Raw genomic sequence first — 85,464 nt, 5'->3', positions numbered from 1 at the left:
TCAGATTTCTTTTCTCTTTTCTATTTTCACTTTTCACTTTTCACTTTTCACTTTTCACTTTTCACTTTTCACTTTTCACTTTTCACTTTTCACACAGTGTTTATTCTTGCTAAAGGATCTACTTATAATATAGAAATGAAAAAAGCGGCCTAAGCCGCTTTATAAAAAGAATAAAAAAGTATTTACTTATTTTCTTCTTCTGCGTAAGAACGCTAAAGGAGAAGCTAACAATGCTAACCAACCTAGTGAACCAGCGTCACCATCGTTGTCGTCATCATCGTTCCCTCTAAGGTCATTTACTTTTACATGTACTTTAGGGTTATTTGATAAATTCCCTCTGCTGTCTAAGGCCTGAACAGTAAATGTGTATAAAGATGAATATTCAAAATCTACTTCAGACTGAACAATCACATTACCTTCATTATCAACTCTAAATGCGTCATTTCCATAAACATTGAAAGCAGAAATCGTCGCTTTTTCTGGATCTGGCAATTCAAACTCAAGCTTACCAACAATTGTTCCTACTGGTACATTTTCATCAGTAAAGAATGTTTGACCAATTGCTATTACTGGAGGTTCATCAAAATAGCTTTCTTTCATATCTACTTTGTAGACACTGCGGCCATGTGTGAACGCAAATAGTTCTTTGTCTTTGATTACTAATTTCGCAATATTAGTATTTGCTAAGCCTGAACCGTCTGCCATCCAAGACTCACCAGCATCTGTAGAAACAAATACACCTAAATCAGAACCTGCAATTACACGGTTACTATCGTTAGGGTCAACAACAACACTAGTGAATGGAATATCAGGTAAACCATCATCGATCACTGACCAGTTTTGACCACCGTCTGTTGTTTTCCAAATATGAGGTACGCCAAATGAAGACACAGTTGCGTAAATAGTTTGATCATTGTTTGGATCAAAAGCTATTGCACTCACTGTACCACTAGATATTTGTGTTGCTTGCCACTGTGATGTGCCATCAGTGTTGTCAGCATCATAATTTACATAAATGTAACCACGACGCGTACCGGCAGCTACTGCTGAAGTTGAATTAGGAGAAATTGCGATTGACATCACAGAGCTATCAAGTCGAGCTGAACCTGCAACCCAATTGTCTGCTTGATCTTTAGTACGCCATAATTGGCTACCACCAATCCAAAGAGTTTGAGGGTCTGAAGGTGCCATTTCAAAACGTGTAATAAATGGGAAACCTTCATTTGTGATACCGTTAGTTGCAGGTGTGAATGTTTCACCACCGTCTACACTTTTTCTTAAGCTTAGATTGGTTGTTTCAGCAAAAATAATATCAGGGTTGCTTGGGTCTACAGCAGTCCAACCACCGTCACCACCTAAGATTTCTTGCCAATCATTTAAACCACCGTCTTCACCTAATAAAGTACCGTTATCCTGAGTACCACCAAAGTAAGCATCACCATCCGGCATAACTGTACCATGATAGAATTGTGTGACTGCGTAGCCGTTATTTAACGTAGTCCAATTAACTAGTGAATCTTGGTAATCATTCGTTGTACCACATGCTTGAGTTACATTCAGACGATCACCATCAGTATTATCGGTTCTTTGAATACCGCCATCATTACCGACAAACATCGTTTTGTTTTCTACACCATCATAGTCAGGATGGAATACAATCGTATGTTGGTCAGCGTGAGCATATTGGTCGTTATCCATGTCAAACCACCAAATACTGGTTGGCGCAAACGACTTACCACCATCATCAGAGCGGAATAAATCAATACCACCTGTCCATACTACATCAGGGTTAACTGGGTCTACAGCGATTATATTGTCATACCAGCCTTGGTTGAAGTAAACAGGGTCATTACCATAACCACACTGTGGGAATAACCCATAAACCGTATTACTCAATAACAGTTTTGAGAAGTCATCTGCCGTATCGAACGTCACTGTTGCTTCCCAAGTCGCGCCCATATCCGTTGATTTATAAACGCCCTGCATGCCGAAATTCGAAACGCTAGCAACGAGTGCATAGACAATATTTTTATCCGATGGTGCTACAGCTAGTGTTGTACGGCCCTGTTCAGGGAAATCAAGTACAGCTTCCCAAGTCGTACCATTATCTGCACTTCTGTGTACACCACCTTCAAGGAATGAACCACAAGCAGTAAGCAGTACATCATTACCTTCATGCGCTGTAACAGTTAGGTCTAAACATCCTGCAGCTGTACCTGTTGGTACATAAATATTTTCCCAAGTTTCACCGCCGTCATTAGAGCGCTGAACACCACTTCGTGTAGCAGCGTATAGACGTTGATTGTCATTAGGGCTGTGAACAACTTTGTTGGTATAGTGGAAGTGCTCATTACTCGCTGTGCTTGATATTTGTTCCCAAGTCACACCTGCGTCAGTTGACTTGAATATACCATCACCGCGAAGGGCATCCGAATTGAAGAATCCTTCACCTGTACCAGCATAGATAACATCTGGATTAGTTGGGTCTAAGCTCAATGTAGTTACCGCAAGGTTAGTTGCCAAATCGCTTAGCGGTTGCCATGATTCACCTGCATTGTCAGACTTCCAAACACCACCTGCAACACCAGCTGTATACATGATGTCGGTTTCTGTCGGGTGGATCACTAGCGCTCTTGTACGACCACCAATGTTACCTGGACCTAGTTCTTGCCATTCACCAAGTTCTTGATTTTGACCGTCAGGTGCATTTAACGTTGGAGAGTAATCTTCAATAACTTGACTTGTTTTTAGTGAGAAATGAGGCATTGCATTTATATTTGGCAATGCAGAAGAATATTTTTCTACCGGAAGAGAGGTTACACCTAGAGGTAAACGTTGCTCGATATAAAAATCCAACGCTTCTTTTGGTTTGTCATATCTTTTGGGATTGAATAGCTTGCTTTCATATTTTTTATCAAGGTATTCTTTTTTCAATTCATATTGAGTTGACGCTTGATCATCTAATTGATTAAAAGCAACATAGCTTGCGCTACCTAACGCAACAGCTACGGCTAAGCTAACCGGGCTGAGTAACTTCATGATGTTTCCTTTTGATTTAATTATTATTTAATGAGCTAGATTTTTTTACATTAATATCGGTAAGTATAAAGAGTAGACTATTTTCATAAATCCTAACGTTTAATTTATACAAACAGATGCTATCTGTAATTCACCGCTTTTATAAGAAGTCGAGTAACTTAACAAGGTACAGTTATAACTTATCAATAGCAAATATGCACTTTTAAGTCATATAAATACATAGATATTTACAAGCGTTTACATAAAAATAATTTAGAGAGTAAGTAGTACATGACTCCTTTTGCCATTCTTCCTTTACTTCTTAGCGGAACAGAGCAAATCGAACAAATTGAAGTTCGAGCCGCTAGAGATTTACTCAATTCAGACAATTTTAATCATGCCCAAGCTATTTTCATGTCATCAGAGCATGTCACGTCTGCAAATAATACCGTTGCTGATTGGCTTACAAATATGCCAAGCTTTTCTTTAAATGGTCAAGGTGGGCTTTATCAAAGCTATAGTATAAGGGGCTTGAGTCGTTGGCGTATAAGGACCAATGTAAATGGCATACCAATAATGACTGATCGAAGAGCTGGAAACTCAGCCTCTTTTATTGATCCCGCTTTAGTAAAAAATGTATCTCTGCTAGTAGGACCAAGTTCTCTTCTTTATGGCTCAGGTGCAATTGCTGGTGTTGTTTCAATCGAAAGCGAAACTTATCAGCCTCCAACTTTTTCTTCAACTGCTACTGATAGTGATCAGAGTTACTCATTATTGGCAGCGAATGGCAATGACAAAACATCATTTGCAATCAGTCATCGCGCAGCAAATGAAGGCAAAGATGCCAATGGAGAAACAATTTATTCAGCTTACGAACAAAGTTCAATTGGGCTGAATTATAAAACTCAACTTAATCAGCAATATGAGTTTAAAGTCCGCTGGTTAGGCTCATTGTCTAATGATGTACAGAAAAGTAGCAGTGATGACTTTTCAAAAAAAGCATCCATTTATCCAAACGATATTCACTCTCTCGCAGATATTTCATTAACAGGCCTAACATGGCATTTAAATATTTTTAATCACTATCAAAATTGGGATAGTAAAGTTACTAGAAATGAGAAGAGAGAAAATTTGACTAGTTATCAGTCTCATACCCTCGGATCATCTTTTTATAAAGAGTCAATGCTAGCATCAATTCCAACACGTTTTGGGTTTGATTGGGTTTCAAGAAGTGGAGTAAAAATTACAGATAAAGAAACTGATTTTCTTAATGATGAAATATCGAATAACACTCTGATTGATGGTCACTATCATAACCTAGGAACTTATATACAAGGTAAATTCTCAATACAAGATATTGAATTAAATCTTGGCACAAGGTACGACTTGATTGAAACAAAGAACTTAACGCATTCAAAAGACGAGCAACATATTAGTGGAAACTTGTCTGCCCGTTACCCATTCAATAGCCAACATACAAGCACTTTTACTGTTGGCAGTGCTTTTCGTTTCCCTACTTTAACTGAGCTGTATTTTAATGGTGTTACGCCTAGAGGAAATACGCTTGGCAATAAAAATTTAAAGACAGAGCAAAGCTTTAGCTACGAATTGACTCATAAGATTAAAATTAACAACTACACACTACAAGGAAGTTATTTTAGAACAAACTTAAGCGACTATATCGAAAGAGTCAGGATAAATGATAACACTCGCACTTATATTAATTTGGACGAAGCAACGATTTCAGGCTTTGAATTAAGCGCGAGTATTGCTGTAAGCAAAATGCTTAGTCACTCATTGACATACTCAACTCAAAATGGCGAAGACCAAAGCGGTAATCATTTAAGTGATATATCACCTAGCAAACTTTCTTTAGTCTCTAATATGAATTTAGGTGATTATGAAGTAATTACTGATATATTTTACAGGAGTGAACATAAAGAATTTGGCTCTGGAGAATCAGCTTTACCCAGTTTAGTATCAGCTAACATCAAAGCTAACTGGTTCATTAATGAAGAACTGACTGGAACAATAGGAGTAACAAATTTATTTAATAAGTTGTACAAAACAACCGCTGATGAAGATGCGCCTTATGCAAATGAAAGACGCATTAAAATAGGTATAAAATGGCAACGTATTTAGCCAAAGATTAACTCCCAGAAACTAGGTGGCTCATGAAGCTTATGATATTGCTTTCTGAGCCCATCGATTTTTAAAAGTGTACTTTCACTTTCGTCTATCTTACCTGCCAATATCTGCTTTTGAGCAAGGGTCAATGCACTGATCACTTTGTTTAGCCCCTGAACTGACTCCTCTTGAGTACCAGATTTAAATTTTGCTTTTTTACTCTTTTCTAGCAACTCTATCATTTCTGAAATATGTTGGACTCTCTGCTCGTTATCACCAGCTTTCAAAGTTTTTTTGTATAAGTGCCCAATATTTTTCATTGTTACAGAAAGGTCTGACTGCTTTGCATACGAGTTAAAGCTAACAAGACTAAATATAAAAATAAGAAAAGATAGATACTTCATAGAAACTCCAAAAAATCGACACGATATTATATGTACTTTGAAAGATAAATAAACCGTTAGAGTGTAAAGGGGCTTTACATAAACAGATAAGTAGCTAAAAAAACTATACCTACGCCTGTTTTCTGTTTTAAAGACAAACTTTCTTGATAAAAAACTCGACCAATAAAAACAGCCATTACAACACCCAAGCCTCTTTTAATAGCTTCAACAACACCCGGATTTAAATATTCGAGTGCGCTAAATTGCAACAATACCGCTGCAAAAAAAGTGAAAACTGCGATAGCCCACCACAAAGAATTAGATTTAAGTGCCAACCATTGAGTACTTGTTCTTACACAAACAAATAGTACGAATATAATTATGCTTGTTAAATACATACCATGAAATGCACTTGAACCTGAAATTAAGGCCTTCTTATCTAAAACAATGCAACTCCCCCAGGCTAGCGCCGTAATAACTGCATAAATAGCAGACTTATCATCACTAGAAAAAGCAGTACCTGCGAGTAGCCAAGTGGCGACAACCACTAAAATGATCCCCAGCCATTCTATATTAGAAACTAATTCATTTAAAAAAATGAAAGAAACGACTGCTGAAATAAAAGGAGTACAAGCAGTAATTGAAAGTACAATTGCCAGTTTACCTTTTGAAATAGCAAGCATAAAACAAACACTCCCTATTGCAGCTAAGATCCCGCTGAATGTAGCTGGAAGAAAGTATTCATGATTAGGAACATTGAACCCTTGCAGTGCCCATAAGATAAAAAATAAAGGTAAAACACTGACACTCATAGCTAAAGACAGAAACTTTGGTTCAACATTTTGAGCAAGTTCTTTTCTAGCTATGTCAAACAAGGACCAACATATCGCACTTAAAAAAGAAAAAATCATATTTGATTTAAAACTTCCTTGAACTTGTTTTTCATAAATAGAGTAATTTTTTTATGCTCTGGCTTCCAACCGTTCAAGAATCGATAGAAATCAGACCACACTATAGGCCATAGAGTACGCCATTCATGCTCTAAAAGTTCATACTCTTTTATATTCATGCTAGAACTGAGTGCTTCATTCAAACTTTCAAAGTATAAATTAAGTATTGATTCTTCATACTTTGCACATTCTTCACCATCAAACACACTGGTCATAAACAACATGACATCTTGTAACCCAATACCAGAACCAACATATTGGAAATCATAGCCAAGTACGTTGTAACTTTTATCAAATGCGTAGTTTGCTAACTTAGAATCACCATGTAATAACGTCTGATACTTAGCTTTATAAAGTGAGTCTGCTAAATACCTTGCTCGGCGTTTTAAATCAATGAATTCCATCTTTTCAAACTCGTCAGGCCTGGTTTCTAAATGCCAATATCCACCTAATGGAAATGGTTCTGAGTTGATGAGGGGAAGCCCTTGCGCATGAAACTGGGCTAACCATTTCACAACTGCATAGATATGCTCAAGTTTATAATCATCTATATTTTGGAAACCCTTTGATTTAAAGTCTTCTAAGATCAAAACATTTAAAGCACCTATTCTCTTTGCAAAATAGCAACGGGGTCTGACATTCTCAAAAGCCGTTTGGAATCTCGGGGCGTAGTAAAAACTGATTTCATTCAGATAAGACTTATCTTTTCTCTTTTTTGCAAAGTCAGATTGATTGATGACTTGATGATTAATGTTTTCAGGAATTTCACTGAGTTTAACTACCACTGGCTGGGAGTTATATAAACCTGATTGAATTTGTCCGCATCCACTCCAGAGTGAAATAGATAAATCAGTGAGCGTAAGCTCAGGTATGTGCTTTTCTATATAACGTGTACTCAAAGCAATTACTTTTAATTAGTGTTAGATTTTGATTTATTGTACGCGCCTAAAATAAAAACGCCCAGCAAAATGCTGGGCGTTGTTCTCCACGATTGTTAACTGGCCTGCTGAATTTCAGCATTCAACGGACAATCATCAATAAGGTTTAAGTCGAAATCAAACTCATCAACTCGAATCGCTTTTTCACGCTTCTTGTTGTAATCAATTAATTTAGCATATTGCTCGCTAGTAATGACATTTGCGGCTAAAGCGTTATCTAACGTGTCAGCAAAACGCACACCTGGTTTTACTTGCTTTGCACGAAGTGCTTTCTTAAGTACTTTAAGTAAATCAAGACAAGCCATTTTCGCCTTGTAAGCCTGCTCGTTAATATCGTGACCATCACCTGCTGTTGGTTTAACAAGTTTAGTAATTTGTGACTTAAATGCCGTGTCTTGCTGTGCCGCTGAAGCTAATTCACGAATTAGGTTATCATCAATTTTCGCCATTCTATGGCTAAATTGTAATGTTGCTACACGTAAGAACTTGCGAGCAAAACTTGCAGGGAAGTTATCTAAAAATTTATGTAATGCGTTTTCAGCATTTTGTAATGCCCAGCGCGTTGCATAATGGAAATAAGGGGCAGCTTGCGCACGCTCTGACTCAGATACTTTCTGCTCATAGTACTTAATTGAAGCCATTGCTGCATATAAGTAACTCATTACATCACCAAGTCTCGCTGATAACATCTCAGCTTGCTTTAACTTACCACCTAGTACCAATAATGAGAAGTCAGCAAACAGAGCCAAACGAGATGATAATTGCATAACCGCTTTCTCATATGGCTTCACTTCAGACAACGAACTTTGACTACCAGCCATAAACGGCATTAAGCCTAAGCCGAATGCACGTAGGCCATTCGAAATACCGTAACCCACTGTTTGACGGAATTTCTTATTAAACTTCTTATCTGCGTTAGCTTCTTCACTATGAATTGCTTCAACCATTTCTTGAAGATGCGGGTGACAACGCATAACACCTTGGCCAAAGATCATCAGGTTGCGAGTTAAAATGTTTGCGCCTTCAACAGTGATTGCGATTGGCTGCGCTACATATCCGCTTGCTAGTGTATTCTGAGGACCGTTTTGAATCGCTTTACCAGCTAGAATGTCCATTGCAGAGTCAAGCACATCACGACCGATTTCAGTCATGTGATATTTTGCGATTGCAGTAACAACAGACGGTTTCAGCCCCATACCTAAACCTTCAGTAGTTAACACACGCATGGACTCTTGGAGGTATGTTTTACCTGCAATGTCTGCTAGTTTTTCTTGAATACCTTCAAATTGTCCAATTGATAGACCAAACTGTTCACGAACCGCTGCATATTCTGAAGCTGATTTCAGGGCTACTTGGCTTGTAGAAACACCTAACGCTGGTAACGAAATACCACGACCTGCACCAAGACAGCTAACAAGCATCTGCCAACCACGACCAATGTTTTCCTGCCCACCAATGATGAACTCCATTGGAATGAACACTTTATTGCCGCGTGTAGTACCGTTATAGAATCGGATACCCATAGGGTCATGACGATTACCAAGCTCAACACCTGGATGAGATTTTGGAATTAACGCACATGTTATACCAAGCTCTTCTTTACCACCCAATAAACCTTCTGGATCGAATACTTTGAATGCCAGACCGAGTACAGTTGCGATAGGTGCTAGAGTGATGTAACGCTTGTCCCAAGTAATCTCTAAACCTAGAACTTCTTCGCCATTATGCATACCCTTAGTGACAATACCTTGGTCAGGAATACCACCGGCATCAGAGCCAGCTTCAGGGCTAGTAAGAGCAAAACATGGAATATCAGTACCATTAGCTAAGCGTGGTAAGTAATGTGCGCGTTGCTCTTCTGTACCGTAATGCATTAATAACTCGCCCGGGCCTAGTGAGTTTGGCACCATGACAGTTACTGCAACTGCTGAAGATTTAGTCGCGATTGTACCTACGATGGTTGAATTAGCATAAGGGCTAAACTCACGACCGCCGTAAGACTTAGGAATAATTAAAGAGAAGAAACGTTCTTTCTTTAGAAAATCTAAAATATGTTCAGGAAGATGCTTACTATTTTGGATAACTGAGTCATCAATCATAGCCATTAACTCTTTCACTGGACCATCAATGAAAGCTTGCTCTTCAGCTGAAAGTGTCGCCTCAGGTACTGCGCGAAGTGCGATGAAATCAGGTTTACCTTGATAAATAGACCCTTCTAACCAAACATCACCAGCATCAAGTGCTTCTTGTTCTGTAATTGAGATACTAGGTAATACTTTTCTAAATTGTGTTCTTAAACTCATAACTAACTCATCAGACCAGTTGAATATACTTACATTACGGCACAAAAATTCGATTAGATCAATTGCTCTAAGCGATTATTTAACTTGAATATTACAAAATATTTGAAGGGTGGTTTTTAAGTCATTGATATAAAAGTGCTTACACGTGTACGCTGAAGTTAGACTTTTTATTAATATTAGATATTAAATTGCGCACAATTGGTTATTAAAACTACAACAAAGCTATAATAAGATGATAATTACAGATAAAGTAATTCAAAAAATTTATTTGCAAAACTATCAGTTACACAAAGCGTTCATAAAAAGTATCACTAATTTCTAAATTTGTTACCTAGAAGCTAGCATATAGACTAAAGTCTAATAACAAGTTGAGCTATACGAGGTGAAAACATGAGGCAATTAATTACGCCAAAGTTAGTCACAATATTCGTAGGCCTTTTGACTGTAACGTCTGCATATAGTTTTATGAGTGATGAATATATCACTTGGAAAGCTTCTCTTGCATGCGATGCAAAATGTCAATTACTAGGGTGCAAATCAGGAAATTTATTTAATAATATGGATGACCTAACAAAGGTCTGCAGATGTGAAGGTGATCAAGATTATCTGATCATTGTGAATTAAAAAACGGCGCAATTGCGCCGTCTACAAAGTGTTATTTTTATTTGGTTAAATCGTCAAAAAACTTTTTAACGCCTTCAAAAAAGCCTTGCGCTTTCGGTCTATTTTTACCGTTATCAGCGCCCATACTCTCTTCTAACTCCCTTAACAACTCTTTTTGTCTTTCATTCAAGTTAACTGGTGTCTCAATAACGACTTTACAAATTAGATCACCAACTGAACCACTACGGACTGATTTAACACCTTTACCACGCATACGGAACATTTTGCCCGTTTGACTCTCTGCTGGGATCTTAAGGTTAGCTCGGCCATCTAAAGTTGGCACTTCAATCTCACCACCAATAGCTGCTGTAGTAAAGCTAATTGGAACTTCACAGTACAGGTTATTGCCATCGCGAGTAAAAATTGGATGTTCACGAACAGATACTTGAACATATAAATCACCAGAAGGTGCGCCGTGCATACCCGCTTCACCCTCACCGGTTAAACGAATGCGGTCACCAGTGTCTACACCAGCAGGGATTTTTACTGATAGAGTCTTTGTCTTCTCAACACGACCCTGCCCATGACAAGAGTTACATGGATCTGAAATAACAGAACCTGTTCCTTGACATGTAGGACATGTTTGCTGAACAGCAAAAAAGCCTTGACGCATTTGTACCTGACCAGCACCGTGACAAGTCGGACATGTCTTTGGTTTAGAGCCAGCTTTTGCACCACTACCATCACATGGTTCACAACTTACCCAAGTTGGTACTTTAATTTCAACTTCTTTGCCACGAACCGCCTCTTCAAGGCTAAGTTCTAAATTATATCTAAGGTCAGCCCCTCGTTGTTGACGAGATTGACGACGACCACCGCCACCACCAAAAATATCACCGAATACGTCACCAAAGATATCGCCGAAGTCACCTTGACCACCGCCGAATCCACCATGACCGCCGCCATTTTGATCAAATGCAGCATGCCCGTATTGGTCATACATCTGACGCTTTTGACTATCAGCTAAAACTTCGTATGCTTCTTTAACTTCTTTAAACTTAGCTTCTAAATCTGCATCACCTTCTGTTCTATCAGGGTGATACTTCATCGCTAGACGCTTATACGCTTTTTTTATGTCACGTTCACTGGCATCTTTAGAAACGCCAAGTACTTCATAATAGTCACGTTTTGACATCGTTTTTATTACTCTTCGATAAGGATAAGCCCACTTGCAAAAGGCTTAAAAAACTGAATTTTAGATACACTAAGGGCGCGTTCAGCAAAGCTTACGCGCCCTAACAAAATAACGATTACTTGTTATCTTTTACTTCTTCGAATTCAGCGTCAACAACGTCATCGTCTTGCTTAGCTGAACCTTGCTGCTGTGCACCTGCCTCAGCACCTTGTGCTTGTTGCGCTTGTGCATTTGCTTGAGCAATTTCCATGAGCTTCTGAGACTTTTCAGCAAGCGCTTGAACTTTAGCATCGATGTCTTCTTTGCTATCGCCTTTAATTGCTGTTTCAAGTTCAGTTAATGCCGCTTCGATAGCAGTTTTGTCTTCAGCTGGTAGTGCTTCACCTGCTTCTTCGATTTGTTTACGTGTACCGTGAACCATGGCATCAGCTTGGTTACGTGAAGATACTAGTTCTTCGAACTTCTTATCTTCTTCTGCATTTGCTTCTGCATCACGAACCATTTGCTCGATCTCATCGTCGTTTAGACCTGAAGAAGCTTGGATAGTGATTTTCTGCTCTTTACCTGTATCTTTGTCTTTTGCAGATACATGTAAGATACCATCAGCATCAACATCAAATGTTACTTCGATTTGAGGCACACCACGTTGTGCTGGGCGAATACCTTCAAGGTTGAATTGACCAAGAGACTTGTTGTCGCTTGAACGCTTACGCTCACCTTGTAGTACATGAATTGTTACTGCTGACTGGTTGTCTTCTGCAGTTGAGAAAGTTTGCGACTTCTTAGTAGGGATAGTCGTATTTTTCTCGATTAGCGCAGTCATTACCTGACCCATAGTCTCAATACCTAATGATAGAGGACATACGTCTAATAGTAATACATCTTTTACGTCGCCAGCTAGTACACCACCTTGAACCGCTGCACCAACAGCAACCGCTTCGTCAGGGTTTACGTCTTTACGAGGCTCTTTACCGAAGAACTCAGTAACCGTCTTCTGAACTAAAGGCATACGCGTTTGACCACCAACAAGGATGATGTCATTTACGTCGCTTACAGATAGGTCTGCATCAGCTAGTGCACGCTTAAGTGGTTCAATAGATTGAGTTACTAGGTCTTCAACTAAAGATTCAAGCTTAGCGCGAGTAAGCTTAACATTCATGTGCTTAGGACCAGTCGCGTCAGCCGTTACATACGGTAGGTTAACTTCTGTTTGTTGTGCACTTGAAAGTTCAATCTTCGCTTTTTCTGCAGCTTCTTTAACACGCTGCATTGCTAGTGGGTCATTTTTAAGGTCAATGCCCTGGTCTTTTTGGAATTCTTCAACTAGGTAGTTGATAACACGATTATCGAAATCTTCACCACCTAAGTGCGTATCACCATTTGTAGCAAGTACTTCAAATGTATGCTCACCATCAACTTCATCGATTTCAATGATTGAAATATCGAATGTACCACCACCAAGGTCATATACAGCAACAACGTTGTCGCCTTGTTTCTTGTCCATGCCGTAAGCAAGTGCAGCAGCAGTTGGTTCGTTGATAATACGCTTAACTTCTAGGCCCGCGATACGACCAGCATCTTTCGTTGCTTGACGCTGTGAATCGTTGAAGTATGCAGGAACAGTAATAACTGCTTCTGTTACTTCTTCGCCTAAGAAATCTTCTGCTGTCTTCTTCATTTTCTTTAGAACTTCAGCTGAGATTTGAGGCGCAGCACGCTTTTCGCCACGTACTTCAACCCATGCATCACCATTGTCTGCTTTTGCAATTGTGAATGGCATAATGCTGATGTCGCGTTGTACTTCTTCGTCTTCAAAACGACGACCGATTAAACGCTTGATTGCAAATAAAGTATTTTTAGGGTTTGTAACCGCTTGGCGCTTAGCAGGTTGACCTACTAGCGTTTCACCTTCCTCAGTGAATGCAATAATCGAAGGGGTAGTACGATCACCCTCAGCATTTTCAATTACGCGTGCGCTATCACCATCTAGTACTGCTACACAAGAGTTAGTAGTACCTAAATCGATTCCAATAATTTTACCCATGAATCTTCTCCGACTTCAAAATTCGTTGTTTTCTTACGTTGACTTGTTAATAAGGGCACTGTTTTTGAATTCAAGCTTAAAAACTAAAAAAAATGCATTTTTTTTAGTTTTTTTTCAGTTTGCTGATTTAGTAAACGATAAATCACTAAAAAGTGCCTACCGCTTGCTTTGTGAGCATGGGTCACTCAAACTATGTGATAAATGATAATGACTAAACAAAGTTTATGATCCTTGCATGTAAACAATGTGATTCTTTAGTTCGGGTTTCATCGCTTGGTGAGCAACAACGTGCCATCTGCCCATGCTGTGGAAATCAAATTGTCAGTTATCAAGCAAACCAGCAACAATGGCTCATTGCCTTTAGTTTAACCACGTTATTGTTTTTACTCTCGAGCTTATACCCAACCTTTATCAGCTTTAGTCAACACGGTTTAGTACAACAAATTAGTTTATGGCAGGCATTTGATTTACTGGCTGACAAATACAGCTTGGTACTTTCAGGTATATTTGTGTTCAGTATTTTTCTGATACCATTGTTTATATGTTTATTAGTTTTATTAATCAGCAGCCATTATTGGCAAGACTTAAACCCACATAACGCACGCTATTTAGCCCGATTATTAAATAAAACCAAAACTCTTAATTTAGCTGACATTTTTTTAGTGGCAGTACTTGTTAGTGTTTTCAAACTAATGTCTCTGGCTGATATAGGGTTTGGCCTTGGTTTTTGGGCTTATATTTTATTCGTCGTGTGTTTCATTGAAACATTATCATTAATCAATGAGACAGAGTTATGGGAAAGACAACAAATGTTTTTCCAGCCTGCACTTTTACATGATGGTAAAAGTGCACGAGCACAAGAGCTCAGACAATGTTTAACATGCGCACAATTAACACGAGAATCACATTGCCCTCGTTGCTACACAAAAACGTATTATAGAAAACCAAACTCTGCACAAAGGGCCATCGCTTGGATGATTACTGCAGCTGTTTTTTTAATACCCGCAAACATTTTACCCATTATGAATACCATAAATTTAGGCAATGACACCCCTGCAACAATTTTTTCAGGTGTGGTGGTAATGTGGGAGTCTGGTTCTTATCCAATTGCAATCCTTATATTCATTGCCAGCATTTGTATCCCTATTGCTAAAGCAATTGCTTTATTTTACCTAATCTTAGAATCTAAAAAGTGCACAAACCCTAAACGAGCAAGTAAAATATATCGCTGGTTAGAAATCATGGGGAAATGGTCTATGATAGATGTTTTCGTCGTAATTATTTTGGTTTCTTTGGTACAACTAGGTACAGTACTCAGTGTTGAGCCACAGATCGGCATTGTATTTTTTACTATCATGGTGCTATGTCAGATAGTATCCGTTAATAGCTTCGACCCACGTATTTTATGGGATAAATTTCATAATCATGACTGAGCATGCTTACATCGAATCAAAACCTAAGTTTACTGCAATTTGGATAATCCCTATTGTCGCTCTACTGATAACGGGTTGGATGTTATATAAATATCAATCTAATCAAGGTCACACGATTTACATAAAAATGACTGATGCCGAGGGAATTACTGCCGGAAAAACAGAGGTTAAAGTCAGAAGTGTTAAAGTGGGAATAGTAAAAGACCTTGAGCTAGATCTAGCTCATAACGGTGTATTGGCTAAAGTCCAAATTAACAATCAATATGATGAACTGTTAACAGAAGACGCAAAGTTTTGGGTTGTTAAACCCAGAATAGATCAATCAGGTATCTCTGGCATGAATACCTTACTTTCAGGTGTTTACCTAGAATTAGAACCAGGTGTTAGTAACAATTTATCTTATTTATTTACCTTACAAGATGAACCAGCGCTTATTAGTAATGATATAGAAGGTAAAAGGTTTAACCTAACGGCAAAATCAGCTGAAGTACTTGAGGTTGGTGCATCTATATACTTTAGGGGTTATCGCATAGGGCAAATTGAAACGAGCAACTTTGATGTCAGTAGTCTATCAATGGACTATGGCATTTTTGTTTTTTCTCCTTATGATAAGTTGATGACTAACAACTCTATCTTTTGGGTGAGTTCTGGGGTTGATTTTAGTTTAAATACTTCTGGCGTTCATTTCTCTACAGGCAGTTTATCGAAATTAATAAAGGGCGGAATATCAGTAGACTATCCGCCAGAACAAAAACCAAATCGATTAGCCGAAGCCAACAAAACCTATACACTTCATAAAAATTATTCTCAGGCACTAGAAAAGCGATTTGATGATTTTGATTACTATATAGTTCAATTTGAACAGTCAATTCGAGGATTGAATATTGGTGCACCTGTTGAATACAGGGGAATGAGAATTGGTACTGTAGAACAAGCTCCAGCACAACTTAAGAAAAATGGAGAGCCTATTTATTTTGAACATGACAATACGCTTGTGCCTGTTCTAATTAAAATAGAATATGGCCGCATTTATGAAGATGAAACACTTGCGAAGCAATATTGGCAAAATAACTTAGAAAAATGGATTGGAAATGGACTTAAAGCATCACTAAAAAGTGGCAATGTTTTAACTGGTGCGGTATACATAGATTTAGATTTTTATACTACTTCAGGTAATGAAGTGTTAGTAAGTACTGATATTTACCCAGTATTACCAAGTACCTCTAGTGGTATTACTGCATTATCGGAACAAATGACGGCACTTGTAAATAAACTAAACCAATTACCTTTTGAAGAAGCAAGTGAGAACTTGAATAATACATTAACAGCTTATCAAACATTAGCTGAAGAAATGAAAGCTTTGATAAGTAATTTTAATAATAATGAGACTGCAGATAAAGTGGCTAAAAACTTAACACAACTTGAAACTACGCTTAAACAACTAACATCGAGCTTAAAGCAATTTGAAAATACACTTTCTAGCTATCAGCAAGGTTCTGGTGTTGTTGATCAGTTAACAAATACATTGCAAGAATTAGAAAGCTTATCAAATACATTAAAACCGCTTTCGAAAGGCTTAAACGAACAGCCTAGTATGTTGATTTTTGATAGAAGTACCCCTTCTGATCCAATTCCAGAGAAATCCTAATGCGCACCTTTATTATCTTTACTTGCCTAATTTTGCTAAGTGCATGTACTACAGGCGCAGTAGAACAAGTTAAATATTATGATTTTTCAATTCAAAATGAGGCTTTAAAATTCAGGGAAGATAGTAAGAACAAGCAATATTTACATATTAATATGGTTGAAATTGAAGGTGCAGCAGATCAACAAGCAATAGTGCAGGTTTTATCTAATAATAGAATCAACATAGCTAATTACCATTTTTGGTCTCAGCACCCGAAACATACTTTAAGTAAAAGTTTACAAGCTTCACTCTATTCAAAACTAGAAAATTACATGCCTGTGCCCGTAAATAAGAAAAATATAGAACCTGGTGACTTAGTTTTAGATATTGTTGTAAATCAAATCTCCGGGCATTACAAATCAGGCTCTATTATTTCGGGTCAATGGTTTATATATAAGAAAATAGAAACACAACTTAAATTACTCGACACAGATATATTCATCAATACCACCCCTTTAGATGAGTCAGGCTTTGGTGCTCTGATCAAAGCACATGAGAAGGGATGGCTTGAAGTATCTAGATCACTTAGCGAAAAAATCAACCAAATCAACTTAGTTTTTGAAGGTATAAATTACTTATGCCCTGCTCTTGACTGAGAAGAATTTGAGTTTCTAAATTAAAACCACAGTTAAGAAGTAAATTGATACTAGTTTTGTTTTTTGGGTTAGTTAAAGCACAAAGGTATTTTAGCCTAAGTTCTTTTTTAGCAAAGTTTATAATTAACTTTGCTGCTTCTGATGCGTAACCAAAACCTGTGTATTCATCTAAATAAGCATAACCTAAATCGGGAAAGTGAAGATTAGGTCGTTTATATAATCCACATACACCAATCTGAATAAAAGGCTCTTGCCTCAAACAAACTACATAAGGTGAGAATAAGCTTTCTCTATATGGCGCTAAGAACGCTGTTTCAATATACATTTCAGCATCATGTAAATCGGTTATTTTTTTGTCAGCAATATTGTCTTTAAAACTCGCCTGGTTTAACAGCCTAAAAATAAAAGCTGCGTCGTTTTTCGTCGCCTTACGTATAAGTATCCGATCTCCAAATAATTGCATAAAAGTTAACCCCTTAAAAAAGTTAATAGCTATATTCTACTAAGAAAAAACCTCAAGCAAACAAAATTAGTACAGACAGCTTTCGCATTAAAAAATTACAATTAGTTATATAATTTAACTTTTATGTAACCTTATGTTCTTTTAAATTCATGGAAATTTGGTACGATGCCATCACATTAAATAAATAGTAAAAAATAACTATGAATAATGAAACGCTAATCTGTGATTTTGGTTTACATCGCGGTGAGAAATATACTGAACTGCCTGTCAGTTTTCTAAATTGGATGGTAGAAGTTCAACATGAAAAGTGCATGATAGCTAAGACAGAACTACTTAGAAGAGCAAACGCTGTGTACAATAATAATTCAAAAAGAAAATAGACTGAACAAGTAGCGCTTTAGAGCATATAGTTTAAACTAACCCGGTAATTACTTCACACGGGTTTATTATGCAAAAGTTGTTTTTTTTACCTTTTGTCACAGTCCTTTCTGGCTGTACTCTAATTCACGATTCGGTACCTAAAGCCGAATACATCACTATACTTCATACTAATGATAATCATGGTCGCTTTTGGCAAAACAACAAAGGCGAATATGGTATGTCTGCAAGAAAAACATTAATTGATAGATTGAGAACAGAAGCACGCGACAACGGCCATGCAGTTTTGTTGCTTTCTGGAGGAGATATAAATACTGGCGTACCAGAATCTGATTTGCAATATGCCGAACCAGACTTTAAAGGTATGAGTTTACTTAACTATGATGCCATGGCAATTGGAAATCATGAATTTGATAACCCACTACATATACTAGATAAACAAATAGAGTGGGCAAATTTTCCTTTGCTATCTGCCAATATCCTGAATAAAACAGATCAAAGCCATGCATATAAGCCTTACACAGTCATAGAAAAGCAAGGAATTAAATTCGGAATAATAGGTTTAACAACTGAAGATACTGCCAAAATTGCAAATCCTGAGTATATTGGTCATTTAGACTTCATAAGACCCAGTATTGCAGCCAAAAATACGCTGATTGAAATGCGTACTATACACAAAGACATAGATGTCACTATTGCAGTTACGCATATGGGTCATTATCACAACGCAAGCTTTGGTATTAACGCACCTGGTGATGTTACTTTAGCTAGAGAATTACCCAAGGGTGAATTGGATATGGTAATCGGGGGCCACTCTCAAGAGCCGGTATGTGTCGATACCAAAGGTAAACCTGATACGCAATTCTCGCCTGGAAAATCATGTAAGCCAGATAATCAAAATGGTACATGGATAATGCAAGCGCATGAATGGGGTAAGTATGTTGGTAAAGCGGAATTTAAATTAGAAGGTGAAAAGGTTGAATTACAAAGCTATCAACTTATACCTGTTAATTTAAAGGATAATAATGGCAACTTAATCCAAGATTATATCCCTGAAGATAAAGAGATGCTTGCTCTTCTTACTCCATTCCAAGAAATTGGTGAGGGACAATTAAAAGTACCAGTTGGCTATGTCGATGCTTATCTTGATGGTAAGAGAGATACAGTCCGCTTTAAACAAAGTCCTCTTGCTCGTCTTATCATTAAAGCACAAAAAGAATCTGTAAATGCTGACTTTGGTTTAATTAGCGGAGGTGGGATCCGACACAGTATCGAAGCTGGTGATATAAGTTATAAAGACATTCTAAAAGTTCATCCATTCAAGAATCGGATTACGGCTATGAACTGGCAAGGTTCTGAATTAATAGAATATTTAGAAGTTGTAACAGCATTTCCAGCAGATGCAGGCGCTTATTTACAATATGAAGGGTTAAGCTTTGAACGCCAAAATGGCAAATTACTAAACGTTAAAATAAACGGTAAAGCATTAGATCCTAACAAATCATATAGAATGAGTATAAATAGCTATAATGCTGCGGGTGGAGATGGTTACCCTGTTCTTGTCGGCAAAAAAGGATTTGTACCTTCTGAGAGAACTGATGCTGAAGTGCTTAAAGCCTATATAGAAAAGTACTCGCCAATAAAAGTATCTGAGCTATAAGATTAAATAAAAGTATGCCAACGGACTTCGTTGGCATACTGTTAAAACAATTACTTTCCTCTTACTTCATAATCTGTATCAGCAAAACCTTTCAAACCATAACTGTGTAATTTTGAACGCGAACCTTCTCCGTGTGCTCTCGGCGGATATAATTTGGATTTTAAATCAGGATAATCAGAAAGCACTTCATCTAGTGATGCCCTTATTTCACTTAGTGTCTTTTCTAAGCTATTAGAAAAATTTGGACGCTTTCTAACTGTATGACCTAAGACAGCTAATCTATGAAAATATTTATCAGCAATTTCTAATAGCGCATCAGGCACATCTTTATTAAGATGTAAGTTCGTATCGGGGTTTTGTGTACAAAACTCAATCATAGCCAAATAGAAACAAAGCGGTTTATTCGCTAGTTGGCTAGTGAGTTCATTATTGCCTTCTATTAGCAATGATTTTGAATATAAATCAATTATCAACTTTGGCTTTTCTTTTACTTCTGCTTTGTTAGAGATTTTAGTTCTATTTGCTACATGTTTTGCAAATACTCTTTTATGTAAAAAAACATTTACTAGCGTTAATAAAACTACGACTATGTATGTAGAAAGACTATGACTTCGTTTAACCACATAATCCACATAGATAGTTTTATGGTTTCCTCTCAATTCCGAGTAGTCAGTGCTTTCAGGTAAATTAGATGAAATCTTTTTAACTAACACACGAGAATTATTTTTGTCTAATTGCTGGTTCAGTTGAAAAATGTAATTATCGACTTCTTGCTGATTACCTGCATAGTTAAATAACGGCTCAGCCAAGGGTAAACTATTAATATCTAGTGATATTCTCTTTTCAATCTCTGCTTTATTGGCTGCGATATTAAATTCAATTTTACTATTCTGACCCAGGTAAAAAATACATAGCAGCGTAAGGAATACAAATAGTCCGTAACCTATAGTTGGTCTATTAATCATTCTACGCCTCCTATAAATTTATATGGCGAAGAGCTGCAATGCCAAAACTCCACTAACGAATCAAAGTAAGCACTCCCTCCCGCTTGCGCAATTTCTTTAGTAACAGACTGAATTGCACAGGCTAAATCAGTGTTTTCTTCCGAGAGTTTTAAGTACCATCGACTACCGGTGATATTTTCGCCTATTGGTGCGATATAATTTTTAGAAAATAACGCCTCATCTTTCTGACCATTCCAATAGGATGCAATTATATCAACTTCATTGTTAGCCAACTTTTCTCGTAGCATGTCATGTGAACTGACATAAGTGATGTTTAAATTAGTGATATCCAAATCAAGAGATTTAAATACTTTTTTCGGCAGGATATGACCTGACCGACTTGTAGGATAGTCAAGCAGCCCTATTCTTTTATCTAAAAAGTAAGCTTTATTAAGTTTAGGTTTTTCTTTATTTGAAATGAAAAAAGCAGAATAACTAGAATAGCCAATAATAGGTGTGTAATTATGAGTTGCATCAGCTCTAAGGGCTAATAAGATACTTTCTTTACTCAGTATTAAATCTGCAACACCTTTACCAAAGAATTCTATTTGTTCAGCTAAACTCCCCCCCCAGAATACTTCAACCTTACCAAATTGGCGGCGAACGACTTCGTTGTTACAAAGTGCATGTGTTACTTGATTAGCTAGGTGATCAGTCGGTACTTTGACCCTAAATACAGCTGGATTTTCAGAACTTGTAATGTTGCATTGGTATTTATGCTCTTGAACTGGGTGCAAAACCCATTTCGGGGCATTTACTAACGTATTGGATAAAAACCATGTTAGCCACGTACTTACAATCAATGTAAGAAACAATATAGTTTTTAAAGATAATTTATATTTATTTAACAAAGCAAAAAGTAAGTTTATTGATATCACCGCTATTAGAGCAAGTTAACTTACCCATTGCAATAGATAAGTTTATTTAAAATTCATAAACTTTTGTTTTATATACTTTGTTAACAAGTAATGATGAATAAGATTGAGTCCTTTATTCAAACTTGAAAAACACGGACAATTGACCTTAATAAGATTCCCAATTAAACAGGTTTAAAATGCTTGAATTGCAAACACTGACTAAAACTGTTGCTTTAACTATGACAATGTTAACCGCATTTAGTTCATTTAAAGTCTTCGCATGGGGGCAAAATGGACATCGTGTCATTGGTGAAATTGCTGAAATGCACTTAACAGAGCAAACAAAAAACGCTCTCAACCCCCTGTTAAATGGCGAGTCTTTAGCACAAGTTTCAACTTGGCCTGATGAAATGCGTTCTAATCAAGCGCATTTTTGGAAAAGGCAATCAAGCAAATGGCATTACATTAATATTAAAGATGCAAAAAAAATGCATCAATATGTTAACACTTCTATTGACTCAAAAGACAAAGTTGCTCATATTTTAGACGGTATTTATTTCTCTATTAATGTATTAAAAGATAAAGATAGTGCTTTATCAGAGAAGCAATTTGCGCTTAAGTTTTTAGTTCATTTAGTTGGCGATGGTCACCAGCCATTTCACGCTGGCCGCTCAGAAGACAGAGGCGGAAATTTAATTAAAGTGTCTTTTTTTGGTAAAGAAACAAATCTTCACAGTACTTGGGATACGCATCTCATTGAAAATGAAAATTTATCTTTCACCGAATTTGCAAATTTCATAAAAACGTCAAACACAAAGACTATAAAGAATTACCTTAACAGCCAACCTGCTGATTGGCTTTTAGAATCGAATAAAATTTCTACTCGTATTTATAACGAGGAAGAAACTGAGCTTAGCTATGGTTATGTATATAAACATATGCCAGTGGTCAAAAAGCGGTTATCACAAGGTGGTATTCGTTTAGCTGGGCTTTTAAATCAAATTTTTGACAAAAACGCTAAACCTTTAACGCAAGCGCTTATTAAAAAGCGTAGTTAAAGAATGCAAAAAATTAAGTTAGTTAATCTCAACACGGGAAACAATAAAATGAAAACTCAACTACGCAAAACAGCACTTTCGCTTGCAGTAATGGCAGGCATTGGTGCAAGTGGCGCTGCGTTTGCTAACGAAACCTCTTCAGCAGTGAAAGGTCAAATCGTTGGTCCTCAGGGTAATCCAGCTACAGGTACGACTGTAACTATCATGCACTTGCCTTCTGGTTCAACAAAAGTTGCGACTGTAAATGATGCAGGCTTCTTCTCTGCTAAAGGTTTACGTGTAGGTGGTCCTTACCAAATCATCGTTGATTCAACAACTTTTGAAGATCAACTAATCGAAAATGTTTACCTTTCTCTTGGTTCTGATTATCCAGTAAACGTTCAGTTGAAAGCGCCTTCAGATATCGAACAAATCGTTGTTACTGGCCGCCCTATCAGTCAAATGTCTGGTGGCACAGGTCCTGCAGCAACTTTCACCCTTGAAAATCTTCAAGAAGCGCCTGCAATTAACCGCGACCTTCGTGATATTGTTCGTGCTGACCCACGTGTTTATGTAGATGAAAGCCGTGGCGCTATCCAGTGTGGTGGTGGTAACCCACGCTTTAACAGCCTTACTCTAGACGGCGTTCGTATGAACGATAACTTTGGTTTAAGCTCAAACGGCTACCCAACTGTTCGTGCACCGTTCTCATTTGACTCAATCGACCAGGTTGCAGTTGAACTTGCGCCTTTCGATGTACAATATGGTGGCTTCACTTCTTGTAACATCAACGCGGTTACTAAATCTGGTGGTAATGACATCAGCGGCGGTATGTTCTACGACTACACCAATGATTCAATGAAAGGTGACAAAATCGAAGGTGAAGACGTTGATAACGGCGACTACACTGAGAAGCGTTACGGTTTCCACGTTGGAATGCCGCTTATCGAAGATTCACTCTTCCTTTTCACTTCTTATGAAAAGTTAGAAGGTGTTGAACAGTTCAGCTACAGTGCATTTGAAAAAACGGTTAGTAAATCTGACTTAGATCGCATCATTGCAATTACAAATGATAAGTACAAGTATAACCCTGGTACTATGGTACCTAGTATGCCTGTTGAAGATGAAAAGCTACTTGTTAAATTAGACTGGAACATCAACGATAGTCACCGTGCAAACCTTGTTTACAACTGGAATGATGGATTTCGTTTAGACCAGTCAGACGGTGGTAGCAGGAAGCTTCCTCTAAGTAATCACTTCTACGAGCAAGGCGCTGAAATGACGTCAATCGTAGCGTCTGTATACTCAGACTGGACCGACGAATTATCTACAGAAGTTCGTATAGGTAAAACTGACTTAGACGGCCGTCAACAATCCCTTGATGCAGCATCTGGCTTTGGTGAATTCCAAATCAAGACTCCTGATGGTGGTACTGTTTTCATCGGACCTGATGACTCACGTCAATCAAATGACCTAGACTGGGATAACTTCACGCTTAAATTAGCGGGTACTTATTACCTAGACGAGCACACAATCACTGCTGGTTATGAGTTTGAAGAGCTAAACGTATTCAACTTGTTCATGCAACATACTCAAGGTGAGTTCCGTTTCGGCTCAATCGAAGACTATGAAAACGGTTCTGCATTCACGTTCTATAACAACTCTGCTGGTACTAACAATCCAAGCGATGTAGCTGCTTCATTCTCCTATGCGTTACATACTTTCTACGTACAAGACGAGTATGCGTTCTCAGATATCGATGCAACTCTAACGTTTGGTTTACGTTATGATCGTTATACAAGTGATGATAGCCCTACTGAAAACAAAAAGTTTGAAGAGCGCTATGGCATCATGAATACTAAAAACCTTGACGGTGTTGATTTACTTCAACCACGTGTTGGTTTCAATTGGTATGTTGACGATGCGCTAGAAGTTCGAGGTGGTATCGGTCTTTACTCTGGTGGTAACCCGAACGTATGGCTTTCAAACGCATACTCAAACGACGGTGTAACTCAAATTGGTAAAACTGGTTTTTACCCAAATCTATTTGAAACAGAGCTAACTAACTTCCACGGTGGAACACCTGGTTATGATACACCTAAAGACATGTACGACGCTATCGGTAACACTGCTATCGGTGATGGCGATGGTGCTGTTAACTCAACTGCCCCTAACTTCGAAATTCCTTCAGAGTGGAAACTAGCATTAGGTGCTACTTATACAACTGAAGATGAGTATGTATTTAGCTTAGATTACCTTTACACTGACAAGCAGAATTCGGCGCTTGTAAAAGATATAGCACTTTACAAAACTGATAAAACTGCACCAGATGGTCGTCCGCTTCTTGATGCTCGTGAATACGATGATGAAGATGAGCCTCGTACTGGCGATTACATGTTGACTAACGTTTCAGGCCCTGATGCTAAGTCTCACATTATCTCTGCAGCTATGAGCAAGCGTTTCGATAACGGTATTGATTTAACGCTTTCTTATGCATACACTGATTCTCAAGATGTTAACCCAATGACTAGCTCAACTGCTGGTTCAAACTACGGTAACATTGCGACATTTGATCCTACTTCACCTGCGTTAGCAACTTCAGATTACGAAGTACCGCATCGTTTCACTTTACAACTTGGTTATAAAGTTGAGCTAATCGATGGCTTCAAAACTAAGTTCAACTTATTCGGTCAAGCAAGCAAAGGTCAACCATACAGCTACCTGTTCTCAGGCAGTGACAGTGCATTTGGCGATGCAAGCTGGAACTCTCGTGACGGTCGTCAGTTAATGTATGTACCTGAAGTAAATGATGATATCGTCACTTACGATATGTCTGCTGAAGATGTTCAAGCTTTCCATGATTGGATCTCTGAACAAGGCTTAGAGCGTGGTCAGATTGCACCTCGTAATGGCCAAAATGCAGATTGGTTCACTAAGTTAGACTTCAAGATCACACAAGAAGTACCTGGATTCATGGACGGTCACAAAGGTGAGGTATTCTTCGTTATCGATAACCTTACCAACATGTTAAATGATGATTGGGGTGTAATGCGTAAGGGTGACTTCGTAGGTAACCGAGTTATCGATGCAAAAATTGTAGATGGTAAATACGTTTACTCTAACTTCAATGCAGCGGCTTCTGAGCAGAGCATTCAACGTGATGTGTCTGTATGGGAAATGCGTTTTGGTGTGAAATACACGTTCTAATTGAATTATTAATTAGATATAAAAGGCCAACAGATGTTGGCCTTTTTTATATCCTAGCATTTAACTTTTCTAACACTGACCTAAACAACGCTTGTTCTTTTTGGGTTAATTCACTTAGTAACTCAGTTTCCCACTCTTTGGCCAATATAGAAATACGCTTATAAATACTCAAACCTTCATCTGTTAAGTTTAATACTTTACTGCGTTTATCTCCTTCATCCTGTTTTAGTTTGATTAGTCCCCTTTGTTCGAGTTGTTTAATTGCTCGAGACATTGTCGACTTGTCAATTCTTGCCAAGTCACACAACTGTTTAGCACTGAATTGATTTTGTGCTAAATGTGCCATAATTCGCCATTGTGGTGTCGTTAAATTTGCTTCACTTATATACACTTTAGCAAAGTCATCACTAACTTTATTTGCTAGGTGAACAAGTTGATAAGGTAAAAACTGGCTGATTTCTAACATAAGTTGTCTTTTAAATTCTGCAAACCGCACTCAATTGTAAACAAAAACTTACAAGGTAATTTCTTTATGTAATTTGAATATAGTCTCACATGAGAGTATCTTAAATGCAAACATATATGGAGTCGAAGCAATGAGTACTGAATATCAATATCTAACGGGCTTTGGTAACGAATTTGAAACCGAAGCTTTACCGGGAGCATTACCTATAGGTCAATTCTCACCACAAAAAGTAAAATATGACCTATATGCAGAACAATTTAACGTCACTGCATTCACGGCACCACGTGCTGACAATCGTCGTAATTGGTTCTATCGTATCCGCCCTTCTGTTGTTCAGGGTGATTACCAAGCGATGGATAATGGTCTTTTACGAACGGCACCAATTACTGAAGTTCCAACGCCACCTACTATGTTACGCTGGAACCCTATCGACATCCCTAGTGAAGCAACAGATTTTGTCGATGGTCTAGTAACCATGGCAGCCAATGGCAGTGCAAACGGCCAAGTCGGTATTGGCATACATGTTTATGTTGCTAACAAATCAATGCAAGGTCGTTATTTTTATAATGCCGATGGTGAATTGCTGTTCGTTCCTCAACAAGGCGAAATGGTTTTACATACTGAGTGCGGAAAACTTGCAGTAAAGCCTGGCGAAATTGCGGTTATTCCTCGTGGTATCAAGTTCTCAGTTGAAGTAATTGGCGACAGTATTCGTGGCTATATCTGTGAAAACTACGGTCACCCTTACATTCTGCCTGAGCGTGGTCCTGTAGGTGCCAACGGTTATACAAATGAGCGTGACTTCCAATATCCTGTAGCAGCGTTCGAAGATTTAGAAGGTGATTTTGAGCTTGTAGCTAAGTTTAACGGTAACCTTTTCCGCTGTGACATTGGTCATTCACCATTAGATGTTGTAGCTTGGACTGGTAATAGCGCGCCTTACAAATATGACCTTGCGCGCTTCAACGTGATGAACACCGTAAGTTTTGACCACCCAGATCCTTCAATTTTTACTGTACTAACATCTCCATCTGGTACAGCCGGTGTAGCCAATGTTGACTTTGTGATCTTCCCTCCACGTTGGATGGTTGCAGAAGATACATTCCGTCCGCCTTATTATCACCGTAACATTATGAGTGAGTTTATGGGCTTAATCGAAGGTGTATATGATGCTAAAGAGCATGGTTTTGTTCCTGGAGGTATGAGCTTACATAACTGTATGTCGCCACATGGACCAGAAGCCGATGTTTTCGAAAAAGCATCAAACGCAGAACTTGAGCCGCAAAGATATGAAAATACTTTAGCTTTCATGTTCGAGTCTCGTTACATAATTTCACCAACAAAATATGCACTTGAAGGTAAAGAGAGACAATCAAACTATGCAGAATGCTGGAAAGGCATTAAAAAATATTTCAAGGGCGCTTAAGCTTCCTATAATGTTATAAATATTAGGCACGCAACAGCGTGCCTTTGTCGTGATTAAGGATCTGAATATGAAACTTTACACCTATTTTCGTTCTTCGGCAGCGTATAGAGTTCGCATTGCACTGAATTTAAAAGGCATCGCTCATGAAATGTCTGCTGTCAATCTTTTAAAAGCAGAACAAACAAGCGAACAATATACAAATAAAAATAGCCAAGGCTTACTGCCTGCGTTAGAAACTGAGCAAGGTGTTTTAGCACAATCTTTGGCAATTTTAGAGTGGTTAGAAGAAACCCATACAGACACCCCTCTTCTGCCAAATGACCCATGGCAGAAGGCTCAAGTTAGAAATTTTTGTTATGCCATAGCGTGTGACATACACCCAATCGATAACTTGCGTGTACTTAAATACTTATCTAATGAACTTAATGTTGATGATGAACAAAAGAACACTTGGTACAGACACTGGGTAATTGAAGGATTTAATAAACTAGAAACCATGCTAACCGGTGATAAGTTTTGTTTTGGAAATAAACCAACACTTGCCGATGCGTGTTTGGTACCTCAAGTCTTTAATGCGATAAGATTTAAAGTAGATATGAGTCAATTCCCAAAAATTGAGGCTATTTACAACCACTGTAATACACATAAAGCATTTATTGATGCAGCGCCTGAAAATCAATTCGACGCTGCTTAATATTACATTCATTGTGCGCTTACTGGAGCGCACAATGTACTTGATCTAAATGTCCGATCAAATCTAAACCTAAGTCAGTCAAATACCCACCATCAGGACTATCAATCACTCCTTTTTGATACAGCCTTTCAGCTGCTTCAATTAAACTAGGATCAGCGTCTTTATGAAGTTTGATCCCTTTTTGCATGCTTGAGCGCGGAAATTTTGATAAAAGCGTTAACTCAGCCATAAAATTACTGTCTATAGCCATAACCTCTCCCATTAAATTATTGTTGTTGTGGTAATATAGGTTCAAATTTTCTTGAACTAAACTAAGGTTAGCTAAAAATAGGAGTTATGCCATGACATACAACAAATTTAGTTTTCTCAGCTTAGTTTTATTTTCTGTATTTATCTCAGGTTATGCTTACGCGACCCCCAAATTGAACAAAGCTAATTTGTTTTTAGACAATCTAAATGCTGTTTGCTGGTATAAAGATGCTAAATACAGTGAAGGTGCATTGATTGTCATGGCTGATAAACTTTTCGTTTGTGCTAACAAGTTCGATAATCAAACCAATGGCCAACTAACATGGCGAATTGCTGATGAAAACGGGCAACCGATCCCTCAAAAGCCAAAGAAATCCATTCGCATTAACTAAATAAGAAGTCATTATTTATGGAACAACCAAATAACCCACTTCATGGTGTAAAACTAGAAGAAATATTAATTAAACTTGAAGCTGAACTTGGCTGGGAAGAAATGGGCAATATTGTCAATATTCGTTGTTTTACTCACGATCCGAGCATCAAATCGAGTCTAAAGTTTTTGCGAAAAACACCTTGGGCAAGAGACAAAGTTGAACAACTTTATTTAGATACATTTCATGGCTTTAAGTGGTCACCTATTAAGAAGTGATTGCTGACTTAAAATTTTAAATGTTCGCTTAATTTTGTCAGTAACATATTTTGGAACACGCTTATTACAGGCAAAATAGAGCTTATTATTTATGTTTTGAATTGGTAAAATAGGCTCTAATTCAGCCAAAAGTGTACTGTTTTTCGAAGCGGCTTTTACTTGAGCATCACCTAGTACAACCAAGTCCAATTGATTTTTTCTTGTTTTTAAAATATCTAAAACATTATTAAAGCTCGAAATAACAACTAATTGTGATTGCTCAGTAAAACCATTTTCTTTTAAGTATTGGTGGCTGAAGTTATTTCTTATTACTGCTGTACGGTATTTTAAGGCGTCTTCTAAAACATCGAGTTTTATCTTACGGCTTTTCAATGCATAAAAAGAACTTGAGAATTCTGCTAAAGGAAATAACCAGCTAAACATATCTTCTCTTTCATTGTTTCTTCCGATAGAAAATATACATGTGTCGCTATCTCGCTGCACCGCATTATATGCGATGTGCCAGGGTTGAACAGATAAATTGAACTGGATATTAGCATCAACAAGTACGCTAGTAACTTTCGAAACGGTTGGACCAGCTAATTTACCATCAGCATCAAGATATTGATAAGTCGGGAATAATTCGGTAACTATATTCAGTGTGTATGCAAAGAGTTTTGTTGAAAATAGTAATGAAACAATGAGAAACGACGCCTTCATAGTACTCCCTATAGATAAAAAAGGTGATGAATAAACTATTCACCACCTAATACTATAGCCTAACTACGATTTATCGCATCTAGAAGAAATGCTGATATTTTCGCGCCTTCACGTAAAGTTGTTTCTGAACTTGATTGACCGACTAATGAGCTGTCAGTAAAAGGGGCAATTTCCATCATATCGGCGCCTGTGATTGGGAAGCGCTCAGACAATGCCTTCAAAATAACCATGGCTTCATCAGGTGTCATTCCGTTACCTTCTGGTGTGCCTGTTGCTGATGCCCACTGTTCGTCTAAAGCATCGATATCAAAACTAACATACAGCTCATCTACATTGTCAGCTTGCAACTGTGCAATAACATCATCTACGATTGCCTGAGCGCCACGCTCTCTGATTTCATGCGCCCAGTGTTGCTTCACACCAAACGTTGATTCCCAATGAGACTTGTCTTTACCACTTGAACGAATACCAAACTGAATTAAATGATGTGGTGCAGGTAAGAACTCAAGAATGTGTGTACACCAAGAGCCAAAACATAAATCGATACCTAAGCGCTCTACTAACAAGTCTGTATGTGCGTCAAAGTGAATAATAGCAGTACGCTTACCCGCATCTCTTTTAGCTTTCAAGTACGATTTTGTTAATGGATAACTAATCGAGTGGTCACCACCAATACCGAAAATGCCTTTGTTTGGATAATGCTGGTAGAAACCATCACAAACATCTTCAGTGATTGACAAAGGTGATACGTGATAGCCTTCTTCAGTACTTTGATAAAGTGCCTTTTGACAATTCTCTATAGTGCCATCATTCAAATACTTATCATGCAGAAGGTGAGGGATAACGCGAACATCACCTAAATCAAACGCCTCAACATGAGGTTGCTGTTCTATTAATGTGCTTCTTAAAAATAGTGGACCCCAATTAGCTCCGCGCAAAATACCGCCGCCACAATCAGAGCTAATTCCTAATATTGCCGCTTTATGCTCTGACTCTTCAATTTTTAGTAATGACTCTTTCCAAATCTGTTCAATATCTTCAGTTTGTCCGTAAAGTTTTGTACGCAAAGCGTCTTTTCTTTCTTTCGCAGTATTAACAGTAAAAACACCATCACCAGGTGGACACAAACATTTGATCATTTTAATATAAAATTTATCTTTGCTAATACTCATAGAAACCTCTGCTCATTTTGCATATTCATGCTAAAACATCGTTAAGAAAATTATCTCATCAAAGTCTGTGCTTGCTGTAGCGCACAGAACACACGCGTCAAAACACACGTATAAAATTCAACTTAATCCTTTTAAAACAAAAGATTGTGTTTTATTTGACGCTAAATGGAAAATAAAATTATGGATTATTCTTTGAGATATAACACTTTATGGTTTTATGTCAACAAAGGCAGTTGTGAAGAAAAACTGCCTTTGGTTTAATATTCACTACAGATGAATATTTTACTCGTAAGCTCTTGGTTTTTTGGTTTTTATAACTGCAATATAGCCATGCCAACTGGCATAACTAAGCAATGGCATTATCACAATAAAAGCTATTCCAGCAGTAGCAAAACCAAGCGTTACTAAAATTAATATAATGAATGCCCACACTATCATAGCTGAAGAGTTATTCTTAACTGCACTAATGGAAGACACAACGGCAGTCATTATATCTACACGTCTCTCCATAATAATTTGAGGCGTAAAAGCAGAAATTGCGAACACTCCCATCATCAATATTCCACCAATAAGACTACCTAAAGCTAAAAATGATTGGAGTTGTTCAAAAGTTGGATTTGGTACATTCGGGTATAATGCGTGCACAAGTGCAGCTAAACGCATCCAGACAATCATAATTACCATTAATAGAATTGCAAACCCCCACTCTCCGGCTGGGTTTCTAAACATAGACTTCAAACTATGTCCTAGCGTTGGTTTATGACCCTTTTCTAACTCCCAAGCTACATCATAAAGGCCGGCAGCAAAAGCTGGCCCGATAAGCGCAAAAGCTACTGCAGCAGGAAGAATAACCAGGTGTGTATCTAGCTGATAAATCAAATATAAAATAGAAACAGGTATAGTAGTAAATACTAAACCATATATTAAGCTAAGCATTGGTGCTCTCACCATATCGGCAATCGCAAGGGATAACCAATGAAACGGAGCAAGTGAGTTAATTTTGTTACTTTTAAGACAGCGAGCAAACTCTGTATTTTTATCTATTGGTGGTGAAGCTGGCATAATAACCTCTTTTTTGTTATGGCTATATTAATGTTTAGAAGAACAACTCCAATCTTGCAAGGAATTGCATTAACACGAACAAAAGATAACGGACATGTGTCCTGTACTTTTTACGCTAATCTTTCAAACTACGGTTTTATTACTAATAAGGTTTACTATGGATAAGGTATTTCATTTGGGCCTAAGCACCGAGCAATTAAAAGGTGCTAATTTAGCGATTGTGCCTGGCGACCCTGAAAGAGCAGAGCGCATAGCTAACAAACTCGATAACAGTATTTGCCTTGCAAAAACACGAGAATTTCACGTCTATCTCGCAGAACTAAAACAACAACCTGTCGTGATCTGCTCAACTGGGATCGGTGGCCCCTCTACGTCAATTGCAGTTGAAGAGCTCGCCCAACTGGGTGTTAAAACTTTTCTAAGAATTGGCACAACCGGCGCAATACAACCTCACATCGACGAAGGTGATATCTTAGTAAGCACGGCGTCGGTGAGACTTGATGGCGCTAGTCATCATTTTGCTCCTCTGTCTTACCCGGCAGTCTCTGACTTCCATTCAACCGCTGCAATGGTTCAGGCCTGTGAAGAAATCGGCGTGACATATCATGCCGGCATAACGGCATCGAGTGATACTTTCTATCCTGGTCAAGAGCGCTACGATACATACTCTGGTTATGTGAATAAAGCGTTCCAAGGTAGCTGTGAAGAGTGGCAGAAACTCAATGTAATGAACTATGAAATGGAGTCTGCAACCTTATTTACTATGTGCGCAGCTTTAGGTTTGAAAGCGGCTTGTATCGCCGGTGTGCTAGTAAATAGAACTCGTCAAGAGATCCCAAATGTAGATCATCAAGAAATAGAACAAAAAGCAATTGCAGTTGTTCTAAAAGCTGCAGAAATCGTGCTAGAAAAATAGTCTTTGCAGCTTTGAAAGCGTATGAAAGCCTAGCTCACATACGCTTTTTTTATTTCATATTTACCAGTAAAACTCTCTAATACTACATCAGCTACACCCGATTGATTTTTATATTGCTCAGTTTCAACTAAAGTAATTTCAACCACTTCAACCTTATCTAGACTCAGCCCTGAAAGTGCCATTTGACTCAAGGCGCTTTGTAACGGAGATAAACTTGGGTTGTACGCCACATTTTCAGCATAACGTCCATAAAAATTTCCATGCTGCGCGGTTACTATTTCTACTGCCGATTTATTACCTGAATATGGCGCATATGAGGCATGGTAGTGTTTAAGCAATTCTGATGATATAGGTAGTTTAGGAACGGTGGTTTTAGGAGCTGATACATCAAGAAGGCGTGTTTCATTACCCAGATCTGCTGGACCGAAAGAGTGAGGTAACAGCTCTGATAATGAAGTATTCGTATTTGGTAATAGTATCTCTATCTGTTCAGATAACTTCACTTCATTGATAAATTGCCTGCAATGACCACAAGGCGCATCGGTGATGGCGATGTGTGAGATATGTGTTTCACCATTCAACCAAGCTGTATTTATAGCAGATTGTTCAGCATGAACCACTAAACACAATGCGGCGTGATTAAATTCTAGATTTGACCCTATGTATGCACACCCTGAGTCACTACTGTAGGCTATCGCACCAACATTAAAATTAGAAATAGGTGCAATTGAAAATCTTGCAGCTATGGGTAGAAGGCTTTGTAAAAGTTGTTTGATTTCTATATCAAACTTAGCCATTAATGAATCAAGCAGTGTTTTAGGAATGACACCGCTGTTAGATTGAATTTTTTGTTGTAATTCTTGTTCTAGTTCTTTTGAAATCGTTAGCATAAAAATGCCACACGTTATGAAAACGGCCAAACAGTCTATCTATTTAATTAGTGTTAGACAACCAATTCTTTGCTGTTTTGAAACAATCGAAGTTTTCTACCGTGATACCGAAACGTTTTGCCTTTTGAAGAAATAAGTCGTGCATATAGCCATCAAAACTCACAACACGGGCAAGCTTGATATTGTGAAGCGCATGAGCAACTTTGGGCATTAATGAAACAATATCGATTGCAGCAAAATCATGCTCTAACTCAGTAACATCAATTAATAACTTTGAAGACTTATAATTCATCGCGTAAGTGTTCGCTCTTTGATATGTTTTTATTACATCCTCAGCAGAAACAACCCCTCTTAAAGTCATCATCACAAGTGATGTTGATTCGTCATAAGTAATACTGGTAGATAATGTAGACATAAAACCTCAAAAAGCTTCAACCCAAGTAAATGCACGCCCGTTGCTCTATAGCAAATGGGTTCTAATAGATAAAATTAATCAAAACCTGAATGATACCGGGTGAGATTCTATGTATACAATCTAAACAGTCAACAAATTAATACAAAAAAACCAAAAACAAGCCATAAAAATAGCAAAAAGTATGAGTTTTAGAGCCCATACTTTTACTATTCAATTAACACTTATTGTTTATTTATAACTTTTGTTAGTGAGCTTTAACCTGAGTTTCGCATACCTGCAGCAACACCTGTCATAGTAACCATGAGTGCCTGATCAATTTGTTCATTTTCATGCTCTCTGGTGCGTTTTAACAACTCTACCTGTAGTAAGTTAAGTGGATCTATGTATGGATTTCTCAATTGTAGAGATTGTCTTAACCATGGTTGCTCTAGTAATAAGGTATTTCCTGGTGCCAACTCTGTTATCAGTGCTTGAGCTGATTTAAGGTCTTGTCTAAGCTGCGCACCAAGCGCTTTAGCATCCGTTGTCATCAATACTTTTTCATAATGCTCAGATAGCCAAGTGTCTGTTTTACAAAACACCATTTCTAACATTTCTAATCGTGTTCTAAAGAACGGCCATTGCTCACGCATTTCATGCAATATCTCAACGCCGTATTGATCAATTGCAGCTTGTAAGCCTTGATAAACGCCAAGCCAAGCAGGCAGCATTAATCGGTTTTGACTCCAAGCAAATATCCATGGAATGGCTCTTAAACTCTCAACGCCGCCATTCGGATTACGTTTTGATGGTCGAGAGCCAAGGGGTAACTTGGCCAATTCCAACTCAGGGGTGACTTGTCTGAAGTATGCGACAAAATCTGGATTTTCTCTGACAATTTGTCGGTAATATTTACATGAGCTTTGGGCAATCAGCTCAACCACTTCAATCCAATGAGATTTAGGTGATGGTACAGGGGTTAAGTTCGCTTCAATGATTGCGCTGGTATAAATAGAAAAGCTTTGTACCGCGACTTTGGGTAATCCATATTTAAAGCGGATCATTTCACCCTGCTCGGTAACGCGCAAGCCGTTATTCAAACTGCCAGGAGGCTGTGATTGTAAAGCCTGAGCCGCTGGTGCTCCGCCACGACCCACTGTGCCACCACGACCATGAAATAATAGCAGCTCAACGCCAAAATCTTTCGCAGCTTTTAGTAGTTTGTCCATAGCTTGATATTGTGCCCAACCAGCGGCCATCATACCCGCATCTTTCGCTGAGTCTGAATAGCCAATCATCACGTATTGCCTATGGTTGATATGAGTTCGATACCAATCACAGGCTAACAATTGGCTTATAACATCAGCCCCCCGATTTAAATCATCCAAAGTTTCGAATAACGGGGCAACGGGTAAATTGAAACGACAACCCGTTTCTTTTAAAAGTAATTTAACAGCCAGCACATCAGAAGCATATTGCGCCATTGAAATAATATAAATGCCTAGCCTATCAGTGGTTTGCTGACTCACTAATTGGCAAGTTTTTAAAACTTCTTCAACTTCATCAGAGGCAGAGAAGTTTTTTGGCAATAGTGGTCTTTTTGATGCTAATTCTTCAATCAAAAACTGCTGCTTCTGGGCTTCGCTCCAAACTGTATAATCACCCAGTTCTAAGTGCTCGACAATGGCACCAATCGCATCAGCATGACGAGATGAGTCTTGACGGATATCCAAGCTGCAGAGATTAATACCAAAGCACTCTAATCTGAGTAACGTATCAAGTAGCAGTCCATCCGCAATTTGCGGCATATTACAGTTATGCAGCGAGTTATAAATGAGCGTAAGCGGTGATTTTACTTGCTCAATCTGTGTGATCACTTCTTGCTCTGAGCCTACTTCACCTTTAATTTTATTCTCGAGCGCTTGAATGGTTTCATCAAGTTCGCCTTTCAACTGCTTCAATAAATAACGATAAGGCTCGTGTTGCTCTCCTATCAATACTTTCACATGCTCATCTGCTTGATGCATAGAAAGTTCGCTACTGAGCATATCAATATCACGAGAGATTAAATCAATCGCCATCCAGCGGCCATGATCTAGTACTGATTGGGTCACCTCAGAGGTCACAAATGGATTGCCATCCCTATCGCCGCCCATCCATGACGTAAAACGGATTGGACTATGAATTTTCTTTAACTGAATACTTAATTTATCTTGAGTAACTTGGTTGAAGTAACGAATAAACTGAGGGACGGCATGCCATAAACTATTTTCAATAACTGCATAACCCCATTTCGCCTCATCAAGGGGAGTTGGGCGTTTAGCCCGTATATCATTGGTATGCCAAGCTTGACTGATCAATTGCTCAATGCGGCTAATAATTACTTTACGTTCGTCTACATCAAGACACTGTAATTCAAGAGCTGATAAACAGTCACTCAGTTGTACGTGTTTGTTAATAATGGTTCTACGTGTCACTTCGGTGGGGTGAGCTGTTAGTACTAAATCGATGTCTAACCCTGCGAGCACAGACTCAACTTGCGCATGGTTTAATTCGCCGTTTGCTAACATTTTCGAAAGCTTTTCGATTTGCTCGTTCAATGCTTTGTAAATACCTTCAGGGGCACCTGTCACCGAAATTGTATGAAATTGTTCTGCTACATTAGCTAGATTCAAAAAATGGTTAAATGCACGTGCAACAGGTAATAGTTCTTGATCAGTCAGATTATGTAAAGTGTCTAGCAATGTGGCTCGGGCATCAGTATCACCTTGACGAGATGATTTTGATAAAAGACGAATTTGTTCAATCTTTTCTAGCATTCCCTCACCCAGTGTTTGCTCGATAATACGACCTAGACAGCCACCTAATTGGCTCACATTCGCTTTCAGGTTTTCGTACTGCTCCACCATAACGACTCCTTTTAATTATTATTTCTCAAAAACAAACTGCTTAAAACACGCCTTGCTCTAAACACACTGTTCAATAATTACTCTCTACTATACAGAGAATTAAAGGCAGATCGAGTGATCTCATTATGCATTTTAAGCGTAATTTTAACTACTTAATTACTAAGCAGCATAAAACCAATGCAACTACTCTATGACGGGCAGTGTCCTTTATGTGCCAAAGAAATGAGAAAGCTTAAGCATTTCGACCTTGAAAACAAGCTCACTTTGATTAACGTACATGATATTCATGAACTCGATTTCAAACGACTTTATCCAAACATAACCAAATCGGACACGCTGAAAATATTACATGGTTACTCTGATGATGGCAGATTATTGTTAGGCTTAGATGCAAACGTACAAGCTTGGCAAACTGTTGGGAAATATCCTTGGTTAAGACTTCTAAGAGTGCAACCAATAAAGTGGTTCGCCGATAAAGGCTATTTATTTTTTGCCAAACATAGATTGAAGATTTCACGCTTTTTAGTAAAAGACGAGTGTAATAATGGACAATGCCAAAGATAAATCACTACATATTGTTATCGGTGCGAGCAGTAAAATTGCTACAGCTTTTATTAATAGACTTACCGAGCAAAATCCTGATGACTTAGTGGTGAGTTTTAGTCAGAATACATTAAATTTTGACTCTGAAAACATTCATCACTTCACCACGAACTACTCTGATGAATCGATTTCTGACTCAGTCTCGACTTTTCAAACCGCTTACTCATCAGAAAGTGTAAGAATAAAAACCATCACATTTTTTAATGGTCAATTACATTCAGACTTACATGGCCCAGAAAAGAGCATACGACAATTTGACCCAGCTTACGCACAATCTCTTTTCAATTCGAATGTTATCACTCCCATGCTTTGGCTTAAGCATCTCGTTAAATTGCTCAAGCGCCAAGATAACTGTGTTGTCACTGCACTATCAGCCCGTGTTGGCAGTATCGAAGATAACGGCTTAGGTGGTTGGTACAGCTATCGAAGCTCAAAATCAGCACTTAATATGATGATGAAAAGTTTTGCGATTGAACTAAAACGTCAAAGCCCTCAAAGTACAGTTTTACTTTTCCACCCGGGTACCACAGATACTCCCCTGTCGAAACCTTTTCAAAAAAATGTACCGGCTGGCAAGTTATTTAAACCCGAGTTTGTTGCCGAGTGCTTATATAACCAAATCGTTGAATCGAATAGTAACGATTTAATTAATTATCTCGACTGGCAAGGCCAGTCTATACAATGGTGAATCATGTTTTTTAATACCCAATCTCTCAATGAATTAGAACAAAGATATCGTGCTCATTTGATAAATAGTTTGTCAGGTTTCAAAAGTGCAAACTTATTAGGCACGGTTGATACAAATGGTCAGGAAAACCTATCTATTGTCAGCTCTGTTTTTCACTTAGGCGCTAATCCAGCTTTATTTGGTATGATCATTCGCCCACATTCAGTACCAAGACATTCTTTTGAAAACCTATTAGAAACGGGTTTCTATACACTAAATCATGTGAACGGAGATATAGTCACACAAGCGCACCAAACGTCAGCTCGTTACGAAAAAGAACAATCAGAATTTACTGAAACAGGTCTAACAGCAGAATATTTGAATGACTTCAAAGCGCCGTTCGTTAAAGAGTCAGATATTAAAATGGGTCTAAAACTTGTCAGTGAGCAAGTAATTGAGTTGAACCAAACTCACTTAGTCATTGGTGAATTAATTGCGCTGCACTGCCCTGACTCGGTCATACAAGCTGATGGTTTTATCGACATTGAAGCGGCAAATACCGTCGCGATAACTGGATTGGACAGTTATCACACTACAAGCAAGATCAATCGTTTAAGCTACGCTAAACCTGATTCAAAGCCTAAGCCTTTAGTTACACTTTAAAGTTTGTTTTTTCTTAAGGTTGCTTTAAACTCAAAAAACCGACCATCAAAGAGAATAACCATGTGGCGTAATAACTTAAAGAAGTTTGCACTCGTCGGCTTAATGAGCGTGTGTTTTACTGCAACTGCAGGATTAGAAGAAGGCATCGAAGCTGCAAATGCAGGTGATTTTGAAAGGGCTTTACAGGAATTTCAGTATTTATCTGATATGAATTATGCCCCTGGCGTTTATGAGTTAGCTAAATTACATGAAGGCGGTTATGGCGTTATTAAGAACCCACGTAAAGCAGCAGAGTTATTTCAAAAAGCTGTAAAACTGGGTAGTGCTGATGCTATGTTTTCATTGGCGGTCATGCATGAAGAAGGTCGTGGCGTGAAACAAGATAAGCAGCGTGCTATTGAGTTGTTCACTCAGGCTGCAAACAAAAATCTTGCTGCCGCACAATTTAACCTAGGGGTTATGTATACCAATGGTGATGGCGTGTTAAAAGACTACGCCGTCGCGATGGACTGGTACGAAAAGGCCGCTGCGAGCAACTACACTTTGGCAATGTTTAACCTTGCCTTAATGTACTATGAAGGTTTAGGTGTTGAGAAAAACATCGAAAAGTCATTTATCTGGAATACATTGGCTGAATATAATGGCAATCGCCAAGCGATGAAAAGCCGAGAGCTTGATGAACAACAGCTTTCTCCTTCTCAGGTTGAAAAAGCGATTGAAAAAGCCAACAAGCTGTATTGGCGTATCCAAGAAAAAACCTATTTTCCAGGTTCTAAAATTGATTAATAAAAAAGCGCTAAGGCGCTTTTTTATGTCTACATTATTTCTGCAAGGTTTTTACAAACCAAGTAAGTAGTTTCGACCGTGACAGTAGCAGTCGCATTCTTAGTTTACCTAAACTGCCGCTTTTAAAAACACTTTTAGCATGACTGAAAGTCAAAACGCCTTCTTTACCGTGATACTGTCCCATACCAGACGTACCTACACCACCAAAAGGTAAATCTTCAACGGCTACATGAAGTAGTACATCATTTATCACTAATCCGCCACACTGTAGTTCTCGCTCAGCACGCTTAATGATTGTCTTATCTTCTGTAAATAAATACGACGCGAGTGGATTGGGGTTTTCTTTTATACCCTTTAAAGCCTCATCAAAACTAGATACGGTTTTTATTGGTAAGAGTGGACCAAAAATCTCTTCACTATGTACCCGAGCTTTATCTAAAGCATTATCAATGAGATGTAAGCCTAGTTTTCGAGTTTCATTATTTTCGCTATGCGGTTCGCTCCAAACCTCAGCGCCGTTATGTAGTGCATCTCCAATTAATTCAATCAACCGCTCATACTGTTGCTGATTAATAATTGAGGTTAAATTGTCTGAGTTTGCACCTAATTTAAATTGTTTTTTGTAATGCTTTTTAATCTCAGAAATTAACTCGCCCTTACATTTTTCATGAACAAGCAAATAATCAGGTGCAACGCAGATCTGTCCTGCATTGGCGGTTTTACCAAAAACAATACTTTTAGCCGCGTGTTTGATGTCTGCATCGTCCATCACGATAATTGGAGACTTACCACCTAGCTCTAAGGTAACTGGCACTAAATTATTTGCGGCGGCACGCATCACATGCTTGCCAATCTCAGTGCTTCCTGTAAAAAACAAATGATCAAAGGGGATGGCACTGAAGCTTTTTGCAACAGCTGGGCCCCCTTCCATAACACAGCAATGATCTGAAAAAGGCTCTAATACACTTTTTATAACTTGATTCGTTGCAGGCGTATATTCACTGAGTTTTAACATGACTTTGTTACCCGCCGCCAAGGCAGTGAGTACCGGCATCAGAGCTAGCTGTATCGGGTAATTCCAAGGAGAGATAACACCCACAACACCTTTTGGCACATATTCAACATGGGCTTGTGAAGGCACAAACTGGATACCTACTTTGCGTTTACTGGGCTTAAGCCAAGATTTGAGATGCTTAATAATATGATCAAGCCCGCCAATCACAGGCATAAAGTCCGCCATTTGTGTATCAAACGTGCAGCGATTTCCAAAGTCTTTGTTAGAGGCTGCAATAAAGTCATGCTCGGCTGTAACAAGCTGAGTTCTTATTTTCTTTAATAAAGAAATGCGTGTATCTACGGATGAATTAGGATGATGCATAAAAGCAACTTTGAGAGATTCAAGTTGCTTTGTCAGTTGGGGATCTATCTCGTATTGCACAACATGCTCATTTATCGGTATTTGGGTAAACACACTATATACCCAAATATGTTTAAGTTATACACCTGAACAGAACAAGCTCTAAAACGTTATAACTGTGACGATTGATAGAGGATAAAATATTTATATTTAGTAACCAAATACCCAAGAACCGAGGGTTATAGTTAACAAGGTTATAAGCAATACTGCAATGATATTCATCATAAAGCCGGCTTTTACCATGTCTTTTATCTTTATCTCGCCGGAACCAAATACAATGGCATTTGGCGGTGTTGCAACTGGCATCATAAATGCGCAACTTGCAGAAATTGCTGCTGGTATCACCCAAATCAGTGGTGTGCCTGCAATTTGCTCTGCAACAGGACCAAGTAACGGCAAGAATCCTGCGGCTGTGGCGGTATTAGATGTGATCTCAGTTAAAAAACAAATTAATGTCGCGACCACTAACACACCTAAAATTAGAGGGATAGCTGATGCGCCAGCCAGCATATCCGCAATATATTGCGCTAGGCCAGAGCTTTTAATTTGTGCAGCAAGCGCAAGACCACCACCGAATAAAAGTAATATCCCCCAAGGCACAGCTTGTGCTGCCTCCCAGTCCATCACCTTAGTCTTATTATCTTTCTTTGCAGGCAAAACAAAAAGAAGTAACGCCGCAATGATGGCTATACCCGTATCAGTGATATTTAATCCTGTCCAAGTTGTTAAATAAGGTCTCAACACCCAGCTCACAGCAGCAAAAACAAACACAAACAGAACGTTCTTCTCGGCAAGTGTCATGCTGCCCAGATCATCTACTTGTTTTTGAAACAGCGTGTTTAGCTTGGCATTATTGCCAACTTGTTTTACGTTGAAAGCAAATCGAGTCAACCAATACCAACAAGTGACAATCATGGTAAAGACGAATGGCACAGCGAACATCATCCACTGAACAAAGCCTATTTTGATTTGATGATTTTCCCACAGGTAAGCAGCCATCAGTGCATTTGGCGCAGTCCCTATGATGGTCCCCACTCCACCTATACTCGCACTGTAAGCAATTGCCAATAGCAGCGCCTTACCGTAATTATCACAACTACTATTGTTTTCTCGTAAAACGTAGATAACTGACAAGGCAATCGGCAACATCATTAGGGTTGTTGCTGTATTATTGATCCACATTGATAAAAAGCCACTGACCATCATCATGGCCAAGATCTGGAATTTTGGATTATTACCACTTTTCAGCATGGTGATCAGGGCAATTCGTTTATGTAAATGCCACTTTTCCATCGCAATAGAAATTAAAAAACCGCCTAAAAATAGAAAAATTAGCGGATGAGAGTACACACTCGTGACTGATTTTATATCGTTAATACCCGCCAATGGCACAGCAATGATCGGCACTAATGAGGTTACAGGAATAGGCACAACCTCACTCACCCACCACACACCCAACCACAGTGCTAAACCTGCGGTTTTCCAAGCGACCTCAGTCATACCATATGGCGTATCAATTAAAAAGGTTGATAAGAAAATGGCTGGTCCGAGTAATAAATAAAAATAGTGGAAAAGTGTTTTATTGTTATCTGAAATCATATCCGTACATTACTTTATTATTTTCGTTGTTTTGGCTTCTGCCCTTTTTGCAACTACACTCAATACCGTTTGTATTGAAAGTAACCGCTAGAGATAAATTTACTATTTAGCGTGCAGATTACTTAGTAATTAAGGAGTGAGTATGAATGAGAGGGTTTTGAACGACAAGATGCAACTCTAAAAAAGAGAGCTCTAAAAGAGAAAATGCGCTTTCAGTCGTTAATAACTGAAAACGCAGCAAATTTTAACTGTGTTTAAAATGAAATTTTAAGCTTTATAGAAATTTAAGCCATAAAACTGATCAAGTGATTATCCCACCGGATCTGATGTTGATTAATCGCATTTAACGCTTTGCCTACACCAACTAAGTTACCCCGTCCTGTTGTTGCGATAAATGTAGTTTTGCTACTCGCAACGCCAGCTGTATCATCCAGCGTTAATAAAGACTTTAATTCTCGTGTGCTTCTATCCCAAATACTCACCACGCCCCCGCGAGGAGAAGTGACAGCCAGCTCATTTTGATCATTAACCGAAAGGCTCGCAATGTACTGTTTAAAACGCATCCATTCATTATTAGTTGCTTGCATCGGCTGGAGCTGCTCACCTATTCTATGACCATAAATAAGCGGATTCACCTGATATACAGCACCTTGGTACTGACAACCAAAGTAAACGGTATCATCATTAGCCACACACAAGTGTCTAATACTTAAATGCTTGTCGCGTAGCTGATGCTTAGCAACAAGTTCACCATTAAGCGTATTAATATAGCTTAAGTTCGGTTGCATGGTGTCTAGGTTTAGCTTTTCTCTCGATTTAGCAGGATGAGTATGAATGCCACCATTAGCAATCACTAAAGTTTGATTGTCACTTAACAGGGCTAGTTGATGTGGTCCTACGCCATGGCTTGAAAATTGCCCAACAATAGAAAAGCCTTTGGTATCTCGAACGGTGATTAAACCATCTCGCTCTGTCATATGTTCATCGAAGTAGTTTTCTGAGGTGAACAATAAACTTTGATCAGCATTTAATACACCATGCCCAAAAAAGTGATGCTGAGGCTGGGCATTAATCTCTTGAACTACTAACTTCGATGCGACATCAATGACGTGCAACTTAACGCCAGGTCTCCTAGCAAATGCGATTATCCTATTTTGCGATTTAATATACGCTAAATCGTGGGCGCGCTCATAGATCTCAACGCGCCCATATAGTTGACCTTGCTCGTCAAACCAACCAACAAAATGTCGGTTTGCTTTATCTGTAAACGCACTAGCAAACACGGTTTTCGCCGATACAGTACACGCCGACAACCATGGCATAAGAGTCGAACATGCACTTAATGCGACTGTGCCCTTAATAAAACTACGTCGATTCATATCGTCACCTTATTAGTCCCCATCGTTGGTGTTAAAACCAGGTGCTAAGTCGGTTACTTGCACAAAATCAGAAGCCATAAGCGCACGCAGCTCTGTGATCGAAGTACGAACAGCTGTCAGTTTTTCTCTGCCTGTCTCAGTTGCGATTAAATCAGCTAGAGTTGCGTTTTCGAGTGCAACAAGGGCCGAATGAACCGCTTTGAAGTGTAATGTAATTTCATTTTTAACGTCTTCTCGGTCATGTAACTCAATTAATAAATCATCAAAACCAAACTTAGTTGCACCATTAAACTGTTGCTCTAAAGCGGTGATGTTAGTTTTAATGTTATTCACTGAAACATGTGCAAAAGGACTTTCTAATAATTCTGGGTTACCAGGTAATGATGTATCTAGTGTCGCTTTTAGTTTTTCATCATTAATAATTTCCAGGTATTCAAACCAAAAAGTTAAATACTTTTCGATTGCACCTTTATGCCCGCTAAAACTCCCAGTTCCAGCCTTGAATTGTTCGCCGTACTCACCTTGCCACTGTGTAAGGACTTCATCCATCAGTGTTACAGTATTACTTGCGATCACATTTAAATAGGCGCAGCGTTGCCCTTGGTTTTGAGATGAAAGAAATGCATTAGCTTCATCTTGATTAAAAACAACATATTCAAATGCAGGCAAACCTTGGAGTTGGTGTTTTGAACTTGGAAACCCATCTGTAAATGTTTCACCCTCAATCAAAATCGATTCAACATCATTGGCTAATTTAGTTGCCTCAATTGGCATATATTGAATTTGTGAGTAAATATAGGTGTCTGATATAGGCCCAAACTTAATGGTACGTGCTACCTGCCAAGCACTATTAGCTTTGCTCCAAGCAGTTTGCAAGCGGGTTAAATCTGCTTCTGTAAATTCTGATTTCTCACACACTTCACTTGTTGTATTTTGCAGGTCTTCGCTTTCGGTCAGCATAAGTTGATAACTCGGTAAGATCACATCATCAACTAATACGGATGTTATTTTTTCAAGTGCTTGTTCTTCAGTCAAACTATTAGAGTTATCTGTTGACCCACTTCCCTGATCTGTTGTTGGCGACGTCGTAGGTGTTTGCTCGTTAGAGCCGCCACCTCCACAACCTGATAATAAAAGGCTTAGCACGACTGCAATTGTTGTTGGCATTAAAGTATTGATTGTTTTCATTGTTTATCCGAATTAAATTTGATTTAAGAAGTACAACAGCGCTGCTCGTTGCTGCTTCGTTAATGATTTGAATTTTCGTTGATGCGGCTGAGCTTCACCGCCATGCCAAAGCACCGCTTCTTCAATCGTGCGTGCACGACCATCGTGTAAAAATGCAGAAAAGCCCTGAACTCTACGCTGTAAACCTATCCCCCAAAGAGGTGGGGTACGCCACTCACTCCCTAATGCAAGGTTTTCAATGCCTTTATCTGCTAAACCTTCGCCCATATCATGCAAAGCTAAATCGGTATAAGGCCAAATAGTTTGCCCTGCTAACGCTTTTACCTGGTAAGAGGTATCTGTAGTAAAACTAGGGGTATGACATTGCTGGCACTGCAATTTGTAAAATAGAGTTTGCCCTTGCTTTGACTTACTACTTTGTAAATCCCTTGCAGGAGGGGGAGCAATTAGTTGACTCATATACACGGTTAAATCATGTAGTTTTTTTGGAATGTCTAGCACATGTTCAGGGTCGACACTTGCAGCTTGTTTACAAGCGACTTGGTGAACTAAACAGGTTTCATCCTTAAAGATAGGATTAGTAATACCAATATCATTGACAAACGCACCTGCCACTTGTTGCTCTAGTGAGCTATGTAAGCCCTTAAAGCCAAACCGACCTATGTGCTTTTCACCACTTACTTCATCTATAACCTGATTATATTTACCGCTGATACCATCATTGTTAGCGTCGTTAATATCTTCAAGGTTCAGTAAATCTGTCTCCTGAATTGCATCCAGTAAGCCCATACCATATACAGCTGGTGCATAGCGGGCAGATAGATAAGTGCCTTTATCAAGTGGTCCATAGGCGAGATTTTCAATTTCGTAACGAGGCTTTCTTAGCGTATAAGTTTCACCGTCATCGTAGCGCCCTGTTATTTCTTCATAAAATACGCGTACTTGTGCTTCACCTTGAACAGGCTTAGTAAGCTTCTCATGAGACAAACGAATTGCCAGAGGCTGAAGTTGACCGCCATATCTGCTATCTCCTTTGCTTGCATTTGCCTGTAAAAACCTAAACAGCAATGCAGGCTCTGCTATCTCTCCATGTTTTGATGGCCTGCCTCGTCCACCATCGGCATGGCAAGTTTTGCATGAGCGGGCGTTAAACAGCGGCCCAAGTCCGTCTCTGTCTCTGGTAATTGAGGGTGAAGCTACCCAAGGATCTCGAAAAAAAGAAAAGCCATCCCAAAAATCCAATTGCTCCATGCGAGGTATATTTTTAGCGGGTTCAATAAAAGAGCGATAATTCAATCGCCCTGTTGCGTCTCCGCCAGGCTTAGCTGCTTGCTCGTTTGATCCTGATGCATTGACAAACATCGACCAACAAATAAGAGTGGCAGCTAACAAACTGCTTTTTTGTAGATTTAACATCATAGTGAATTCAAGAAAGCCAATAGCGCTTCACGTGCTGGTTTATCCATATTTAAATAAACTTGCTTTGCTGATTCGGCTTCACCGCCATGCCAAAGGATCGCTTCTGATAAAGTGCGTGCACGACCATCATGCAAAAATGTTGCTTTTGGCGTTACCGTTTGCACTAAACCCAACCCCCATAAAGCTGGCGTTTTCCATTCAGTGCCAGATGCATCACCTTCAGGGCGGCCATCAGCAAGCCCCTCACAGCGCTGCACGTAATAGCAACTTGCACCGCTGTCACACGCTTCACCACTTGCCAACTCACGAGTTACTTTGCAACTGCCGCCCATGTCATGGAGAAGTAAATCGGTATATGGATAAATCACTAAATTTTGTAAAGCTGAAATGTTGGTTCGTGTGTCTGTAGATACTTGCACTAAATCTACATCACCAAGTAAGCTCCCTTTCGCCTCACCTGTTTTGTATCTTGGCACATGACAACTGTGGCAATTTGCAGCAAAAAACTGGCTTCTACCTTTTAATACATCATCATTCCAAAGATTATTCTCAGTATCAAAACCACGGCGATTTGGTACTGCTAATGTGCGGTTATAAAACTCGACTTGAGCCAAATCGACGTTATTTAAATCAACACCATCGTGGTGCTTGTTTTGCTCTTTTTCAGCTTGAACAAGGCAGGCAGATTGAGCTTCTGTACAAGGCTCACCTGTTGAAACCGTATTCGTCACCCCCATATCACCTCGGTATGCGCCTGAAATTTGTTGTAATACAGATGCTGTTACCGCTTTTTGGCCGAAACGTGCAAGCATCTTTTCATTATTGATCGGGTGAGTTGTATAGGCAGCTTTACCAGATATACCATCATTGTTGGTATCATCAGGATCGGCATAAGCTAAAATACTTTGTGCTGGAATACTCTCTAATAAACCTGAGCCATAAACATGGGTGGATACACGGGCAGAAAACTGCACATCTTTATTAAACTCACCATAAGCAAGGTCTTTTACTTTATAAATCGGTTTCCTTAAGGAGTAAGTTTCGCCATCTGCGAATTGACCCGTTACTGCTTCATATTCGACCCAAGTGTATGCCTCGCCATAAGCCAGCCCTTCTTCTATGGCTCCATTGTGTTTTGCTAATACATCCTTTTGACCATCTATGGTGCCAAAAACTTGAATTTGTTCGCCATAAACCGGGTCTACATTGCCCTTACTATCACCGACTCTCAAAAACATGCTAATCATCGGCTCATTGGCAGATTTAGGAACAACGCCTCTACCATCTTTGATATGACACCCTTGGCAAGTGGTGTTATTGAAAATAGGGCCTTGCCCATCATGATTGGAGCGAAAAACATGGTCGCCCGCTTTGAAAACGGCATCAAGACTAGGCGTATCAACGATTGCAGGTAGCGCTTGGCTAAATGCATCTTCATTAAACGTATTAACCGATGCTTCCCCTGCTGCTAAATGCTCAAACTCGTCAGGTGTATCTTTGAGTAAGTCAGGTAGGCCATCATTTAAGGTGAGAGCAGGAAAAGCCAGATTATCTTTACTGCCTTGATTGCCTTCGGAAGTATTGTCGCCATTATTGTTTGAATTTGTTGGAGAGTTTGTATCTTGTGTGTTACTTCCACCACCGCAGCCTTGCAGAGAAATAAGCGCGATGATTAAAGCTAGCATTGATTTTTTATTATTCATTCAGTGCCCCTGAACTGCTTACTACTGTAACCAGAAACTGAAAAGGCCGACCCAAAGGCCAGCCATACCAAGTTAGATATCTTCTTCTGTATCTTGTTTTAAGTCTTCAGCTGAAACGCCAAGCTCATCGATGGCTTTTTGGATCAGATCTGTTTGTGTAGCAAGTGCAGAGATAGTCGCATACACTTCTTTTTTACGATCTTCATTTTGAATTTGAACGTCAAAAGATACACCTAGCTTGGCATTCGTATCAATAACCGAGGCACTTGCCATTGACGCTTCAAGGGCAGCGCGCAGTTCGTTAGCAAGCTCAGGCTTCCCCTCTTTTACTAATAAGTCATGGATACTTGCGCCTACTAACTCTTCACCATTAATACGTGTATATTTGCCTAAATAATGGTTTTGAACACCTTTGGCATTAAGGTAAATATCACGGTGTGTGTTATCTGAAAAACACGAGTGTTCGTCTTCTTGACTATCGGTGCGAACAGCAATACTCATACGTTCACCAGCAAGTTCACCGAAGCTCAAACGTCCCATACTCTCAAGCATTGCACCTAAGTTTTTCTTTGCATTTTCAGGTTTTACATATTCTAAATAATGGAAGCCTGTGCCAGGAGTCCACGCTTCAGTCACTGCTTGCAGGTCATCAACTAATAGCTCAGCGGCTACTTTTAAGTATTGACCACGACGCGTACAAATTTCGTCAATTGCACCTTGCTCGCCAGATGTACAAGTTTCACCATTTGAATCTGTTGGCATATTGTCAACAGTATAAAAATCAGAAGCTTTACGGTGACCTGCAGTGTAATCACGCGTTGAGGTATAAGTAAGGTCTTGGTTTAAATCTTGACCCCACAATAAGAATTCGATTGCATGATAACCTGACGTTACATTGGCTTCTTCACCATCTAATTCAAATTTATCTTGTAATAGCTGCTTTGTAATTTCTGGGAAGCTTTCTTGATCTGAAATAATGTTACCACCGGCTTGATAAACCGCAGCAGTACCACGCGCCTGATGACCGTCCATATCAATCGTGTAGTCGATCAACGCTTCAGCTAAAGGCCAAGCATTAATTGCGCCTTCTGGGCCTTCGCCATCAACTAATGCTGGTTGACCATCAACTTCTGTAAGTGCGTCGATTGGGCCTTCACGGAAACGGTAAACTTCAGTTTGACCATATGGTTCACGTGCAAAAAGCCAAGCTTGTTTTGCAGCAGTGAAGTTTGCTTCTGTCGGATCAGCAACAAATTCATCAATCGCTTTTTGCATTGTTTTTGCTGCAATCAGAGAGTCTGCAAAAACAGCATAGGCATGCTGTGCATTGGTTTTAACAACATCTTCAGCTGTTACATAATTTGCAACACCATTTTGACCTGCAACACCTTGCTCCCCTTGAGGACCAGCTGCACCTGCTGTACCTGCAGCGCCGTCTTTACCATCATCACCATTACATGCAGCTAATACTGCTGTACAAACTAGCGTAAGCGCAAATTTCTTAAAGTTTTTCACTCTTATCCCTTTAATTATCAGTTTATAGTTTATTATCCAGCAAATATTAACGATTAAAATTAATGCATTCAAGAATTATTTTTATTTGCATTACCTGAATTATTTGTTTTTGAGTTAAATCAAATATGAGTGAATCTTTTTAACTTCAGTTATTAAATGAAAAATACTAAGGGTTGTTATTCGAGAAGATTGAAAGGTTAAAACCTGCTCTCTCATTGCAGTTCTATTGCGCATGCAATCTATTTTGAGGTAATAAATACTTGTCGAAAATGAATTTAATGTATGCTCTTTGGCCGTTAAAAATAATAAAAATTAACGAATTTAGTGACCGCTTTAATCTCTCAAAATGATTAAGTGTTATTGCAGATTGATATTACCGTAGGCAGCACAAAAACACCTATCTAATCTGATAGGCGTCTTTGCTTAAGTTAAGAGGTGTTTTTTAAAAAGATTCTCTATATTGCAGCAATAATTTTCTTGATTGGCTAGGCACATTGCCATCAGGCATACGAGGATCAAACACTTTATACTGTTTATCAAGTAAATTTTGTGCCTTTAATATGAGGGATTTAGACTCATCAATACTCCAGTTTGCTGTAAAGCCAATTAAAAAATAATCTGATTGTTTAAAATCATCAGATACTGTTTTGTCAGGGGACTCTACAAATACATCATCACGCCAGATTGAGTTTAAGCTAACTTGAACACTGTTAAGCTGATGAGTTAAAGCGGCTGCAGCAAAACGTTTAAAACTCGGGTTAATTGGCTCATCAAATAATTGGGTAAAGCCAGCTTCGAACCAAGTGTTTTCACTTAAATTGAAATTACTATTAATTTCTAAACCCTGCATAGTCGCTTCGAACACATTGTCAAATGTATAGCGCGTTTGAGCTTGATCTGTGGGTACTAAATTAATGAAATCCTTTAGATCGTTATTAAATAAAACAACATCAATTTGCCAATCATCATGCTGCGCATGCCATACTAATTCTGTCGTTTTTACATACTCAGAAGTTAAATCGGTATTGCCGACCGTTACATCATCATTTGAGTAAAGCTCATTACTAACAGGTGTTCTAAATGACTCACCATATTGAAGCTTCAAGGTATGATGTTGATTCAAATCATATATAAAGGCCAGTCTTGGAGACAACTTGCTATCTATACCTTTAACTTCATCAAAACGCGCACCTACAAACATTGTTAATTTTTCTGATGCTTTATATTTTGCTTGAGAGTACGTGGCGTAAGAGTCAAAAGACGCCAATAAACTTTTAAACGGTGGATGCGTATCAATAACTCTTGCTTCACCTAAAAAGAATTCATTTGCAACAATGGTATCTCCGCGTTCATAGTCATAATAACTGGTAAAGACACCCGCTTTGAACTGTTCTTCTTCGGAGTACTCTAGGCCAAAATTCACTTGTAATTCAGGGCTAAAAATATAGCTGCCATCTACTTTCAAAGTAATATCTTTTGTCGACCAAGCAGGACCGACAAAGAAGTCACCGACTAAGCCAGTTCCGTCTGCAGATGCTATTAAACCGCGGCTTTCAATTTCATGCCTTATGTAATCGAGCGATGAAGTTAACCACAAATCCTCTTCATCTAGCCATTCATATTTCGCATTGAAAGCGGTGTTTTCACTATGATGATGATTGCCCTTAGAAGTACCAGCTAAATTTATAAACTCATCTAACTGAGTCGCATTTTGTCTAATGCTAACATGCAAATCTTGCCAATGAGCCCCAAACTCTAAGAAATAGGCTTCCATGGGATCTTTAACGCCAAATTCGTAATTTTCACCATCTCTTCGATTAAAGGATAAGTTACTGTAAAGTTTTAAGTCATCGTCAATTTGCTTGTTAAACGATAGCCCAGCCTGAACTTCTCCATGCTCGCCAATTGAGGCACTTACCTGAGACCGTGAGTCTGTAGTAACAACATTCATCACACCTAAGAATGCATTACTGCCATATAGCGCAGATCCTGGACCACGTATGAATTCAACTCGTTCAATCATTTCAATTGGAATAAATGGCATGTAAACAGACGCTTTGCCAAAAGAAGGCTCATTAAGCCTTTGGCCATTTATCATCACAAGGACATTACCACTATCAAGATAAATGCCTCGAGTATGTTCTTTAGGCACAGCACCCACCCAATCACCTCGTGTTGACTGAAAACCAGGCACAAAATTCATTAACTCATAGGCATTTGATACACCAAGCAAAGAGATATGCTGTTGATTAAAAACGGTGATACTAGAAGGAACAGATGAGCGCGTTTCATCGGTTTTTGTTGCGAGAGAAATATTAACGTCAAGAAGCTGCTCAAAAGACAGATCAAATAAATCTTCTTCTGTTTCATTACTAGAAAATACCGTTCCTGTGAATAGCAATGATAAGAATGAGAAGGTTGGTATTATTATTTTCATAGCTTAGCTCAATTTTTCAGAGATAAAGCAACTAAGCACAATTACATGCACAGCCCATCAACATAGTATTAATAATACTAATGTTAACAGTCTGTGCAAGTTTTAAATTTTATTTTGCCTTTTTTAGGCCAATTGAGTGCGCTTTTCCTTAAAGTAATTATATAAACCGATTAAAGATGCAGCAATCCAGAATAACTCAATGACGAAACTTGCTAAGTTGAAGTTGTAACAAAGACTAATGAGTAATAATATTGCGCCACTTAAATTCATTAAGTTATAAACAATACCGGTGGGCTCCGCCTTACCAAGTTGAAGCATAAAAAAAGCGCCAACCACAAGCGCCGTTCCTGTCATACCAATGACATCAAAAAGAATATCAATCACGTTTTGTATCCACTATCAATTGCTACCATTCCTCATCAGAACTGTTTGAAGCAATATAAGATTAGTTAACCCGAAAATACTGGCCCACTCCATGGGAAGGGCTACTTTCACTCATTGAAACAGCAAAACGTATCTAAACTAAATGAGGAAGCAAAATGAAAACAGGGCAAATGTCCGCCCTGTAAATAAGTATTGAAAGATTTTATTTATTAGCCAGTAACACTCAGTATCACTGCCATAAGAATAAACTGGAAGGTATGGTAACCCCCATTAACTAAAAACAAACTTAGTGGCCTTTGCTCGAATATGTATGAAATACCCAATGAGCTTGACGCTAAACCAATGCCAACCGCAGCGCCAATAGTTATTGATTGTGTGATGTTAGGATCTGGCCCTAATATTAACGCCAAGACAAACGCAGCCAGCAATGACAATATAAATGCTAAACCATAGATTAATTTTGGATCGCTGTTTTGTAAATCAAGCTCAGTTAACCCACAGCCCTCTAACCAAGTTTTACCAAATAACACCGGGGAGTACCATAAACCTCCCAGCATAAAAGAAGATAACGCGGCAAGTAAAATTGCCCAATAATTAAGTTCTGCCAACTGCATAATAATGAAGCATCAAACCATTCGTAATTTCAAATCTAGTTAATAAACTTCAAACTCGCAATTATTGACTATTTTTGGACAGGCTTTTTCTGAAGTTTACGTTGTAGTGTTCTTCTATGCATGTTTAGCTGTCTTGCCGTTTCAGACACATTGCCATTGTTGGCTTTTAGCACCTGTTGAATATGTTCCCATTCTAATCGCTCTGCTGACATTCTCGGCTCTGATTGCAATTCAGTTTTTTGAACGCCTTCTGACCCTAACAAGGTTTGAACTATCAACAAAGTATCAGCAGGTTTAGTTAAATAATCATCAGCGCCCAGTTTAACCGCTTCAACAGCCGTGGCGATACTCGCAAACCCAGTTAACAACACAAGTTTGATACTTGGTTTGTATGCCTTAATCGGTTCGATGAAATGTAACCCTGATTTAGTCTGCAGTTTCATATCTAGCAACACAAAATCAGGGGAAATTGTTTCAATAGCAGGCATTACATTCGCTTCGTTGCTTTCAACATGGCCATCAAATCCATGCTTTTGCAGTCGTCTAGCAAGTGTTCTTGCAAATGCTTCATCGTCTTCAATGATAAGTAATTTCATAACTCATTTTCTTTAATCGGCAAAATGATGGTTGTTTTAGCACCATATTTACACTGGTTCTCTAATCTAATTGTTCCTTTTAATCGTTCTATTGATGCATGAGATAAAACCAACGCCATACCAAGACCCGACTCACTTTTTACTATTGTATGACCCAAGCGTTCCATCTTTTTAGGGTCGAACCCCGGACCATGATCAATTATCGATAGCACCCAAGTGCCTTTTTCAATTGAACTTTGTAAAACTATCTCTTTTGCATTGGTTTTAATATTGGCCTGCGCGGCATTTGCGAGTACATTCAATAAAGCAGGGATCAGCATGGGGTCATCACTGACGAAAGTATCAACTACTTCGTCCATAATTAAGCTCTGTTCAGGGAATTGTAAGGCCATCAAGGTTTCAAGTTCTTCTAAAATCGCCAGTGTGCTTTGTACACCAAAACTATCTGAAGATTTCAATTTTTCTGTTTGTGCTCTAAACAAATCAAGTTGCTCTTTACAAGTAGTGATGGCTTTTCCCATATCTACTAATGCGGGGTGTTCTGGATAGTCTTCTTTCAACTCTTCAAACAATAAATTAATGTTACCAAGTGGTGTTGCCAGTTGATGAGTTGCCTGCGCAGCGGCACTCCCCAACGCAATGAGCTGCTCATTTTTAAGTTGTTTCTCTCTTACTTTAGCTAAAGACTGCTCTTTAACCCTTAGTTGCTTCGCCATTGCCATGACAACCATAACAACAATAAATACACTTAATACAAAATTTGCCCACATGCCTTTAAAATGCAACTCCATGTCCATGTGATGCATGTGATGCCCCCCCATAGTCACAAATAAATAACCATATGCGACTAATGAACAGAGAGAGATAATTATCACAAACTGGCTAGGCAAGGTCACAGCAGCAATGACGATTGGAATAATCAGCATTGACACAAACGCATTACTCGCACCACCTGACAAGCTCAGTAGAATCGTCATAAACATGATATCGGCTAGCAACTGCAGCATCATACCCGAAGGTGCTGCTTCACTGGTTTTTCTATAGGCGAACACACTGACCAATTGGAAGCAAGACTCAATAGCAATAACAGTCAATACTGGTAATAGCTCAATGGACTTATCAAACCAAAATGCCGAAGCTAATACCAAAAGCAATTGCATCAAAATGGCGATAGTTCTAAGTAATAATAAGCGACCAATGGCTGATTGCGGCGAAAAGCTGATCATGTAATACGCTCAAAAAAAATTTGAGCAACACTTTAACTGACTCTGCTTAACTGGTAAAACTAAACCTCAGTTTCGTTGATATGAAACAAAAATTGCAGCTACTCTTCATAGTGCAAAGTGAACTCAGGACAAGGGGTGCCTTGATGAAAGAACAACTGCCACCCTTTTTCTGTTTTAGCCCAAATTGACATTCGAATTGAAAAATTCAAGGCATGATGCACATTCATTCGATAGGCTGCATGATAGGTCAGTTGGGCAAGCGTGTCGCTCAATACTTGTCCCTTAAAGTCTTGGTTATAGATCTGTGGAATTTTCTCGAGCGGTAACCTACCAATCACATGTTGCTTATTAAACATTAAGCCATTTGCCGAAATCTCATAAAAGTCGTCATGAAGTAAATGGCTTAATTGGTTTTTCGATGCTCTAACAACTGGGTCCAGTAACTGCCTCTCCAATTCAATAAGGTGGCTTATTAGCGAAGTCGTCATTTTATTTGCCATAATCACCCCAAATTCAAAGACTTTAATCTAAGCTTAGACTACTTCTTCACACTACATAAAGTATCCTTGACTAGAATTACAAAAAGAAGTTTGTTATAAACGCCACCTGGTCAGATGAGATAAGAAACTATGCAATACGCCAAAATTATTGGCTGGGGTAAATGTACACCACCAGCAACACTTTCAAACGAAGATATAAGCACAGTAGTAGACACCACCGATGAGTGGATTTCAACGCGCACAGGCATAAAATCGAGAAGAGTCAGTCATGTTGGTACTGGTGAATTAGCGACTGTTGCAGCTAAACGTGCATTGGATTGTGCTGGTATTGCAGGAGAAGACATTGACCTCGTGTTACTTGCTACTTGCACCCCTTCTACACTTGTCGCAAATACAGCCTCATATGTTCAGCAGCAAATCGGGGCAACCGGTGCAGCGGCATGTGATGTAAATGCAGCATGTTCTGGTTTCTTATATGCATTACAAAATGCGACCGCTCAAATTCGTGCCGGTATGGTAAAGCGCGCAGTGGTTATTGCTGCTGAAAGAATGCTCTGGCATGTAAACTGGGCAAAACGTGACAGTGCAGTTCTGTTCGGTGATGGTGCAGGTGCAGTTGTGCTTGAAGCATCAAGTGAAGAGTCAGGCCTGCTAGCGACAAAAACAGGTTGTGATTCAGAAGAAAGAGAGATTCTTCATATCCGAAACTTCGGCACTGACATAGATAAACACGATTCAGCACAACCATCTGATATTTTGTTCCAAGGAAAAGATATCTTTAAGCGCGCGGTAAAAGGCATGAGCGAAGCCTGTGATGATGTGCTATCACAAGCAAATTTAGCACTCGAAGACATCGATATGCTTATCCCTCATCAAGCAAATCTAAGAATTATTCAAGCCATTGCCAAACAATTGCAGCTTAGCGATGACAAAGTGATGGTCAATATCCAGCATTATGGCAACACCTCTGCTGCAACGATCCCAATTGCACTGTGTGAAGCATTAGAGCAAGGCAAAATCAAACCACATAGTCATATAATGAGTGCTGCATTTGGTGCAGGTTTAACTTGGGCAGCAAGTTACATTAAATGGGGCGAACGCGTTACGCCTATCATTGAAAGTAAAGCTGAGCTGCCAGAGTGTAAACAAACTGGATTAGAGATAATGGCCGACGCCATTAACTACTGTCAGTAAGCTATCCTCTGCCCTTAATTGAATGGTAATATTAAACGGTTACATTCAAATAAGGGCAACACATTGAAAACATTGTTCACTCCACATTCTGAAATTAGCCAATTAGAACCCCAAGCAATTTGGCAATTCTTTGATCAAATTTGTTCTTTTCCTCATCCATCCAAGCATGAAGAAGCACTTGCACAATTCATTATTGACTGGGCAAAAAGTCAATCTCTTGAAGTTAAAAGAGACGAGACTGGCAACGTTTTCATTAAAAAGCCTGCCTTCCCAGGCATGGAACATAAAAAGCCAGTAGTCCTTCAAGCGCATATTGATATGGTACCGCAAAAGAATGACGGCACTGAACATGACTTTGTAACTGATGCTATTAAACCTTACATCGACGGTGAATGGGTTACTGCAACTGACACTACTTTAGGTGCTGACAACGGCATAGGTATGGCGTCGTGCCTTGCTGTATTGGCTGCTGATGACATTAAACACGGTCCGCTTGAAGTACTTCTAACTATTGATGAAGAAGCAGGTATGACTGGCGCATTCGGTTTAGAAGCTGGCTGGTTAGAAGGTGACATTCTTCTAAATACAGATTCTGAGCAAGAAGGTGAGATTTACATGGGCTGTGCCGGTGGCGTAGATGCAAGCCTTACTTTGCAATTAGAACGTCAAGCTATCAGTCAAGATTCAATACGCTTAAAACTTGTGCTAAATGGCTTAAGAGGTGGGCACTCTGGCGTAGATATTCATACTGGCCGCGCTAATGCTAATAAACTCCTTGCACGCTTTTTGAAAAATCACACAGCCAACTTAAACGTTCAGTTAGTCACTTTTAATGGCGGTTCACTGAGAAACGCTATTCCTCGTGAAGCGTATGCTGAAGTGTTAGTTGAAAATGAACAATTAGACGCATTTCTAAACTTAATCTCTGAGTTTGAAACAATAACAAAAACTGAATTAAGCGCCATTGAAGCAAACTTATCTTTTAAAGCGCAAACATTTGAAAGTGATGCCTTGCCATTAAGCGCAAGCAGCCAAAATACAGTGTTGTCACTACTCAATGCCTGTCCAAATGGTGTAGTACGCATGAGTGATGACATTCAAGGTGTAGTTGAAACATCACTAAATATGGGTGTCATTGAAACAAACGAAGACAGTATCGAAGTGCTGTGTTTGATCCGCTCTTTAATTGATTCTGGTCGTACTGACGTAGAAGGTACACTTGCTTCGCTAGCAAGCCTAGCTGGCGCAACGATTGAATTCAGTGGTGCATATCCGGGATGGAAACCAGATCCTGACTCACAAATCTTACATACTTTCCGTGACGTGTATGAAGATATTTATGGTCATAAACCGCACATCATGGTTATTCATGCTGGCCTAGAGTGTGGTCTTTTCAAAGAACCATACCCAGAAATGGACATGATTTCATTTGGTCCTACAATCAAATTCCCGCACTCTCCTGATGAGAAGGTAAACATTGAATCTGTGGGTTTATATTGGCAACAAATGAAAGCTATCTTAGAGAACATTCCTGCTAAGTAATGCTTATTAATAAAAAATGCGAACCCATTGGTTCGCATTTTGCTCTATAAATTTATCGATTTCTATTTATAGCGTGTAGCTAAATAGTCAAACGTAGCACGGAGCCCTAAGCCTTCACCACCTACTGGGCGACCCGGTAATGGTCTGATGTTATAAGCCATCACATCAAAATGAAGCCAAGGCGTAGTTGCTGGCTCAATAAACTCTTTCAGATACAACGCAGCTGTAATTGACCCACCAAATGGCGTTGAACCACAGTTAGCAATGTCTGCTACATCACTCTTAAACAAAGCTTTATATTGGTCGAAAAGAGGAAGCTGCCAAACTGGATCTTGGTTTTGTAAACCTTGAGCCATGATGCCACTTGCAATTGCTTGGTCAGTCGAATAAAAACCTGGAAGCTCTGTACCTAGCGCGATTCGACATGCACCTGTTAAGGTTGCAAAATCAATAAGTAAATCAGGATTTTCAGTTTGTGCTTCCGCTAATGCATCACACAATACTAAGCGACCTTCGGCATCGGTGTTATCAATCTCAACCGTGATGCCCTTACGTGTTTTAATAACATCGCCCGGTCTAAAAGCATTACGAGACACTGCATTTTCAACAGCAGGCACAAGCACACGAAGTCTAACAGGTAGGTTTGCAGCCATGATCATTTGTGCAAGACCAATAACATGAGCAGCCCCGCCCATATCCTTCTTCATATTACGCATACCTGCGGCAGGTTTTAAATCTAAACCGCCAGAGTCAAAGCAGACACCTTTACCAACAAGTGTCAGTTTCGGTGCACTCTCATCACCCCATACTAAATCGAGTAATCTTGGTTTGTTATCACTTGCACGACCGACCATGTGAATCGTTGGGTAGTTTTGCTCTAGTAATTCATCACCAATAATTTGGCTAAACTGACCATCAAAACGAGCGGCCAACTCTTCCATAGTTTCAGCAAGGTGCTGAGGCATCATGTCAGCTGCAGGCATGTTAACCAAGTCGCGTACCAAATAAATTGCTTCTGCTTGCTGTTTTACTTTATTAAAGGTTTCTTCATCTGCAATCGCGATTTTAGATTCAATAGCAGGTAGAGACTTATAGACGGCAAATTGATAAGCTCCTAATACAAAGCTAAGCGCATAACCTAGCAAGGAGTCATCGTTAACATCTAGCGTGAACTGTCCCTTAGGTAATTGCTTTGCTAAGTCACCGGCATTCCACATATCAGTTGACTCAGCCACAGTTACAACAACTAATTCAAGTCCAGTTACGTTCTGTTTAGGCACCACAATTATGTTGCTATTAGCAGAGCGCGTTACTTCAACATAACTTTTTACAAAGCTTTCTTGCGATGAAAGCCAAGTGTCAAAATTTGATTTTTCAATAAATTTAATCGGTGTGCCTGTATCGGCATGAATGATTGGAAGTTGCATATTGTTCTCTGTTTTCTTGCGTCTTTTGAGAGAATAACAATTTAGCTTAAAGAGATCACTTATTTGCGAGATTTAGAAGATTTGTTGGATAATGAAAATGAGCTTGGTAAAACATCAACACCAACCCATTGTCCCAATTTAACAATGAGCGGAATAGTAATGGGAGCGAAAGGAAGTACAGCAAATACACCTAAACCTAACCCTTTAAGAATATCGACTAGCTGTTCATTGGCAACTTTAAGCTCTGACTTATGCGCCTCTCCAAAGCTATAACGCTTATAAATATCGAGCATTTCTTTAGTTTCTTGTTTTTCCTGCGCAAGTGCAACTTTCAGAGCAAGCATTGAGCGCCTGAGCCTAATCTGCTGCCTCTTTTTACTTATTTTGGCAACTCTGATAGGGGCTTTGTGTACAACTTTAATTAGGCGCATCATTCACCATAACTTATTAATCACTCTGATAGTTTAGCAAAACTTGATAAACTCTTACTATGTATTTGAATACTCTCTCACATAACATGTTAAAAAACACTAAAATACAACAACCGACAACAGAACCACAAAAACCAAAGCCGGATGAATGTTGCGGTGGAGGCAGTTGCTGCCCATGCGTTTGGGATACCTACAGAGCACAAAGAAAAGAATGGCTTAAGGTTAACGAAAAACTAAACAAAACATAAATTAGACCAAAGCATGAACTTTAGTAGGAATGCTCATGCATTCCTCTCTTTCCCTATTTTAGAAAACTATTTCATAATTAACAGAAAGTTACGTTTTCAATTTGCGCTTTCCCATTGTCATGTCTACTTTTAATTTTAATGCAAATTTTATTTGCATTATGTGTTAACTAAATGTATCAATAATTAACAGATTAATTATCTTCTAATAAATTTTCAGGAATAATTTATCTGGTTAATAAGAAACCTTAATGACAACATTAATCTGGGGAAACAGGATGAAGTTAAAATTATCAAATTTAAGCCGGTCGATCACTTATGCACTGGCATCTAGCGCAACGGTCGGTTTGTTTAGTACTACAGCATTAGCTGATGAAACCGAAGGTGCTAAAAAAGACATAGAAAAAATTGCGGTTGTAGGTTCTCGTGCGGCACCACGTTCAGTCGGTGATTCACCAGTACCTATAGATATTATTGGCGGTGATGAAATCGCCAAAGCCGGTGGTGATGATATGTTAGAGCTTCTAAAAGGCTCAGTACCTTCTTTAAATGTTCACCAAAACCCTATCAGTGATGCTGCATCTCTTGTAAGGCCAGCTAACCTTCGTGGTTTACCAGCTGACAGTACACTTATTCTATTAAACGGCAAACGCCGCCACCGCTCTTCAGTAATCGCCTTCTTAGGTGGCGGTATTAATGATGGTGCACAAGGCCCTGATATCTCTGTCATACCAAGTATCGCTTTAAAACAAGTTGAAGTACTTCGTGATGGAGCAGCGGCTCAGTATGGGTCAGATGCAATTGCTGGTGTAATCAACTTTGTATTAAAAGATGCATCAGAAGGTGGTTCATTTGCAGTAAAACAAGGTCAATATTTTGAAGGCGACGGTGACACGACAACCATTGAAGGTAATGTTGGTTTGCCGTTTTCTGATGACGGCTTTGCAAACTTAAGCTTCCAATACAAGAATGCAGACGCTACAAGCAGAAGTGTTCAACGTCCGGATGCTGGTGCTTATGACGCAGCGGGAGTTCCTGGCATACGAAATCCAGCACAAGTTTGGGGTGCGCCTGAAGTAAAAGATGACTTTACATTATTTGGAAACGTAGGTTTAGAGCTTTCAAATAGTTCAGAGTTCTACATGTTTGGTAACTACTCAGAGCGAGATGTGAAAGGTGGTTTCTACTATCGTAACCCTCAAACTCGCCCTCAAGTTTATTCAAACGATGGTGGTGAAACATTGCTGGTTGCTGATTTAGATGGCCTTGATAATGGAGTTGCATGTCCTACGGTAAATTTAAAAGATTCAGAAGGTAATCGCATTCTAGATGTCAGTACAATTTCAGCTTATCAACAGATTGCATCTAATTCAGAAATAGGTCAAAACTGTTTTGCATTTAATGAAATCTTACCAGCAGGCTTCACGCCATTCTTCGGTGGTAATATCACTGATACCTCTTTCACTGTAGGTACTAACGGTGAAATTGAAAGCGGTGCCTTTGAAGGCGCCTATTACGATTTAAGTGGTTCTGTCGGCCGTAATGAATCTCGCTATTTCATCACTAACACAGTAAATGCTTCATTAGGTGCTGAAACACCCATGGAGTTCAGCCCTGGTAAATATATCCAGCTTGAAAAGAACTTTAATGCTGACATTTCAAAAGGTTATGATTTCGGTCTTGCCTATGACGTTAATGTCGCTGCTGGCTTAGAATGGCATGAAGAAACCTTTGAAGTCATCGCTGGTGATGAAGCTTCGTTTACAGCTGGTCCTTTGACACAACAAGGCTTTGGTATTGGCTCTAACGGTTTCCCTGGTTTCCAACCATCAGCTGCAGGTGAGTTTACACGTCGTAACTATGCAGCTTATCTTGATGTAGAAACGCCATTTACTGAGGAATTCTTAATGGGTTGGGCACTTCGATATGAAGATTATGATTCGTTTGGCTCTACTACAAATTACAAAATAACAAGTCAATATCAATTGACTGATGACTTATCACTTCGTGGCTCATTGAGTACTGGTTTTAGAGCGCCAACAGTTGGTCAAGCAAACGTAAGTAATGTTCAAACCAACCTAAGCAGTGGTGTGCTTGTTGACTCTGCACTACTTCCACCAACTAACCCAGTGTCTCAGATTTTAGGGGGTACTGAATTACAACCTGAAGAATCACAAAGTTATACATTTGGTGCAGTTTACCAGTCAGGTGATTTATTCTTAACTGTCGATTATTACAATATTAAAGTAGAAGATCGTATTAGTCAGTCAGACAAGATTAATTTAACTGCCGAGCAGAAAACAGCACTTAAAGCCGATGGTGTTCCAAATGTTGACAGTATTGCTCAGGTAAGTTTCTTTACAAATGACTTTGATACAACAACTCAAGGTGTTGATATTGTTGCTAACTACTCAATGGATCTACTTGGTGGTTACGCGACTTTCAGCATGGCGTATAACTGGAATGAAACAACAGTCGATAAATTCTCTGAGATAACAGGTGATTTTAAAGTTAAGCGTTTAGAAGAAGACTTGCCTCAACATCGTGCAACTTACACTTGGTCTCAACAGTGGGAAGACTTCTCTGGTTTTGTTCGTTACAACTACTTTGGTGAGTATCAAGGTGTTCACGTAGATTATGATGCTACTGCAATTATGGCAGATCCATCATTCACAATTGATGCAGAAGTAACTTACTATGCAACAGAGTCTTTAAGCTTCACAGCTGGTGCTAATAACTTATTTGACCAAGAGCCTGAGAAGTTAGACTTCGAGCGTGCGACAGGTATTCCAAACAATAACTGGGGTGGTAAGTACTACGAAACCTCTCCTTACGGTATCAATGGTGGCTTCTACTACGTAAAAGCAACTTATACTTTCTAGATTACTGTAACCCAGCAGCAAAAGGCGAAATGGCATTAGCTATTTCGCCTTTTTATTTTTATGATAAAACAAAAACAATCATTCAATATAACAATGCTACTACTGAAAAGAGCCAACGAATTATTAGAACAAGGGAAACTTCGAGAAGCGGAGTTTATGTTTAAAGCAGTTTTAAAGGAGAACAATAAAATTGGCTCTGCTTTATATGGCCTTGGCAGGATCTGTATACGATTAGAAGATTACGACAGTGCAATTTACTATTTAAAGCGAGCCTGTGAACATTTACCAAAAATGCTTGATCCCCTATTTGCTCTTGCGGATGCATTTATGGCTGTAGGTTCTTCAGTAGATGCTAAAACTGTTCTTGAATATACTTTAAGTGTTGCACGCCACAATGCTCAAGCCCACTATCAACTAGGTCAATTCTACTTAGATCACGGATTTATAGAGAATGCCGTACGTACATTTGAGGCTGGTGTCGAGTGTCCTAAAAGTGCTGTCACAGCATTTATGCTTCAAGAGTTAGTTCAAATATGTCCTGTTAATAAATTAGAGGCTCATGTTGCTTTACTCCACGAATTACTGTCTGATTACGAAAACAAAAGATTAAAAATCGTTGTTTACTATGCACTTGGTAAGTGCTACCACCGTCTGGAGCAATTCTCTCAAGCATTTGATTACTTTAAACTCGCAAATGAGTGTCAACTTTCGCTTTGTGAATTTAAAACTGAGCATATGCAACCATTTTTTAAAGATCTCAAAACCCAATGCTCAAGTGATTTCTTTAAAATCCCTAACGACAAATTAAAAGCAACCTTTACACCTGCATTTATCGTTGGTCTGCCAAGAACAGGTTCCACACTTTTAGAGCAAATGTTGGTTGAGCATAGTCAAATTGGCAGCATGGGTGAAAACACTGTAATTAGCGACAAAATTGTGCCCTATTTACAAATGCGAAATGAAACACCTTTCCCTGAGTGTCTCCATACTTTAACAACTTCAATGCTAGATCATTGTAGAAACCTATATGTTGACGAAATCAAAAAGCATAGAGTAGGTAACGAAGTTGTCATTAATAAATTACCAGCTAACTTTCAAAATATTGGTCTTATTCAAAAGATGTTTCCCGATGCTCGATTTATTCATTTAACACGTTCTTTTCATGCCAATGCTTGGTCGGTTTATAGTAACCATTTTGCAGAAAATGAGCCTTACTTTTGCTCATTGACTGAATATAAACAATATGCCGATTTTCAAGATGACCTTATGCAACACTTCAAAGAATATCTTCCGCGAAATATATATACACTCAGTTACGAAAAATTAATTGATGAAACACCAAAGGAATTAAATAAAGTACTGAATTTTCTTTATCAAAAGTTTGAACCAGAATGCTTAGAGTTTTATAAATCTAAGAGACCAGTCTCTACACTTAGTAAAGCACAAGTAAGAAAGCCTTTAGAACAAAGTCCACGTTCTAATTGGCAAGTTTATGAACAACAAATGATTGCTATGCTCGATGCAGATCAAACCACTGAAGAACATCTTTAAACTGATCAGAGTGTGCATGAGGGCTGGTTAACATGTCGATATGGTTATAATCATGCTTGTGCCCTTGGCTTTTACCGTACACTCTTATTTCTTGAATGCCTCGACCTGACTCTTCCATAAACTTTTTTATATCGATTGGCTGAGCCAGCGCTTTATCTTTTACACCAGCGATATGCAGTGTAGGTGGAAGTTTGATGTCTTTAATTGCTTCACTGTAATTAAAGCCATCATCAGTATCTACCCAAGGCAGTTTTTTTGCCCACTGCATGCTTTGAAAGTGTGATTTTACCGTTTCATTATCACTTCCCCATTTCAGTTTTCGAGCATCTAAGTAGCCTTTCTTTTTACTTAGAATTGGTGCCAAGGTATACCAAATTAAATTTGCTTGTAATAATTTGCTTGGGTGATTGTTATATAGACTCCGTTTAGTGCCAAAATATGCACAAGCTGAAACAAATTGTTTATGCTCTGGTGTTCTTGCTAGATAACTATTTAATAGTACCCCGCCCCACGAATGCGCTATCCAAAACTTTGGAAAATAACCAGTTTTATCTTTAATAAACTCAAGCATAGCAGGAATATCTTCAACAATTGCTTCTGTTTGACCATAATCAGACTGAGCTGATATAGCTGGGTAGCTTTCTCCTCTCCCACGTAAATCTGCGACAAAACACTGGTAACCCTGCTTTGCTAAAAATGGCGCAAGCCCCTTATTTGATTTTGTATAAAAAATTTTACCGTTTTCCACTGCCCCATGTAGTAAAAAGATAGATTCTCTTTTTATGTCTGAATGATAAATATGTCTTAGGTGGAGCGATTGGTTTTTTCCTATTGAAACGAATAGAGAGTCTTGCTTGATCATGATGAGGCCTTTTTATCTCATCGTACCAGTGAGGCAAGGTTTAAGCAAATGCCTTTATAAGCTGTTTAATTGGTGAGGGACTCTCAAAATGAGATTTTGCTGCAGGTTGAGAATTTAGCTCTATAACAACAGAAAATAAGGCTTTTAAGAAATATAAAACAAGGAAGTAATTTAAGATTCATTGGCCCTAGTGGGTATATGAAAAGTAGGTTTAATTTATTCGTTAAAAGAAAAAACTCCTCTCTGGTTGAAACAGAATAAGGAGCTCATAGATAACCCCTTGAGAAGAAACATCGTAAACATGTAACTTTAGCAAATCACTCGCTCTTAACTTGCTATCTATCGCTAGGTTCAGTAGTGCAAGCTGCATTAGATCTTTTTCAATCTCCAGCCTAGTTCTAATCCGCCAGATCTCTTCAAGTTTAAATGGCCTTTTTATGCCGCTGCATTTACCAGAAGATAATTTTCTCATGATGACCTCCTCATAGTGTTTTTGGTCAACATTAGGTTTGGCAACCACATTTAGTAAGGTCAGGAAAAGCAGAAACGTCACTGGACAAAAACAATTTAGATTCTAATGACTGCTTCGTTCGTGAAGCAGCCGTTGGCTTATAGCAAGTTTATTGGTATAAAAATGAAAAAGTCTAAGTTTTAGCAAATTAAGATGATGTCTCTGCAACTTATGTAAGGCAATTTTTAGTTGGTAACGCATCTTAACTCAAGTCGTAATTCCCAACCTCTTTTAGATAATTCAGAGTTGATCATACAACGATATAGCCTTGAGAGTTTAATTCAATCCTATGCGTTGCTCATTATGACACCTGAATGGAGACTCAAGCTTGTTACTTTTGCGGCACAGCCTGACAAAACCTCTTTCTTTGCCATAGGCTCAATGGTTTGCAAGGTAAAGATCTTTCGTCACTGCCGTCCCCAATCCTTTCCACCCATTTCCGCCAATCGAGACGCGGCACGCCGAAAGGAAAAGGCGAGATCATTGGCGGACGATAATTGTGCTAGTGATACGCCAATTCGCCCCGTCGCCGACCACTCATAATATTCTCCCTTTTTGGTACGAATCATGGTCGTCGCAAAGGAGCTCGAGTTTCCTCCCTTCTCACTGACAATCAATTCTCCATCCTCATCACTACTTTCAACATGCGCTTCAAAATCAACAAATAATTCATCGAGCGGGACTTTTGCTGCCAGCACCAAGCGGGTGCGAGATTCATAACATGCGTCAATGAGGATCACGAATCGTCGCGCTTCGTTGAGGTGACTGGCGTCCAATTGCGTGACGCTGTCCATGATGAGGAGCGGAAATCGGTCGCACAGGGAAATATAATCGGCCGCGCCAAGCGGTTGATAGCACAACTCATAAAAGTCAAACCAGGCGCACCAGTCATTCAATCGGGCAACCTGGACGCTACGGCCATAGAGTACCGGAATGGTCTCGCCCTCAGTTCCGGATGCATTGTCACCAAATATTTCCTCTAACTGCGCCTGTATGTTGATAATTTTATTATTATCGCCATGAGTATCCTTGCTTGACCAAAAATAGGATTGGCCATCCGCTCGAGTTTCGAGTCGATAATCCTTGGTGGAACCCTCCATAGAAATAATGTCGAAAGTGTGTTTTAACATGTCTATGAATGGCAAAAAGAGGGATCGGTTAATGCCTCCCTTATACAAGTCATCTGGTGAGCGGTTCGAGGTGGCCACTATCACAACATTCCGATCCAATAATAATAAAAACAGTCTTTTCAAAATCATGGCGTCGGCAACGTCTGTCACTTGAAATTCGTCGAAACAGAGGAGTTGGGCTTCTTGTGCCAATTGTTGCGCAACGATGGGAATCGCATCACCTCGTGGGTGCTTCTGTTTGTAGACAAAGATTCGATGATTTACGTCCAGCATGAATTCATGAAAGTGGACGCGGCGTTTGGTAATTTTTGCGTGTTTGTGGCTATCATTATTACAGCGAGAGTCGTCAGGAACATTAACCGACGCGTGAAAGAGATCCATTAGAAAACTCTTGCCGACCCCAACAGGTCCATGAATGTAAATGCCCTGCGGTGGTGGACCAAAGGACCTCAAATGGAACTTCTTTCGAAGAAAGGACTGGGCGGATACCATGTATCGTACCAGTGAGCTGCTGTTTTTAAAGTTGCTATTTGCCGATTCGTCGCTGCGTACTGGAGGGAGCGAGGTAAGAGACTCGTGAAGGGCATCGAATTTTGCCGCCAGAGCAACTTGCGCATCATCACGTCGAACCTCCCCCATATCAACCTTTAGTTCATACGCCTCTGTCACGAGGCCTTTCGAGAAGCTTCTCCGAGCGACGCGATGTTTTGCTATTAACATGTACATTATTGTCATGGAGCCAATGAATTTATCAACATGATAGTATGGTACGTTTGATTTCTGTGAGGGTATCAAATGGATTCGTAGTAGATGCTCAAGTTTCGGATTTCAACTTATACAAATTTAGCATAACTATCTGACACCCTCTATCTTGATAAAAATCAAAACAGGTTTGTAAATTTGGTTTAAACCACTGAAGTTACTTTCATATTTTATTAAGGGCATAAATGACTGATTAGCGAATGTTCGGTCCTTCTTGTCTAAGCCAACATTGATGGTCCTTCGAGTAAATTAAAGGTAATTGACCAAATTCATGTTTATGGTAACCGTTCTAAATCATTTTGGGGCATAAATGAGTTACGAAGTGCCAACTGTGAAGGTTCTGGACAGAAACGAGCTAAAGTCTTTCTTTTATAGTTGTACATTTTTTATTTTACTTTTTAGGTGTTAAAGGCCATTAAATTTAGACAGGTTGTTTACTGATAATGTCTCGAATCCAGTTATGAAGAGGATCTTCGGTCATCCTTTTGTGCCAAGCAACTATAATTTCGAACGAAGGAAGTTCAAGATCGCAGTCTACCTCTTTAAGACCATTGATCGGCAACAATTTAGTCGGTAATAAAGCAATTATGTCGGTAGAAACAATACATTGCGCAGCAGCGGAAAAAAAAGGAACACTCATAACAATATTTCTTTTCAAACCGAGTTCTTCAAAATATGCGTCTGCGGAACCAACAAGGTTCGCTCTTTTAGGCGAGATAACGAGCTGCGGATGATGTGCAATTTGTTCAACAGACCATTTTTCATTCGCTCTTTCATGATCTTCAGCGATTACACAAGTGTGAGTTTCTGTAAAAAGAGTTATGGTTGGATATTTAGTTGGAACAAACTTTGGAAACGAGATCACAATATCGAACTCTCCGTTGTCCATCAAAACACTTAAATTATCAATCTCAAAGTCTTGTACAATTATCTTAAGGTTTGGCGCTTGTTTCCTAATTTTTTGAATCAAACTTGGTAATACTACTGCCTGTGCATAATCAGAAGCACATATCCTAAAAACACCACTTGCACTGCTAGGCTCAAAAACCTTAGGTTTTGTGATATTTTCTAGACGCGTTATGATTTCTGCTACTTCCTGTTGCAGGGATAGCGCATGTGCTGTAGGTACCAAACCGTTACTTTTTCTATTAAATAATGGATCTCGAAAAGACAGTCTGAGCTTTTTGAGTTGCTCACTGACAGCTTGCTGAGTTAGACCTAGTCTAGAAGCAACCCTTGAAGCATTCTTTTCAATTAAAAGATAATGCAACACTCTTAGCTGCTTTATGTCCAAACCATTGATACCAGCCATACTTGTTTCTCATACATCAAATATCTGTTTTTAATTGTATCACCAAGGCGGTAATCTTTTTTATCATTTTTTGTTGTACCTAGGCAGTGGTGCGTGATTATTGGAGTATTACATGAAACTAAAATCTTATGACCCTAGCAATGGGGAGCTTCTTGGTGACTTAGAATACTCGTCTAACGAAAATACCAAGAGAATAATAGAAAAAGCAAAAATAGCTCAAAAGCAATGGAAGAGTATCCCGCTACAAGAAAGGGTACAAATAATTGATAAGGCTTTTAAGTCCCTTATACCTCATCAAGAAGAACTTGCCGTTTTATTATGTAAAGAGATGGGCAAAAAGCACAACCGAGGGCTAAGTGAAGTTCGCGGTTCAATTTTTTCAGGTGCACATTACGCAAAAGAGGCTGGTATTGCACTTTCTCCTCAACCTAATAGTAGCATTGAGTTCAGACCCCTTGGAGTATGTGCTGTAATATCACCTTGGAACTATCCCTTAGCTATGGCTGTAAATCTTATCACTCCTGCCCTTGTAGCAGGGAACACAGTCGTATTTAAACCGTCAGAAGAGACGCCATTAATCGCTGATAAGTTCGTTGCATTACTTAACTCTGCATTACCAGATAATGTATTAAATATTCTACATGGCGATGGTTTAGTTGGTAGCACCATCGTAGATAGCCCAGACATAAATTTAGTTGCTTTTACTGGGTCTTTAGAAGTGGGTAAGAAGATAATGGCATCGGCTTCAAACAACCTAACAAGGCTGGTAATGGAACTTGGTGGAAATGACCCGATGATAGTGCTCGATGATGCCAACCTAGATGCCGCGGCACAGTTTGCTGTAGCCAGTAGCTTTGAAAATTCAGGCCAAATGTGTACATCTACTGAGCGAGTTTATGTCCAATCAAAGGTTGCTCATGAATTCATAGCTAAAGTAAAAGCTATTGCTTCTCAATACAAAATAGGCCCTTGGCACGACGAAAACACGCATTTGGGGCCAATAATCAATGAAAGACAACTCAGTAAGATTGATTCGCACGTAAAAGATGCGCTTTCTAAAGGTGCAAATTTGCTATTAGGTGGGCGGATTTTAGACGGTCGATATTACGAACCGACCGTAATTACTGGGATGAAGTCTGATATGCAGATGGAATCAAATGAAACATTTGGACCTATTGTCGCTATTTCTGAGTTTGAAAGTATTGAAGAAGCCATATCCCGTGCTAACAACTCTATTTACGGATTAGGGGCAGTCGTCTTTGGACAAGCAAATGCCAGAGCAGTAGCAAATCAACTCGAAGCAGGAATGATTGGTATAAATAAAGGACCAGGCGGCAGTGGAGATAGTCCTTGGGTTGGTGCTAAACAAAGCGGATATGGATTTCACGGAAGCCAAGAAGGACACAGGCTATTTGCACAAGTTACAGTCGTGGAGTAATTGATGAAAGATAATACATTCTACATTGTCGAAAAAGAATCGGGTGCTGAAAGTAATGACATTCCATTATGGGCTAGCAAAATACAAAACCCAGCGAAATTAGATGAAGAATCTGCGCTTAAACCCACTATCAAAGTTATAGAAGAAGTACCCGGTGCATTTCAAATACTCAATGTACTCTCCAAAAAGGAATGTGAATCCTTTATCTCTATTGGAGAAACATTAGGCTTTAATAAAGACGCTGCAGTATCACTACCTCGCCACATTCGGCATAACGATAGTTTAACCTGGGTAGTTGATGAAGCGACAGATACAATTATATGGGAACGGTGTAAACACCTTTTCTCACAAGGCATTGATGTCATATACGGGCAAACTCCACTTGGAATTAATGCGCGTTTTAGATTCTACAAATATGACAAAGGAGACTTCTTTAAGCCTCATACCGATGGTTCGTGGCCTGGGAGTCGAATTAGAGAAGGCAAAAATATACACAATGCTTACCCTGACCGATGGAGTCAAATGACGTTTTTAATTTTGCTTTCAGAGGAATTTATGGGAGGGGAAACTCAGTTTTGGGTAAACAAATATGATAAAACTCTGCCTGCAAAAAGCGCTCAAGATGCAGAACTTGTCAATGTTAGAACACCTGCCGGAAGCGTACTATGTTTTCCGCACGGTATGCATCCCCTGCACTGCCTGCATAGTTCAGCGCCAATTGACGAGGGCATCAAATATATAATTAGGACGGACTTACTTTTTCCCACTAATTAGTTAAAGTTAGTTGAAACTAGCTTCATATATTAGGATTAAAAATGAAGCTAGTATATATATTGGATTAAGAACTTATGAATGAACACGAGTGGTTACATTGAATATATGCATAATGTGTTTTACGTAAAGGTACTTGGGCCTTGGAATTATGAAACGTTTGAACACTACAATAATGACTTTAACAAGCTATTGATAGGCAATAAATGCCCATCATATTCTGTATTCGCTGTCCTTGAAGGTGACAGCTTAATGATCCCTGAAGTATGCGAAACATTTAAAAAAGCGACAACTAAACGCATTGCTACAGGACTTAAACACGTCGCATTTTACCTATCTAAATCAGCTTGCCCGAACGCATTTAAGCAACAATTTCACGATCTTTATCAAAATAAAAACATAAACTTTAAGTTTTTTAATGACATTGATTCAGCTAAATCTTGGTTAAAAACATATGAAATTATTCTAGGAGATAAGTTAGTCAACAAATTACTTTATTTTACCAGAGAATAAGCACAAATTTATATCTACTTATTTCTTACACTATAAGATTACAGTATTGTCCATAAAAAGGGGTTGCCCCCCTTTTTATAATATCCAAGCTGTTTAATTGCTAGAATGTTCTGATCAGCTTTTCATTAACAAACTCTTTTATACCAAGGTGGCCTAACTCTCTACCATAGCCTGACTTTTTAACGCCACCCATAGGCATTGTTGCATAGGTCCAAGACATGTGATTAACGAACGCAGTACCTGCCTCCATTTGTTCTGCTACACGTACGCCTCTAGCTTCGTTTTCTGTGTAAACAGAGCTACCTAGGCCAAATTGACTGTCGTTAGCCACTTTAATAGCTTCAGCTTCATCTTTGACAACAAAAACATTAGCTACAGGGCCAAAGATTTCTTCATCAAATGCCGGAGTACCTGCTGGAATGTCTGTTAAAATTGTAGGTTGGATAAATGCCCCTTCTCGTTTACCACCTAATAATAATTTTGCTCCACCTTCAACTGATTTTTTGATCTGAGCTTCCACGTCAATAGCTGCTTTTTCTGTTGAAAGAGGACCATAATGGTAACCTTCTTTTGTGGGGTCACCCGGCATTAACTCTTGAAGGTGTGCTTTAACCTTATTCAAAAATTCTTCTGCAATAGACTCAACTAAAATGATACGTTTAGGCGAAATACAAATCTGACCGCTACATAGCATTTTGGTAAATGCTAGATATTCGGCAGTTTTATCAAGGTTAGCGTCATCTAAAACGATAAATGGATCAACACCACCTAACTCCATCACTGTCTTCTTAACATTTCGACCTGCTTGTTCTGCAACTTTTGCACCCGCTGCGTTACTGCCAGTAAATGATACACCTTGCACTCTGTCGTCATCAATAATAGCGCCTGCATTGCGCGAAGATACAACCAAGTTAGTATAAACCCCCTCAGGCGTACCTGCATCAATCATAATTTGCTCAAAGGCTTTAGCACACTGAGGTACATTTGAAGCATGCTTAGTTAAAACAACATTACCAGCTATAAGGTTTGGTGCTGTACACCTGGCCGGTTGGTAAAATGGGAAGTTCCAAGGTTGAATGCCGTAAATGATTCCAACTGGTTGGTTGATCATTGTACCTTCCCCATCTTTTGTCGAAAGCTTTTTGGGTGCTAATAATGATTCACCTTCATCAGCATAATAATCGAAAATCTCAGCAACTAAATCTATTTCAGCTCTACCGTGTTCAAGTTTTTTACCCATCTCTTCAGCCATTAACATAGCTAACTCTTCTTTGCGCTCTCTATATAACGCTGCGGCACGACTCAAAACAACAGCTCGTTCACTGAAGCTTTTATTTTTCCAAGTTTTAAAAGCCAAATTGGCCTTAGCGATAGCTATATCAACTTGGTTAGGAGTCATTTCCTCAAATGAAGCCAATACTTCACCGTTTAAAGGGTTTATTGAATTTATCGCCATACTGTTCTCCAAATATAAACAATATAAAAATCAAAACTCTCTTCTAGTTTTGTTTTAAATAGACTCATTGTGAGATGAAAAACTAAATGAATATCTAAAAAGAAATAATCACATGATACTTACCTCACAAGCAGGTTTAATTTATATACCTTTAGTTTATTTTCAATTAGTATACTTTTTTATACTTAGCTTCTTTTTCAGCATCAATGAAATAAATGGCAACAATTACAGATGGTTAGGTGTGTATATTTATTTTTAGAATTTTAAGAATGTTTTTAATATTTAAAAGATAACGTTTTCACACGCCATATATTTGCTTAAATAAGTTATGCGCGGTATGAAGTAATTAACAAAAAAACATCCAGAAGTTTTCAAAAATTATTCAGAAAACTTCTGTGTACAGAATTACTGTAATGAAAGACGATGGGTTAAAATAGAGCCGATTTTGTAGAAATTTATTTAGATATTTCGATATTGTGTGTTTCTGACCAAACTTTAAGGTCATCTAATATTTTTAGTGCAGAACGGCCAAATTCTGTTAGCTCATATGTTACCGCTATCGGTCTATCACTTATTACTTTTCTTATGACCATCCCTTCTTCTTCCAATTCTTTTAAGCGTTGATCGACCATTTTTTTAGTAGCCCCACCTAACATTCTAGATAAATCATTGAATCGGACAGGTTCATCTTTCAAATGGTAGATAATTGAACCCTTCCATTTACCGCCGATTAAACGCATACCTTTTTCAATTGCACAAGGCTCCATACATGCGTTATAAACTTTTTTTCTTCCTTTACTGTCTGTTTTTACTGAACTTTCCACGAAACCCCTCTTATTTAGCCTAGGTTACTAAAAGTATACTAATTGATTACTGTTAAATGGTAACTAAAATATACCACAAATAACCGTTCAAAATAAATTTTAATTTTGGAGAAACACAGATGAGCAACATTTTAATTATCAATGGTCACCAGTATTACCCTTTTTCTGAAGGCAAGCTTAACAGTACCCTAGTAGATAAAGCTGCAAGCTTATTAGAAGGAAAAGGACATAGTACACGTATCGTCACTATGTCTGAAACGATAGATGTTGAAAAAGAACTAGAGAACCATCAGTGGGCGGATTTCGTTATTTTCCAATCACCAATTAATTGGATGGGGGTTACTTGGTCTTTTAAAAAATATATGGATGAAGTGTACACAGCAGGAATGGGCGGTGCTTTATGTAATGGTGACGGTCGCCACCATGACTCACCTAAAGAAAACTATGGTATGGGTGGCACACTAACGAATACGAAATACATGATGTCATTGACTTTCAATGCGCCAGAAGAGTCATTTAATGACGAAACTGAGTTCTTTGATGGCAAATCTGTTGATGATCTTCTGTTCCCTATGCATATGAACTTCAAGTTCTTTGGTATGAAGCCAATGGAAACATTTGCATGCTTTGACGTGATGAAAAATGCCGATGTTGAAAATGACTTAAAACGTTTTGAAGCACACATTAACAAGCACTTTTAAGGAAGAATCATGAGCGTTGAATATACGACTAAATTGCACGCAGGAGCTGATTTTCCTGTAATCGAAGCCAAACTACTAAATGATAATATTAAAAAATTGTCTACTCCTGAAAATGGTTTGGATTGGAAAATGGTTGTAGTTTACAGAGGTCAACATTGCCCGCTTTGTACCCGCTACTTAAACCAGTTAGAAAATGCGAAAGACCTTCTTGCTCAAACAGGCGTAGATTTGATCGCCGTTTCAGGTGACAGTAAAGAACAACTAGAAAGTCATATGGAAAGACTTAATGTGACTTTCCCTATCGCATATGGCCTCACTGTTGAACAGATGGAAGAGCTTGGGTTGTATATATCCAATCCTAGATCGCCTGAAGAAACGGATCATCCTTTTGCTGAGCCGGGTCTATTCGTCGTCAATGATGAAGGTAAAGTTCACGTAGTGGACATTTCAAACAATCCATTTGTAAGACCTGAACTTCAGTCATTGATTAGTGGCTTAGATTGGATAAGAAATCCTGCAAACAACTATCCTATTCGTGGTATGCATAAATAGGAGTTCAAATGAAAAAGGTTGTATTAGCTGGTGTCTTTTCAGCCCAATTATTTGGAAATGAGCTTGCTGAAGACTCGAAAATCGAGTCTGCACACATAGCATCACCAAAACATTACAAACTACTGCTTGAGAATGAAGAAGTCATCGTGCTCAAGATGACACTAAAACCAGGGGAACAGGATAATTGGCATAAACACAACGCTGAGACTGTTTACTTTGAAAAAGGTGGTAAGGCGACGATAACAACCAGTGAGAAAGACATGACTTTGGAGATCCCGAATGGCTATGTAATGTGGCATGACCAATGGGAGCACCAAGTTAAAAATGTTGGTGACACAACTATCACTGCAATTATCGTTGAAAAGAGAAAATGATGTCAAAGACACAAATTAACATTGATATCGTTTCTGATGTGGTTTGTCCTTGGTGTGTAATTGGCTATGGTCGCTTAAAAGCGGCATTAGCCAATTTTTATACTAAATTCGACATTAATATTGTTTGGCACCCCTACGAGCTTAATCCCAATATGCCAAAAGAAGGTGAAAACTTAAGACAACATTTGTCGAAAAAGTATGGTACTACATTAGAGGGCAGCATTAGAGCCAGAGCCATGTTGACTGAAGAAGGAAGAAAAGTCGGCTTCAAGTTTAACTACTTTGATGAAATGAAAATGCTTAATACACATCAATGTCATCAACTGCTTCACTGGGCCAAAGAAAGTGATTTTCAAAACCAATTAGCAGAGGCATTTTTTGAGCATTTCTTTAGTAATAGAGGTACTTTTACAGAGCCAGAACTTATTCATATCGTGGGTAAAGTTGGCTTGAATACCGAGCAAGCACAGTCAGTATTAGCTAATAACTCATGTACTGAAGAAGTGAAGTTAAGCGAAGCGCACTGGCATCGAAATGGAATACATGGCGTGCCATTATTTATTTTTAACAGTGAAAAAGCACTATCAGGTGCGCAAGAAGTCGCAACCTTTGAAAATGTACTTAATCAATATTTAAAATAGAGACAACTTATCATGTTTACTTATTATGAACCGGATACGGCTCCAGAAGAGTCGAGACCACTAATGGAGCAATCTTTAGCAGGTTTTGGCATGATCCCAAACCTTCACAAAATTTTAGCTGAAGCGCCAGCAACATATAAAGCGTATAACCAAACCTTTACAAGCTTCATGAAAGAAACAACGTTTAGCCCAGTTGAGCAACAAGTTGTTTTTATGACGTCAAACTTTGAGAATAATTGCTACTATTGTGTTCCGGGCCATACATGGATGATGAAGTCATCTAAAATGCCAGATGATGTTATTGAAGCTTTGAGAAATGGCACTGTTCTACCAGACGCAAAACTTCAAGCGCTTCATAATTTCACAAAAGCCTTATTAGACAACCGAGGTCACATTGGTGACGCTAAGTTAAATGAGTTTTTGAATGCTGGATATACTAAGCGCCAAGCTTTGGAAGTGCTCACCGGACTGGCATCAAAACTAATCTCAAACTTCACAAACGCATTAACGCATACAAAAGTGGACGATGCTATGAAGCCTTACGCATGGGAAAAGCCGGAGAAATAGTATGTCACTAGAAAATCATCCGATGTGGCGATTGCCAAAGCACCACTTAGATCATGATGATGCCCATGACCATGTGCATTGGGTTGAGTTATTTTATGATCTGATCCATGTGGTCATAATTTTCTTACTTGGAAACTTTTTAAGTGATCACTTGAGTGTGGATGGTTTCATAGCGTTTGCGGGACTATTTATCGCTGTGTGGTTCGCCTGGGCAGACTCAAGCGTATATAACTCGCTGTATGTTAGCACTGACGTAAAGCATAGACTCATTATGTCTTGCCAAATTGTAACCGCAATGGTTATGGCTGCTTCAATTCCTCATGTTTTAGATAAGGGCTGGATGTATTTTGCCCTAGCTTATGCCGCCAATAGATTGATCACCGCCTATTTGTATCACAGAACAAATAGACTTGGTGTTGAAGCAACAGTGCTTTCACGAACAGTAAGCCGCAACTTCTTTGTTCTAGCTATTATATTCGCAATAAGTGCTTTTCTACCTAAACCATATAATTTTGCGGTATTTGCACTTGCCATACTTTCGATCCAACTCCTGTATATGCTTCCAAAAGTTGGGGTTTTAGAATACAAACGATTTTTACCTAGACTAGGACACATGTCTGAGCGTTTTGCTCTACTACTTCTCATTGTTGTTGGCGAAGGGTTCTTTAAACTCGTGATCACTCTTTCCGAAAAAGGCGTTTATAAAGTCACTCCAGAGGTACTGTTTAACTTTATGTTTGGAGGTATAGCGGTATTTGTTCAATGCTGGATTTATTTCGATTTTGTAGGCAATGGAAAACCTAAAAATCAAAGAAAGTGGACGCTAGTTAGCTGGTGGTTAGCGCATTTGTTTCTAATGCTTTCTGCTGTGATGGTGGGTGTTGCGCTGGCTGGTGAAGTAAAAGTAGGATTTTGGGACCCATACCCGCTCAAATATGGCGCCATAGGTTGTATCGGGCTTGCCTCATATTTACTCTGTCTACTTTGGATTCAATTTAATATCGAAGAACGCATTGCCCATCGATTTGCTACCGCAAAAGTACGAATGTTTGGTGTTGTTTTAGCTTTAGTAACATTATTGGTCCTACCCTACGTGCCAGCTCTAGTAGGTAACCTTTTATGGGGTACAGCGTTAATCTCTCAAATAGCAATTCCGGTAACAAGAGCATACATCACCTTTTCCAAAGAAGAACAGGCTAATGCCTAAGAATTGCGCACTAACGGTTAACTCAATGATTAGCGGGAATAATTGATGGACAAGGCACTTACAACTAGAAAAAAGGTATATGATATCCTTGAACATGGGTTCGATGGTTCAAGTACTAGCCGATTATTTAGCGGCTTTATCGTGTTGCTCATCATTTTAAACGTAGGTGCCATCATTCTTGAATCTTACAAACCAATAGGAGAAATGTACCATCAAGAGTTTCTCTTGTTTAACATTTTTTCTGTTGTTGTGTTTACGCTGGAGTATTTCGCGAGAATATGGGTTTCTGTTGAGTCACCGCACAGTGAGCGTTCTAAACCAATAAAATCAAGAATTAAGTATTTATTAAGCCCGGTGTCACTGATTGATCTGTTAGCAATAGCCCCTTTTTATTTATCATTCATATTTGCAATAGATCTAAGATATCTGCGTATGCTAAGAATGATCCGACTATTGAAACTAACACACTATTTCAAAGGGCTTCATTTATTCATAGACGTTTTCAAAAAGGAGTTACCCAGTATAGGTGCTGCAATTATAATAATGAGTGTTTTAGTAATAATGTCAGCCAGTGTTATGTACGGCCTTGAACATGAGGCTCAACCCGATGTTTTTGATAGTATTCCAAGCGCTATTTGGTGGTCTGTAGTGACAATGACAACCGTTGGTTATGGGGATGTTATACCAGTGACTTTTTTAGGCAAATTTATATCCATTTTTATCATGTTGTTAGGTGTTGGTATCGTCGCTCTTCCTGCTGCTATGCTTGCTGCCAAGTTCGGTGATGAGCTGAGAACGCGAAAGCAACTTCTAGAACGTGAAGTAGCGAACGCTCTTAAGGACGGTATAATTACTTCAGAAGAACAAGCTGCTATTGAGAAATTATCTCAATCAATGGGGATCTCATCTCAAGAACTTGAGCACGTAATTTTAAACTATAACAGACACAATTCTAAACCAGTGACATGCGAACATTGCGGTCAAACCTAGCTTTTTAGCGACCCCATATTAAAGCTTTTTGTTTAGGTGTGTAGTAAATACGTTTTCTTTGTTTCATTGCAACGTTCTCCATAATTAAGGATAGCATTGCATCCACCAATTGAACTCACAGCTCGATAGAGACCTTAACTCTAACTCACTTTGGGGCAGAAACGAGTTACGAAGTGCACCTGTGAAGGCTCTGGACAGAAATGAGTTAGAGATGAATGACAGTTGTGTGCCAAAAGCGGACATTCAATACTTATTTTTTATATATATTTTTGATTCGCATCATTGGAAACGGATTTAACGTGTTTCTCCCCAATTGAATAAAAGTAAATCGAATTAACGTCTTATGAAAACCTGCATTTGGAATTGCTTGCTTCACTTCTTTAATAAAGTTTTTATCAACGCCATTCTTAATGATGCCTAATGAAAAATCAGTTAGATCGGCTTTTCTGAAAGCCTCTGCAAGTATTTTGTGAGGGCCTTTATATTCAGTAATCAAATGGTGCATATCTATAATAATTTGAATTTCTTCTTTCCAGTCATCAAGACCTTGCTTTTCTAGCCACTGATGACAATCTTGATAAGATGGGACAAGATAATCCACTCTGTTATGAGTCCACAATGCAATATCATGGAAAACTGCGGCTATCTGAATTTTCTTACTTTCTTCTTGAGAAATATTTGGCAATAAGAAGTGACAATAATTAAGCATTCTGGTTATGTGATTTCTATAACCGTCAAAATCATTGTTAATTACATCACGAAACTCCTCTAAAATTTCATCAACAAGCTTATAACTAGTAACGACACTCATGCTTCACCTTTCAATAATTTAATTAGTGCACTCATTATATTGGTATGAATTCTATACGATATGGCTATAATGGCATTAAACATTACTATCTAGCCAAAATTACATGAAAGAAGTAGTCATTGTTGCTTTTGAAGGAATTAGCTTATTTCACCTTTCAGTGCCAATAGCTATTTTTGGAGACGCTGTACTGGAAGAAAAAAAGTTGTTTAATGTTCGTGTGTGTTCAGAAACAAACGGAAAAATAAACTCTGCAAATGGGTTAGGTATAGATATTGAAGACGACCCATCTATCATTCACCAAGCCGATATAATCATTATTCCTAGCTGGCAACCTGAAAAGCTTCCTAGCCCAAGTTTGATAGAACTGCTTGTTGACGCACATAAAAATAAAAAGTTAATCGTTGGTTTATGCTTGGGAGCTTATGCTTTAGCGTATAGTGGCCTACTGAAAGGTAAGAATGCGACAACTCATTGGAGATACGGAGATGATTTTAAAACAAGGTTTCCTCTCACCTCTTGCGATATTAATTCTTTATATTTATCTGAAAATAACATAATCACGTCTGCTGGAAGTGCTGCGGCAATAGACTGTTGCCTTTATATTGTAAGGCACTGTTATGGAGTTAAAACATCCAATAAAATTGCTAGAGTAATGGTTTCATCTCCAGAACGTAGTGGCGGACAAAAACAATATATAGAGAATCCAACCTTAGAAAAACCAAGAGATGAGCGGATTGCAAAGTTGATAGGTTTTGTTATGCAAAACATTACATACAATCATACTTTAGAAAGTGCTGCTAACTACTGCATGATGAGCACTCGTAGTTTCAGTCGAAATTTTAAATCAGCAAATGGTATCAGTTTTACATCTTGGTTGATTAACCTTCGGCTTAACAATAGCTTAGAATTATTAGAATCTACTAACTTTTCTATTTCCAAAATATCAGAGCAAATTGGCTTTAGTTCTGAGCAAGTATTTCGTAAGCATTTCAATAAAAAATTTGATACTACTCCAACGTCATGGCGAAAATTGTTCAATAGTTCTCACGGGAATTAAAAGTTATCTCTACGTCTGCTTTTCGCTCATTTGCGTAATTTAGTACAACGCCAATTAAAAACACTTTTAAAAGAGCTTGGTTAAAATTATTTAAATAAATCTCAGTTTTAGTGCCAAAGTGAGTAAAAAATCTCAAGTTGAGTGGCAAAATTAAAAAGTGACAATTTTTTAAGTCACTGAGAAGAGATAAGATAGTCTGCCTGAGATTCTCAAGTTAAGTGGCAGTCACCAAATGGTGAGTGACATTTAAATTGAGATTTTACGGCAGGTTGAGAATTTTGCTCTCAAACCACTGGAAGTAAGGCGTTTCAGAAATATAAAACAAGGAAGTAATTTGAGATTAATTAGCCCAAGTGGGTATATGAAAAGTAGGTTTAATTTATTCGTTAAAAGAAAAAACTCCTCTCTAGTTGAAACAGAGTAAGGAGCTCAGGCTATGCCTGTTAACGACATATCACCTCTACGAGTTAAATAAACAAAATAGATCTAATAATACATCTTAAGTACTTATGAAGTTTTATCAAAAATTACTCAAAGTTCCTATAGAGTTCTAAAAATGCCAATAGAGGATCTTAAACAGTAACTCATTTCTGCCCCAAAACGTGTTTAGGCAAATGCCTCAAATGAGCGAACAACGGCAGTCAAAACTTATTAACCCCATACTTTTCAGCCTCTGAATTACAACTTTCCCCTATATTCAAGAAAACGCGCAAATTGCGTACTTTTATCTTTCTAAAAAACTAACAATATGCATTTTTAATTATGCTGGTAATGAGTTACCAACTTTGTTAATACTATGCATAAAGAAATATGCGCGATTTGCGCACTTTTTAAATGAGGAGTAATCGATGAAAATTTTTTACGAGCGTACGGAAACAGAAGACAATGTAATTCTTGTATTTAAGCCATATTACTTATACATGTTGTTCGGTGCACTAGCGTTGGAGGTGATAAAGAATCAATTTCTTAGCCTAGGGCTTCAGTCAATATCGGGCGTTATTTGGTTTTTTGTGTTTACTTTAATTGTTGTTCGATTCATATCTATGAGAAAAATAAACTCAGAGCTTAGCAAGGCTATGAAGGTAGGGGATATAAGCTTATCTGGCTCAAAGTTTAATCCCAAAAATCCTTTGACGGCAACTATTCCAAAAAGTCTTATTCATCAAGCTAATGACTAATAAGAGACTATGGTGTTGAACGATCGTGTTTGGCACAAAGCTGGCCCTTAGCCTCTAACACATTTATGCCCCAAAACGTGTTTAGGCGAATGCCGCAAATGAGCGAAAAGCGGACCATCATTAACGTTCGTTTTATTATTTCAAATAAAGTTATTGCTGATAATTATTAGTAACCCTAATTATTCTCAATAAAAAATCATTAAACAATTGAAATATTTAAATAATACTGCACTCCTAGTAAAGTGCTGTATTTCCTCGTTTCTTTGACTCGTAGCTAAAAACGGGCGAAGTCTATGACTACCAAATTACAATTAATATCAAAGAGTTTTTTAACACACCACAGTGAGTGCTATTAATCACCTTTGTATTAACGTTATGTTCTTGTAACAAATCAGGTTTTAAATGCCTTAAGCGCTGCATTACATCGCAATTTTTCGTTGTAACTGCTTTTGGTTAGGCATTGTTTCGGGGGTGGTGTAAATCGCCACTTATGCATTTAGTTGCTTTTAATTCAAACTTAAGGGTTAGTTGTTAATTAACCTAGATAATCTTTACAGTAGCAAACAACTGATTGATTGTGGTGTTAAAACGAAAAGACAAATATCAAAGCAACTCGTCTTTAGTTCTTAGCAATACCTGAGGTTAATTAACAATCAACAACCGCGGTTACCGTTTTTCATCAGGTATATCCAACCAAGTATCCCTATCTATCTCCCTGCTGGGGAACGCAGCATTTCTAAAAGGCCAATCCTCCTTCAACCACTTTTTCAGAGCAACTAACACTTTTTCTTCAAAGCCAGTCTTAACTTCACTCTGCCTGACCCAATAGTGAACGGCTGCATCATAACCTTTTTTTCTAGTTGGGTTGATATATATCGTACCCAAAATGCGACTTTCGTCGTTCGGAACAATACTATACGCAAATGAACGGCGATTTTGAAACTCGTACTGATGCCATCCCAAGTCGATTATATTTTGTTCTAAAGTATGGCCTTCAGGCCACTTAGAACCCCACAGATTTTGAAGGTATTTAGTCGAAGTCATCACTGCGTCATAATCTTTTACCGCATCATTAATCGTAAGCATTCTAAATTTATAACCATCCAACTCATAGTTTCCTGGAATATTAAAATCAGCAGCTACAAATGGATAACTAGACGCAGCTTTTAGATCTTCTGCGTAAAATAAAATTAAAACAAAGATGAATACAAATTTTCTGGTAATCATAAAAGTCCTTTTGGAGTAATGGTTATGGTAAAACAAAAATTTACATAGATTGCTCCATGAAATAAAATGATAAAAAATCACATGGACATGAAAAAATCTAATAACCCTATGGATAAACTCCCGTCATTAAAATCTATAAAAGTCTTCGAAGTCGCCGCTAGACAGTTAAGTTTTAGTAGGGCTGCAGATGAACTTTGCGTAAGTCAAAGTGCCGTTAGCCATCAAATTCGGTCTCTTGAAAATCATCTAGGAAAGCAACTCTTTATAAGAGCAAATAACAGCGTCTTTCTTTCCTCATATGGTGAGATCCTGGCTAAAGGAGTCAAAGAAAGTTTTGATATATTGAGGACTGCTACAAATGAGGTAGTGGAGGTATCCGATATTACTATAAAGGTGGTTGCGCAAACATCGGTAGCGTTAGACTGGCTGGCTCCGAGGCTACCCAAATTTAAGTTACAAAATCCAGAAGTTGATGTCATTCTCACCACTGTGACTAGCTCTGAGCATTATGAACCCTCTGAATTTCATGTAAGTATTGGAAATTGGTCAACCCCTCCTGATTTCAATAGCACTCGAATAAGAAAAGAAAATTGGTTTCCTGTTGTAGCAAGTAAAACTAGCAAAAAAATCAATATAGAAAACGCGCAATCAATTTTAGAAGCTCCACTCTTCAGCTATAGAAATGGCAATGACTGGGAAGTCTGGATGAAACACCATAACTTAAAACCTAAAACAAAATTAAATATTCAGCACTTTAATGACCCTCTACTTGCAACTAAAGCTGCGCTCAGTGGAGAGGGAGTTGCACTAAGTAATATGTTCATGGCTGAAAACGCGATAAAAGAAAATAAGTTAACCCACAACCCTTTTCTATCGAACAGGCCGCCTTGGGGAGATTATTATATTCACTATTTATCTGGAAGCTATTACATTAATTTGTTCACAAATTGGGTTCTTTCATGCTGTGCAGAGCTTGATTGATAAATATTATCAATATGGTCACAGTCTGATTTTATTTTTTGAATCCAATCAATGACCGCCTCTGTCACACAACTGTCCTTCATCTCTAACACGTTTTTGTCCAAAAGCGAGTTACCTCACTCGCTCTTTACTCATTTCTGACCTAAACTGATTCGGATATTAACCCGCTTTTGCACACATCAAATTGTTATCTTTGTTTACTTTACGCTCATATTCACTTGG

At 38.7% G+C, this 85,464-nt stretch carries 73 protein-coding genes and 2 pseudogenes; 34 read left to right on the top strand and 41 right to left on the bottom strand.

Annotated elements, in window-relative coordinates; genetic code table 11:
- Window positions 1-186: 186 nt before the first annotated feature.
- Window positions 187-3,039, bottom strand: a complete 2,853-nt coding sequence (locus tag CWB72_RS18065) for a cadherin domain-containing protein (RefSeq protein WP_138634325.1) — start codon at window positions 3,037-3,039, stop codon at window positions 187-189.
- A 270-nt stretch (window positions 3,040-3,309) separates the two neighbouring features.
- On the opposite strand from CWB72_RS18065, the gene CWB72_RS18060 reads away from it, so the two are divergent.
- Window positions 3,310-5,160, top strand: a complete 1,851-nt coding sequence (locus CWB72_RS18060) for a TonB-dependent receptor plug domain-containing protein (protein ID WP_138634322.1) — start codon at window positions 3,310-3,312, stop codon at window positions 5,158-5,160.
- On the opposite strand, the gene CWB72_RS18055 is transcribed toward CWB72_RS18060, so the two are convergent.
- The 6 genes from CWB72_RS18055 to dnaK all read right to left on the bottom strand — a co-directional run bounded on the left by CWB72_RS18055 (window position 5,157) and on the right by dnaK (window position 13,561).
- Window positions 5,157-5,549: a cytochrome b562 gene (locus tag CWB72_RS18055; protein ID WP_138634319.1), complete on the bottom strand. Its 393-nt coding sequence runs from the start codon at window positions 5,547-5,549 to the stop codon at window positions 5,157-5,159. The genes CWB72_RS18060 and CWB72_RS18055 overlap by 4 nt on opposite strands.
- Before the next feature lie 74 nt (window positions 5,550-5,623).
- Window positions 5,624-6,439, bottom strand: coding sequence for an SMR family transporter (locus CWB72_RS18050; protein WP_138634316.1), 816 nt, complete (start codon window positions 6,437-6,439; stop codon window positions 5,624-5,626).
- A complete protein-coding gene (locus tag CWB72_RS18045; protein WP_130256205.1) occupies window positions 6,436-7,377 on the bottom strand; it encodes a kinase in 942 nt (313 codons plus the stop codon). Before CWB72_RS18045 ends, CWB72_RS18050 begins: the two co-directional genes overlap by 4 nt.
- Window positions 7,378-7,472: 95 nt before the next feature.
- Window positions 7,473-9,719, bottom strand: a complete 2,247-nt coding sequence (locus tag CWB72_RS18040) for an acyl-CoA dehydrogenase (RefSeq protein WP_138634313.1) — start codon at window positions 9,717-9,719, stop codon at window positions 7,473-7,475.
- Between the two features lie 661 nt (window positions 9,720-10,380).
- On the bottom strand, window positions 10,381-11,517 hold the full coding sequence (dnaJ, locus tag CWB72_RS18035) for a molecular chaperone DnaJ (RefSeq protein WP_138634310.1): 1,137 nt from the start codon (window positions 11,515-11,517) through the stop codon (window positions 10,381-10,383).
- Between the two features lie 115 nt (window positions 11,518-11,632).
- Window positions 11,633-13,561 (bottom strand): molecular chaperone DnaK, encoded by a 1,929-nt coding sequence (dnaK, locus tag CWB72_RS18030; protein WP_138634307.1) that lies wholly within the window; start codon window positions 13,559-13,561, stop codon window positions 11,633-11,635.
- 224 nt (window positions 13,562-13,785) lie between these two features.
- Between dnaK and CWB72_RS18025 the strand changes: the two genes are divergently transcribed.
- Genes CWB72_RS18025 through CWB72_RS18015 form a run of 3 tightly spaced genes read left to right on the top strand, consistent with a single transcriptional unit; the run spans window position 13,786 to window position 17,277 of the window.
- Window positions 13,786-14,994, top strand: coding sequence for a paraquat-inducible protein A (locus CWB72_RS18025; RefSeq protein WP_138634304.1), 1,209 nt, complete (start codon window positions 13,786-13,788; stop codon window positions 14,992-14,994).
- Entirely contained in the window at window positions 14,987-16,642 is a 1,656-nt protein-coding gene (pqiB, locus tag CWB72_RS18020; protein ID WP_138634301.1) for an intermembrane transport protein PqiB, read from the top strand. The genes CWB72_RS18025 and pqiB overlap by 8 nt, the downstream gene beginning before the upstream one ends.
- Window positions 16,642-17,277, top strand: coding sequence for an ABC-type transport auxiliary lipoprotein family protein (locus CWB72_RS18015; protein ID WP_138634298.1), 636 nt, complete (start codon window positions 16,642-16,644; stop codon window positions 17,275-17,277). The genes pqiB and CWB72_RS18015 overlap by 1 nt, the downstream gene beginning before the upstream one ends.
- On the opposite strand, the gene CWB72_RS18010 is transcribed toward CWB72_RS18015, so the two are convergent.
- Window positions 17,228-17,740: a GNAT family N-acetyltransferase gene (locus CWB72_RS18010; protein WP_138566607.1), complete on the bottom strand. Its 513-nt coding sequence runs from the start codon at window positions 17,738-17,740 to the stop codon at window positions 17,228-17,230. The two genes, CWB72_RS18015 and CWB72_RS18010, sit on opposite strands and share 50 nt — an antisense overlap.
- A 448-nt stretch (window positions 17,741-18,188) precedes the next feature.
- Here CWB72_RS18010 and ushA point away from each other — a divergent pair, with 448 nt between their 5' ends.
- Window positions 18,189-19,778: a bifunctional UDP-sugar hydrolase/5'-nucleotidase UshA gene (gene ushA / locus CWB72_RS18000; RefSeq protein WP_138634292.1), complete on the top strand. Its 1,590-nt coding sequence runs from the start codon at window positions 18,189-18,191 to the stop codon at window positions 19,776-19,778.
- 50 nt (window positions 19,779-19,828) lie between these two features.
- On the opposite strand, the gene CWB72_RS17995 is transcribed toward ushA, so the two are convergent.
- Both CWB72_RS17995 and CWB72_RS17990 read right to left on the bottom strand, forming a co-directional pair.
- Entirely contained in the window at window positions 19,829-20,743 is a 915-nt protein-coding gene (locus CWB72_RS17995) for a hypothetical protein (protein ID WP_138634289.1), read from the bottom strand.
- Window positions 20,740-21,660 (bottom strand): PhnD/SsuA/transferrin family substrate-binding protein, encoded by a 921-nt coding sequence (locus CWB72_RS17990; protein ID WP_252371591.1) that lies wholly within the window; start codon window positions 21,658-21,660, stop codon window positions 20,740-20,742. Before CWB72_RS17990 ends, CWB72_RS17995 begins: the two co-directional genes overlap by 4 nt.
- Window positions 21,661-21,836: 176 nt before the next feature.
- Here CWB72_RS17990 and CWB72_RS17985 point away from each other — a divergent pair, with 176 nt between their 5' ends.
- Window positions 21,837-22,697: a S1/P1 nuclease gene (locus CWB72_RS17985; protein WP_436409868.1), complete on the top strand. Its 861-nt coding sequence runs from the start codon at window positions 21,837-21,839 to the stop codon at window positions 22,695-22,697.
- Between the two features lie 48 nt (window positions 22,698-22,745).
- Complete coding sequence (locus CWB72_RS17980; protein WP_130256217.1) at window positions 22,746-25,883, top strand: TonB-dependent receptor; 3,138 nt, start codon at window positions 22,746-22,748, stop codon at window positions 25,881-25,883.
- Between the two features lie 46 nt (window positions 25,884-25,929).
- Here CWB72_RS17980 and CWB72_RS17975 read toward each other — a convergent pair whose 3' ends face one another.
- Complete coding sequence (locus CWB72_RS17975) at window positions 25,930-26,349, bottom strand: MarR family winged helix-turn-helix transcriptional regulator (protein ID WP_138634286.1); 420 nt, start codon at window positions 26,347-26,349, stop codon at window positions 25,930-25,932.
- A 130-nt stretch (window positions 26,350-26,479) separates the two neighbouring features.
- Here CWB72_RS17975 and hmgA point away from each other — a divergent pair, with 130 nt between their 5' ends.
- A complete protein-coding gene (gene hmgA / locus CWB72_RS17970; RefSeq protein ID WP_138634283.1) occupies window positions 26,480-27,775 on the top strand; it encodes a homogentisate 1,2-dioxygenase in 1,296 nt (431 codons plus the stop codon).
- A gap of 67 nt (window positions 27,776-27,842) precedes the next feature.
- Entirely contained in the window at window positions 27,843-28,469 is a 627-nt protein-coding gene (gene maiA / locus CWB72_RS17965) for a maleylacetoacetate isomerase (RefSeq protein WP_138634280.1), read from the top strand.
- A 19-nt stretch (window positions 28,470-28,488) separates the two neighbouring features.
- Here the strand turns inward: maiA and CWB72_RS17960 are convergent, their stop codons facing one another.
- A complete protein-coding gene (locus CWB72_RS17960; RefSeq protein WP_130256221.1) occupies window positions 28,489-28,719 on the bottom strand; it encodes a TIGR02647 family protein in 231 nt (76 codons plus the stop codon).
- Window positions 28,720-28,810: 91 nt separating this feature from the next.
- Between CWB72_RS17960 and CWB72_RS17955 the strand changes: the two genes are divergently transcribed.
- Both CWB72_RS17955 and CWB72_RS17950 read left to right on the top strand, forming a co-directional pair.
- Window positions 28,811-29,110, top strand: a complete 300-nt coding sequence (locus CWB72_RS17955) for a DUF1496 domain-containing protein (protein WP_138634278.1) — start codon at window positions 28,811-28,813, stop codon at window positions 29,108-29,110.
- A 17-nt stretch (window positions 29,111-29,127) separates the two neighbouring features.
- Window positions 29,128-29,325, top strand: a pseudogene (locus CWB72_RS17950) (VF530 family DNA-binding protein); the annotation flags it as partial.
- Between the two features lie 24 nt (window positions 29,326-29,349).
- Here the strand turns inward: CWB72_RS17950 and CWB72_RS17945 are convergent.
- The 3 genes from CWB72_RS17945 to CWB72_RS17935 form a co-directional block, all read right to left on the bottom strand.
- The gene (locus CWB72_RS17945) at window positions 29,350-30,066 is read right to left on the bottom strand and encodes a transporter substrate-binding domain-containing protein (RefSeq protein ID WP_138634273.1); all 717 of its coding nucleotides are present in this window, start codon (window positions 30,064-30,066) and stop codon (window positions 29,350-29,352) included.
- Window positions 30,067-30,125: 59 nt separating this feature from the next.
- A complete protein-coding gene (locus tag CWB72_RS17940) occupies window positions 30,126-31,238 on the bottom strand; it encodes an arginase family protein (RefSeq protein WP_138566619.1) in 1,113 nt (370 codons plus the stop codon).
- Between the two features lie 282 nt (window positions 31,239-31,520).
- Complete coding sequence (locus tag CWB72_RS17935; RefSeq protein ID WP_130256226.1) at window positions 31,521-32,300, bottom strand: DUF2189 domain-containing protein; 780 nt, start codon at window positions 32,298-32,300, stop codon at window positions 31,521-31,523.
- Between the two features lie 157 nt (window positions 32,301-32,457).
- Between CWB72_RS17935 and udp the strand changes: the two genes are divergently transcribed.
- The gene (gene udp / locus CWB72_RS17930) at window positions 32,458-33,216 is read left to right on the top strand and encodes a uridine phosphorylase (RefSeq protein WP_130256227.1); all 759 of its coding nucleotides are present in this window, start codon (window positions 32,458-32,460) and stop codon (window positions 33,214-33,216) included.
- 29 nt (window positions 33,217-33,245) lie between these two features.
- On the opposite strand, the gene cdd is transcribed toward udp, so the two are convergent.
- From cdd to ppc, 3 genes are all read right to left on the bottom strand, one after another.
- Window positions 33,246-34,106, bottom strand: coding sequence for a cytidine deaminase (cdd, locus tag CWB72_RS17925; protein WP_138634270.1), 861 nt, complete (start codon window positions 34,104-34,106; stop codon window positions 33,246-33,248).
- Between the two features lie 43 nt (window positions 34,107-34,149).
- Window positions 34,150-34,521 (bottom strand): hypothetical protein, encoded by a 372-nt coding sequence (locus CWB72_RS17920; RefSeq protein ID WP_130256229.1) that lies wholly within the window; start codon window positions 34,519-34,521, stop codon window positions 34,150-34,152.
- 254 nt (window positions 34,522-34,775) lie between these two features.
- Window positions 34,776-37,409 carry a phosphoenolpyruvate carboxylase gene (gene ppc / locus CWB72_RS17915; protein WP_138634267.1) on the bottom strand — a complete coding sequence of 878 codons (2,634 nt, stop codon included), beginning with the start codon at window positions 37,407-37,409 and terminating at the stop codon, window positions 34,776-34,778.
- A 177-nt stretch (window positions 37,410-37,586) separates the two neighbouring features.
- Here ppc and CWB72_RS17910 point away from each other — a divergent pair, with 177 nt between their 5' ends.
- From CWB72_RS17910 to CWB72_RS17895, 4 genes are read left to right on the top strand one after another with little or no spacing between them, the layout of a single operon-like run.
- Window positions 37,587-37,973: a thiol-disulfide oxidoreductase DCC family protein gene (locus tag CWB72_RS17910; protein WP_138566622.1), complete on the top strand. Its 387-nt coding sequence runs from the start codon at window positions 37,587-37,589 to the stop codon at window positions 37,971-37,973.
- Window positions 37,954-38,700 carry an SDR family NAD(P)-dependent oxidoreductase gene (locus CWB72_RS17905; protein WP_138634264.1) on the top strand — a complete coding sequence of 249 codons (747 nt, stop codon included), beginning with the start codon at window positions 37,954-37,956 and terminating at the stop codon, window positions 38,698-38,700. Before CWB72_RS17910 ends, CWB72_RS17905 begins: the two co-directional genes overlap by 20 nt.
- A 3-nt stretch (window positions 38,701-38,703) precedes the next feature.
- A complete protein-coding gene (locus CWB72_RS17900; protein ID WP_138634261.1) occupies window positions 38,704-39,342 on the top strand; it encodes a flavin reductase family protein in 639 nt (212 codons plus the stop codon).
- A gap of 60 nt (window positions 39,343-39,402) precedes the next feature.
- Window positions 39,403-40,128 (top strand): tetratricopeptide repeat protein, encoded by a 726-nt coding sequence (locus CWB72_RS17895; RefSeq protein ID WP_130256234.1) that lies wholly within the window; start codon window positions 39,403-39,405, stop codon window positions 40,126-40,128.
- 34 nt (window positions 40,129-40,162) lie between these two features.
- Here the strand turns inward: CWB72_RS17895 and CWB72_RS17890 are convergent, their stop codons facing one another.
- The 13 genes from CWB72_RS17890 to CWB72_RS17830 all read right to left on the bottom strand — a co-directional run bounded on the left by CWB72_RS17890 (window position 40,163) and on the right by CWB72_RS17830 (window position 56,105).
- Complete coding sequence (locus CWB72_RS17890) at window positions 40,163-41,599, bottom strand: coniferyl aldehyde dehydrogenase (protein WP_252371590.1); 1,437 nt, start codon at window positions 41,597-41,599, stop codon at window positions 40,163-40,165.
- A 96-nt stretch (window positions 41,600-41,695) separates the two neighbouring features.
- A complete protein-coding gene (locus tag CWB72_RS17885) occupies window positions 41,696-43,144 on the bottom strand; it encodes an SLC13 family permease (protein ID WP_138634258.1) in 1,449 nt (482 codons plus the stop codon).
- 284 nt (window positions 43,145-43,428) lie between these two features.
- Window positions 43,429-44,523 (bottom strand): DUF1513 domain-containing protein, encoded by a 1,095-nt coding sequence (locus CWB72_RS17880; protein WP_138634255.1) that lies wholly within the window; start codon window positions 44,521-44,523, stop codon window positions 43,429-43,431.
- A 12-nt stretch (window positions 44,524-44,535) separates the two neighbouring features.
- Window positions 44,536-45,711, bottom strand: a complete 1,176-nt coding sequence (locus CWB72_RS17875; RefSeq protein ID WP_138634252.1) for an imelysin family protein — start codon at window positions 45,709-45,711, stop codon at window positions 44,536-44,538.
- A 12-nt stretch (window positions 45,712-45,723) separates the two neighbouring features.
- Complete coding sequence (locus CWB72_RS17870) at window positions 45,724-47,130, bottom strand: di-heme oxidoredictase family protein (protein WP_138634250.1); 1,407 nt, start codon at window positions 47,128-47,130, stop codon at window positions 45,724-45,726.
- Window positions 47,127-48,833, bottom strand: coding sequence for a di-heme oxidoredictase family protein (locus tag CWB72_RS17865; RefSeq protein WP_252371589.1), 1,707 nt, complete (start codon window positions 48,831-48,833; stop codon window positions 47,127-47,129). The genes CWB72_RS17870 and CWB72_RS17865 overlap by 4 nt, the downstream gene beginning before the upstream one ends.
- Before the next feature lie 72 nt (window positions 48,834-48,905).
- Window positions 48,906-50,348, bottom strand: coding sequence for an imelysin family protein (locus CWB72_RS17860; protein ID WP_138634247.1), 1,443 nt, complete (start codon window positions 50,346-50,348; stop codon window positions 48,906-48,908).
- Window positions 50,349-50,790: 442 nt separating this feature from the next.
- Window positions 50,791-52,785 (bottom strand): TonB-dependent receptor plug domain-containing protein, encoded by a 1,995-nt coding sequence (locus tag CWB72_RS17855; protein ID WP_138634244.1) that lies wholly within the window; start codon window positions 52,783-52,785, stop codon window positions 50,791-50,793.
- A gap of 123 nt (window positions 52,786-52,908) precedes the next feature.
- Window positions 52,909-53,169 (bottom strand): CBU_0592 family membrane protein, encoded by a 261-nt coding sequence (locus CWB72_RS17850; protein WP_138634241.1) that lies wholly within the window; start codon window positions 53,167-53,169, stop codon window positions 52,909-52,911.
- 209 nt (window positions 53,170-53,378) lie between these two features.
- A complete protein-coding gene (locus CWB72_RS17845; RefSeq protein WP_130256243.1) occupies window positions 53,379-53,783 on the bottom strand; it encodes a DUF1761 domain-containing protein in 405 nt (134 codons plus the stop codon).
- A 68-nt stretch (window positions 53,784-53,851) separates the two neighbouring features.
- Window positions 53,852-54,379, bottom strand: coding sequence for a response regulator transcription factor (locus CWB72_RS17840; RefSeq protein ID WP_138634238.1), 528 nt, complete (start codon window positions 54,377-54,379; stop codon window positions 53,852-53,854).
- Window positions 54,376-55,605 (bottom strand): sensor histidine kinase, encoded by a 1,230-nt coding sequence (locus CWB72_RS17835; protein ID WP_138634235.1) that lies wholly within the window; start codon window positions 55,603-55,605, stop codon window positions 54,376-54,378. Before CWB72_RS17835 ends, CWB72_RS17840 begins: the two co-directional genes overlap by 4 nt.
- A 98-nt stretch (window positions 55,606-55,703) precedes the next feature.
- Window positions 55,704-56,105 (bottom strand): DUF4440 domain-containing protein, encoded by a 402-nt coding sequence (locus CWB72_RS17830; protein ID WP_138634232.1) that lies wholly within the window; start codon window positions 56,103-56,105, stop codon window positions 55,704-55,706.
- Window positions 56,106-56,234: 129 nt separating this feature from the next.
- Between CWB72_RS17830 and CWB72_RS17825 the strand changes: the two genes are divergently transcribed.
- Window positions 56,235-57,299 (top strand): ketoacyl-ACP synthase III, encoded by a 1,065-nt coding sequence (locus tag CWB72_RS17825; RefSeq protein ID WP_138634229.1) that lies wholly within the window; start codon window positions 56,235-56,237, stop codon window positions 57,297-57,299.
- A gap of 72 nt (window positions 57,300-57,371) precedes the next feature.
- Window positions 57,372-58,841, top strand: coding sequence for an aminoacyl-histidine dipeptidase (locus tag CWB72_RS17820; protein ID WP_138634331.1), 1,470 nt, complete (start codon window positions 57,372-57,374; stop codon window positions 58,839-58,841).
- 62 nt (window positions 58,842-58,903) lie between these two features.
- On the opposite strand, the gene CWB72_RS17815 is transcribed toward CWB72_RS17820, so the two are convergent.
- Both CWB72_RS17815 and CWB72_RS17810 read right to left on the bottom strand, forming a co-directional pair.
- The gene (locus tag CWB72_RS17815) at window positions 58,904-60,268 is read right to left on the bottom strand and encodes a leucyl aminopeptidase family protein (RefSeq protein ID WP_138634226.1); all 1,365 of its coding nucleotides are present in this window, start codon (window positions 60,266-60,268) and stop codon (window positions 58,904-58,906) included.
- A gap of 59 nt (window positions 60,269-60,327) precedes the next feature.
- Window positions 60,328-60,699, bottom strand: coding sequence for a hypothetical protein (locus CWB72_RS17810; protein WP_130256265.1), 372 nt, complete (start codon window positions 60,697-60,699; stop codon window positions 60,328-60,330).
- A 59-nt stretch (window positions 60,700-60,758) separates the two neighbouring features.
- Here CWB72_RS17810 and CWB72_RS21160 point away from each other — a divergent pair, with 59 nt between their 5' ends.
- The 3 genes from CWB72_RS21160 to CWB72_RS17795 all read left to right on the top strand — a co-directional run bounded on the left by CWB72_RS21160 (window position 60,759) and on the right by CWB72_RS17795 (window position 65,377).
- A complete protein-coding gene (locus tag CWB72_RS21160) occupies window positions 60,759-60,947 on the top strand; it encodes an oxidoreductase-like domain-containing protein (protein ID WP_354384669.1) in 189 nt (62 codons plus the stop codon).
- Between the two features lie 275 nt (window positions 60,948-61,222).
- Window positions 61,223-63,826 (top strand): TonB-dependent receptor plug domain-containing protein, encoded by a 2,604-nt coding sequence (locus CWB72_RS17800; protein ID WP_138566638.1) that lies wholly within the window; start codon window positions 61,223-61,225, stop codon window positions 63,824-63,826.
- A 60-nt stretch (window positions 63,827-63,886) separates the two neighbouring features.
- Window positions 63,887-65,377, top strand: coding sequence for a tetratricopeptide repeat-containing sulfotransferase family protein (locus CWB72_RS17795; protein WP_354384668.1), 1,491 nt, complete (start codon window positions 63,887-63,889; stop codon window positions 65,375-65,377).
- Here CWB72_RS17795 and CWB72_RS17790 read toward each other — a convergent pair.
- The 4 genes and pseudogenes from CWB72_RS17790 to CWB72_RS17775 all read right to left on the bottom strand — a co-directional run bounded on the left by CWB72_RS17790 (window position 65,337) and on the right by CWB72_RS17775 (window position 69,954).
- Complete coding sequence (locus tag CWB72_RS17790) at window positions 65,337-66,242, bottom strand: alpha/beta fold hydrolase (protein ID WP_138634220.1); 906 nt, start codon at window positions 66,240-66,242, stop codon at window positions 65,337-65,339. The two genes, CWB72_RS17795 and CWB72_RS17790, sit on opposite strands and share 41 nt — an antisense overlap.
- A gap of 262 nt (window positions 66,243-66,504) precedes the next feature.
- Window positions 66,505-66,711, bottom strand: a pseudogene (locus CWB72_RS17785) (integrase); the annotation flags it as partial.
- 446 nt (window positions 66,712-67,157) lie between these two features.
- Window positions 67,158-68,549 (bottom strand): cell division protein ZapE, encoded by a 1,392-nt coding sequence (gene zapE / locus CWB72_RS17780; protein WP_252371587.1) that lies wholly within the window; start codon window positions 68,547-68,549, stop codon window positions 67,158-67,160.
- Window positions 68,550-69,063: 514 nt separating this feature from the next.
- Window positions 69,064-69,954: a LysR family transcriptional regulator gene (locus tag CWB72_RS17775; protein ID WP_138634211.1), complete on the bottom strand. Its 891-nt coding sequence runs from the start codon at window positions 69,952-69,954 to the stop codon at window positions 69,064-69,066.
- 112 nt (window positions 69,955-70,066) lie between these two features.
- On the opposite strand from CWB72_RS17775, the gene CWB72_RS17770 reads away from it, so the two are divergent.
- The 3 genes from CWB72_RS17770 to CWB72_RS17760 all read left to right on the top strand — a co-directional run bounded on the left by CWB72_RS17770 (window position 70,067) and on the right by CWB72_RS17760 (window position 72,676).
- A complete protein-coding gene (locus tag CWB72_RS17770; RefSeq protein WP_138634208.1) occupies window positions 70,067-71,392 on the top strand; it encodes an aldehyde dehydrogenase family protein in 1,326 nt (441 codons plus the stop codon).
- A 3-nt stretch (window positions 71,393-71,395) separates the two neighbouring features.
- The gene (locus CWB72_RS17765) at window positions 71,396-72,166 is read left to right on the top strand and encodes an oxidoreductase (protein WP_138634205.1); all 771 of its coding nucleotides are present in this window, start codon (window positions 71,396-71,398) and stop codon (window positions 72,164-72,166) included.
- A 78-nt stretch (window positions 72,167-72,244) separates the two neighbouring features.
- Window positions 72,245-72,676 carry a hypothetical protein gene (locus CWB72_RS17760; RefSeq protein WP_138634202.1) on the top strand — a complete coding sequence of 144 codons (432 nt, stop codon included), beginning with the start codon at window positions 72,245-72,247 and terminating at the stop codon, window positions 72,674-72,676.
- A gap of 100 nt (window positions 72,677-72,776) precedes the next feature.
- Here the strand turns inward: CWB72_RS17760 and CWB72_RS17755 are convergent, their stop codons facing one another.
- Together CWB72_RS17755 and CWB72_RS17750 are read right to left on the bottom strand one after the other, a co-directional pair.
- Window positions 72,777-74,132, bottom strand: a complete 1,356-nt coding sequence (locus CWB72_RS17755; RefSeq protein ID WP_138634199.1) for an NAD-dependent succinate-semialdehyde dehydrogenase — start codon at window positions 74,130-74,132, stop codon at window positions 72,777-72,779.
- Between the two features lie 455 nt (window positions 74,133-74,587).
- Entirely contained in the window at window positions 74,588-74,956 is a 369-nt protein-coding gene (locus CWB72_RS17750; protein WP_138634196.1) for a winged helix-turn-helix transcriptional regulator, read from the bottom strand.
- 119 nt (window positions 74,957-75,075) lie between these two features.
- Here CWB72_RS17750 and CWB72_RS17745 point away from each other — a divergent pair, with 119 nt between their 5' ends.
- The 7 genes from CWB72_RS17745 to CWB72_RS17715 are packed head-to-tail and all read left to right on the top strand — an operon-like array spanning window position 75,076 to window position 79,988.
- A complete protein-coding gene (locus CWB72_RS17745) occupies window positions 75,076-75,657 on the top strand; it encodes an NAD(P)H-dependent oxidoreductase (RefSeq protein WP_138634193.1) in 582 nt (193 codons plus the stop codon).
- Window positions 75,658-75,666: 9 nt separating this feature from the next.
- Window positions 75,667-76,209, top strand: a complete 543-nt coding sequence (locus CWB72_RS17740) for a peroxiredoxin-like family protein (RefSeq protein WP_138566649.1) — start codon at window positions 75,667-75,669, stop codon at window positions 76,207-76,209.
- Window positions 76,210-76,217: 8 nt separating this feature from the next.
- Window positions 76,218-76,583: a hypothetical protein gene (locus CWB72_RS17735; protein WP_138634190.1), complete on the top strand. Its 366-nt coding sequence runs from the start codon at window positions 76,218-76,220 to the stop codon at window positions 76,581-76,583.
- Entirely contained in the window at window positions 76,583-77,224 is a 642-nt protein-coding gene (locus CWB72_RS17730) for a DsbA family oxidoreductase (protein ID WP_138634187.1), read from the top strand. The genes CWB72_RS17735 and CWB72_RS17730 overlap by 1 nt, the downstream gene beginning before the upstream one ends.
- 12 nt (window positions 77,225-77,236) lie before the next feature.
- The gene (locus tag CWB72_RS17725) at window positions 77,237-77,791 is read left to right on the top strand and encodes a carboxymuconolactone decarboxylase family protein (protein WP_138634184.1); all 555 of its coding nucleotides are present in this window, start codon (window positions 77,237-77,239) and stop codon (window positions 77,789-77,791) included.
- 1 nt (window position 77,792) lies between these two features.
- Window positions 77,793-78,998: a low temperature requirement protein A gene (locus CWB72_RS17720; protein ID WP_138634181.1), complete on the top strand. Its 1,206-nt coding sequence runs from the start codon at window positions 77,793-77,795 to the stop codon at window positions 78,996-78,998.
- A gap of 45 nt (window positions 78,999-79,043) precedes the next feature.
- Entirely contained in the window at window positions 79,044-79,988 is a 945-nt protein-coding gene (locus CWB72_RS17715) for an ion transporter (RefSeq protein WP_138634177.1), read from the top strand.
- A 250-nt stretch (window positions 79,989-80,238) separates the two neighbouring features.
- On the opposite strand, the gene CWB72_RS17710 is transcribed toward CWB72_RS17715, so the two are convergent.
- On the bottom strand, window positions 80,239-80,799 hold the full coding sequence (locus CWB72_RS17710; protein ID WP_138634174.1) for a hypothetical protein: 561 nt from the start codon (window positions 80,797-80,799) through the stop codon (window positions 80,239-80,241).
- 103 nt (window positions 80,800-80,902) lie between these two features.
- Between CWB72_RS17710 and CWB72_RS17705 the strand changes: the two genes are divergently transcribed.
- Both CWB72_RS17705 and CWB72_RS17700 read left to right on the top strand, forming a co-directional pair.
- Window positions 80,903-81,856 (top strand): GlxA family transcriptional regulator, encoded by a 954-nt coding sequence (locus tag CWB72_RS17705; RefSeq protein WP_138634171.1) that lies wholly within the window; start codon window positions 80,903-80,905, stop codon window positions 81,854-81,856.
- 848 nt (window positions 81,857-82,704) lie between these two features.
- Window positions 82,705-83,034, top strand: a complete 330-nt coding sequence (locus tag CWB72_RS17700) for a hypothetical protein (RefSeq protein WP_138634166.1) — start codon at window positions 82,705-82,707, stop codon at window positions 83,032-83,034.
- 666 nt (window positions 83,035-83,700) lie between these two features.
- Here CWB72_RS17700 and CWB72_RS17695 read toward each other — a convergent pair.
- The gene (locus CWB72_RS17695) at window positions 83,701-84,261 is read right to left on the bottom strand and encodes a hypothetical protein (RefSeq protein ID WP_212747906.1); all 561 of its coding nucleotides are present in this window, start codon (window positions 84,259-84,261) and stop codon (window positions 83,701-83,703) included.
- An 81-nt stretch (window positions 84,262-84,342) separates the two neighbouring features.
- Here CWB72_RS17695 and CWB72_RS17690 point away from each other — a divergent pair, with 81 nt between their 5' ends.
- Window positions 84,343-85,242: a LysR family transcriptional regulator gene (locus CWB72_RS17690; RefSeq protein ID WP_171037356.1), complete on the top strand. Its 900-nt coding sequence runs from the start codon at window positions 84,343-84,345 to the stop codon at window positions 85,240-85,242.
- Window positions 85,243-85,464: the final 222 nt, after the last annotated feature.

Origin of the sequence: Pseudoalteromonas phenolica, assembly GCF_005886345.1 — a bacterium.
GTDB lineage: Bacteria > Pseudomonadota > Gammaproteobacteria > Enterobacterales > Alteromonadaceae > Pseudoalteromonas > Pseudoalteromonas phenolica_A.
The sequence above is the reverse complement of the archived record's forward strand: the minus strand, read 5'-3'. Positions and strand labels throughout refer to the sequence as shown.

Bases quoted from the DNA above. Each gene is read 5' to 3' on its own strand.
- dnaJ (WP_138634310.1), bottom strand. From the start codon at position 11,517: ATGTCAAAACGTGACTATTATGAAGTACTTGGCGTTTCTAAAGATGCC.
- ushA (WP_138634292.1), top strand. From the start codon at position 18,189: ATGCAAAAGTTGTTTTTTTTACCTTTTGTCACAGTCCTTTCTGGCTGT.
- CWB72_RS17875 (WP_138634252.1), bottom strand. From the start codon at position 45,711: ATGAAAACAATCAATACTTTAATGCCAACAACAATTGCAGTCGTGCTA.
- CWB72_RS17870 (WP_138634250.1), bottom strand. From the start codon at position 47,130: ATGATGTTAAATCTACAAAAAAGCAGTTTGTTAGCTGCCACTCTTATT.
- CWB72_RS17830 (WP_138634232.1), bottom strand. From the start codon at position 56,105: ATGGCAAATAAAATGACGACTTCGCTAATAAGCCACCTTATTGAATTG.
- CWB72_RS17985 (WP_436409868.1), top strand. From the start codon at position 21,837: ATGCTTGAATTGCAAACACTGACTAAAACTGTTGCTTTAACTATGACA.
- CWB72_RS17960 (WP_130256221.1), bottom strand. From the start codon at position 28,719: ATGGCTATAGACAGTAATTTTATGGCTGAGTTAACGCTTTTATCAAAA.
- CWB72_RS17945 (WP_138634273.1), bottom strand. From the start codon at position 30,066: ATGAAGGCGTCGTTTCTCATTGTTTCATTACTATTTTCAACAAAACTC.
- CWB72_RS17810 (WP_130256265.1), bottom strand. From the start codon at position 60,699: ATGCGCCTAATTAAAGTTGTACACAAAGCCCCTATCAGAGTTGCCAAA.
- CWB72_RS17760 (WP_138634202.1), top strand. From the start codon at position 72,245: ATGAACACGAGTGGTTACATTGAATATATGCATAATGTGTTTTACGTA.
- CWB72_RS17795 (WP_354384668.1), top strand. From the start codon at position 63,887: ATGATAAAACAAAAACAATCATTCAATATAACAATGCTACTACTGAAA.
- maiA (WP_138634280.1), top strand. From the start codon at position 27,843: ATGAAACTTTACACCTATTTTCGTTCTTCGGCAGCGTATAGAGTTCGC.
- CWB72_RS18040 (WP_138634313.1), bottom strand. From the start codon at position 9,719: ATGAGTTTAAGAACACAATTTAGAAAAGTATTACCTAGTATCTCAATT.
- CWB72_RS17690 (WP_171037356.1), top strand. From the start codon at position 84,343: ATGGACATGAAAAAATCTAATAACCCTATGGATAAACTCCCGTCATTA.
- ppc (WP_138634267.1), bottom strand. From the start codon at position 37,409: ATGGTGGAGCAGTACGAAAACCTGAAAGCGAATGTGAGCCAATTAGGT.
- CWB72_RS17895 (WP_130256234.1), top strand. From the start codon at position 39,403: ATGTGGCGTAATAACTTAAAGAAGTTTGCACTCGTCGGCTTAATGAGC.
- CWB72_RS17825 (WP_138634229.1), top strand. From the start codon at position 56,235: ATGCAATACGCCAAAATTATTGGCTGGGGTAAATGTACACCACCAGCA.
- CWB72_RS17775 (WP_138634211.1), bottom strand. From the start codon at position 69,954: ATGGCTGGTATCAATGGTTTGGACATAAAGCAGCTAAGAGTGTTGCAT.
- CWB72_RS17815 (WP_138634226.1), bottom strand. From the start codon at position 60,268: ATGCAACTTCCAATCATTCATGCCGATACAGGCACACCGATTAAATTT.
- CWB72_RS21160 (WP_354384669.1), top strand. From the start codon at position 60,759: ATGTATTTGAATACTCTCTCACATAACATGTTAAAAAACACTAAAATA.
- CWB72_RS17880 (WP_138634255.1), bottom strand. From the start codon at position 44,523: ATGAATCGACGTAGTTTTATTAAGGGCACAGTCGCATTAAGTGCATGT.
- CWB72_RS17765 (WP_138634205.1), top strand. From the start codon at position 71,396: ATGAAAGATAATACATTCTACATTGTCGAAAAAGAATCGGGTGCTGAA.
- CWB72_RS17740 (WP_138566649.1), top strand. From the start codon at position 75,667: ATGAGCGTTGAATATACGACTAAATTGCACGCAGGAGCTGATTTTCCT.
- CWB72_RS17905 (WP_138634264.1), top strand. From the start codon at position 37,954: ATGGACAATGCCAAAGATAAATCACTACATATTGTTATCGGTGCGAGC.
- CWB72_RS17705 (WP_138634171.1), top strand. From the start codon at position 80,903: ATGAAAGAAGTAGTCATTGTTGCTTTTGAAGGAATTAGCTTATTTCAC.
- CWB72_RS17975 (WP_138634286.1), bottom strand. From the start codon at position 26,349: ATGTTAGAAATCAGCCAGTTTTTACCTTATCAACTTGTTCACCTAGCA.
- CWB72_RS17955 (WP_138634278.1), top strand. From the start codon at position 28,811: ATGACATACAACAAATTTAGTTTTCTCAGCTTAGTTTTATTTTCTGTA.
- CWB72_RS17995 (WP_138634289.1), bottom strand. From the start codon at position 20,743: ATGATTAATAGACCAACTATAGGTTACGGACTATTTGTATTCCTTACG.
- CWB72_RS17745 (WP_138634193.1), top strand. From the start codon at position 75,076: ATGAGCAACATTTTAATTATCAATGGTCACCAGTATTACCCTTTTTCT.
- CWB72_RS17910 (WP_138566622.1), top strand. From the start codon at position 37,587: ATGCAACTACTCTATGACGGGCAGTGTCCTTTATGTGCCAAAGAAATG.
- CWB72_RS17935 (WP_130256226.1), bottom strand. From the start codon at position 32,300: ATGCCAGCTTCACCACCAATAGATAAAAATACAGAGTTTGCTCGCTGT.
- CWB72_RS17755 (WP_138634199.1), bottom strand. From the start codon at position 74,132: ATGGCGATAAATTCAATAAACCCTTTAAACGGTGAAGTATTGGCTTCA.
- CWB72_RS17770 (WP_138634208.1), top strand. From the start codon at position 70,067: ATGAAACTAAAATCTTATGACCCTAGCAATGGGGAGCTTCTTGGTGAC.
- CWB72_RS17700 (WP_138634166.1), top strand. From the start codon at position 82,705: ATGAAAATTTTTTACGAGCGTACGGAAACAGAAGACAATGTAATTCTT.
- CWB72_RS17920 (WP_130256229.1), bottom strand. From the start codon at position 34,521: ATGTCTACATTATCTACCAGTATTACTTATGACGAATCAACATCACTT.
- CWB72_RS18025 (WP_138634304.1), top strand. From the start codon at position 13,786: ATGATCCTTGCATGTAAACAATGTGATTCTTTAGTTCGGGTTTCATCG.
- hmgA (WP_138634283.1), top strand. From the start codon at position 26,480: ATGAGTACTGAATATCAATATCTAACGGGCTTTGGTAACGAATTTGAA.
- CWB72_RS17865 (WP_252371589.1), bottom strand. From the start codon at position 48,833: ATGAATAATAAAAAATCAATGCTAGCTTTAATCATCGCGCTTATTTCT.
- dnaK (WP_138634307.1), bottom strand. From the start codon at position 13,561: ATGGGTAAAATTATTGGAATCGATTTAGGTACTACTAACTCTTGTGTA.
- CWB72_RS17730 (WP_138634187.1), top strand. From the start codon at position 76,583: ATGTCAAAGACACAAATTAACATTGATATCGTTTCTGATGTGGTTTGT.
- CWB72_RS17855 (WP_138634244.1), bottom strand. From the start codon at position 52,785: ATGAAAATAATAATACCAACCTTCTCATTCTTATCATTGCTATTCACA.
- CWB72_RS18060 (WP_138634322.1), top strand. From the start codon at position 3,310: ATGACTCCTTTTGCCATTCTTCCTTTACTTCTTAGCGGAACAGAGCAA.
- CWB72_RS17800 (WP_138566638.1), top strand. From the start codon at position 61,223: ATGAAGTTAAAATTATCAAATTTAAGCCGGTCGATCACTTATGCACTG.
- CWB72_RS17735 (WP_138634190.1), top strand. From the start codon at position 76,218: ATGAAAAAGGTTGTATTAGCTGGTGTCTTTTCAGCCCAATTATTTGGA.
- udp (WP_130256227.1), top strand. From the start codon at position 32,458: ATGGATAAGGTATTTCATTTGGGCCTAAGCACCGAGCAATTAAAAGGT.
- CWB72_RS17885 (WP_138634258.1), bottom strand. From the start codon at position 43,144: ATGATTTCAGATAACAATAAAACACTTTTCCACTATTTTTATTTATTA.
- pqiB (WP_138634301.1), top strand. From the start codon at position 14,987: ATGACTGAGCATGCTTACATCGAATCAAAACCTAAGTTTACTGCAATT.
- CWB72_RS18065 (WP_138634325.1), bottom strand. From the start codon at position 3,039: ATGAAGTTACTCAGCCCGGTTAGCTTAGCCGTAGCTGTTGCGTTAGGT.
- CWB72_RS17940 (WP_138566619.1), bottom strand. From the start codon at position 31,238: ATGAGTATTAGCAAAGATAAATTTTATATTAAAATGATCAAATGTTTG.
- CWB72_RS17720 (WP_138634181.1), top strand. From the start codon at position 77,793: ATGTCACTAGAAAATCATCCGATGTGGCGATTGCCAAAGCACCACTTA.
- CWB72_RS17835 (WP_138634235.1), bottom strand. From the start codon at position 55,605: ATGATCAGCTTTTCGCCGCAATCAGCCATTGGTCGCTTATTATTACTT.
- CWB72_RS17715 (WP_138634177.1), top strand. From the start codon at position 79,044: ATGGACAAGGCACTTACAACTAGAAAAAAGGTATATGATATCCTTGAA.
- CWB72_RS17840 (WP_138634238.1), bottom strand. From the start codon at position 54,379: ATGAAATTACTTATCATTGAAGACGATGAAGCATTTGCAAGAACACTT.
- CWB72_RS18010 (WP_138566607.1), bottom strand. From the start codon at position 17,740: ATGCAATTATTTGGAGATCGGATACTTATACGTAAGGCGACGAAAAAC.
- CWB72_RS18050 (WP_138634316.1), bottom strand. From the start codon at position 6,439: ATGATTTTTTCTTTTTTAAGTGCGATATGTTGGTCCTTGTTTGACATA.
- CWB72_RS18055 (WP_138634319.1), bottom strand. From the start codon at position 5,549: ATGAAGTATCTATCTTTTCTTATTTTTATATTTAGTCTTGTTAGCTTT.
- CWB72_RS18015 (WP_138634298.1), top strand. From the start codon at position 16,642: ATGCGCACCTTTATTATCTTTACTTGCCTAATTTTGCTAAGTGCATGT.
- CWB72_RS17710 (WP_138634174.1), bottom strand. From the start codon at position 80,799: ATGAGTGTCGTTACTAGTTATAAGCTTGTTGATGAAATTTTAGAGGAG.
- CWB72_RS17900 (WP_138634261.1), top strand. From the start codon at position 38,704: ATGTTTTTTAATACCCAATCTCTCAATGAATTAGAACAAAGATATCGT.
- CWB72_RS17845 (WP_130256243.1), bottom strand. From the start codon at position 53,783: ATGCAGTTGGCAGAACTTAATTATTGGGCAATTTTACTTGCCGCGTTA.
- CWB72_RS17725 (WP_138634184.1), top strand. From the start codon at position 77,237: ATGTTTACTTATTATGAACCGGATACGGCTCCAGAAGAGTCGAGACCA.
- cdd (WP_138634270.1), bottom strand. From the start codon at position 34,106: ATGCTAACGATTTCAAAAGAACTAGAACAAGAATTACAACAAAAAATT.
- CWB72_RS17980 (WP_130256217.1), top strand. From the start codon at position 22,746: ATGAAAACTCAACTACGCAAAACAGCACTTTCGCTTGCAGTAATGGCA.
- CWB72_RS17695 (WP_212747906.1), bottom strand. From the start codon at position 84,261: ATGATTACCAGAAAATTTGTATTCATCTTTGTTTTAATTTTATTTTAC.